This window comes from Arcobacter rhizosphaerae (assembly GCF_049472155.1).
In the GTDB taxonomy this organism is placed as follows: Bacteria; Campylobacterota; Campylobacteria; order Campylobacterales; family Arcobacteraceae; genus Arcobacter_B.
On the sequence record NZ_JBMOVW010000007.1, the window covers coordinates 1 to 115,343 of the forward strand.

General features: G+C 27.5%; 127 protein-coding genes, 1 tRNA gene and 1 riboswitch (1 of these 129 running past the window's edge). Of the genes, 39 read left to right on the forward strand and 89 right to left on the reverse strand.

The window, feature by feature from the left end:
• Positions 1 to 99: 99 nt before the first annotated feature.
• The 4 genes from ACH5BH_RS11040 (at position 100) to ACH5BH_RS11055 (ending at position 5,423) form a co-directional block, all read left to right on the forward strand.
• Positions 100 to 624, forward strand: a complete 525-nt coding sequence (locus ACH5BH_RS11040) for an Hcp family type VI secretion system effector (RefSeq protein WP_404307916.1) — start codon at positions 100 to 102, stop codon at positions 622 to 624.
• A 172-nt stretch (positions 625 to 796) separates the two neighbouring features.
• Positions 797 to 3,346 carry a type VI secretion system Vgr family protein gene (locus tag ACH5BH_RS11045; RefSeq protein WP_423298383.1) on the forward strand — a complete coding sequence of 850 codons (2,550 nt, stop codon included), beginning with the start codon at positions 797 to 799 and terminating at the stop codon, positions 3,344 to 3,346.
• Positions 3,334 to 4,551, forward strand: a complete 1,218-nt coding sequence (locus ACH5BH_RS11050) for a hypothetical protein (protein ID WP_423298384.1) — start codon at positions 3,334 to 3,336, stop codon at positions 4,549 to 4,551. Before ACH5BH_RS11045 ends, ACH5BH_RS11050 begins: the two co-directional genes overlap by 13 nt.
• 632 nt (positions 4,552 to 5,183) lie before the next feature.
• Positions 5,184 to 5,423 (forward strand): hypothetical protein, encoded by a 240-nt coding sequence (locus tag ACH5BH_RS11055; protein ID WP_423298385.1) that lies wholly within the window; start codon positions 5,184 to 5,186, stop codon positions 5,421 to 5,423.
• Positions 5,424 to 5,651: 228 nt separating this feature from the next.
• On the opposite strand, the gene ACH5BH_RS11060 is transcribed toward ACH5BH_RS11055, so the two are convergent.
• The 4 genes from ACH5BH_RS11060 to ACH5BH_RS11075 form a co-directional block, all read right to left on the reverse strand.
• A complete protein-coding gene (locus ACH5BH_RS11060) occupies positions 5,652 to 6,539 on the reverse strand; it encodes a formylglycine-generating enzyme family protein (protein WP_423298386.1) in 888 nt (295 codons plus the stop codon).
• 19 nt (positions 6,540 to 6,558) lie between these two features.
• Positions 6,559 to 6,762, reverse strand: coding sequence for a tautomerase family protein (locus tag ACH5BH_RS11065; protein ID WP_423298387.1), 204 nt, complete (start codon positions 6,760 to 6,762; stop codon positions 6,559 to 6,561).
• Between the two features lie 8 nt (positions 6,763 to 6,770).
• Complete coding sequence (locus ACH5BH_RS11070; protein WP_423298388.1) at positions 6,771 to 7,277, reverse strand: methylated-DNA--[protein]-cysteine S-methyltransferase; 507 nt, start codon at positions 7,275 to 7,277, stop codon at positions 6,771 to 6,773.
• A gap of 137 nt (positions 7,278 to 7,414) precedes the next feature.
• Positions 7,415 to 7,624: a hypothetical protein gene (locus ACH5BH_RS11075; protein WP_404306936.1), complete on the reverse strand. Its 210-nt coding sequence runs from the start codon at positions 7,622 to 7,624 to the stop codon at positions 7,415 to 7,417.
• Between the two features lie 149 nt (positions 7,625 to 7,773).
• Between ACH5BH_RS11075 and ACH5BH_RS11080 the strand changes: the two genes are divergently transcribed.
• The 4 genes from ACH5BH_RS11080 to ACH5BH_RS11095 are packed head-to-tail and all read left to right on the forward strand — an operon-like array spanning position 7,774 to position 10,159.
• Positions 7,774 to 8,238 (forward strand): hypothetical protein, encoded by a 465-nt coding sequence (locus ACH5BH_RS11080; protein WP_423298389.1) that lies wholly within the window; start codon positions 7,774 to 7,776, stop codon positions 8,236 to 8,238.
• Positions 8,235 to 8,480, forward strand: a complete 246-nt coding sequence (locus tag ACH5BH_RS11085) for a hypothetical protein (RefSeq protein ID WP_404306940.1) — start codon at positions 8,235 to 8,237, stop codon at positions 8,478 to 8,480. The genes ACH5BH_RS11080 and ACH5BH_RS11085 overlap by 4 nt, the downstream gene beginning before the upstream one ends.
• A gap of 10 nt (positions 8,481 to 8,490) precedes the next feature.
• The gene (locus ACH5BH_RS11090) at positions 8,491 to 9,135 is read left to right on the forward strand and encodes a response regulator transcription factor (RefSeq protein ID WP_404306942.1); all 645 of its coding nucleotides are present in this window, start codon (positions 8,491 to 8,493) and stop codon (positions 9,133 to 9,135) included.
• Positions 9,122 to 10,159, forward strand: coding sequence for a sensor histidine kinase (locus tag ACH5BH_RS11095; RefSeq protein ID WP_423298390.1), 1,038 nt, complete (start codon positions 9,122 to 9,124; stop codon positions 10,157 to 10,159). The genes ACH5BH_RS11090 and ACH5BH_RS11095 overlap by 14 nt, the downstream gene beginning before the upstream one ends.
• Here ACH5BH_RS11095 and lhgO read toward each other — a convergent pair.
• From lhgO to ACH5BH_RS11115, 4 genes are all read right to left on the reverse strand, one after another.
• The gene (lhgO, locus tag ACH5BH_RS11100; protein WP_423298391.1) at positions 10,152 to 11,363 is read right to left on the reverse strand and encodes an L-2-hydroxyglutarate oxidase; all 1,212 of its coding nucleotides are present in this window, start codon (positions 11,361 to 11,363) and stop codon (positions 10,152 to 10,154) included. The two genes, ACH5BH_RS11095 and lhgO, sit on opposite strands and share 8 nt — an antisense overlap.
• Position 11,364: 1 nt before the next feature.
• Positions 11,365 to 11,961 carry a lactate utilization protein gene (locus tag ACH5BH_RS11105; protein WP_423298392.1) on the reverse strand — a complete coding sequence of 199 codons (597 nt, stop codon included), beginning with the start codon at positions 11,959 to 11,961 and terminating at the stop codon, positions 11,365 to 11,367.
• Positions 11,945 to 13,894 (reverse strand): TRAP transporter permease, encoded by a 1,950-nt coding sequence (locus tag ACH5BH_RS11110; protein ID WP_423298393.1) that lies wholly within the window; start codon positions 13,892 to 13,894, stop codon positions 11,945 to 11,947. Before ACH5BH_RS11110 ends, ACH5BH_RS11105 begins: the two co-directional genes overlap by 17 nt.
• A gap of 104 nt (positions 13,895 to 13,998) precedes the next feature.
• A complete protein-coding gene (locus tag ACH5BH_RS11115) occupies positions 13,999 to 15,018 on the reverse strand; it encodes a TAXI family TRAP transporter solute-binding subunit (protein WP_404306952.1) in 1,020 nt (339 codons plus the stop codon).
• 299 nt (positions 15,019 to 15,317) lie between these two features.
• Here ACH5BH_RS11115 and ACH5BH_RS11120 point away from each other — a divergent pair, with 299 nt between their 5' ends.
• Both ACH5BH_RS11120 and ACH5BH_RS11125 read left to right on the forward strand, forming a co-directional pair.
• Positions 15,318 to 15,455: a hypothetical protein gene (locus tag ACH5BH_RS11120; protein WP_423298394.1), complete on the forward strand. Its 138-nt coding sequence runs from the start codon at positions 15,318 to 15,320 to the stop codon at positions 15,453 to 15,455.
• A gap of 134 nt (positions 15,456 to 15,589) precedes the next feature.
• Entirely contained in the window at positions 15,590 to 15,835 is a 246-nt protein-coding gene (locus ACH5BH_RS11125; protein WP_423298395.1) for a hypothetical protein, read from the forward strand.
• Between the two features lie 256 nt (positions 15,836 to 16,091).
• Here ACH5BH_RS11125 and ACH5BH_RS11130 read toward each other — a convergent pair whose 3' ends face one another.
• Entirely contained in the window at positions 16,092 to 17,054 is a 963-nt protein-coding gene (locus ACH5BH_RS11130) for an integron integrase (RefSeq protein WP_423298396.1), read from the reverse strand.
• Between the two features lie 262 nt (positions 17,055 to 17,316).
• Between ACH5BH_RS11130 and ACH5BH_RS11135 the strand changes: the two genes are divergently transcribed.
• Positions 17,317 to 17,850 carry a GyrI-like domain-containing protein gene (locus ACH5BH_RS11135; RefSeq protein WP_423298397.1) on the forward strand — a complete coding sequence of 178 codons (534 nt, stop codon included), beginning with the start codon at positions 17,317 to 17,319 and terminating at the stop codon, positions 17,848 to 17,850.
• Positions 17,851 to 18,010: 160 nt separating this feature from the next.
• Positions 18,011 to 19,150 (forward strand): hypothetical protein, encoded by a 1,140-nt coding sequence (locus ACH5BH_RS11140; protein WP_423298398.1) that lies wholly within the window; start codon positions 18,011 to 18,013, stop codon positions 19,148 to 19,150.
• A gap of 360 nt (positions 19,151 to 19,510) precedes the next feature.
• On the opposite strand, the gene ACH5BH_RS11145 is transcribed toward ACH5BH_RS11140, so the two are convergent.
• Together ACH5BH_RS11145 and ACH5BH_RS11150 are read right to left on the reverse strand one after the other, a co-directional pair.
• Complete coding sequence (locus tag ACH5BH_RS11145) at positions 19,511 to 20,218, reverse strand: response regulator transcription factor (protein WP_423298399.1); 708 nt, start codon at positions 20,216 to 20,218, stop codon at positions 19,511 to 19,513.
• 15 nt (positions 20,219 to 20,233) lie between these two features.
• Complete coding sequence (locus tag ACH5BH_RS11150) at positions 20,234 to 22,843, reverse strand: PAS domain-containing sensor histidine kinase (RefSeq protein ID WP_423298400.1); 2,610 nt, start codon at positions 22,841 to 22,843, stop codon at positions 20,234 to 20,236.
• A gap of 107 nt (positions 22,844 to 22,950) precedes the next feature.
• Here ACH5BH_RS11150 and ACH5BH_RS11155 point away from each other — a divergent pair, with 107 nt between their 5' ends.
• On the forward strand, positions 22,951 to 23,865 hold the full coding sequence (locus ACH5BH_RS11155) for an AEC family transporter (protein WP_423298401.1): 915 nt from the start codon (positions 22,951 to 22,953) through the stop codon (positions 23,863 to 23,865).
• Here ACH5BH_RS11155 and ACH5BH_RS11160 read toward each other — a convergent pair.
• Positions 23,848 to 25,035: an MFS transporter gene (locus ACH5BH_RS11160; RefSeq protein ID WP_423298402.1), complete on the reverse strand. Its 1,188-nt coding sequence runs from the start codon at positions 25,033 to 25,035 to the stop codon at positions 23,848 to 23,850. The genes ACH5BH_RS11155 and ACH5BH_RS11160 overlap by 18 nt on opposite strands.
• A gap of 92 nt (positions 25,036 to 25,127) precedes the next feature.
• Between ACH5BH_RS11160 and ACH5BH_RS11165 the strand changes: the two genes are divergently transcribed.
• A complete protein-coding gene (locus tag ACH5BH_RS11165; RefSeq protein WP_423298403.1) occupies positions 25,128 to 26,336 on the forward strand; it encodes an MFS transporter in 1,209 nt (402 codons plus the stop codon).
• A 196-nt stretch (positions 26,337 to 26,532) separates the two neighbouring features.
• Here ACH5BH_RS11165 and ACH5BH_RS11170 read toward each other — a convergent pair whose 3' ends face one another.
• Both ACH5BH_RS11170 and ACH5BH_RS11175 read right to left on the reverse strand, forming a co-directional pair.
• Positions 26,533 to 28,107, reverse strand: a complete 1,575-nt coding sequence (locus ACH5BH_RS11170) for a nitrite/sulfite reductase (RefSeq protein WP_423298404.1) — start codon at positions 28,105 to 28,107, stop codon at positions 26,533 to 26,535.
• An 83-nt stretch (positions 28,108 to 28,190) separates the two neighbouring features.
• On the reverse strand, positions 28,191 to 28,907 hold the full coding sequence (locus tag ACH5BH_RS11175) for a TSUP family transporter (RefSeq protein ID WP_423298405.1): 717 nt from the start codon (positions 28,905 to 28,907) through the stop codon (positions 28,191 to 28,193).
• Between the two features lie 98 nt (positions 28,908 to 29,005).
• Here ACH5BH_RS11175 and ACH5BH_RS11180 point away from each other — a divergent pair, with 98 nt between their 5' ends.
• The 4 genes from ACH5BH_RS11180 to ACH5BH_RS11195 all read left to right on the forward strand — a co-directional run bounded on the left by ACH5BH_RS11180 (position 29,006) and on the right by ACH5BH_RS11195 (position 30,875).
• Complete coding sequence (locus ACH5BH_RS11180; RefSeq protein WP_404306973.1) at positions 29,006 to 29,269, forward strand: CBU_0592 family membrane protein; 264 nt, start codon at positions 29,006 to 29,008, stop codon at positions 29,267 to 29,269.
• Complete coding sequence (locus ACH5BH_RS11185; protein ID WP_404306975.1) at positions 29,266 to 29,526, forward strand: hypothetical protein; 261 nt, start codon at positions 29,266 to 29,268, stop codon at positions 29,524 to 29,526. Before ACH5BH_RS11180 ends, ACH5BH_RS11185 begins: the two co-directional genes overlap by 4 nt.
• A gap of 111 nt (positions 29,527 to 29,637) precedes the next feature.
• Positions 29,638 to 30,291 (forward strand): peroxiredoxin-like family protein, encoded by a 654-nt coding sequence (locus ACH5BH_RS11190; RefSeq protein ID WP_423298406.1) that lies wholly within the window; start codon positions 29,638 to 29,640, stop codon positions 30,289 to 30,291.
• 11 nt (positions 30,292 to 30,302) lie between these two features.
• Positions 30,303 to 30,875, forward strand: a complete 573-nt coding sequence (locus ACH5BH_RS11195; RefSeq protein WP_404306979.1) for a TetR/AcrR family transcriptional regulator — start codon at positions 30,303 to 30,305, stop codon at positions 30,873 to 30,875.
• Between the two features lie 39 nt (positions 30,876 to 30,914).
• On the opposite strand, the gene ACH5BH_RS11200 is transcribed toward ACH5BH_RS11195, so the two are convergent.
• Entirely contained in the window at positions 30,915 to 31,340 is a 426-nt protein-coding gene (locus ACH5BH_RS11200; protein ID WP_423298407.1) for a globin domain-containing protein, read from the reverse strand.
• Between the two features lie 141 nt (positions 31,341 to 31,481).
• Here ACH5BH_RS11200 and ACH5BH_RS11205 point away from each other — a divergent pair, with 141 nt between their 5' ends.
• Positions 31,482 to 32,270, forward strand: coding sequence for an exodeoxyribonuclease III (locus ACH5BH_RS11205; RefSeq protein WP_423298408.1), 789 nt, complete (start codon positions 31,482 to 31,484; stop codon positions 32,268 to 32,270).
• Between the two features lie 11 nt (positions 32,271 to 32,281).
• On the opposite strand, the gene ACH5BH_RS11210 is transcribed toward ACH5BH_RS11205, so the two are convergent.
• The 6 genes from ACH5BH_RS11210 to ACH5BH_RS11235 all read right to left on the reverse strand — a co-directional run bounded on the left by ACH5BH_RS11210 (position 32,282) and on the right by ACH5BH_RS11235 (position 37,137).
• Positions 32,282 to 33,181 carry a glycosyltransferase family 9 protein gene (locus tag ACH5BH_RS11210; protein WP_423298409.1) on the reverse strand — a complete coding sequence of 300 codons (900 nt, stop codon included), beginning with the start codon at positions 33,179 to 33,181 and terminating at the stop codon, positions 32,282 to 32,284.
• Positions 33,182 to 33,271: 90 nt separating this feature from the next.
• Positions 33,272 to 34,408, reverse strand: a complete 1,137-nt coding sequence (locus ACH5BH_RS11215) for a Fic family protein (protein ID WP_423298410.1) — start codon at positions 34,406 to 34,408, stop codon at positions 33,272 to 33,274.
• A gap of 114 nt (positions 34,409 to 34,522) precedes the next feature.
• Positions 34,523 to 36,223: a pentapeptide repeat-containing protein gene (locus ACH5BH_RS11220; RefSeq protein ID WP_423298411.1), complete on the reverse strand. Its 1,701-nt coding sequence runs from the start codon at positions 36,221 to 36,223 to the stop codon at positions 34,523 to 34,525.
• 9 nt (positions 36,224 to 36,232) lie between these two features.
• Positions 36,233 to 36,529, reverse strand: coding sequence for a hypothetical protein (locus tag ACH5BH_RS11225; RefSeq protein WP_423298412.1), 297 nt, complete (start codon positions 36,527 to 36,529; stop codon positions 36,233 to 36,235).
• 118 nt (positions 36,530 to 36,647) lie between these two features.
• Positions 36,648 to 36,938, reverse strand: coding sequence for a type II toxin-antitoxin system RelE/ParE family toxin (locus ACH5BH_RS11230; RefSeq protein WP_423298413.1), 291 nt, complete (start codon positions 36,936 to 36,938; stop codon positions 36,648 to 36,650).
• Positions 36,928 to 37,137 (reverse strand): addiction module protein, encoded by a 210-nt coding sequence (locus ACH5BH_RS11235; RefSeq protein WP_423298414.1) that lies wholly within the window; start codon positions 37,135 to 37,137, stop codon positions 36,928 to 36,930. The genes ACH5BH_RS11230 and ACH5BH_RS11235 overlap by 11 nt, the downstream gene beginning before the upstream one ends.
• Before the next feature lie 134 nt (positions 37,138 to 37,271).
• Between ACH5BH_RS11235 and ACH5BH_RS11240 the strand changes: the two genes are divergently transcribed.
• A complete protein-coding gene (locus ACH5BH_RS11240; RefSeq protein WP_423298415.1) occupies positions 37,272 to 37,961 on the forward strand; it encodes a class I SAM-dependent methyltransferase in 690 nt (229 codons plus the stop codon).
• 136 nt (positions 37,962 to 38,097) lie between these two features.
• Here the strand turns inward: ACH5BH_RS11240 and ACH5BH_RS11245 are convergent, their stop codons facing one another.
• The 19 genes from ACH5BH_RS11245 to ACH5BH_RS11335 form a co-directional block, all read right to left on the reverse strand.
• Complete coding sequence (locus tag ACH5BH_RS11245; RefSeq protein WP_423298416.1) at positions 38,098 to 40,110, reverse strand: cyclin family protein; 2,013 nt, start codon at positions 40,108 to 40,110, stop codon at positions 38,098 to 38,100.
• An 89-nt stretch (positions 40,111 to 40,199) separates the two neighbouring features.
• Positions 40,200 to 40,574 (reverse strand): DUF1878 family protein, encoded by a 375-nt coding sequence (locus tag ACH5BH_RS11250; RefSeq protein ID WP_423298417.1) that lies wholly within the window; start codon positions 40,572 to 40,574, stop codon positions 40,200 to 40,202.
• 1 nt (position 40,575) lies between these two features.
• A complete protein-coding gene (locus ACH5BH_RS11255; protein WP_423298418.1) occupies positions 40,576 to 41,043 on the reverse strand; it encodes a hypothetical protein in 468 nt (155 codons plus the stop codon).
• Between the two features lie 291 nt (positions 41,044 to 41,334).
• Positions 41,335 to 41,934, reverse strand: a complete 600-nt coding sequence (locus ACH5BH_RS11260; RefSeq protein WP_423298419.1) for a leucine-rich repeat domain-containing protein — start codon at positions 41,932 to 41,934, stop codon at positions 41,335 to 41,337.
• A 9-nt stretch (positions 41,935 to 41,943) separates the two neighbouring features.
• Positions 41,944 to 43,035, reverse strand: coding sequence for a glycoside hydrolase family 3 N-terminal domain-containing protein (locus ACH5BH_RS11265; protein ID WP_423298420.1), 1,092 nt, complete (start codon positions 43,033 to 43,035; stop codon positions 41,944 to 41,946).
• Positions 43,036 to 43,095: 60 nt separating this feature from the next.
• Entirely contained in the window at positions 43,096 to 43,830 is a 735-nt protein-coding gene (locus tag ACH5BH_RS11270; RefSeq protein ID WP_404306995.1) for an IclR family transcriptional regulator, read from the reverse strand.
• A gap of 43 nt (positions 43,831 to 43,873) precedes the next feature.
• Positions 43,874 to 44,434, reverse strand: coding sequence for a DJ-1/PfpI family protein (locus tag ACH5BH_RS11275; protein ID WP_423298421.1), 561 nt, complete (start codon positions 44,432 to 44,434; stop codon positions 43,874 to 43,876).
• A gap of 98 nt (positions 44,435 to 44,532) precedes the next feature.
• On the reverse strand, positions 44,533 to 45,147 hold the full coding sequence (gene ureG, locus ACH5BH_RS11280) for an urease accessory protein UreG (protein WP_423298507.1): 615 nt from the start codon (positions 45,145 to 45,147) through the stop codon (positions 44,533 to 44,535).
• Positions 45,144 to 45,794 (reverse strand): urease accessory protein UreF, encoded by a 651-nt coding sequence (locus ACH5BH_RS11285; RefSeq protein ID WP_423298422.1) that lies wholly within the window; start codon positions 45,792 to 45,794, stop codon positions 45,144 to 45,146. Before ACH5BH_RS11285 ends, ureG begins: the two co-directional genes overlap by 4 nt.
• Before the next feature lie 25 nt (positions 45,795 to 45,819).
• Positions 45,820 to 46,254 carry an urease accessory protein UreE gene (locus tag ACH5BH_RS11290; protein WP_254577642.1) on the reverse strand — a complete coding sequence of 145 codons (435 nt, stop codon included), beginning with the start codon at positions 46,252 to 46,254 and terminating at the stop codon, positions 45,820 to 45,822.
• A 24-nt stretch (positions 46,255 to 46,278) separates the two neighbouring features.
• Positions 46,279 to 47,979, reverse strand: a complete 1,701-nt coding sequence (gene ureC, locus ACH5BH_RS11295) for an urease subunit alpha (RefSeq protein ID WP_423298423.1) — start codon at positions 47,977 to 47,979, stop codon at positions 46,279 to 46,281.
• Positions 47,966 to 48,658, reverse strand: coding sequence for an urease subunit gamma (locus ACH5BH_RS11300; RefSeq protein WP_423298424.1), 693 nt, complete (start codon positions 48,656 to 48,658; stop codon positions 47,966 to 47,968). The genes ureC and ACH5BH_RS11300 overlap by 14 nt, the downstream gene beginning before the upstream one ends.
• Positions 48,659 to 48,669: 11 nt before the next feature.
• A complete protein-coding gene (locus ACH5BH_RS11305) occupies positions 48,670 to 49,422 on the reverse strand; it encodes an urease accessory protein UreD (protein WP_423298425.1) in 753 nt (250 codons plus the stop codon).
• 83 nt (positions 49,423 to 49,505) lie between these two features.
• Positions 49,506 to 50,201 carry an urea ABC transporter ATP-binding subunit UrtE gene (gene urtE / locus ACH5BH_RS11310; protein ID WP_423298426.1) on the reverse strand — a complete coding sequence of 232 codons (696 nt, stop codon included), beginning with the start codon at positions 50,199 to 50,201 and terminating at the stop codon, positions 49,506 to 49,508.
• Positions 50,202 to 50,208: 7 nt separating this feature from the next.
• Positions 50,209 to 50,997, reverse strand: a complete 789-nt coding sequence (urtD, locus tag ACH5BH_RS11315; protein ID WP_423298427.1) for an urea ABC transporter ATP-binding protein UrtD — start codon at positions 50,995 to 50,997, stop codon at positions 50,209 to 50,211.
• Between the two features lies 1 nt (position 50,998).
• Positions 50,999 to 52,108 (reverse strand): urea ABC transporter permease subunit UrtC, encoded by a 1,110-nt coding sequence (gene urtC, locus ACH5BH_RS11320; protein WP_423298428.1) that lies wholly within the window; start codon positions 52,106 to 52,108, stop codon positions 50,999 to 51,001.
• A 4-nt stretch (positions 52,109 to 52,112) separates the two neighbouring features.
• Entirely contained in the window at positions 52,113 to 53,711 is a 1,599-nt protein-coding gene (gene urtB / locus ACH5BH_RS11325) for an urea ABC transporter permease subunit UrtB (protein ID WP_423298429.1), read from the reverse strand.
• A gap of 47 nt (positions 53,712 to 53,758) precedes the next feature.
• Positions 53,759 to 55,036 (reverse strand): urea ABC transporter substrate-binding protein, encoded by a 1,278-nt coding sequence (gene urtA / locus ACH5BH_RS11330; protein ID WP_423274176.1) that lies wholly within the window; start codon positions 55,034 to 55,036, stop codon positions 53,759 to 53,761.
• A 97-nt stretch (positions 55,037 to 55,133) separates the two neighbouring features.
• A complete protein-coding gene (locus tag ACH5BH_RS11335; protein WP_423298430.1) occupies positions 55,134 to 57,431 on the reverse strand; it encodes an ATP-binding protein in 2,298 nt (765 codons plus the stop codon).
• A 75-nt stretch (positions 57,432 to 57,506) separates the two neighbouring features.
• Between ACH5BH_RS11335 and ACH5BH_RS11340 the strand changes: the two genes are divergently transcribed.
• Positions 57,507 to 58,562 carry an ATP-binding response regulator gene (locus tag ACH5BH_RS11340; protein WP_423298431.1) on the forward strand — a complete coding sequence of 352 codons (1,056 nt, stop codon included), beginning with the start codon at positions 57,507 to 57,509 and terminating at the stop codon, positions 58,560 to 58,562.
• Positions 58,559 to 59,221 (forward strand): response regulator transcription factor, encoded by a 663-nt coding sequence (locus ACH5BH_RS11345; RefSeq protein ID WP_423298432.1) that lies wholly within the window; start codon positions 58,559 to 58,561, stop codon positions 59,219 to 59,221. Before ACH5BH_RS11340 ends, ACH5BH_RS11345 begins: the two co-directional genes overlap by 4 nt.
• 19 nt (positions 59,222 to 59,240) lie before the next feature.
• On the opposite strand, the gene ACH5BH_RS11350 is transcribed toward ACH5BH_RS11345, so the two are convergent.
• The 4 genes from ACH5BH_RS11350 to ACH5BH_RS11365 form a co-directional block, all read right to left on the reverse strand.
• Positions 59,241 to 61,799 (reverse strand): methyl-accepting chemotaxis protein, encoded by a 2,559-nt coding sequence (locus ACH5BH_RS11350; protein WP_423298433.1) that lies wholly within the window; start codon positions 61,797 to 61,799, stop codon positions 59,241 to 59,243.
• Between the two features lie 179 nt (positions 61,800 to 61,978).
• Positions 61,979 to 62,416, reverse strand: a complete 438-nt coding sequence (locus tag ACH5BH_RS11355; protein WP_423298434.1) for a hypothetical protein — start codon at positions 62,414 to 62,416, stop codon at positions 61,979 to 61,981.
• 7 nt (positions 62,417 to 62,423) lie between these two features.
• Positions 62,424 to 63,284, reverse strand: coding sequence for an ADP-ribosylglycohydrolase family protein (locus ACH5BH_RS11360; protein ID WP_423298435.1), 861 nt, complete (start codon positions 63,282 to 63,284; stop codon positions 62,424 to 62,426).
• A gap of 11 nt (positions 63,285 to 63,295) precedes the next feature.
• Positions 63,296 to 63,562, reverse strand: a complete 267-nt coding sequence (locus tag ACH5BH_RS11365; RefSeq protein ID WP_404307033.1) for a DnaJ domain-containing protein — start codon at positions 63,560 to 63,562, stop codon at positions 63,296 to 63,298.
• A gap of 94 nt (positions 63,563 to 63,656) precedes the next feature.
• On the opposite strand from ACH5BH_RS11365, the gene ACH5BH_RS11370 reads away from it, so the two are divergent.
• The gene (locus tag ACH5BH_RS11370; protein WP_423298436.1) at positions 63,657 to 64,280 is read left to right on the forward strand and encodes a DsbA family protein; all 624 of its coding nucleotides are present in this window, start codon (positions 63,657 to 63,659) and stop codon (positions 64,278 to 64,280) included.
• Between the two features lie 83 nt (positions 64,281 to 64,363).
• Positions 64,364 to 66,283: a sensor histidine kinase gene (locus tag ACH5BH_RS11375; protein ID WP_423298437.1), complete on the forward strand. Its 1,920-nt coding sequence runs from the start codon at positions 64,364 to 64,366 to the stop codon at positions 66,281 to 66,283.
• 7 nt (positions 66,284 to 66,290) lie between these two features.
• Here ACH5BH_RS11375 and ACH5BH_RS11380 read toward each other — a convergent pair whose 3' ends face one another.
• The 3 genes from ACH5BH_RS11380 to ACH5BH_RS11390 all read right to left on the reverse strand — a co-directional run bounded on the left by ACH5BH_RS11380 (position 66,291) and on the right by ACH5BH_RS11390 (position 72,029).
• On the reverse strand, positions 66,291 to 68,204 hold the full coding sequence (locus ACH5BH_RS11380) for an ankyrin repeat domain-containing protein (protein WP_423298438.1): 1,914 nt from the start codon (positions 68,202 to 68,204) through the stop codon (positions 66,291 to 66,293).
• A gap of 95 nt (positions 68,205 to 68,299) precedes the next feature.
• Positions 68,300 to 70,231, reverse strand: coding sequence for an ankyrin repeat domain-containing protein (locus ACH5BH_RS11385; RefSeq protein ID WP_423298439.1), 1,932 nt, complete (start codon positions 70,229 to 70,231; stop codon positions 68,300 to 68,302).
• A 106-nt stretch (positions 70,232 to 70,337) separates the two neighbouring features.
• Entirely contained in the window at positions 70,338 to 72,029 is a 1,692-nt protein-coding gene (locus ACH5BH_RS11390; RefSeq protein ID WP_404307043.1) for an L-lactate permease, read from the reverse strand.
• A gap of 221 nt (positions 72,030 to 72,250) precedes the next feature.
• On the opposite strand from ACH5BH_RS11390, the gene ACH5BH_RS11395 reads away from it, so the two are divergent.
• The 8 genes from ACH5BH_RS11395 (at position 72,251) to ACH5BH_RS11430 (ending at position 76,598) form a co-directional block, all read left to right on the forward strand.
• Entirely contained in the window at positions 72,251 to 72,700 is a 450-nt protein-coding gene (locus ACH5BH_RS11395; RefSeq protein WP_423298440.1) for a J domain-containing protein, read from the forward strand.
• Between the two features lie 5 nt (positions 72,701 to 72,705).
• Positions 72,706 to 73,209 carry a SprT-like domain-containing protein gene (locus ACH5BH_RS11400; RefSeq protein WP_404307047.1) on the forward strand — a complete coding sequence of 168 codons (504 nt, stop codon included), beginning with the start codon at positions 72,706 to 72,708 and terminating at the stop codon, positions 73,207 to 73,209.
• Positions 73,210 to 73,261: 52 nt separating this feature from the next.
• Positions 73,262 to 73,732, forward strand: coding sequence for a hypothetical protein (locus ACH5BH_RS11405; RefSeq protein WP_404307049.1), 471 nt, complete (start codon positions 73,262 to 73,264; stop codon positions 73,730 to 73,732).
• Between the two features lie 65 nt (positions 73,733 to 73,797).
• Positions 73,798 to 73,875, forward strand: a tRNA-Pro gene (locus tag ACH5BH_RS11410).
• Between the two features lie 100 nt (positions 73,876 to 73,975).
• A complete protein-coding gene (locus tag ACH5BH_RS11415; RefSeq protein WP_404307051.1) occupies positions 73,976 to 74,344 on the forward strand; it encodes a response regulator in 369 nt (122 codons plus the stop codon).
• A 372-nt stretch (positions 74,345 to 74,716) separates the two neighbouring features.
• A complete protein-coding gene (locus ACH5BH_RS11420; RefSeq protein ID WP_423298441.1) occupies positions 74,717 to 75,199 on the forward strand; it encodes a glutathione peroxidase in 483 nt (160 codons plus the stop codon).
• Between the two features lie 90 nt (positions 75,200 to 75,289).
• Positions 75,290 to 75,859 (forward strand): nicotinamide riboside transporter PnuC, encoded by a 570-nt coding sequence (pnuC, locus tag ACH5BH_RS11425; RefSeq protein WP_404307056.1) that lies wholly within the window; start codon positions 75,290 to 75,292, stop codon positions 75,857 to 75,859.
• Positions 75,840 to 76,598: a phosphotransferase gene (locus ACH5BH_RS11430; RefSeq protein ID WP_423298442.1), complete on the forward strand. Its 759-nt coding sequence runs from the start codon at positions 75,840 to 75,842 to the stop codon at positions 76,596 to 76,598. Before pnuC ends, ACH5BH_RS11430 begins: the two co-directional genes overlap by 20 nt.
• On the opposite strand, the gene ACH5BH_RS11435 is transcribed toward ACH5BH_RS11430, so the two are convergent.
• A complete protein-coding gene (locus ACH5BH_RS11435) occupies positions 76,587 to 77,288 on the reverse strand; it encodes an SOS response-associated peptidase (RefSeq protein ID WP_423298443.1) in 702 nt (233 codons plus the stop codon). The two genes, ACH5BH_RS11430 and ACH5BH_RS11435, sit on opposite strands and share 12 nt — an antisense overlap.
• Before the next feature lie 127 nt (positions 77,289 to 77,415).
• Between ACH5BH_RS11435 and ACH5BH_RS11440 the strand changes: the two genes are divergently transcribed.
• The 4 genes from ACH5BH_RS11440 to ACH5BH_RS11455 all read left to right on the forward strand — a co-directional run bounded on the left by ACH5BH_RS11440 (position 77,416) and on the right by ACH5BH_RS11455 (position 81,820).
• Entirely contained in the window at positions 77,416 to 78,309 is an 894-nt protein-coding gene (locus ACH5BH_RS11440) for a hypothetical protein (RefSeq protein ID WP_423298444.1), read from the forward strand.
• Between the two features lie 72 nt (positions 78,310 to 78,381).
• Positions 78,382 to 80,232, forward strand: a complete 1,851-nt coding sequence (gene uvrC, locus ACH5BH_RS11445; RefSeq protein WP_404307064.1) for an excinuclease ABC subunit UvrC — start codon at positions 78,382 to 78,384, stop codon at positions 80,230 to 80,232.
• Between the two features lie 2 nt (positions 80,233 to 80,234).
• Positions 80,235 to 81,257 (forward strand): alanine racemase, encoded by a 1,023-nt coding sequence (locus ACH5BH_RS11450; protein ID WP_423298445.1) that lies wholly within the window; start codon positions 80,235 to 80,237, stop codon positions 81,255 to 81,257.
• Positions 81,254 to 81,820: a tetratricopeptide repeat protein gene (locus ACH5BH_RS11455; RefSeq protein WP_423298446.1), complete on the forward strand. Its 567-nt coding sequence runs from the start codon at positions 81,254 to 81,256 to the stop codon at positions 81,818 to 81,820. Before ACH5BH_RS11450 ends, ACH5BH_RS11455 begins: the two co-directional genes overlap by 4 nt.
• A 2-nt stretch (positions 81,821 to 81,822) precedes the next feature.
• Here ACH5BH_RS11455 and ACH5BH_RS11460 read toward each other — a convergent pair whose 3' ends face one another.
• The 12 genes from ACH5BH_RS11460 to ACH5BH_RS11515 all read right to left on the reverse strand — a co-directional run bounded on the left by ACH5BH_RS11460 (position 81,823) and on the right by ACH5BH_RS11515 (position 96,601).
• Positions 81,823 to 82,578, reverse strand: a complete 756-nt coding sequence (locus ACH5BH_RS11460; RefSeq protein WP_423298447.1) for a competence/damage-inducible protein A — start codon at positions 82,576 to 82,578, stop codon at positions 81,823 to 81,825.
• Positions 82,579 to 85,146, reverse strand: coding sequence for a methyl-accepting chemotaxis protein (locus ACH5BH_RS11465; RefSeq protein ID WP_423298448.1), 2,568 nt, complete (start codon positions 85,144 to 85,146; stop codon positions 82,579 to 82,581).
• A gap of 172 nt (positions 85,147 to 85,318) precedes the next feature.
• Complete coding sequence (locus ACH5BH_RS11470; RefSeq protein ID WP_404307072.1) at positions 85,319 to 85,903, reverse strand: adenylate kinase; 585 nt, start codon at positions 85,901 to 85,903, stop codon at positions 85,319 to 85,321.
• A 97-nt stretch (positions 85,904 to 86,000) separates the two neighbouring features.
• Positions 86,001 to 87,782 carry a YgiQ family radical SAM protein gene (locus ACH5BH_RS11475; RefSeq protein WP_423298449.1) on the reverse strand — a complete coding sequence of 594 codons (1,782 nt, stop codon included), beginning with the start codon at positions 87,780 to 87,782 and terminating at the stop codon, positions 86,001 to 86,003.
• A gap of 213 nt (positions 87,783 to 87,995) precedes the next feature.
• Positions 87,996 to 88,361, reverse strand: coding sequence for a HepT-like ribonuclease domain-containing protein (locus ACH5BH_RS11480; protein ID WP_423298450.1), 366 nt, complete (start codon positions 88,359 to 88,361; stop codon positions 87,996 to 87,998).
• Positions 88,354 to 88,650 (reverse strand): nucleotidyltransferase family protein, encoded by a 297-nt coding sequence (locus ACH5BH_RS11485; protein ID WP_423298451.1) that lies wholly within the window; start codon positions 88,648 to 88,650, stop codon positions 88,354 to 88,356. Before ACH5BH_RS11485 ends, ACH5BH_RS11480 begins: the two co-directional genes overlap by 8 nt.
• Before the next feature lie 86 nt (positions 88,651 to 88,736).
• Positions 88,737 to 89,315 carry a transglutaminase-like domain-containing protein gene (locus tag ACH5BH_RS11490; RefSeq protein ID WP_423298452.1) on the reverse strand — a complete coding sequence of 193 codons (579 nt, stop codon included), beginning with the start codon at positions 89,313 to 89,315 and terminating at the stop codon, positions 88,737 to 88,739.
• A 198-nt stretch (positions 89,316 to 89,513) separates the two neighbouring features.
• Entirely contained in the window at positions 89,514 to 92,090 is a 2,577-nt protein-coding gene (locus ACH5BH_RS11495) for a chemotaxis protein CheW (RefSeq protein ID WP_423298453.1), read from the reverse strand.
• A gap of 100 nt (positions 92,091 to 92,190) precedes the next feature.
• Positions 92,191 to 92,985, reverse strand: coding sequence for a metal ABC transporter solute-binding protein, Zn/Mn family (locus ACH5BH_RS11500; RefSeq protein ID WP_423298454.1), 795 nt, complete (start codon positions 92,983 to 92,985; stop codon positions 92,191 to 92,193).
• Between the two features lie 19 nt (positions 92,986 to 93,004).
• Positions 93,005 to 94,756, reverse strand: a complete 1,752-nt coding sequence (aspS, locus tag ACH5BH_RS11505; RefSeq protein WP_423298455.1) for an aspartate--tRNA ligase — start codon at positions 94,754 to 94,756, stop codon at positions 93,005 to 93,007.
• A gap of 43 nt (positions 94,757 to 94,799) precedes the next feature.
• On the reverse strand, positions 94,800 to 95,933 hold the full coding sequence (locus ACH5BH_RS11510) for a hypothetical protein (RefSeq protein ID WP_404307083.1): 1,134 nt from the start codon (positions 95,931 to 95,933) through the stop codon (positions 94,800 to 94,802).
• Entirely contained in the window at positions 95,930 to 96,601 is a 672-nt protein-coding gene (locus ACH5BH_RS11515) for a uracil-DNA glycosylase (protein WP_404307085.1), read from the reverse strand. The genes ACH5BH_RS11510 and ACH5BH_RS11515 overlap by 4 nt, the downstream gene beginning before the upstream one ends.
• 127 nt (positions 96,602 to 96,728) lie before the next feature.
• On the opposite strand from ACH5BH_RS11515, the gene ACH5BH_RS11520 reads away from it, so the two are divergent.
• Positions 96,729 to 96,938 carry a hypothetical protein gene (locus ACH5BH_RS11520; protein WP_404307087.1) on the forward strand — a complete coding sequence of 70 codons (210 nt, stop codon included), beginning with the start codon at positions 96,729 to 96,731 and terminating at the stop codon, positions 96,936 to 96,938.
• 131 nt (positions 96,939 to 97,069) lie between these two features.
• On the opposite strand, the gene infA is transcribed toward ACH5BH_RS11520, so the two are convergent.
• The 25 genes from infA to ACH5BH_RS11645 all read right to left on the reverse strand — a co-directional run bounded on the left by infA (position 97,070) and on the right by ACH5BH_RS11645 (position 110,331).
• Positions 97,070 to 97,288: a translation initiation factor IF-1 gene (infA, locus tag ACH5BH_RS11525; RefSeq protein WP_072682044.1), complete on the reverse strand. Its 219-nt coding sequence runs from the start codon at positions 97,286 to 97,288 to the stop codon at positions 97,070 to 97,072.
• Between the two features lie 13 nt (positions 97,289 to 97,301).
• On the reverse strand, positions 97,302 to 98,066 hold the full coding sequence (gene map / locus ACH5BH_RS11530; RefSeq protein ID WP_404307089.1) for a type I methionyl aminopeptidase: 765 nt from the start codon (positions 98,064 to 98,066) through the stop codon (positions 97,302 to 97,304).
• Positions 98,067 to 98,068: 2 nt separating this feature from the next.
• The gene (secY, locus tag ACH5BH_RS11535) at positions 98,069 to 99,331 is read right to left on the reverse strand and encodes a preprotein translocase subunit SecY (protein ID WP_404307091.1); all 1,263 of its coding nucleotides are present in this window, start codon (positions 99,329 to 99,331) and stop codon (positions 98,069 to 98,071) included.
• A 2-nt stretch (positions 99,332 to 99,333) separates the two neighbouring features.
• Positions 99,334 to 99,732 (reverse strand): 50S ribosomal protein L15, encoded by a 399-nt coding sequence (rplO, locus tag ACH5BH_RS11540; RefSeq protein WP_404307093.1) that lies wholly within the window; start codon positions 99,730 to 99,732, stop codon positions 99,334 to 99,336.
• A gap of 4 nt (positions 99,733 to 99,736) precedes the next feature.
• Positions 99,737 to 100,177, reverse strand: coding sequence for a 30S ribosomal protein S5 (rpsE, locus tag ACH5BH_RS11545; protein ID WP_254577582.1), 441 nt, complete (start codon positions 100,175 to 100,177; stop codon positions 99,737 to 99,739).
• Positions 100,178 to 100,186: 9 nt separating this feature from the next.
• Positions 100,187 to 100,546, reverse strand: a complete 360-nt coding sequence (gene rplR, locus ACH5BH_RS11550; RefSeq protein ID WP_404307095.1) for a 50S ribosomal protein L18 — start codon at positions 100,544 to 100,546, stop codon at positions 100,187 to 100,189.
• A gap of 10 nt (positions 100,547 to 100,556) precedes the next feature.
• The gene (rplF, locus tag ACH5BH_RS11555; RefSeq protein WP_404307097.1) at positions 100,557 to 101,090 is read right to left on the reverse strand and encodes a 50S ribosomal protein L6; all 534 of its coding nucleotides are present in this window, start codon (positions 101,088 to 101,090) and stop codon (positions 100,557 to 100,559) included.
• Positions 101,091 to 101,099: 9 nt separating this feature from the next.
• Positions 101,100 to 101,498, reverse strand: coding sequence for a 30S ribosomal protein S8 (rpsH, locus tag ACH5BH_RS11560; protein WP_404307099.1), 399 nt, complete (start codon positions 101,496 to 101,498; stop codon positions 101,100 to 101,102).
• A 14-nt stretch (positions 101,499 to 101,512) separates the two neighbouring features.
• Positions 101,513 to 101,698 (reverse strand): type Z 30S ribosomal protein S14, encoded by a 186-nt coding sequence (locus ACH5BH_RS11565; RefSeq protein ID WP_254577578.1) that lies wholly within the window; start codon positions 101,696 to 101,698, stop codon positions 101,513 to 101,515.
• A complete protein-coding gene (gene rplE / locus ACH5BH_RS11570; protein WP_404307101.1) occupies positions 101,698 to 102,246 on the reverse strand; it encodes a 50S ribosomal protein L5 in 549 nt (182 codons plus the stop codon). The genes ACH5BH_RS11565 and rplE overlap by 1 nt, the downstream gene beginning before the upstream one ends.
• 1 nt (position 102,247) lies before the next feature.
• Complete coding sequence (gene rplX / locus ACH5BH_RS11575; RefSeq protein WP_404307103.1) at positions 102,248 to 102,487, reverse strand: 50S ribosomal protein L24; 240 nt, start codon at positions 102,485 to 102,487, stop codon at positions 102,248 to 102,250.
• 1 nt (position 102,488) lies between these two features.
• Positions 102,489 to 102,857, reverse strand: a complete 369-nt coding sequence (gene rplN / locus ACH5BH_RS11580; RefSeq protein ID WP_404307105.1) for a 50S ribosomal protein L14 — start codon at positions 102,855 to 102,857, stop codon at positions 102,489 to 102,491.
• A complete protein-coding gene (gene rpsQ, locus ACH5BH_RS11585; RefSeq protein WP_404307107.1) occupies positions 102,857 to 103,108 on the reverse strand; it encodes a 30S ribosomal protein S17 in 252 nt (83 codons plus the stop codon). Before rpsQ ends, rplN begins: the two co-directional genes overlap by 1 nt.
• A gap of 11 nt (positions 103,109 to 103,119) precedes the next feature.
• On the reverse strand, positions 103,120 to 103,311 hold the full coding sequence (gene rpmC, locus ACH5BH_RS11590) for a 50S ribosomal protein L29 (protein WP_404307109.1): 192 nt from the start codon (positions 103,309 to 103,311) through the stop codon (positions 103,120 to 103,122).
• Positions 103,298 to 103,723, reverse strand: a complete 426-nt coding sequence (gene rplP, locus ACH5BH_RS11595) for a 50S ribosomal protein L16 (RefSeq protein ID WP_404307111.1) — start codon at positions 103,721 to 103,723, stop codon at positions 103,298 to 103,300. Before rplP ends, rpmC begins: the two co-directional genes overlap by 14 nt.
• 2 nt (positions 103,724 to 103,725) lie before the next feature.
• Positions 103,726 to 104,424, reverse strand: coding sequence for a 30S ribosomal protein S3 (gene rpsC, locus ACH5BH_RS11600; RefSeq protein WP_404307113.1), 699 nt, complete (start codon positions 104,422 to 104,424; stop codon positions 103,726 to 103,728).
• Entirely contained in the window at positions 104,424 to 104,756 is a 333-nt protein-coding gene (rplV, locus tag ACH5BH_RS11605) for a 50S ribosomal protein L22 (protein WP_254577571.1), read from the reverse strand. The genes rpsC and rplV overlap by 1 nt, the downstream gene beginning before the upstream one ends.
• 3 nt (positions 104,757 to 104,759) lie before the next feature.
• Positions 104,760 to 105,035, reverse strand: a complete 276-nt coding sequence (rpsS, locus tag ACH5BH_RS11610; RefSeq protein WP_404307115.1) for a 30S ribosomal protein S19 — start codon at positions 105,033 to 105,035, stop codon at positions 104,760 to 104,762.
• Between the two features lie 9 nt (positions 105,036 to 105,044).
• Positions 105,045 to 105,872 carry a 50S ribosomal protein L2 gene (gene rplB, locus ACH5BH_RS11615; protein WP_404307117.1) on the reverse strand — a complete coding sequence of 276 codons (828 nt, stop codon included), beginning with the start codon at positions 105,870 to 105,872 and terminating at the stop codon, positions 105,045 to 105,047.
• Positions 105,873 to 105,883: 11 nt separating this feature from the next.
• On the reverse strand, positions 105,884 to 106,165 hold the full coding sequence (locus ACH5BH_RS11620) for a 50S ribosomal protein L23 (RefSeq protein WP_254577568.1): 282 nt from the start codon (positions 106,163 to 106,165) through the stop codon (positions 105,884 to 105,886).
• A 1-nt stretch (position 106,166) separates the two neighbouring features.
• Positions 106,167 to 106,778: a 50S ribosomal protein L4 gene (gene rplD, locus ACH5BH_RS11625; protein ID WP_404307119.1), complete on the reverse strand. Its 612-nt coding sequence runs from the start codon at positions 106,776 to 106,778 to the stop codon at positions 106,167 to 106,169.
• Positions 106,775 to 107,350, reverse strand: a complete 576-nt coding sequence (rplC, locus tag ACH5BH_RS11630; RefSeq protein ID WP_404307121.1) for a 50S ribosomal protein L3 — start codon at positions 107,348 to 107,350, stop codon at positions 106,775 to 106,777. The genes rplD and rplC overlap by 4 nt, the downstream gene beginning before the upstream one ends.
• 16 nt (positions 107,351 to 107,366) lie before the next feature.
• The gene (rpsJ, locus tag ACH5BH_RS11635; protein ID WP_071627220.1) at positions 107,367 to 107,681 is read right to left on the reverse strand and encodes a 30S ribosomal protein S10; all 315 of its coding nucleotides are present in this window, start codon (positions 107,679 to 107,681) and stop codon (positions 107,367 to 107,369) included.
• Between the two features lie 679 nt (positions 107,682 to 108,360).
• Positions 108,361 to 109,428, reverse strand: a complete 1,068-nt coding sequence (locus ACH5BH_RS11640; protein ID WP_423298456.1) for an ABC transporter permease — start codon at positions 109,426 to 109,428, stop codon at positions 108,361 to 108,363.
• 330 nt (positions 109,429 to 109,758) lie between these two features.
• Complete coding sequence (locus tag ACH5BH_RS11645; RefSeq protein ID WP_423298457.1) at positions 109,759 to 110,331, reverse strand: hypothetical protein; 573 nt, start codon at positions 110,329 to 110,331, stop codon at positions 109,759 to 109,761.
• A 116-nt stretch (positions 110,332 to 110,447) separates the two neighbouring features.
• On the opposite strand from ACH5BH_RS11645, the gene ACH5BH_RS11650 reads away from it, so the two are divergent.
• Together ACH5BH_RS11650 and ACH5BH_RS11655 are read left to right on the forward strand one after the other, a co-directional pair.
• Positions 110,448 to 111,077, forward strand: coding sequence for a TetR/AcrR family transcriptional regulator (locus ACH5BH_RS11650; RefSeq protein WP_404307128.1), 630 nt, complete (start codon positions 110,448 to 110,450; stop codon positions 111,075 to 111,077).
• Positions 111,078 to 111,126: 49 nt separating this feature from the next.
• A riboswitch (cyclic di-GMP riboswitch) is annotated at positions 111,127 to 111,204 on the forward strand.
• Positions 111,205 to 111,301: 97 nt separating this feature from the next.
• Positions 111,302 to 111,424, forward strand: a complete 123-nt coding sequence (locus ACH5BH_RS11655; protein ID WP_404307130.1) for a hypothetical protein — start codon at positions 111,302 to 111,304, stop codon at positions 111,422 to 111,424.
• Between the two features lie 13 nt (positions 111,425 to 111,437).
• Here the strand turns inward: ACH5BH_RS11655 and ACH5BH_RS11660 are convergent, their stop codons facing one another.
• The 4 genes from ACH5BH_RS11660 to ACH5BH_RS11675 all read right to left on the reverse strand — a co-directional run.
• A complete protein-coding gene (locus tag ACH5BH_RS11660; RefSeq protein WP_423298458.1) occupies positions 111,438 to 112,529 on the reverse strand; it encodes a vWA domain-containing protein in 1,092 nt (363 codons plus the stop codon).
• 3 nt (positions 112,530 to 112,532) lie between these two features.
• On the reverse strand, positions 112,533 to 113,537 hold the full coding sequence (locus tag ACH5BH_RS11665) for an ATP-binding protein (RefSeq protein WP_423298459.1): 1,005 nt from the start codon (positions 113,535 to 113,537) through the stop codon (positions 112,533 to 112,535).
• Between the two features lies 1 nt (position 113,538).
• A complete protein-coding gene (locus tag ACH5BH_RS11670) occupies positions 113,539 to 114,888 on the reverse strand; it encodes a hypothetical protein (protein ID WP_423298460.1) in 1,350 nt (449 codons plus the stop codon).
• Between the two features lie 75 nt (positions 114,889 to 114,963).
• A protein-coding gene (locus ACH5BH_RS11675) for an NAD(P)/FAD-dependent oxidoreductase (protein ID WP_423298461.1) crosses the window boundary here: on the reverse strand, positions 114,964 to 115,343 show its end. The gene runs 865 nt beyond the window's last position; only the last 380 of its 1,245 coding nucleotides appear in the window; its start codon lies off the right edge, out of view; it ends in the stop codon at positions 114,964 to 114,966.

Genomic DNA, 115,343 nt, shown 5'->3' on the forward strand with positions numbered 1-115,343 from the left:
AAAAATCCAAAAAAAGTATCAAAAACTATTATGAAATAAATATTTATTAAATTATAATTTGATAAAATAAAAAACATTTTAACAGAAGGATAAAGAAAAATGAATAATCCAATATTTATTTCGATAAAAGGTAGTACACAAGGTTTAATTACAGAAGGTACATTTACACCAGAATCAGTAGGTAACTCATACCAAAAAGGGCATGAGAATGAAGCATTAATAAAAGGTTTTGCACATAACATTAATATACCAAGAGATCCACAGTCAGGACAACCATCAGGACAAAGAGTACATGAACCATTAGTAATATCAAAACTATTTGATAAATCATCACCATTATTATATAACGCATTAACAAAAGGTGAGACATTAACAGAAGTAGAATTAAAATGGTACAGAACAAGCTATGCAGGGAAACCAGAGCATTACTTTTCAATCGTATTAGAAGATGCAGTAATCGTAGATATAGACGCATACATGGATAATGAAGAAGGACAAGCAAAAACACAAGTAGCACCTTTAGAAAAAGTATCATTTGCATATAGAAAGATTACATGGAGACATGAGACAGCAAGTACATCAGGAGAAGATGACTGGAGAATTGGTGTAGGATTAAATGCCTAAACATAAATAAAAATAAGGAGGGAACTCCTTATTTTTTATATATCAAAAAGTAATAGAAAATAAAAAAAAGATAAAAATAAGAATAAATAAAATAATAAAAGTAGCGAGAAAAAATATTATTTTTTAATATATAAGATAAAAAGAAGTATAAAAAAATAAGTAAGGCTAAAAATTGTCCGAAGAAATAAAAAAAAGAATAAATGAGATAGAAAATAACTTACAAGAAGAAATAGAAGAAGCATTTAGTTTAAAAGAGTTAAGAAAAGAAGTAAACCAAGAAATAAGCTGTAGACTAAAACTATTAAATTATAAAGAAAATGAAATAATAGGATTAGGAATATTAGATGGAAGCTATAGTGTATATAAACTAAAAGGGAAAAGTCAAGTAAATAAACCCTATAGCTTTGAACTAATATTTGTAAGTGATGAGTTTATAAATATAGAAGAACTAGTAGATACAGATGTAGAAATAAAACTACAAGATGAAATAAGTCCTATAATAAAAAAAACAATATATGGGAAAATATATAAAGCAAGTGAAGATAGTATAGTAGCAAGAAAACATCTATATAAAATAGAAGTAGTATCACCTCTATATTATTTAGGATTAAATAATAGATATGAAATATATCATGAAAAAAAAACAAGTGATATAATAAAAGAGATAATAAATAGATATAACCAATTATTAAACCTTCAAATAGATATAAAATTAGATTTATTAAAAGCCCCAATAAGAGAGTATACAACTCAATATAATCAAAGTGATTTAGAATTTATACAAATGCTTTGTGAAGAAGAAGGATATAGCTTAATAATAGACTATAGCTCAAATGATCCATATAAACTAATATTGTGTGAATTAAATGAACATGTAATAGTAAATACATACTCTTCAACTTGTTCTTTTAATCATAGTAAAGAGTTTAAAGCAAGTAATCATATAGAAGACTATTATGATAAAAATAAACCAAGCCAAGAATATAAAACACAAAGTGGAGCAAATATAGTAAGCTCAATAAAAGATAATGAATCAACATCACAATTAAGAAATGATATAAAGAAATATACATTAAGAGATAAATTAAACTTGTTAGATGAGAGTTACTATAAAGATTTAAATAGATATACAAAAATAGATTCTCAAAGAGAATATGTACAATCAAATATAATAGAAGGAAGTTCACAAGAGTTAAATATAGAAGATAGCTTGTGTATAAGATTAGAAGATGAGAAAGCAAATAAAAAGATAGATAGTATCATCATAGAAGTAGAATATAAAGGACATTTCCCAAATGCCCTAGATGAATATAGACAAAATATAAATGAACAAGTAAAACATCAACTGCAATATGAAGTAGAATTTAAAGCCATACCAAAAGATATAGAATATAAACCCGAAAAAACGATAAAGAAACCAAGAATAAACTCAATATTAACAGCAAAAGTATCAAATGGGAATTCAAATACAAAAGATTATGATAATAGTATAGATGTAGATGAAGAAGGAAGAATAAGAGTACTGTTTGCATTTGAAGAGAATCAAATAACATCAACATACCTAAGAGTATCAAATATACAATCAGGGAATGGGTATGGGAGTCAATTTATACCAAGAGTAAATCAAGAAGTAATAGTAGGATTTATAAATGGGGATCCAGATTGTCCTATAATAATAGGAAGTTTGCATAATGGGGAGAATAAGAAGGCATATAACTTGCCAGAGAATAAGACACAAAGTTATATAAGAACAAATTCAATGCCACAATATGAGGAGACAAAAGGGTATAATGAGTTATTATTTGAAGATAAAAGAGGAGAAGAGAGAGTATCAATAAGAGCACAAAGAGATTTAAATTTCCATGCTTTAAATAATCAGAATATACAAATAGAGAATAATTCAAAGACCATAGTACAGAAAGATAAAGAGGAGACGATACAAGAGAATTCAAATTTAACAGTAGGGAAAGATTTAAATGAGAATGTAAAGTATAATCATATTTCGACGATACAGAAAGAAAAACTTACTTCTGTTTTGGAAGATTATACCCAGACTCTAAATAAAGACTTTGTAACAATAGTTAAAAACAATAAAAAAGACATAATAGAAACAGATATAAAAACAACAATAAAAAATACACTTCTAGAATATATAGAAGGAGATGTAAGTGATAAATACTTGGAAAGTTTATTTATACAAATAGCAGAAAAAATGGGAGTAGATATAAAAGAAGGCTTTCATATAGACACATCAAATATGTTGTATCAAGCAACAAATGAAATAAACTTTGAGACAACATCAGGAGTTTCTTTGAAATGTGGAGGAAATGTACTTACAATAGATGGAAGTGGTATACACTTCAAAACTCCAAACTATACTCAAAATAGTGGCAATAGTGGAGTTTGTGGAAGTGAAGTAAAATATACAGGAGATATAATAAATCTAAGAGCAGATGATTCTAAAAACTTTTACCTTAATAATATATATGAAGATGACTATATATTAAGAGCTGATACAAGTTTAAAAGACGGGAAAAGTGTTGAAGCTACTTGTTTTATATTAGGAGATGAAGAGAAAGTATTAGCAAAGGAAAGTAAACAAATAAGTGTTCAAAATTCACAACTAGAAGCAATATTTGACTTAGATGATATTATTTCAAAAAATGAAATAAATGAATCTATAATTAAAGAAATAAAAGGAAATTTTAAATGGGAGAGTTAGAAGTAAAACAAGGTTATTCTCCACAAAGAAGAGTAGTAAAAATATGTATTGATTTACCAGAATATGATACATATAAAATAAGGTTTGAAAAAGAGGATAAAACTAATAAAAAAAGAGTAGGAATAAAATGTAATAATGAATACTATTCATCTACATATAAATTTAAAGCAAAAGAGCCATACTTACTTGAAATAGATAGTGGATTTATTGGGAATATATGTATAGAAACGGAAGGAAAAAATACTCTAAGGTTTCCTGTTTTAGATAAAAGTAAAGATGAAATAACTCTTGCTTTAGTTCAACCAAAAGAGCCAATAGTTATTGATAAAAATAATATACAAAAAGAGGAAGAAAAGTTTACAAAAGAGGATAATCTTACATTCTTTCAAACAACAAATGAATATTTTAAAACCTTAGGAAGTGAGGTATATACTATAACAGATGATATGAAAGAACAATTTATAATACTCTTTAAAGAAAATAGAAATGTAATATATGGAGTAATAGGCGATGTTTCACAAGAGTTTTCTTCTCTCAAAGATGGGATATGGAAAGATATTAAAGGATTAAAGTTTTATATTAAAGAAATAAAAGGTAAGTCTTATGTTATACTTAAAGGTTTTTCAGGACTAAGAGAAACATTAAAAGGTACAAAATATCTTTTAACAAATCCACAAGTCGGAGCTTTTGCAGTAACAGCTAAAGATATAGTATCTTACAGTTCAATAGTAAATGGAACAAAAATAACCGTTTTAATAAGTTCAGCATTTTCATTAATAGATTATTTTACTACAAAAGATGGTAAAGCTGATTTTACAGACATTGCGGTTAATCTTTTAACAGGTATTGGTAAAGCTTTGATTGCTTATTGGGTTGGGACGGCTGTAGTAGCTGGAGGTATTTTTGTAGCAGGGTTAATTGCTTCAACAGTTGCAATACCTGCTTTAGCAGTTTTTACAGTAGGTGCATTGGTATCTATTGGAGTAGGAATGGCATTAAATTGGGCAGATGACGAATATAATTGGACTTTTACATTACAAAAAAAAGTAAATGAACTACAAGAATCATTTAATAAAAAAATAGACCAAATAGAAGAAGATATAGATAATGAAATATATAGATTTTATGAAGATTTTAGAAGAGAATTTTATATCTGGCTTAACTCACACGGAAATATTGGAATATCATATGACCATTTTAGGTAAATAGTATGGAGAAGTTTGAGAAAATACTGAGTTTATTTATTAAAAACCCATATAGTAATATCGAATTGAGCGAAGAATATAAAAAGAAAAAAAGTAAATTTATACTAGCAGTGTTAATAGTAAGCTTGGTAAGTGTTTTTTTTAATGGTTCTTCAATGTTAACTATTCATAAATCTATTGAAAGTAATAATCAATTATACATTATTATATATTTATATAAATTTATTCTTTTATTTACATTAATAATGAATTTATATTTAATAATAAACTTATATAGATTTATTTATAGACAAACTAATTTTTTATTATTCTCTGTGTATATATTATTTTCTTATTTTAATTTAATATTTGTTTTCATTCTTTCCCTACTCTTTATAATTGGAAATATCCAATCAATTACAGTTTATAGTTATTATTTAACATTTTTATTTCTTGTTGTATTTTATAGTTATTACTATTATAATAAATGGAAAAAATTTATTTTAAATAATCATTTTACAAGAATAAAAAAACGCTTACAAAATAACAAATATTTTATAGATTCAGATGAACATTTTTTTAAGTTTGATTTAAAAGAAGATGAAAAAAACAAACCAAAACTAACAAAAATAGCTGAAAAGGTTGTAAGCTTTATGATGAGATTTGGTTTTACACTTCCAGTATTGGCAACACTTGCTTCAAGTGGTACAGGAGGAAATGGGATGATATATTTTGCAATATATTTAATGTTTTTTATTATCCCAGAGATTATGAAATTAATAACAAAGCAATCTGCATTATATTCTATATTTAAACAAATCGAAAAAGAAGAAGGTGTGACTATCTATAATGGCAGATTAAAAATAGATAATAATGAAAAAAATAAAATATAAACAAAAAAGAATAATATTAACATACTTAAAAATATGCAATCAGTTAATAGTTATAATAGTCAATTTATGGCAAGAGAAAATCAAGAAGTAATATTCTTAGGTTTGTAAATGGAGTTTCATACTATTATCATTAGATGTTTTTAAATTAGATATCAAAGATATAAAAATATCGTAGCTATGAGTAATAGTATTTATTTTATAGATGAAAGAATAGGCTCATTTAGAGAATTATTTTTTAGGATTTAAAACACATCTAAATGCATTAGCATAAGATGTCAATTTTTTCTTATGTCTATTAAAAGTCATAGCATCTAAATTTGAAGTACTAACAGAACCACCCCTAACAACTTTTTTTTCCCCTTCTTTAGGACCTCTTGGATTATATTCAGGAGATTTTTTATAATAATCTTTATCATACCAATCATTTACCCATTCCCAAAGATTTCCACTCATATCATAAAGCCCTAAATAGTTTGGAGGAAAACTACCTACAGGGCTTCTTTTATCTGCTACATTTTGAGGTTCATTAATCAATGTTCGTCTATCAGAAACTTCTCTTCCTGTATTTGTTGCATAATATACATATTTTCCCCTACTTCTAGCAGCATATTCCCATTGGGCTTCACTTGCTAAATCATAATCTTTTCCTGTTAATTTAGCTAAATATTTACAATAGTTTTTAGCTTCATACCAAGTAGGAGCTAAAACTGGCATTTTATCACTTCTCCATTGTTTTCCTATAAACTTTTTATCAACTAAATCTTCTCCTATAATCTCTTTATATAAATCAAACTCTTTATATGTTGTTTCATATTTTGAGATATAAAAATCATCTAATGTTACTTTATGAAGAGGTCTTAAATCTTGATATCCATAAATAGGCACAATATCCTCATTAGGATATTTCTTAATATTTTCAGGACTAGCAACTAAATAATATCCATACTTATCTTTTATTCTTATAGCTCCAAAGTCTCCCATCATAAAAGAACCTCCTTTTACAAATACCATATTATCTTCTGTAATTTTTAAAAGTTCTTCTATCTTATCTTCTTTTGAAGTACAAGCATTAAAAAAAAGGGTAATAGCTAATAAACCAATTATTTTTTTATACATTTTTTTATCTTTTATAGGCTCACCCTTTTCTTATATTAGTAATAGTCTTACCACCTATTGCATAGTTATCTGTTGATATTTCATCAATAGTTACAACACAAGTTTTTTCACCTCTTCCAAAAACTTCAACAAAAGCATCTGTTAATTTCTTAGACAATTCTTCTTTTTGTTTTTTCGTTGCTCCACCATCTTCATGAGTCATTTTTACGTTTATTATTGGCATTTTTTCTCCTATTTATTACTTGATTCTAAATCTAAAAGTTTCTTTTTTAATTCTAAGCCACCGGCATAGCCTATTAGTTTTTTATTTGTTCCAATTATTCTATGACAAGGAACAACTATAGAGAGTGCATTTGCACCATTTGCATTTGCTACGGCTCTTACTGCTTTTTCATTTCCAATTTTCTTAGCCAAATCCAAATATGAAGAGGTTTGAGAATAAGGAACTTCAACAAGTGCTGTCCAAACTTTTTTTTGAAAATCTGAACCTACAAAAAGTAAGGGTAAATCAAAAGTCTTTCTTTTTTTTTCAAAGTATTCTTCAATCTGAACAATGGCTTTTTCAATAATATCTGTTGATTCAAATACAATGTCAGTCTTTAAATATTTTTTCATTCTATTATCAATCGTATTTCTATTTTTACGATATCTATAGTCTAGTAAACAAATCTTATTATCATAAGAGCCTACTATAAATTCAGTGAAGTTATTTTTAAAATATTGTACAAAAATGCTCATTGACTATTCCTTAGTTTTATTAAACAATAATACCTATAAAAATAATCAAAAGTCAAATGTAAGTTATGTAAAAAAGCTAAGCTTATAGGTTTTAAGCTTAGCTTTGTTATAAAGAATTATTTAATTAATAAAAAGATTTATTTTTTAATAGAGTCTTTAAAATCTTTTAACTTATCATCTTCTTTTTCTTTAATATCTTTAGCTTCTTGTTTTTTTTCTTCCATTTGTTTTTTAACTTTAACTTTTACAATTTGTTGTTCATTATTCATTTTTTCATTTACTTCAAGTGCAACTAAACTTGTAAGACCTACTAATACTAAAGCTAAACTTTTTACGATAATTTTCATTTTTAATTTCTCCTATTTTTTAATGTGATGAAAGTATATACAAGAAGTGTTAGTTAAGTGTAAGTTTGATTTTAATTTGATGTTTAATATGTTTTCTATTATAATTTTCATCTTTTCAACAATATTATAAAGTATATCAAGAGGTACAAATGTCAAATATTTTCAAGATTTTTTTTAGCATAATTTTTATCTTTGTGTTCACAGGATGTTTAAATAAAGAAGTAACTATACAAAATAAAGAAACTACAAAAAAAACAATCGAAGAAAAGAAAGTAGAAAAAAGTAAATCTATTATAAAAATAAAAAAGCCTACGTACAAATATTGTAATAAACACAGAAAAAATATGCTTTATGCTAAAAACTATATTTTAAATGAGTTTGAAAAAGCATACTTTAGTAAAAAAGATATAATAGGTGCAAAAGCACAACTTTTTTTAGTACAAAGTAATTCACCCTCTGTTTTTGCCAAAAATATGAATGCTGCAATAAAAGCTTATGATAAAAACTATACTACAGCAAAAAAAAATGAATGCAATTTAAAAAAATACAAGACTCATCCAATTTCAAGCATAAAATCAAAAATAAAAAACCTTGAAGGAGAACTAAAAAGATGAAAAAAAATTTAATCTTTATACTTTTATTTTTCATAAGTACAAGCTCTTTTTCTCAGACAACACAGATTGATAATTTACTTCTAAAAATCAATCAAACAAAAAATCCTATTGAAAAAAAAGAGCTAATTAATCAACTCAAATTAGAATTAGCAAACAAAAATAAAAAAGCCCAAGAAGAATCAAATGCAATTATAAAAGCAAAAAGTAAACTTCCTTCTAAAGCTTTTAAAATAGAGAATTAAAGTAAGAAAAATGAATAATAAACTAAAAATTCTCTTGCTTGAAGATGATAATGTTCTTGCTTGTAGTATGGTAGATTTACTTGAAGAAGAAAATTATGAAGTAACATTAGTAAGTGATGGAGAGGAAGTTCTTGAAGCAACTTATGATTCAAAATATGATTTATATCTTTTTGATATAAATGTACCCTTACTAAATGGAAAAGAGACTTTAAAGCTTCTAAGAGATGCACAAGATAATACTCCTACATTTTTTATAACAGCATTAATTGATACAAAGTCAACACTTGAAGGCTTTGATTGTGGTTGTGATGATTATATAAAAAAGCCCTTTGATCCTGATGAACTTTTAGCAAGAGTTAAAGCTACTTTAAAAAGAAGAAATCCAACAATTTCTTATGGAAATATAAGTTTTGATTTACTTGAAAATAGAGTTTTTCAAGATAAAAAAGAAGTTACTTTAGGAAATGTAGAAAAAGATGTTTTTGCACTTTTAATAAGAAACATAGGTATAACTGTAAATAAAGATAGTTTTTTTGAATATATGAATAAACCATCAAGTACAGCCCTTAGAGTTTTGATAAGTAAGCTAAAAAAAACATTTGATTTAAATATTACAAATATAAAAGGTATAGGATATAAACTTGAAGAACTATGAAAAAAAATATCTATTAACAACTACCTTTTTATTTTTTATTCCTCTTATTATTTTTTCAAGTATCGTACTTTATATGTACCATCAAGATAGAATAAATTATATAAAAGAGAATATTTTATATCAAATGAAAGATTATACTTTTGATTTTCAAGGTGATAAATTTTCATTAGATATTGTAGAATATACCAACAAAAAAGAGACTTTTAAACTTTATGATTGTAAAGAAGGGCTTTGTGCATACTTTAAAACCCCATCAAAAAATCCTTATTTGTTAAAAGTGATTTATGATAAAAATAAATATCAAAAAGTTTATGATGACTTTTTAATAAAAATATTTAAATTTAGTATTGTTATTTTTATTTTTATTCTTCTTATATCAATAATCTTTGCTATGTACTCAATACGACCTATGAAAGAAGCTGTAAATTTATTAGAGACATTTTTAAAAGACTTAATTCATGATTTGAATACTCCTGCAACTTCAATTCTTTTAAATACAAAACTTCTAAGAAGAAAAGGTGATTTTAAAGAGATTGAAAGAATAGAATTAAGTGCTAAAACTATTTCATCTTTATATAAAAACTTAGAGTTTATAAATCCCAAACAAATCATAAAAGATGAAGAAATATCAATAAAAGAATTAGTTGATAATAAAATAGAACTTTTAGAAAAGCTTTATCCAAGAGTAAGTTTTGAAAAAGAACAAAATGATTTAACTATTAAAAGCAATAAAAATGCAGTTGATAGAATCATAGACAATCTTCTTACAAATGCTTGTAAATATAACAAAAAAAATGGAAAAGTAATCATAACTATAAAAGATAATAGCCTTATTATAGAAGATACTGGAGTAGGAATAAAAAATGTAAATAAGGTATTTCAAAGATATTATAAAGAAAATGAAAATGGTCTTGGGATTGGTATGAGTATAGTAAGAAAGCTATGTGATCTCTTAGAAATTACTATTGATATAAAAAGCCAAGTATCAGTGGGAACAAAGATAAGTCTTTTATTCCCTAAATAATCTTATATTCTTTACTTTTTAAAATATGCTCTTCTACTACCCAATTTGCAAAAGGAATAGAAGAGGTAAAAGCTGGACTAACTGCATTTAAAACATGCACAGAGTTTTCATCTGATTCTACAACAAAATCTTGTACTAATTCTAATGTATTTTTATTTAATAACTGCGCTCTAATTCCAGGAGTTGACCAAGAATCAAAACCTTTATGATCCATTTTTTTATTTGTAAGTGCTTGTGCTAAACCTTTTAAGTGAGCAAGTGAGTACTTTCTCATCTCAGTAAAAGCAAGACTTCTAAACCCAAAAGCATTTGTAATAAACAGTTTTGCTTCATAATACAAAATCTGAACAAACTCTTTTAATGAAAAATTATCAAACCCTTTATAGTTCTCTCTCCAAAATGCAGGAATTGCTGTTGGTCCAATCTTAGATTCATTATCTACTGTTAAAGTATAGTGAACTCCCAAAAATGGATTCTCTAAATTTGGAACAGGATAGATATTTGTTTGAAGTTTAGATTGATTTTTCTTATCTTTTAGATAAATCCCTTTAAATGGAATAATTACATAATCTTTAGAGAAACCAAAATCTCTAGCAATATTATCAGCATATAACCCTGCACAATTTATTACTTTTTTAGCTTGAAAATCCCCATGAGAAGTCGTAACTACATTACTATTAGATGAGATATATTTACAATCTAAGATTAACTCAACTCCCATCTCTTCAATAACTTTAGCAAACTCTTTTGTGACTTCTTTTGGATTTACAGTTGCAGTACTTGGACATAAAAGTGCTTTCTTGTGGGTTTTGATATTTGGATAAAGTTCAGCTAGTTCTTCTTCATCTAACCAATGAAGTTCAACACCATTTACCTCCCCTCTTCTTTTAAGCTCTTCTAATCCCTCAACTTCTTCGTCACTGACAGCAACTACTACTTTTTGACACTCATTGATTTGTAATCCCCTACTTTTAACAAACTCTTTTAAAGCTGCATTTCCTTCTTTTGTAAACTTAGCTTTTAGTGAGTTTGCAGTGTAATAAAACCCTGCATGTAAAACCCCTGAGTTTCTACCCGAACTGTGAAACCCAACTTCTTTTTCTTTTTCTATTACTAAGATTTTACTTTGAGGAAATCTCTGCTTTAAATTCTTAGCAATATTTAAACCAATAATTCCAGCCCCAATTATCAAATAATCATACATCTTAAAATCCTAACTCTTCATCTACTAAAATCAATACTATTCTATCTTTCTCATCTGCTTTTATATAAGTAAATTTATTTGCGATATTGTCTTTATTATGTCTTGGTTCCTTTCCCATCTCAATTGCTTTAGAGTTCATTCTATCGATATTCTTGACAGCTGCCACATTCATAACCCTATCAAAGCCCTCTTCCACAGAGTTTACAATCTTGTTTTTTCCTACAATTACCAAAACCTTTTTAGGTCCAAAAATCATAGCAGCAACTCTATTTCCACTACCATCAGCATTTACTAGTTTTCCATCACGTGTTAAAGCATTTGTCCCTGTAACATACAAATCAGTTAACATCCCTAGTCTTCTTCTGTTCGTATTCTCTTCCATAGAGATACCTTTTTCATACTGGTTATATAAAGTGATTTCTTCATTGTTCACTAAAAAATCAAGTAATCCAATTTGTGCAACAGAAGTAGAACCTCCAAGACCTACAGAAATACCCTCTTTTATATAAGTCTTCGATATTTCTAAAGCTTCATTTTTATCCTTTGCAGTATGAACTTTATAACCACAATTTTCAAGTGTACTAATTAGCTTTTGCATAAGTTCGCTCCTCTTTTGATAAAATTTTGTGCATTATTATAGAAACAGCAAAGATTCCAAATCCTAAGATATGTGTATTTTGAATCACACCTAAATAACTCTCAAGACCAAATGCACTATCAGGAGTAAGTAAAAGAACAGCTGCCACAGCAAATACTACTCTTTCTAAAATACTCATCTTTTTATCCCAGTATCCTTCCATCACAATAGAAAATGCCATGATACCAATAAGCGCAAATCCAAATACTTCAAATCTCTCAAACCAAGTACCATTAATAAGTGGAGTAAATGCAAATAGTAATGGAATAATATACATACCCTTACCAACTTTCCAAGAAGTCATACCCGTTGCCATTGGTGGTGTCTTAGCAATTGCAGCTGCTGCAAATGCTGCTAAACACACAGGTGGTGTAAGATTTGAATCTTGTGATAACCAAAAAATTATCAAGTGTGCTGATAGAAGATACATAGTAACCTCAGGGATTTGAATACCTGCATTTACTAAAGCTGCCATTTCAGGACTTAACATTAACCCAACTAAAGCAGGAGCAGAAAGTACAGACAATACAACATAAGAAGCAGTTACAGGTAATCCCATACCTAAAATAAGTGAAGCAATAGCAACTAACACGATTGCGATTAAAAGTGAGTTACCAGACCATTCCATGATTAATTGAGAAAATGTAATCCCAATACCAGAAATATTAATAATACCTACGATAATCCCAACAGCAACAAGTAAAACACCTGTTACAATCATATTTTGAGAACCAAGTGCTAATGCTCCTAAAATCTCTTTTATTCCCATTCTTTTATTTTTTGTAAGATATGAAGATAAGATAATAGCAACAATAGCAATACCAGCTGCATAAGTAGGAGTAAACCCATAAATCAACAATCCAACTAAAGTAGATAAAGGAATAATAAAATGAAAACCTTCTCGCAAAATAGGTAGGATTTTCACATCACTTCGCTCCCCTCTTACATCGTTTTCTTTTGCATGGATATTTATATAAAATGCAATAGAAGCAAAATATAAAATAGCAGGTAAAATCGATACAGAAATAATAGTAACAAAAGGAATATGTGTCATTTGAGCCATGATGAAAGCCCCTGCACCCATAATAGGAGGCATGATTTGTCCACCAGTACTTGCTGCTGCTTCAACTGCTGCTGCGAACTTGGATTTGAATCCTGCTTTTTGCATCATTGGAATTGTAATTGATCCAGTTGATACGGTATTTGCTACAGCTGAACCTGAAATAGTTCCCATCATTGCAGATGAAATAACTGCAACATGACCAGTTCCACCCGTATATTTACCTGCAACTGCATTTGCAACATCTACTATAAAATCCCCTGCTCCTGATTTTAGTAAGAAAGCAGCGAATAAAATAAACATAAATACATAAGTAGAAGAAATAGTAGCAATTGGACCAAATAAACCTTCATTTGTATAGAACATTCTATATAAAAATCTATCTACAGTCATTCCACCAAAAGCAAACACCCCTTCAAAATGCTGTCCTAGAAATAGCAAATATGCAATACAAAACACGATAATAGCAGGAATTACATAACCAGTTGATTTTCTAACCATCTCAATAGCTAAAACAATTGTCATAGAAGCTACTATTAAATCACTTGTTCTCATTTGACCATTTGCTACAGCATAAAGACTCTCTTCAAAAGCCATCATATATATAAAAGTAGATAATGATAAAATAGCAAAGATTAGATTTAAAATTGAAACTTGATTTTCATTTTTACTTGCTTCATAAGTTAAAAATCCAAGTGAAGCCAAAAGTGCAAAGTGCGCGGAATTGAACCATAAATCACTTAATCCACCCCAAATATTTATACCAAAATGAAATAATGATATAAAAATTGCGTAAACAAAAGTGATTTCTTTAAAGTATTTTATTTTTATCATCTTTTTTTCCTAAAATATATAAACTACATAAACAATTTATAATTACTTATATAATCCATACACCAAAAGAAGAAGCCTTCTTTTAGTATGTCTGTTTCTTAAAATTATTTTGCTATTAAAGTAGCTGGGATTTTAATACCTTGTTCTTTATAAAATCTTGCTGCACCTGGATGTAGAGGCATAGGAAGACCTGAAATTGCTTTATCTAAACTCATAGCTTTTGTAGCTTTATGAACACTATTTAAAAATGGTAAGTTTTCATAAATCGTTTTAGTTAAAAGATAAACCGTCTCTTCTGGTGTATCTTTTGTAACAACTAATAAGTTTGGTTGTGCGATAGTATTAATATCTTTTGTTTGACCTGGGTATGTTCCAGCTTTGATAGTAAATGGAGTCCATACAGGATAGTTGTCGTTGATTTTCTTTAAATCTTTTTCATTGAAATCTAATACTCTAATTTTATCATTTCCAATAGAAGCAAATGCGTTAGTAACTGCTGATGTTGGAGGTCCTGATGGAGTGTTCATACCATCGATTTTACCATCTTGAAGAGCAGTTGATGAGGGAGTGTATCCTAGATACTGAATATTCATTTTATTAAAGTTAATTCCTAATGAACTCATAATAGTTTCTGCTGAAACCCTTGAACCAGAACTTCTTCCACCAATTGAAAATCTTTCACCATAAAGATTTTTTAAGTCATTGATATTTCCTGTTTTAGCAAACTCTTTTCTTATAGTAAACTGCTCAACATTTTGCCATAACATAGTAATAGATCTTAAGTTTTTCTTAGGCTGACCATCATACTTAGCTTTACCTTGCCATGCCATAGAACCAAAAAGTCCTTGTAAAATAGCAAAATTTACTTCACCTTTTTGAAGCATATCAACATTTTCACCACTTCCAGCAGATGTAATAGCTGAAAAAGTAGTTTTATGTTTTTTTGCTAATTTAAGTGAAGCAATAGTAGCAATACCAACACCTACTGGGTAGTAAGTTCCACCTGTACTTGCCGTTGCGATTACATACTTAGACTCTTTTTTTGCTGCATTTGCACCAGTAATCATCGTAGCTGCGATTGCTGATGTAACAAAAAGTTTTTTTAAGATTGATATTTTAGACATCTTATTTCTCCTTAGTTTTTGTACTAGAAGAAGTATAACACATTTTGAAACAAAATTGTTTCAAAATTGTTTCAAATTTATAAATTTGTTTTTAAGACACCTATTTTAGGGTTTTTATAATATTTTATATATAAAACAACTGTTCCTTTTGAAACTTTATAGAATCAATATCTACTTAATAAACAAGAATATATAATATTTTAAAATATAAAATTATTATATTTTGTCATGAAAACAGTATTTCTAAAATTTAAATGATAAAATGACTTGACAATAAAAATATAATAAAGGAGCTAAAAATGACTCTTGATAAATTTGAAAAAGATATTTTACAAAGTGTTGAAAAGGGAGAGTGGGAAAGTAAAAACAACAAAGAGGATAGATTAAAAGAGCTACAGTCATATATAAAAAATCAAAAGAAAAAGCAATCTCTATAAGAATAAATGAAAATGATATTTATGAACTAAAAAAGAAAGCTTTAGAAAACTCTATCCCATATCAAACACTAATTCAAATGCTTATACATCAGTTCGCTTCTAATAAAATCAAACTTGACGTTTAAAGGTAAAAAGTGGTAAAGAAAAATATTGTAATTGGTGGTTTTAGTAAAGAGCAAAGAGAAAAAGAATTAGAAAAAAGAAAAATAAAATTAGTAAAGAAAGGTTATAAGTTTCTAAAATATAAAGAAAATGGAGCTTTAAAATCTGTAGCAGTATTTGAAGTAGATGAAACAATTCTTAGAAAAGAAAAGTCTATGCAGTTTATTGTAATGGGTGTAGGATTTTTGATTATTGCTGCGATTTTGCAGTTTAAGTAAAATTTTTAAATACATAATTCATTTACTTCTTCATAGAGAGAAAAAATTAAAAACATGTAAAATTAATCTAGATTATTTCTAATATATTTAAGTAGTAAATGGAGAATATTATGACAAATAAAGAGATTATTTAGAGTTTTGTGTCAGCAACTGATAGTCCTAGAATTCTGGCATACTTAATCTTACTTAGTCAAATTTGTGCCAAATATTACAGGTTTTGAATCAGAATTTAACAATCAATATTTATTCATAAAATTTAAAAATCCAATGGTGATTTAATATCACCTTTATTTAATTCTTTTACTACATGTGTATATATCATCGTAGTTTCTATAGATTTATGTCCTAAAAGTTCTTGAATGCTTCGTATATCTGTACCATTCTGCAAAAGATGAGTTGCATAAGAGTGTCTAAAAATATGAGAGGTTACTCTTTTATCTATATTGGATTTTTCAACTGCATTTTTTATATTTCTACTTAAAGTCACATCTAAAATATGATGTCGTCTTTGTTCACCACTTCTTGGGTCTTTCGAGATTTTATTCATAGGAAAAACATATTGCCATTTGGTTTCAAATTTTGCTTTTGGAAATTTTCGTTCAAGTGCATAAGGTATATATACACTTCCATATCCATTTTCTAAATCTTTTTGGTGTATTTCTTTTACTTTCTCAACTTGAATTTTAAGTTCATCTTTTATTTTTAGTGGAAGTGGTAAAGTTCTATCTTTAAGTGACTTACTATCCCAAATATAGATTTTATCGTATCCGAAATCAATATCTTTTATACGTATATTTTGTGCTTCTTTCATTCTTAATCCACACCCATACATAAGTTTAACTATGAGTTGATAAATACCTGTCATATTTAATATAATACTTCTTACTTCATTTATAGTTAAAACTACAGGAATATGCTTTCTCTCTTTTGCTCTTAGTGCTTGAATATTTTGGTCTTTTAAAGAGATATTTAAAACTTGTTCATATAAAAATAATATTGCATTAAAGGCTTGGTTCTGAGTTGTAGGAGAGACATTAAACTCAGTGGCAAAATGGGTTAGGAATTGTTCAATTTCAACTTTACCCATATATTTAGGATGCTTTTTGTTATGGTATACTATATATTTTTTAACCCAATAGATATAGACTCTTTCTGTGCTCATACTATAATGTTTAAACCTTATCTTATCTCTCATAATATCAAGTAGTTTTTTAGCCATATGTGTCTCCTAAAATGTAGTATTATTATGTTTTTTTCTAATTAACATACATAATGTATTTTTATTACCTTCATCTAGACAAAAAATATATATTTAAATTATAATTAAAAATAAAAAATCAATTCAAAATATTACATTTTGTAATATTTTTTCATTAAATACCTATTTTAAGGATATTTTATATGAATGTTTAGTTATTGAGATAATTAAGTAATAAATATATATAATGTACTGTTATTAAATAGTTAACCAAAGGAAATACATGAAACCATTTTTAACTCTAACTCTTTTGTTCTTACTTTCAACTTTCTCTTTTAGTTTAGAACTACCAAAAGAGAATTCATTTTCAATCAAACAAATTGAAGATAAAAATATTTTATATGTTACACATACAAAAGACAAAGGACATATTTCAAATTCATTGATAAAATTAATTCAGTACTATTTGCTCCAAGATAAAGAAGATTACAAAGTTGTGTTTCCACAACTTAGTGTTGAAAGTAGAAAGATTAAGGGGCAATATTATGCCATAGAATATAAAGGTACACCAAAAGGTAATGATATTGTTAAAACAACATCATTAAAAGGTGGTCTATTTGCTTCATATATTTATAAAGGAAATTATAAATATATTGGTAAAAGTATTAGAAAAACTTTCCAAAAAGTTTTACAAACTGGAAAATATGTACCTGACAATAGAGAAGAAATAAGATTATTATATTGGAATAGTATTGATGATAATCATCCAGAGAACCTTATAACAGAAATTCAAGTTAGAGTAAATAAGTTGCCATAATGATTAACAAAACCTTGGAAAGAAAAACAAGGGTGTACTTGCGGTAGTTTAAAGTTTTATCTTGTAAACTAAGAAAAAAGTAGATTTGAACTATCAAGTGTAAAATACCCTTGTTTTTCAAGTCCAACGTTAGGGCTCAAAAATATAGAAAGGACTATACATGTCAGATTTACCAAAAAGCATTCAAGTTATTTTTAAGAATAATCCGAAACTGATGGAGTTAATTCCTAATCCCTCCTTAATTTCAGATTCGTCATTTGTTTCGGCATTTAGTCAAAAGCTAAACAAATCTTCGACAGGAACTGAAGATGAGTTCTTTTATAGAGTTGTTTTTAAAAAAGACTCTTCTCGTGAACTAATGACAATTAACAGTGGAGAGTTAAAGGGGCTGCTGACATCCACATGCATAGAGAAAGGTAAAATTAGTGATGTTGCTGGTTTAGAGAAAGTTGAACTAAAAAATCAAACGGATCTAATGCCCACTTTGTTAGGTATAAGTCTATATGGCGCAATTCAAAATAATCTATCTTACATTTCCCATCTTTGCGTTGATATCAGGAATCACCAAATTCTTGAGGAGCAGGCTCGATTTGAAAGGATTTCAGAGACTATAGTTGATAGTTTTAGAAGCATACCTGACATCTCGGTGGATAGGTCAATGAGAGATGTATATTTATCTCGCATAGTAAAGAATAACGAAGACTGTTATGAAATGTATGTCTCTCAAAGACAGAGATTTAGCGACTTGCTGCAGTCGGAACCAGAATACTATTCAACGGGTTATAACTACTGGTTCAATACGCATGATGGTCGACAGGTCAATCCTGATCGGTTCTTCGAGAGCAAAGTTTTATCTCATCCAGTATTTTCAGTTTTCGAACGCTTGGTGGCTGGTAGAATTTGTGAAATAGTTCTTAGTGGCAACTATTCTGACAGTAACATTAAGAGGCATAAAGACTTCGTAAATAGAGTTCAACGAGAACTTGAGAAACTTATGGAGTACCGATTGAAAGCTTTTGACAACTTTACAAGTGAGTACAAGCAAAAAATCGAAGAAGATATGAGCTTGTCTGGTTATGACCGCAAGAATTTGAGCGATGAATTAGAAAGGCATGTTACCTTTGTTGCTCGAATAAAAAACAAAGTATTTGATTTGTTAGATGCAAAGCTAGACAGCTTCAATGTTTTGGCTCACTTGATGGATCAGGATGAGATAGATGTATATCTTATCGATGGAAAGCTGCTTGTAAGCAACTCTGAATTAAGCCCTAACAAAGCATTGCAGCGGACAAGCCGCTGAATGCGGCGTTAGAACTCCTATAACCTCTAGATTCTGGAACAAAATTAGAAAATCTCATTTATTGGATTTATAACCTTTTTTAGAAATACAATTTGTTCCAAAAAGTGTTCAAGAAGTAGAATTGAGAGAATCTCACAAACTCTAGGACCTTTTGAACAACAAAATGACTTCTTAAATCATAAATTTAAAGAATCACCTAATCTGCCCTCAAACAATACTACTAACTGTGAAATTGGTAAAGACCAATTCAAAATAGGAATAGTCCATTTTTTTAAAAAGATCTGAATACCATATAGAGAAGATTAAGCAAACTATTTACATTAAATTAATATATTCTAATTTATATTGGAGGGTTAAATTTTACTCCACAATATACCCAAGCCCTTTCTTAGAAACAATAAAATCATCATCGCTTACCTTATCTTTTACTCTTTTGATAACTGTACGCATTGTGGCATCTGAGGTATTGGGGTCATTCCAAATGAACTCTTTTAAGTACTCTTTTGTTTTTATCTCTTTTATATTTGTGATTAGTGCTTGTATTAGTAAGACTTCTTTTTTTGATAGGTTTATTAGTTCATCACCTTTATATAGTAGGTTTGTTTTTGTGTTGAATGAGTAAGTTTGATTTAGGTTTATTACTTCATCTAAAATTTCTTGTTTTGATGATTTATCTTCTAAGACTTTTGTTTTTACTTTTTTTAGCATTTGCATTACTGTTTTTACTTCTAGGGGTTTTACGAAGTATGAGATGACATTTAGTCCTATTGATCTAAATAGATATTCTTCATCTTTATATGCTGATACTATGATGAACTTTTGTTCTTCATTTAATTGTGTTATATCATCTACCATTGTAAGGCCGTCTTTGTTTGGCATTTTTATATCTGTTAGAACTAGGTCAAATGTTTTATTTTCATCATGATATTTTTTGTACAACTCTAAGCCTTGTTCTCCATCACAAGCGATTTTCACTTCATCAAAAATAGTATCTAAATAAAATTCCAATATTTCTCTTGCATCTTCTTCATCTTCTACTAATAAAACTCTTGTAATTATTTCACTCATATTTTATATCCTGTTTCAAATATTTAGTGTGATTATAAACTTCACACCATCTTTTATATTTTCAACTTCTATTTTACCTTTCATATTTGTCTCAATTATTGATTTTGTCATATAAAGCCCTATTCCCGTACCTTGTGTCTCAAACTTTGTAGTGAAATAAGGTTCAAAAATCCTGTCTATTATATCATTTTTAATATTATCACCATTATTTGAGATTTCTATTTTTAATTTATCATCTTGTTTTTTTACTATTATTTTGATAATTGCATCAAACTTTTTATTCTCTTTTTTGATTAATAAAGCATCTTTTGCATTGTTTAAAATATTTAATAAAGCTTGTTTTAATTCATTTTCATAATTTATTATGATTATATCTTCACATTTAAACTCTATATCTATACCATCACTTTCATACTGATTTTTTATCATATATAAAAGTGTATTTATACACTCTTTTATACTAAATTTATCTTGAGTTTTTGAGGGTTTATAAAAGTTTCTAAAATCATCTATTGTTTCACTCATATACTCTATATGTTTATTTGCTTTATTCATAAACTTATCTAGTTTTTGCTCACTTACTGCTTCATTTTTATAGTTATCTCTTAAAAACTGCATAATTAAAGAGACATTATTTAGAGGTTGTCTCCACTGGTGTGCTATATTTCCTAGCATTTCTCCCATAGCTGCTAACTTACTTTGCTGTATTAAAATTCTATCTTTTTCTCTATTTTTCTTTACTTCATCTTCTACTTTTAATTTTAGTTCTTCTTCACTTAGCTTGATTTTTGTTATGTCATTTATATAGCCGTAAAAATGAGAGACTTTTCCTGAGTGATTTTTGATAAGTATTACCCTTGAAGATATCCACCTAATTTCATTTGCTGCGTTTATTACTCTACATACTACTGTGAAATTTTGAAGGTCATTTTTAAGTGCTGCATTTATTGCTACTTGAATTTTATTGATATCTTCTTTATGAATTAAATCAAAAAAACTCATCTGCTTAGATTCAAACTCTTTTTTTGTATATCCAAAAGATTTAATACTATTTGAGATATATTGAACAGATAATTTATTATCATTTTTAAGTTTAAAAATTACAATTTTTCCATCTTCAACAAGATATTCCACATCTAAAAGCTCTTTTTTCATTCTTTTATTTTTATCTATATCCATAGACATCATAAGCATTCTATCTAATTCGTTTTTATCATTTACAAAGGCTTTTCCACGTGCTAAAACCCATTTAAAACCGTCATTTTTAGTCTTTAGTCTATACTCACAAATAAAAGTATCATCAACTTTAGCAAAGATTTTATCAAAAAGCTTTTCTACATTCTTTTTATCTTCATTATGAATTAGCTCAAACCAATCTGAAAATGTTTGTAGTTCTTGCTTTTCATAACCAAACATTTCAAGCCATTTATCAGAAAAATATATCTTTTTTGTTTTAAAGTCAATATCCCATAATCCATCATTTGAAGCTATAATAGCAAGCTCAAACCTTTTTTTCCAATGCTCTAAAGATAAAGTTTTACCTTCAAGTTCATCATTATATTCATTGAAAATATTTTTTATAAAATTAGAAAAAATATATGTAAAAAGTATAAAAACTGTAGTTATGATTATAATCAATGTTGATATTTGAAAAAACTGATTTCGATACTCTTTTTTTATTTGTTTTACAGTATATTTCATTTCATTATTGATTTCATTTTCATCATAAAAACTTGCTATTAAAAAGTTATATTTATCATAAAAATATGTATAATCTTCAAATTTTTTATTATATTCATAATCCTTAAAATAATGTTCTAAAATCTTATATGAGATATTATCATCTTTATTTTTAAGAAGTTCATTAGATTTTATATTTTTTTTCTTAGCCTTAAAATTAAAAGTATCTTGGGAGATAATATCATAAAACCATATATCATAGTTTTGATTTGAGATTGTACTAAGTATAGAGCTTTTAGTGATTTCTTTTATGGAATTAATAGTAGAAAATGAACCCACAAAATAATCATAGCCATTTATAGTTATCTCATCAAAAAAGCTTAATCTAACTGTTCTTTTTAAATCATCTTTCCAATACTGAAGGTTACTTTGTCCTTGAGAATAAATATACTTCAAGGTAATATTTTCATGATTCTTTGTATCCGAATTAAATATTAACTTTTGTAAATAACTAATTGATTCTTTTCCATATAAAATATTTAAATTATCTTTTGTAAAAACTACTAATTCTATATGATTTTGTTTTTCTATCTTTTGTAAATAATCTGTAAGTAAATCAAACTTTGATAAAGAGTTTGATTCTAAGTAACCAATAGCTTTATAAGTTACTTTTTTTAATAAAGTTTCTTCTTCTAAAAAGCCTTCTTTTAGTTGCTCTTTTACTTTTGACTTAAAATCACTAATTTGTTCTTTTTTTTCAAATTTATAGTTTAAAAAAGATTTTTGTTTTAATAAATCTATTTCTCTATTTTCTTTTGCTTCTAAAATAAAATAAGAAATTACGATAAATAGACTTGCTAATAGCATTATAAATATCACAGGAATTTGAGAAAAAAGCTTTTGAATATCATAAAGAGTATATTTTTTTTCATTTTTTAAAAGCATTTAATCTTATCCTATATATTTTTAATCTATAATTTTAAAGTTTCAAAATTGTTTCAATATTTTAAATTATATTGAAACTTTTTATAAACTAAAGTTAAGGAGTAACTATGATACATATTTTTACAGCACTAATTCCTATCTTTTCGCTGATTATGATTGGTTACTTCTTAAAAAGAATCAAATTCCCATCAAAAGAGTTTTGGCCTCAGGCTGATAAGCTAACATACTTTATTTTAATGCCATCACTTTTGATTTATAAACTCTCAACTGCAAACTTACAAGGAGTAGATGGATTAAATTTTGTAGCAACTGCGATTTTTGCTATTAGCTTTATTTTTATACTTCTAATTATAATAAATAAACTATTCAAATTCAAAGGTGATGCTTTTACATCTATTGTTCAAGGTGGTATTCGGTTTAACACTTATGTTTTTTTAGCTTTGATTGATTCTGTCTTTGGAGATAAAGGTCTTGTTTTAGCAGCCATTTTGATGACTTTTGTAATTCCTTTTATAAATATACTTTGTATTTCAAGTTTTGCACTTTATATAAATAATAATAGGCTAACTTTCATTTACTTACTAAAATCTATAATCACAAACCCTTTAATAATAGCTTGTTTCATAGGAGGAATGATAAACTTTTTAGGAATACAACTTCCTATAATTGCAGATAAAATATTGGCTATTTTAAGTTCAGCAGCACTTCCTTTGGGACTTTTATCAGTTGGCTTTGGACTTGTAATAAAAGAGATAAGCTCATCTAAAAATGAAATATTTAATGCAAATATAGCAAAGCTAATCATAACACCTATAATCATGTTTTTAGTAGCTAAACTTTTTAATTTAGATGACTTTATGATTTCAATACTTATCATCTTTGCAGTACTTCCAACAGCACCTTCATCTTTCGTACTAGCAAGACAATTAGGAGGAGATGTAAACTTGATGTCTTCGATTATCACAGTACAAACTTTAGTTTCTGTACTGTTTATAATCTTTGTTTTAAACTACTTTGTCTAAAGCTTTTTGTTTTAATGTAGTTTCAATACCTTGTATGGGATTTCGCGGAATTAAAAAAGACAAACTAAGAGATATAAATGCAATGCTTGCTCCTATTATAAATACAAGTGAGCTTGAATACAACCATACCAAACCAAGTAAAGCTGGTAAAAATACAGCTGCTATATGATTTATAGTAAAAGAAACAGCACTTGCACTTGCTATATCTTTTGGATCAGCGATTTTCTGAAAATATGTTTTAAGTGCTATTGCCATTGAAAATAATAAGTGATCAAGTACAAATAAAAAATAAGCAAAATATAGATTCTCTACAAAAGAATAAGACATAAAAACAAGAATAAGCCCTACATATTCAACCTTTAAAGCTATAGATTCACCAAATTTAGCAATAAATCTACCTATTTTTGGAGCAAAATACATATTTAAAACAGAGTTTATAAATAATAATGCAACCATATTATGAACATCTACACCAAATTTTTCAACAAGTAAAAAACCTGCAAATACTATGAATATCTGTCTTCTTGCTCCTGCAAAAAAAGTCAATATATAAAATAACCAATACTCTTTTTTTAATTTCACTTTCTTTTCTTGAGCAACTTCTTCTTTGAAGTGTTCAAATAAAAGCCAAGCTAAAATACCAACTGTAAAAGTTATACCACCAAAAAATAAATATACATATTTATATTCCATAGAATAGTATTTCATCATCAAATATATAAGCACAAATACCACTAGTGAAGTTGCTGATTTAGCAGCTGTTATTTTTCCTAAAACTATTGGTGCTTTATCTTTTGACAGCCATTGAAGGGATAAAGACTGATTTAAAGTTTCTAAATAATGAAACCCTATAGACATAATAACAGTAGTAACATAAAGCCCTATTGCACTTGGGAAATATCCTGTTAATAAAACTCCAAGACCTAAAGCCATAATTGACATATATGCCAACCTTTGCTGACATATAAAAATAAGTACTAAAACAACAGTAAAAGCTAAAAATCCTGGAATTTCTCTTAGACTTTGAAGTATTCCTATTTGGCTTCCATCAAAAGATGCAGCTTCAATTACAAAGTTATTTAGTAAGCTCATCCATGCTGCAAAGGAAAAAGACATTGACAAAGCCATCACATAAAGTAAAGCTTCTTTTGATTTAAAAAAATCTCTCATATATTTTCTTTTTAATAATTTTGTGAATACTAGCACTATAGATTAAAAAAGTCAAATTAGATAGAATATGCAAAAAATATTAAAGAGAACTTATGACACAATCACAACATAGAAATATGATTATCTTTTTAGGAATTATTATTCTTATAATTGCTATGGGTCTTAGACAAAGTTTTGGCTTGTTTATTCCTTCTTTTACTACAAACTTTGATATTACAAGGGCTGATTTTGGTTTAGCTTTAGCTTTTCAACATTTATTTTTTGGACTTGCACAACCTTTTATAGGATATTTAAGTGATAAATATGGAAACAACAAAGTTTTAGTTGCTGGTGGTTTATTTTATACTTTAGGACTTTACTTAATTACTATTATAACTACAAGTTTTGGTCTTCATTTAAGTCTTGGGTTTTTTGTAGGTCTTGCTCTTAGTGCATCAACTTATGTAGTTGTTTTAGGAGCTATTGCAAAAGTTGTTGATCCAGCAAAAAGAAGTACTGTTTTTGGTATAGCAACAGCAGCAGGTTCATTTGGAATGTTTGTATTTATTCCTATTACAGATGGTTTGCTTTCTCATTTTGAATTAAATACAACTTTTTATATTTTATGTATTTTTTCACTAGCTATTGCTTTTTTTGGTTTTTTTATGAATAGTGATGAATCACAAATAATTAAAGCAGATACCCAAGAAGAAGAGTCAATCTCAAAAGCCTTACACTGTTCAAAAACACATCAAGGCTATTGGAGGTTGAACATTGGATTTTTTATATGTGGGTTTCATATTGCATTTATTTTAACACATTTCCCTACGTATCTTATGGATAGTGGATTAAGTTCAAGTGTAGCTACTTTAGCTTTTTCTCTTATAGGTCTTTTAAATATTTTTGGTTCTTTTATGTTTGGAAGATTAGGTGACAAATATGATAAAAGAGCCCTTCTAATCATACTTTATGCTTCAAGAGTTATAATTTTTATCTTAATGATTATTCTTCCTTTATCACCACTTACTGCTATACTTTTTGGTGGAGCAATTGGTTTTGTATGGCTAGCAACTGTTCCACTTACAAGTGGACTTGTAGCGCAAATCTTTGGGCTAAAAGCCTTAGCTACATTATATGGAATAGTGTTTTTATCACATCAAGTTGGAAGCTTTGTAGGAGCTTGGGTTAGTGGATTAGTATATGAATATGCTGGAACTTATGATTCTATTTGGTATTCATGTGTTATTTTATCAATTATCGCAGCACTTGTACATGTAGAAATGGATGATAAGAAAATAGATTACAAAACTATTAGCAAATAACTGCTGTATTTGAAAAGAAAAATTGACTTTTAAAACTATCTATATTTACAGCAAAAAATGCAAGTAAAATAAGAAATAAAAAAGCTAAAAAAATATATAAAAATAATTTCTTATTTTTTGAGTTTTTATTTAAGATATCCATAAATATATTTTATCAATATTTACTTGATTAAACAAATAAGAAGATTTTTTCTTCTTATTTGTCAAAAGTTACTACATTTAAAAACTCTTTAAATGTACTTTGTCCTAAGCTGTCTTTTTCATAAGAGCTTATTAATTCGCCCATAAAATCTACAAGTTTGTTTGCTTGTATTTTTACTCCACTTTTATGGGCTATTCTGCTTCCTTTTTCACCATGTAAATGACCACCTAAAATCACATCATATCCATCTACTCTTTTTTTATTTTCATCTCTTATTTTTGTACCTATAAAGCCTATATCTGAAATCTGTGGATGAGAACAGGCATTTCCACAACCTGAAATTGCCATAGTTATATTTTCTTTAAAAGTTGGATGATTCCATTCTAATTCTTTTACTACTTCTTTGGCAAACTCTTTTGTTTCTGTTATTCCAAACTTACAAAATTCTTTTCCTGTACAAGATTGAAGTCTTGCTCTAAAAGGACTTGGTTCATAAGGATAACCTAAAGCATCAACCTCATCGGCAAGCTTTTGTACAAAATTTTCTTTTACTCCATAAATTATAAAATTCTGAGTTGATGTAAGTGCAAGACCAGCTACGTCATATTTATTACAAATATTACTAAGAGCTCTTAGGTCTTCCCCTGCTACTCTTCCTGAATTAGTCGCAAAACCTACAAAGTATTCACCCTTTTGTTTTGCTTTATGAATTCCAAAATGTGTTCTATTTTCAAAAGGTGTTATCTTTGGTTCTTTTAAACCTTCTTGTAAGGAGTAACCAAGTTTTAACTCTAGTTCATTTACAAACTTTTCTAAACCCCAATCATTTATAAGATGTCTTACTCTTGCTTTATTTCTATTAAATCTGTTTCCATTATCTCTAAAAATCTCAGCACAAACAACAGCCACATCACGAACTTGTTCAGATTTTACATATCTATTTGCTCGATAAGCTATTTGTTTTGATTTTGATAAACCACCTCCAAGAGTTAAATCAAATAAAACCTCTCCATTTTCATTTTTAAAAGCAGTAAAAGCAACATCTTGAATCTCATGTGCTGCTGTATGTCTTCCACACCCCGAAATACCTACTTTATATTTTCTAGGGAAGTTACAGAACCTATCATCATTCATATCAAAATATAAATCCAACTCTTTTACTAAATATGAAGCATCAATAATCTCTTTTGGGTCAATTCCTCCAACAGGAGAAGTCATAATAGGTCTAGGGCCATCACCCGATGCCATTTTTGAACTTAGTCCAACAGAATCTAATAGTGCAAAAATTTCAGGTAAATCTTTTATCTCAATATAATGATATTGAATATTTTGTCTATTTGTAAAATCAACTAAACCCTTTGCGTATTTTTCGCCTATAGTTGATAAGACTTCTAATTGTTTTAGATTTATTTTTGCATCAACAATCTTAATTCTTTTCATAAAATATTTTTTTTCTTCTAAATTGTTAGTATTTACGTGTGGATACATTCCATACCACTTTAATAAACTAATAGAATCATCACTTAAAGGTATTTTTTTTAATGCTTCTTTGTATATATCGTTAATTACTCTTAAAGGGTTTCGTGAAGCTTTTAATTGTTCTAATGCTGAGAGTTCTTTTTCAGCCATAAGTTCTCCTAATTTATATATAATATTTGAATTTTATAATTTATATAAACTTGGTGTCTACTTAGTGGTGTGAAATAATATATTTAAATAAACAAGCTAAGTATTAATTTAATAGCCAAAGCAGATAATAGTATTTTTAATAAAAAAGTAAATCTTTTACCATCTATTTTATTTCGAAGTTTTGTACCAGTTAAACTACCTAAAATAGCTCCTATAATCATCGTCACAATAATCCCTAGATAATCAAAAAAAACAAAACCAAAATATATAAATACAAATACTTTTAAAATATGAGAAATACTCATAAGAGCTGCACTTGTAGCAACAACCTTATCTCTATCTTTGTAGTCTTTTAAAAGCAAAGTCATACTAAGAGGCCCTGTTGCACCTACTACTACAGATAAACCTGATTGTAAAAAGCCAACAAGATAATAGTTTTCATATTTTTTAATTTTTTCGTTAAACTTTTGAGACCATAATGAAAGTAAAATATAAATAGCAATAAATAAAGGTACATATTCTAAAGATATCAAAGAAATAATACTAGCAAAAAGCCCTACTCCAAGAAGTGAACCTATCAAAAACTTTGGTATTGTTTCATACTGAATATCTTTATACGAAAAAACTGCACGACTTATATTACTAGACATTTGAGTAAGTCCATGAACAGGAATAATCGCATTTAAAGGTAAAAAAGAAGGTAATACTGCAATAAGAAGCATACCTCCACCAAGCCCAACAACTCCTGCAATTGTTGAAGTAAAAAATGCAATTAAACCTAATAATAATTCATCTAACAAAAGCTATCCTATATTTATATTATTTTACGATATCAAATAAAGCCTTTATTATCAAAAAAAAGCTACAATCGCTTTTTAATAAAACATAGGAGATAATCTTGGATATTTATCAATGGATAGGTTTTGTAGGAATGGCTTTTGTTGTTTTTGCATATTTACTTTTACAGATGAACAAATACACTATACAATCACTTCAATACCAACTTTTAAACTTAGTAGGAGCTGTCTTACTTTTAATATCACTTTTTGTACACTTTAACTTAGGATCTTTTATAATCGAAGTATTTTGGATAGCTATCACAGTTTATGGAATAGCTAAAAACATAAAAGAAAAAAAAGTATTACAAAAGGAAAATGTATGAAGTATCTAATATTTACAACTTTAATTTTTTCAAATATTTTATATGCAAATTACTCATTTAATAATCAAAATTCAAAAAATATTGATATGCACGGTGGAAAAGGTGACAAACTAATAGATTCTAAATCAAGTTTTTCAAATAAAAATATGAATTCTTTATCAATAGGAATAAATAAACCCAAAAAGCCTAATGCACCGAAACCTTTAATTTCTCAAGATAAAACAAAAACTACTAAAAAAACTAATCAAGACAAATAAAACTCATATAAGAAATCAAAAAAGCTTGACAAGCTAATGATTTCTTGTTAATATTCTCTACAGACCAACTGGTTGGTTTTAAATTAAAACAAATTATTTTAAAGGATTACTATGTCAAGATTAATTGATAATATTAAACAATATCAAGAAACATTTAAGCAAAGAGTACCAAAAGATTTACAAGAAGTGATGCTAAAAGCAACTGAGAATCTAAAAAATGAAAAGCTATCTAAAAATGCACTAAAACTAAAAGATAAAGCCAAAAGTTTCACACTTAAAAATGCCATAAACAAAGATGTAAACTTAGATGAATTATTAAAAGAAAATAAATTTGTAGTACTAAACTTTTACCGTGGAGCATGGTGTCCTTATTGTAACTTAGAACTAAAAGCTTTTGAACAAATAAATGATAAACTAATACAAAACAAAGCAAAACTTGTAGCAATATCTCCACAAACTCCTGATGCAAGTTTAACAACTATGCAAAAAAATGAACTATCATTTGAAGTTTTAAGTGATACAAATAACAAGGTTGCTAAAGAGTATGGCTTAGTATTTAGTTTAGCTCAAGAATTAAGACCTATTTATGAAAAATTTGGAATAGATATTGTAGCTTCAAACAACGAAAATAGCTTTGAGCTACCTATGCCAGCTACTTATGTAATAAATAAAAATAAAGAAATTATTTATGCTTTCATAGATGAAGACTATACAAGCAGAAGTGAACCCCAAGAAATTTTGGATATAATTAGCAAAAACCAATAAGGTGTAAGCAAATGCAAGATGTAAGAAGTAGATTGATTGAAGCTACATTTCAAGAAGTCTTTTCTAAGGGATACCAAGCAGCTTCTCTAGCTCATATTTTAAAAAGAGCCGAAGTAAAAAAAGGAGCTATGTATCACTATTTTCCTTCAAAAAAAGAGATGGTTTTATCTATGATTGATGAAAAAATAAAATTACGAATCGAAAATAAGTGGAAAGCATTAGCAAATACAGAAGAAAATATTATAGATTCACTTATTTCAATTTTAGAAGATATAAATAATTGGGATTTAAAAAATGGCTGTCCTTTAGGTAACTTACTTCAAGAATCCCTCGATGAAGATGAGGATTTTAAAAAAATATTAACAGATATATTAGATGATTGGAAAGAGTTATTTTCAAACATCTTGCAAAAAGCAAAAGATAAAAACCAAATAACTCAAACATTAGATACTAAAACTTGTGCTACATTTTTGATAGCATCTATTGAAGGGGCTTTACTTCTTAGTAAAAAAAATGACAAAGCAAAAGATTTTGAAGATACCATGAAACACTTGGTATCTTATATAAACTCATTTAGAATCTAAACTAAATACCCAAATAAGTATTTAGTTTAAATCTTCTATCTACGATACTTTAGAATAAGCTTCTTTTTCTTTTTGAATCAAAATAGTAGCTAAAAAGTCATAAGCTTCTGCCCATGCTTCTTGAATCTCTAAAGTACAAGCTTCACCTAAAACATCTTTGAAAGCTTGTAATAAAGAGTCTTTTACCATAGGATAATGTTTAGCTTGAATATTTGTTTTTACATGTGCACTTACCATACCTTCTATTCCTTTAGTAAGCTTATCTAACTTATCAATATTGCTTGCATAAGCATAAATTGCATTTGCTAATTTTTTTGGTTGTTCCTCTGTAGCATTTTTAAATAAAACCTTTGTTTCTGGATACTTTGTAAATAAAACTTCATACATTTTTGTTGTAATTTCATCTTTTCTTTCTTTTATAATTGGTGCAGTAATTTTTATAATTTCTTTTGTTTTTTCGTTCATATTTCATTCCTTTTTTAATAATTTGGCGAAGTTTATCAAAATAGGATATTTTTTGTCTTGATTAGAATCAAGATAAAAATAATACAAGACTATTCTGATATAATTTTAAAAATTCAATAAATATTAATAAGGTATAAATAAATGGCAAAAACATATAAATTTATTTCGTGGAATGTAAACGGTATTAGAGCAGTTGATAAAAAAGAGGCTTTAAAATGGGTAGATGAAGCAAATATTGATTTACTTGGTATTCAAGAAACAAAATCAATGAAATCACAAATTCCTGATTCAATCTTTGATAAAGAGTACAAAACACTATTTGCTAGTGAATCAGCTATCAAAGGAAGAAGTGGAACAGCACTATTTACAGATATTGATACGACTTTTGAGTGCAACTGTCCTAGTGTAGATGTACTTGATGAGGGAAGAATAAATGAAGTTCACTTTACTTTAGGTGAAAAAGACATAGCATTTTTCAATGTATATTTTCCAAATGGTCAATCAAAAGATGAAAGACTTACATATAAAATGGAGTTTTATGATAGATTTTTAGAGCATTGTGAAAATCTAAGAAAAGAAGGAAAATCCATCATAGTTTGTGGAGATGTAAATACAGCTCACACTGAAATAGATATAGCAAGACCAAAAGCAAATGAAAAAACATCAGGTTTCTTACCAATGGAAAGAGATTGGATAACTAAGTTTTTAGAGCATGGTTATATAGATACATTTAGACTTGTAAATGGTGATATAAAAGACAAATACTCATGGTGGTCATACAGAGCAAATGCAAGAGCAAACAACGTTGGCTGGAGAATTGACTACTTTTATATAAGTGAAGATTTAAAAGACTTTGTAAAAGATGCTTATATCTTAGATGAGATTAGGGGAAGTGATCATTGTCCTATTGGACTTGAGATTGAGTTATAAGAGTTAAACTCTTATAACTTAAACAGTTTTAAAACATCTTGGGCTTGCACAGTATAATCAGGCTCATCCTCATAAGGATCCACTTCTTTATAAACTATAGTCTCAAGTGGATTTTTCCACTGGTTTCTTTGCTCTATCTTATCATAAGATGTTGGTAAAATTATAGAATTCACTCTATAAACAGCAGCTAACTGCATAGGTCCACAATCTATTCCTAAAAATAAATCAAGAGCAGCGATTTTCTCTACTAAATCAGCTATAGAAGTTTTGCCAGCTAGATTTTCATAGTTTGTAATACCATTTGCTTGTAGTTCTTCTTCAATCACACTACAAATATCTACTTCATTTTTACCACCTAGAAGTACTATGTCATATTTAGCTGATAAAGCAACGGCAACTTTAGCAAACTCTTCTGATGGCCATCTTTTTACATCTGCATAAGTTGAACCTGGGTGAATACCAAAAGTAGGTTTCTTAAACCATTGGGGTTTAAAGTGAAGCATTAAATCCCCTGCTTTATATGAAGTATCTAAAATTTCATTTACAAAGTTATTGTATTTTTCTACTTGGTGAATATCTTTGTTGCTTGAAGTATAACTTACTTTCTTTTTTGCATTTACAAAATAAACAAAAAACTTAGATAAAAAACCATCTTTAAAAGAGATAACTAAATCTTGTTCATCAAAACTTTTAGCCATTCTAAAAAGTGAAATAAGAGTAAAAAGACTTTTAGAAGTCTCTTCAACAACAAGGTTTTTAACTCTTTCATCTTTAGAAAAAAGTTGCGTAGAAACACTAGAACCCACAAAAGTAAATTCAGCACCTCTATAATGCTTCAAAAGATTCTCAATAGAGGGAGTAATCAAAACAGTATCTTCAATCAATTCAGGTAGCTCAACTAATAACTTCATCTATCTTCCCAATGTATAAATATTTTATATATAATATACATAAATTTTCTTTGTATTAGTTGAGCTTTTTTGATTAATATGGCAATTTTATCATTCAACATGATTTATTGTATATTTAGTTCCCCTACCTGTTGTACCTTCTACTTTTTTAATACAGCCTTTTGCTAATAAATCAGCTATATCTCTTGATGCATTAGTATCAGCAGTATTAGCAATCTTCACATATTTCTTTTTTGTAAGATCGCCTTTAAAGTTCTCACTTCCTATATCAAGAAGTCGATTTAGTACTTTTACTTGTCTAGCATTTAGTTCATCTTCTCTATGAGCATCCCAAAACTTTGTTTTTTCAACTATGTAGTTCAACTGCTTTTGAGAATCTAATAATGCATGATATAGAGTTTTAAAGAACCATTCCATCCAGTATGTAATATCTAAAGGATTATCTTTTTGAAATCTACCAGTTGTTTTATCTAAAGCATTATAGTAACCTTTTCGATCCTCATAAATACTTTTTGACATAGTATAAATTTTAGAAAAAGATGATTGTTCAAGTTTAGATAAAACCCTATCTGTTAAAGCTCTTGTAATTCTACCATTTCCATCATCAAAAGGATGAATTATTACAAACCAAAGATGAGTAATAGCTGCTTTTTCTAAAGTTGTAGGAGCTTCATTGAACCATTTTATAAACTCATCCATTTCATCAACCAAGGTATCAAAAGGTGGTGCTTCATAATGAACTTTTTCTTTAGAATAGTCACCTGATACTACTTGCATAGCACCTTCACCTCTAAATTGTGCTACTTTTATTTTTGAAAACCCACTATAACCTTTTTCAAACATAGCATGATGCCAACCAAAGAGTTTTTCTTGCGTAAACTCTTCATCATAATTTGTATTAGCATCAATAAGTATATCTACATAGTTATCCTCTTTCCGTAAAGCTTTATAATGTTTGTGAGATTCAAGCCCAAGTTTTTGTTTAATAGATGAACGTACACTATCTCTATTTAGTACCTCTCCCTCTATTTCGCAACTTGCAATAATTTCATTTTCTAAACTCTGAGCCAATGAATACTGAGTACTCTTTTTATCCATCAAAAACATAAAGGACTTTAGTTTGCCTTGTTCATAAATAACATCTCTTAAAAGCGGTTCAAGTTTCTCTTTATCATAAGTAAAATTGGGATATTCATCATATTCCCAAATCCATTTTTGTTTTTTCATAAAATCATCTTATCTAAAATGGTATGAAAAATCAACTTTTACGTACCACTTTTTGGTGTTTAAATATTTATTTTTCGTATCATTTAACTTTATATAAGTAAAACTATTCTTTTATTATCTCTTAACTCTATTAAAAATTGCTGTTACCATTCCTATTAAATAAATCCAAATCAATATGGTACAAGCAAGGGTAGTCATATTAGCTTTTTTAGTAATATTTTGAAACCAACTTTTACTCTCTTGTGTAAAAGGATAAGTTATATGAGATAAAGCGTAATATAACTTTACTAAGTCTTTATTTTCATGTACGTTTAATTTAGGTACTTTATGCTCAAGAAAATTAAAATCAAATCTATTATCATAAGCATAGAAATTATGACTATCTGTAAAGTTTTTACTATTTTTACTCATTAGTAAAAAACTATCTTCTGTATAATTTAGAGGAAGTTCAATCCTTCTATCTTTAATTCCTGTATTCCTCATTTTTTCAATCTCTTTTATATTAACTTCAAGTAAAAAAGCTGGTGTTGAAGGCGTTGAGATATAATCTTCATTTGGAGTACTTATAAGAAAAAGTACTCCTATAAAAAAGAGTATAAAACAAATACTTTTTATAAACCTTTCACCAAAGCCATTTATCATATAACTAGCGATTAACAAAAAAGTGTCATAGAATCTATCTGCTAATATTATTTTATTATAAGAATAAGAATAGTGAAAATCTCCAGAAAGTTGAGGATTTGAAGAATTTTTAAAATTTACTTTTAAATCATTATAAATAAAATTTATATTTGATAAAGAATCATAATATTTTTTCTGATTCATTGAGTATTCTTTTCTATTTTTAAAAAAACCAAAAGAAGTATTTGTACTTACATCAAAGTTATTTATAAGCCTTTCATCTGCTAGACCTAGATGATGGTTTATTAGAGTTCGTTTATTTGGAGAAATTTTTAAGATAATCTCACTTAATATTATTTCAAAAGGTACGGAAAGAAGAAAGAACAAAATAAATATAATCATAAAACTTGAAATAAAAAAAATTAAAATTAGTAGAAAACCCAAATTATTAAAGTTTAAAAAAAACATTCCAATAACTATCGATGAGATAATTAGCCCTAAAATAAGTAGTATGCGACTTATAGAATGTCCTAGAAAAAAAGAGTTGAAAGGATTTTTTATTAAAGGAAATTTACAATTTAAAAACGTAGTTTTAGATAAAAAAGAATTAGCAAAATATGTATTTTCAAAATTACAGTTTTGAAAAACCACATTATCTAATAATCGATTTCTAAAATTACCATCTTCAAAATTTGTACCTACAAAAAAAATCTTTCCATTACAAACATGAGGATCTTCAAACTCTATATTTTTAATAAAATAATTTTCACTATCTACTATCAGTCCATTTTTATCAGAATAATTATCTACATTTATAACTACATTTGCATTTATTTCATAAGGTCTAAGAATAAGATTATTTATACAAACTTGTTTTATGCCTACATTTTTTCTAAAAGTAACTTCTCTAAATTCTAATTTTTCAAGAGTTAAATTTTTAAAAGAAGCTGTTTTTTCAAATAAAACGTTTCTGAAAAATAAATGAATTTTGTGATAATTCAAATCTAAATCTTTAAATATTTCTTCATAAAAATTAATTTCAAAATCTATTGTATTATAGTTTAAAATGTACTTTTTTAACTCGTCTTCAAAATAACCTGAACCAATACAAAGATAAATATCTAAAGATTTATCAATCTGCTTTTTAATTAGTTTATTTAAATCATAAATAAATGCTCTTTTTTTTAATGACATATAATAACTTTAACTTTTAAAATACTTTGTTTCTATATTAATAAATCTAATTTCATTGTAATCAAAAAAACCAAAACTTATTATAAATAATATAAGCACTACTAGAAATATAAGACTTTTATATTTATTGTAGAATTTTTCTTTTCGATTAAACTCTAAAACCTCTTTTTTATAACTAAAATACTCTTCAATAACCTTCATTTCAAAAGCTTTACTATTTGTAGTTTCTTTTTCAGTAGAACTCTTTAATAGTAAAATTATCTCTTTTAACTCTTCTAAAAGATTATCATCATTTTTTATAGACATATCAAACTCTTAATATTTTATTATTAATGGAATTCTAGTATAAAATATATTATTTTTAGATAATAAATCATTTTAATATTAAATTCTATTAAATAATGCTTTCAATAAATCAATACTTTTATAACCTACTAACCCAATAATCAGGTTTTCTATGTTGATGAGCAATAGCAATTATTAAGATATGATCTTTTTGTTGTGTATATAATATATTGTGAGGAAATTTATGTAGTGTACATCGTATTATTTCATTGAAGATTTTTTGATATGAATTAGGAAATCTTTTTATTCTGTTTATAGAACTTCTCACTTCATTTTCAAAGCTTTTTCCTAAACCTTTTTGTTGCAGTTCATAATATGATTTTGAGTCATCAAATTCTAATTTTGCTAACTTTAGATATTTAATGTTCATTTGAAAAAAACTCTTCTTCAGATAAAGCTTCTATTTTTCCTTGTTTATATAAATCAAGTCTTTTTTGAGCTTCGTCTTCCCAAACTTTATTTATTTCAATATCAGGTTTATCAAGACTTTTTAAAAGTTCTTCTATAAGTAAAAACTTTTCAGTAGTATGTAAATCTAATGCTTTTTCAAAAATTTCATTTCTTCCCATTTTTAACCTTCTATGATTACTTTATTAATTATATATCATTATAGAATTATTGTCAATTGACTGTACGGGTCCAATACATAGCACCCTTAAGAAAACTACTGCTAAAATCACTCAAAAACAAAAGGTATATGATTATGAATGATTTTGATTTTCTAAACAAAGATACTTTTGAAGCAGATAAATACAAAGACATGGTTAAGTCTTATCAAGAAAAAGACGAACCAACTCAATGGTTTGACCATATTTATGAGAGTGCCAAGGGTGATTATACGAAGGTGTTTTGGGCTGATTTAGAACCAAGTCCTTATCTTGTATCTTGGTTAAAAGAAAACCCTATAAACAAAGCAGGCAAAAGAGCTTGTGTTATTGGCTGTGGTGTTGGTGATGATGCTCAGGCTTTAAGTGAATTTGGTTTTGAAGTTATAGCTTTTGATATTTCGCCAAAAGCTATTGAGCTTTGTAAAAACAGATACCCAAATACAAAAGTGCAGTTTGTAGTAGCTGATTTATTTGACTATCCAAAAGAGTGGTTTGAGAGTTTTGATGTGGTTTATGAGTGTAATACTATTCAAGTTTTGCCAAATGAATATAGAAAAAAAGCAAGAACTTCTATGAGTTCACTTCTTTCAAAAGGTGGATATATTTTAGTTTCTTGTAGAAGTAGAGATGAACATGAAAAAGAAGATGAAATACCAAAACCTTTAAGTAAATCAGAAATAGATGAGTTCATAACAGTACAAAATCTAAAAGAGGAAAGCTTTTTAGCTTATGATGATGACCAAGTACCAAGTGTTCCACACTTCTTTGCAGTTTATAAAAAGTGATTTTTATTGTTCAAAAAGTCTTAAGGATTTAAGAGAATCTATAAATTCTACTTCTTGAATACTTTTTGGAACAAATTATATCTCTACATAAAGCTTATAAGAGAGATTTTCTGATTTTGTTCCAAAATTTAGAGATTTAGAAACTTGACGGCGTGGGCTGAACCCGCGCTGTTTTGTTAGCTATTTTTCCTTCATTTTCTATTTTTATCACATTTGAAGTTATTAAATCATCATCAATTTTCAGCATTGCTAAAAATAGTAATTTTAAATAAGTAAAATATGCATATTCATGTTTCTCTAATTCGTCTGGATGTGCTTGTGTACCATGTAGGTAACTATTTCTTAAATCTAATCCATTTGTAAATTCACTTTTGTTTAAAAAGTAATTAAAATATGCCTGTTCAGGCTTTGAAAATAATGTGCTTTCAAAATTAATAATATTTTCGATTTCCATTTGTTGAGCTTCTTGTTGGAAGTCTGTTGGATAATGATAATACGAGCCAACTTCGTTGTCATTCAAATCTTTTAGAATTAGTACTCTTGTTGGATTAATTATTTGTATAAAATTATTACTATCGATTGAAATAAAACCGTTGTCAATAAGATATGTCAATTGTAGTTTTTGATGGTCTTCATAATTGCTGAATTTCACTCTTTTATTCGTAATTAAATCAAAAAATGTATGATATTTTTCTTCTCTATAAGGTTCTACATAGGCAAGAAGAGTTTGGTCAGAAAAAAATAAATTTGAGCAACCAATCATTGTTTTATTTTTTTCATTAAAATAAATGTATTTCTTGCCGTTTAGACTGGGAATATCTTTTATTGCGGTTGGTGTTGAAGACATTTGTAAAAGTTCAAAATCAATAATACCATCTTCAACGAAGAGTTTAAATTGTTTTAGTGTTGATTCAAATTCAGGAGCCAATAACCTTACTTTTTCAAAATAAGAAGTTGCTGTAGGAATAGAAAATCGAGCATTATTTGCAAAAACATATTTTTCTTGAAATGCAGTTGTAAAAACGAAATGTAGTATTTTTTCTAATGAATTATTTAAATCACTAAGCAATTTGCTGTATGCAACTATTTGAACATGCGAGGTCATTTCTGACAAATTAAATGCTGTACCTCCTCGATATTCATTTTGTGAGTGAACACCCATAATTCTTTCAAACAAACCCATTTGACTTTTTTTGCTTACAAGGCTTATTCTATTTTGATTATCTGTATATTCAAATAAGTACTTAAAATTCTGAAATAGTTTATACGAATTGTTATTTTGCTTGATAAAATCCAGGCTATATGAGTAATGTGCAATAAAATTTTCATCAAAAAAACCGTCTTTTATTTTGGAAGCATTTTCAGAAAAAGTAACAGAAACACCATATTCCATACCTCTTTTCTCTGCGAAAAATTCTTTTGTTTTATTAGCATGTAGGCGTTTTGCTTTTAATCGAGTTTTATCAGATATTCTAAAATTTATTCCATTTCTAACATTTTGAATCAATCCAATATAATTTAAATTTACATTTGCTGAATCCATATAAGTAGAAATAATATTTTCTTTATCTTTTAGTGTTAGGCTTTCAGGAATAAACTTTTGAACTCTCCCAAAATTATCTTGTACTTCATATATTGAAAGCAATATTTCAGCTGATTGAGAATAGCTTAATAAAAAGCTTTTAATTTCAGCATCATAGTAACTAACTAATGCTTTAAGTTTTAAAATCTCATGTATTAAATGAGATTCATTTGAAAGAATACTACTAAAATTAGATTTTGAAATCCGTTTAAACACCTTTTGATTATTAACTATTTCCCAAAATGAACTAATATAACCATCTAGAGTTTTTTCATACAAATCCACAATATTATTGTCATCAATTTTTGAAAAAAATTGTCCTATGATTCTCCCATATTCAGTTACTTTTTGCCTAAAGTCTTTAATGTTTTCTTGTGACCAATCTCTCAAATGCAAATCATTGTCAATATACTTTTTAATATTATATAGTTCCAAAATATCATTGATGTCGGGGTTATTTGAGAGAGTCTCTTTTCGTAGTATATACTCGCTTTTTAAAAGTTGATGTCCGCCTGCCATGTCTTCTTTGGAGAAAAATACTACTCTATTTAAATCGTGATTATGCATTATTACTACAGTCCTTTTGAGTAATGGCTAATATTTAAAATAAGCCAATGAATTGCCTGCTAGGGTAATTGATTGGCTCCACTAATTTGTTAGATGTGTTGCTCATAACCTCTGATAAGACTATGAAACTCCACACAAGTATATTCTTTTGCATACTGATAACAAACATCAACCCATTGATGATTTTTATAAAATGCAATTATTATGATTTTAACGCTCTGATAAGATATATTAAATCTACTTTCCAATTCTTGTTCAAATGCAGACCAATTTATATCTTCTTCTTTTGCTTCAAGTTTTTTATCATATTTCTCAAAAATATCATGTGCATCATTTAAGTCGTCATCATTCCAATTCATAGATAGTATTAGACTTTCAACAGGGTACTTATCACTATCAAGGGTCGATATTAATATGCTCATTTGATATTTTAATTTATTAATTTCTTGCTCTAAATGTTCCATCTTAAAGATCCTTTTCTAATTTGAGTATTTTTGTATTTGATTTTGAAATTGCTTCTTGAATAGATTCTGTTAAGTTAACAACTTCTTCAGTATTAGTATTTCCAGATGAAAAATCAACTTCATAAGCATTAAGAGAGTTTTGAGCATTGCTGATAAAAGTTTTTATATCAGTATCTGGTCCATCACTATCAAGAAAGTTCAATACATAATCAAAATGTGCTTTAATTGTGCTTATTATGTCTTCGACTTTTACACCTCGTTTTACAGGTTTTGTCTTTGGAAGCTTTCTTATTTCATCTTGTGTTCTTTTCAGCTTTTCTACTATATTTGATAAATTGATTTTTCTAATATCAAATTGAATCTGTTCTTTATAACTTTTCGCTTTATTTGCATATACGATTGTAACTATCATACTAAGAACTGTTACAAGTGTACCTACTATAGCGATTATATCACTGGGGTTATTCAAGTCTTTCCTTTAGTCATCTAATTATTTATTCAACTAACATTATACACAAGTTAACTAGATATATCCAAATTAAATTACACAAAAAATGTTAGTTTAAATGGTTGTTTTATTGCAAAATAGAATATTTTTTCTTATTTAATTTTTAGGAGTGTATAACGGATAATAAGTAATATTTTAATGTTATTCCAAATATTGTACTTTTTGGCTTAAATTAGGATTAGTAAGATTACCTATACTAAAATTTTAGGAACTATAAGTCACTGATACAAAACTCTAAACACTCTCAAAAAATCAAGAGTTTTGAAAGACTTTTAAGCTTTCAAATTCTTCTATATTAAGTTTATTTTCTTTTATTTTATTTTTGCTTACATCTAGTCTTTTTAGATTCTTCAATTCTTTTAACTCTTTTGGTAAACTTTCCAATAAATTTCCACTAATATCCAAGTTTTTTAGACTTTTCATATTTGTTATTTCTTTGGGTATTTCTTTTATATTATTGTTTCTTATTATCACTCTTTGAAGCTTTGACATTTTTAAAAGCTGTTTGGGAAACACTTCAAAACAGTTATCATTTAAGACTATTTTTTCTAAGTTTTTTAGCTTAGAAAATCCTAGTGGTAGCTCTTTTAGCTTATTTGAAGAGACATAAAGTGTTTTTAAGTTTTCAAGCCTACAAATTTCAAAAGGCAAAGTTTCCAAAGTATTATTTCTAATATCAAGACATTCTAGCAAGTTTAAGCTAGCTATTTCATTTGGTAGCATCGAAATAGCATTGCTCCATAGATAGAGTTTCCTTAAAGAGCTCATTTCAAAGACCTCTTTAGGGATTTCTTTTAGGTTTTTATGGTTTAGATTTAAAGCTTCTTGATTTTTATCTTCAAATGTAAACATTGTTATTTTTTATATCTTTTGAAGTAGTTTTTCTATCTTTTTATTTGAATCAACTATTCTATCAAGAGATATTTTTCCCTTTTGTATTTGTGTGTAAACTGTATTTATTATCGTTTCAAGTTTTACTGGTTTTGCAAGTTGATTTGCAAAAAGCAAGATATTTACACCTGAATTTATAGCTAAAGTTACTGTATCTTCTAAACTATAATGAGAAGAGATAGCTTTCATTTGTAAATCATCACTTATTAAAACACCTTGATAATTTAACATATCTCTTAAAATAATTGTATTTATATCATAAGATAATGTTGCAGGATAGTCTCTATCCATTTCTTTGTTAAAAACATGAGCACTCATAATCATATCTACTTTATTATTTTTTATTAAATACTCATAAGGTTTCATTTCTTCTTGACTCCAAGTTTTTGTTACATCTACAAAGCCTTTATGTGAGTCACCATAAGATGAACCATGACCAGGGAAGTGTTTAAGTACTGATATCACTCCTTGTTTTCTTGATTCTTCTATAAAGATAGAAGCATATTTTATAACTTGCTTAGGATTTTTTCCATAAGATCTTTTTAGTTTATAAATCACTTTATTTTTTGGATTTATGGCTAAGTCAACTACGGGTGCAAAGTTTAAGTTTATTCCATTTTTTTTCAACAACGAAGCAAGTTTTGAATACTCTTGTCTAGCAAAAACCTCGCCATTTTTAGATATCTTTTGAGCTGATGCTGTATATTTAAATCCATAAGCAGGCTTTAGTCTTTGTACAATTCCACCCTCTTGATCTATAGAAATAAGAAGTTTATCAGCTCTTATACTTTGTAATTTTGAAGTTAAATTTTGAAGTTGTTTAGGATTTACTATGTTTTTTCTTTTACTTTTATCATTTGGGTCTTTATCAAAAAGAATAACTCCACCTAAATTGTAGTTCTTAATATCTTTATATATCTTGTCATTTGAAGATACATCTGTACCATTAAAACCTAATATAACCATTTTTGCTATCATGTTTTCTATTTGTTTTTTTGTATAGTTTTCATTTGAAAATAAAGAACTAACAAAAAGACTTAGAATAAAAAGTTTTTTTATCATATATTTTCTCTTTTTAAATATTTGATGAAGTTTTATCCAATTTTACTTTAAACTTAGCAATTAACAAACTATATTATGCTTTTCAACAAGATTTGATATTTTTTTTCCAAGCTTATTTATCTTTTCTAAGTCAAGTCTATCTTTAGAACCAGATATTCCAACTGCTCCAATTAAAATATTTTCATGATTAAATAAAGGTGTTGCGACACAACACATATTATCTTGAAATTCACTATTATCAATAGAATAACCGTTTTCTTGAACTTCTTTTATAGTTTGATTTAATGCTTTTATATTTGTAATTGTATTGTGTGTATATTGATTTAATTTTATTTTATCTAAATTATAATTTCCAAAAGCAAGTATTGATTTACCTAAAGCATTTGTATGAAGAGGTGCTTTTAAACCTATGTTATTTCTTGTTTTTATTTTTCTATCTGAATTATCTACCTGATTTAAATATAAAACCTTATTATCATCTAAAATCCCTAAATATGCACACTCATTTGTTTTTTCATAAATCTCTTCTAAAAGAGGTTTTGTTTTTTCAACTAAAAGTTGAATTCTTGTTTTTTTTGTATTTTCATCTTCTAAGTTTTTAGAAATAATTTCATTTGAATTTTCTAAATACTCTATATAGTTTTCTTCTTTTAAAGTTTGAAGTATTCTTGACATAGTACTTTTATTTATATTGAGTCTATCACAAAGAGTCATAGCTAAAATAGGCTTACCATAATTTACTATTTCTTTATAAACTTGTAAACCTTTTGAAAGTGATTTCAATGAATCAGACATACTTTTCCTTTATGCAAAACTAAAAAATAGTTTTGCATAAATATTATAAAAGTTCATTAAATTTAGCAAGCCAAGTTGGATGAGCTGGCCAAGCTGCTGCTGTAACTAAGTTTCCATCTACATAAGCGTCTTCAAAACCTACATCAACCCATGTTCCGCCATTTTGATTTACATCAGGAGCACAAGCTGGATAAGAAGAACAAGTTTTATCTTTAACTACATTAGCAGCTACTAAAACTTGAATACCATGACAAACAGAAGCTATAGGTTTATTTGCATTATTGATATTTTGAACAATCTCAATAACTCTTGGATTTAATCTAATATATTCAGGAGCTCTACCACCAGGAACTACAAGAGCATCATAAGAGTTCTCATCTATTTCATCAAATGAAGCATTTAATGTGAAATTATGTCCTGGTTTTTCCGTATAAGTTTGGTCACCTTCAAAATCATGAATAGCAGTTTTTATCTGCTCACCTGCTTTTTTATCTGGACAAACAACATCAACTTCATGACCTAACATCTTTAAACACTGAAAAGGAACCATTAACTCATAATCTTCTACAAAATCACCTGCTAAAATTAAAATCTTTTTTGACATTTTTTTCTCCTTAAAATTTTAAAAATATTATAAGAAGTGAACTTAATAGATAATATACAAAAAAGATTAGTTTCTTTGAGTTTCATTATATGAAACAACTAAAGTAAAACCTCTAACCACTCTACTAGTTTTTCTAAACTTTTTTCATCTTTATTTGTGATAAAAAGTGAGGGTTTGTTTTTTCTATTGTTTGCTACATCTTCTTTCATCTGCTCTAAATCCACTCCAACATAAGGGGCTAAGTCAGTTTTATTTACTACAAGCAAATCACTAAAAAGCAAACCAGCACCCTTTTTTCTAGGAATATCAGCACCTTGTGCAACATCAATAACATATAAATAATAATCTATTAATTCATAAGAAAAAGTAGCACTTAGATTATCTCCACCACTTTCTACAAAAATAATATCAGGGTTAAACTTCTCTTCTAATTCTACTACTGCTTTTTGATTCATAGAAATATCATCTCTGATTGCTGTGTGAGGGCACCCTCCTGTTTCAACTCCTAAGATTCTATTTTCATCTAAATCAAGTGTTTTTTTAAGATAGTTTGCATCTTCTGTTGTATAAATATCATTTGTTACTATTCCTAAACTATATTTATCTTTCAAAACATTTGTAAGGCTTTCAATCAAAGAAGTTTTACCACTTCCTACTGGGCCTGCTATTCCTATTTTTAGTGCCATTTTTTCTCCTGATGTTAATTTTTTTATGTAATAAATAGTTTGGGTTCTAAGTTTTTATGTTTAAATATCACTTCTTCAAAAAGTGGATTAAAATTTGTGATTTTTTCATCAATGTTTTCATAATCAAACTCTTCTAAAAACTCATCAAACTCAAATAAAAGTTGTTGAATTTGAGAGGGTTTTATTCTTGATATTTTTAGTGTTGCTGCACAGATGTTTATTAGATTTTTTTTAGTCCACATTACTATAAAATCTTCTATTTTTATATCCATATCAAAAGCAAGTGAGCTTAAAACTAAAAGTTCATTTCCTATACACTGTTTATTTTCTACTTTTGAAAAGTACTCTTTTACTATTTGCTTTTGGGGCAATGTTTTTGTTTGAGCAAAATAGTTTTCACCTATATGTTTTGAAGCTTTTGCATACTCAAAAGTTAAATATGCTCCTAGATTTTTATCAAGTTTTTTTAACACTATTAGATTTTCACTACTTAAAGCCTCATAAACCTTTTTGATATATACAAACTCTTGTTTTGCATACTGATCATAAATAAAATTTTTAAGATATTCTCTTAGGCTATCTATATCTTTTACTTCTTCTAAAACAATATGAGGTTCAAGTCCAAAAGAGTGAACAAAAACACCTGAGGGAAAGCTTCCATCAAGTATTTGCAAAAATCTACTTAAGCTTTTCAAAGCCTTAGTGTGAGTGGTGTGCTTTTCCATTTGGTTTAAAATACCCTCTTGTTTTTTCTACTTTTATAGACTCATTTTTATAACAATCTTTGATAATATCTTCAATAGATATATCATCTAAAACCACTATTTTTGACTCACTTATTTGTACTGGTTGGTGTCTATTTCCTATCTCATATGCAGTTTTTGCAAAGCTAAGTGCATCTTTAAACTCTAAGATATAAATCATATCTTCACTTCTTGAAACTTTGATAGTAAAGCCATCTTCATCAACTAAAATATCATTTTCATGCAAGTGTGTAAACTTGGCTTTTATTATAAAATCAACACCTTTTTTACTTACAGCTGTTAAGTTTGGCTTTTGCATATCAAACCATGATAACTCAACCTCATCATCAAAACTGATGTCTTTTTTTATCTCTATTATTTTTTTAATCATTTTTATTCCTTAAAAGTGCCCATTTTAAAATAAGAAGTATTTCTTAGCCATAGGCACTTCACTTACATAATTTGACTCTATTAGTTTTCCATCAACTCTTACATCATAAGTTTCAGGGTCAACCTCAACTTCACCTATGAAATCATTTAGTTTCATATCTTTTTTGCCTATATTTCTTGTGTTTTTTACACTTAAAACTTGTTTGTTTAGTCCAAGTTTACTAGCTAAATTTTCACTTGCTACTTTTGAAGTAAAAATTGCACTAGTTTTAGCACTAGCCTTGCCTAAACTTCCAAACATAGGTCTATACATATTTGGCTCAGGAGTAGGAATAGAAGCATTACTATCTCCCATCATAGCAAGAGCTATAAATCCACCTTTTAGCACAAGCTCTGGTTTCACTCCAAAAAATGCCCTATTCCATAAAACTAAATCAGCCATTTTTCCAACTTCAACACTTCCCACATACTCATCAATTCCACAAGCAATTGCAGGGTTTATAGTATATTTTGCAATGTATCTTTTGATTCTTTCATTATCACTTTTTTCATCATCACCCTCAAGAGCTCCTCTTTGTTTTTTCATAGAGTCAGCAACTTGCCAAGTTCTTATTATTACTTCACCTACTCTTCCCATAGCTTGTGAGTCAGAACTTGTAATAGAAATAGCTCCTATATCTTGTAGTACATCCTCAGCTGCAATAGTATTTCCTCTGATTCTACTTTCAGCAAAGCTTACATCCTCTGGAATTTTAGGGCTTAAATGATGACAAACCATAAGCATATCAAGGTGTTCTTCAATAGTATTTTTTGTATATGGAAGTGTTGGGTTTGTACTTGAAGGTAAGATATTTGCTAAACCTGCAACTTTCATAATATCAGGGGCATGACCACCACCAGCACCTTCACTATGGAAAGTATGAATAGTTCTATTTTTAAAACTATCAACCGTATTATCCACAAAACCTGACTCATTTAAAGTATCTGTGTGAATCGCTACTTGTATATCAAAATCATCTGCAACACTAAGACATGTATCAATAGCCTTTGGAGTACTTCCCCAGTCTTCATGAAGTTTAAGTCCCATAGCTCCTGCTTCTATTTGCATTTTTAAAGCTTCGTAACTTGAACTATTTCCTTTTCCCATAAATCCAAAGTTCATAGGTATATCATCTACACTTTGAATCATCTTTGATATATTCCACTCACCTGGTGTACAAGTTGTGGCATTTGTTCCTGTGTTTGGCCCAGTACCACCTCCAAGCATAGAAGTAACACCACTTGCTAGTGCTTCATCAATTTGCCCAGGAGAGATATAGTGAATATGTGAGTCAATTCCCCCTGCTGTTATGATTTTTCCCTCAGCTGAAAGTATTTCTGTGTTTGCACCAATCTCTAAACCTTCACTAATACCATCACAAAGATTTGGATTTCCTGCTTTTCCAATAGCACTAATTAAGCCATCTTTTATTCCAATATCAGCTTTATAAATTCCTGTATAGTCAATAATAGTAGCATTTGTGATAATCAAATCACAAGTGTTAGTTGCTGTTGGACTTTGAGCCATACCATCTCTAATAGTCTTACCACCACCAAACTTAACCTCTTCACCATAAGTAGTATAATCTTTTTCAATTTTTGCTATTAATGAAGTATCAGCTAATCTAAATCTATCACCCTTTGTTGGACCATACATAGAAGCATATTTTTGTTTACTTATCTTCATCACACTCTCCTAAAAACTTCTCTAAATTCTCTTTAGCTTTTTTCTTAATTTCTTCATCATCTAAAAAGCCTTCAACTAAACCATTAAAACCACTCATATATCTTTTTCCAGTAAAGGCAACTAAATCAACTTGTTTTTTAGAACCTGGCTCAAATCTTACAGATGTTCCAGCAGGTACATCAAGTCTTTTTCCATAAGCCTCAAATCTTTCAAAATCAAGCTCTTTATTTACCTCAAAGAAGTGATAATGCGAACCTATTTGAACTGGTCTATCCCCTTTGTTTTCTACTTCTATTGTAGTAATCTTGGCATTTTCATTTAGTATAAGTTCTTCATCATCTACTAAATACTCTCCTGGAACTTCTATATCTTTTGGAGTTGGTATTGGATTATGAACAGTTACTAATTTAGTTCCATCATCAAAAGTAGCTTCTACTTGAACCATAGAAATCATAGAAGCAACCTCTGGCATCACATCATCTTGTTTTAAAACTTTAGTTGCATCAACCATAAGTTGTGCTACACTTTTTCCATCTCTAGCACCTTCTATAATATATGAAGAAATAATAGCAACAGCTTCTGGATAGTTAAGTTTTAAGCCTCTATCTTTTCTCTCAAGGGCTAATTTTGCTGCTATATAAATTTGCAGTTTTTCTGATTCACGATTTGTAAGAAACACACTTTCTCCTTTTATTGTTTTCCTAAATTAAACTCTTTTTTATTTAGACTTTTTCTATATAAAGCCCAAATAAAAAAGATTTCTTTTCTTAAACTGTTCATATTTTCATGGGATATTACAGCTATAAGCATTTTTTGATTTGAAGAGTAAGTTATACTTTCAAAACCACTTTTATATACTTCATTTAAAAACTCTTCGTTGTTGTTTGTTTTGATATAAAGCTTGGCAAAAAAGTTTTGTTTACTTTTTTTTCTTTTCATATAATCTTTTAGTTGTACTCCACTTACATCAAACTTTTCTTGATACTCTAAACTTTTGTTTTCGTAAAAAGAGTTTTTCATAAGTATAGAAGTAAAATCAAAGTTTTCATAACTTCTTCCACGACTTAAAATATCCGTATAAAAAAACGTACAATTCTCATCAAAAGTTAGTCTAAAAAGTTGTATATATTTTGATTGTTCATATAAAATCAACTCATCATTTATAAACTCCAAGTTCGCGCTTTTTTGAAGTTTGATATTGATATAGTTGATTCCATACTCTTTTTTTGATTTATAAATCTTAGTTGCAGATTCAGTTGTAAGAACTAAGTTTGATTTATTCAAAGATACATGAAGTTTAATCCTATCTTTTGGAAATATCCCCTCACCTATATTTAGAAGTTTTATATAGTTTTCATCTTCGTTAAAATAGTAATATCGTGACGGTAAAAGTAGTTTATCTAAACTAAATACATCTTCTTTAAAATCAAACTTTATGCTCATATTTCCTCTTTATATGTTTATAATTTCAAAATATTTTAACTAAAAAGTTTTCATCATTTTTTCTACACTTGTATATAAAATAATCAAACAGACATATATTTGTTTACAATATCATCACTTAGTTCATTGATTTCCCCATTTGCTACAACACTTCCTCTATCTAATACATAAAAGTCATCTCCATGTCGTCTTGCAAAAGGAAGTTTTTGCTCAACTAACATAACTGTCATATCCTCTTCTTTTGTAAGATAATCAATAACCTCACCTATTTGAGCTACGATATTTGGTTGTATTCCCTCACTTGGCTCATCTAAAATTAAAAACTTGGGATCAATGCATAAAGCCCTTGCAATTGCAAGTTGTTGTTGCTGACCTCCACTTAAATCTCCACCTTTTCTTTTTTGCATATCTTTTAAAACAGGGAAAAGCTCATAGATTTTTTCAGGTACTTTTTTTATTTTATTTCTATTTGCAAGAACTCCTATTTGAAGATTTTCTAAAACTGTAAGTTGTGAAAATATCTCTCTTCCTTGGGGTACATATCCTATAGCAATACCTGCTCTTTTATGGTCACTAAGTTTTGAAATATCTTTTCCATCATATAAAAGCTGTCCATCTTTTATGGGAAGTAAACCCATGATTACTTTACTTAGTGTTGTTTTTCCAACACCATTTCTTCCCATAATACAAGTACATCTACCTTTTTTAAGCTCTAAACTTAAATCCCAAAGAGTATGACTTTGTCCATAGTATTGATTTATTTTTTCTATTTTTAACATAATGTTTTTACTCTCCTAGATATACTTGTCTTACTTTCTCATTGTTCTGTATAGCATCCATACTTCCCTCAGCTAAAACAGAACCCTCATGTAAAACTGTAACTTTTTTAGCGATACTTCTAATAAACTCCATATCATGCTCTACAACTACAACTGCATTATCTTTTGCTAGATTTGTTAGAATCTGGGCTGTGTTTTCTACTTCTTGAGGAGTCATTCCTGCAACTGGTTCATCTACTAGTAGAAGTTTTGGTTCTTGCATTATTAGCATTCCTATTTCTAACCACTGTTTTTGTCCATGTGATAAAATACCTGCTTGCCTATGAACTAAATCCTTAAGTCCAATAAGCCCTAAAGTCTCATCTATCTTATCTTTTTGCTCCCCACTTAGCTTTGAAAATAGAGTTTTAAAAAATCTCTTATCATCTTTCATAGCAAGCTCTAAATTTTCAAAAACTGTATTGTTTTGAAATACAGTTGGCTTTTGGAACTTTCGTCCAATACCTATTTGAGCAATAGTTGGCTCATCAAGACCTAGTAAATCAACAGCCTCACCAAAAACCACATGACCTTCATCTGGTCTTGTTTTTCCAGTTACTACATCCATCATAGTTGATTTTCCTGCACCATTTGCACCAATAATACATCTAAGCTCACCAAAATTTATGGAAAAACTTAGATTATTTAAAGCCTTAAAGCCATCAAAACTAACACTTACACCATCAACTAAAAGGATTCTATCTCCTTTTTTTAAATCACCTACATTTTGTTCATTTTCATGTTTTAATAGTTTCATCTTAAGCCTTTTTTAGTTTTGAACTAAGTTGTGAAAATACACCCACAACTCCCTTTGGTAAATAAAGTGTTACTACTACAAATAAAGCACCTAAAGCATATAACCAAACCTCTGGTAAAGCTGATGTAAAGTATGTACTTGCAAAACTTACAACAATTGCTCCAATAATCGCACCATATAAAGTACCTCTTCCACCAATTGCAACCCAAATCACAAGCTCAATCGAAAATAAAGGAGAAAATACACCAGGGTTTATAATTCCAACTTGTGGCACATATAAAGCCCCTGCAATTGCAGCTAAAACAGCTGATACTACAAAAATAAACAGTTTATATTGCTCAACTTTGTATCCTAAGAATCTTACTCTACTTTCAGCATCTCTGATTGAGATAACAACTCTTCCAAGTCTTGAATTTATGATAAATCTACAAACTAAATAACCTAAAACTAAAGCTAAAAAAGTGATGATTAAAAGTGCAACCCTTGTTGTGTCACTTGATAAATCAAAACCTAAAATGTCTTTAAAATCTGTAAGTCCATTGTTTCCACCAAATCCCATATCATTTCTAAAAAATGCTAACATTAAGGCATAAGTTAAAGCTTGCGTTATGATTGATAAATAAACTCCTGTAACCCTACTTTTAAAAGCTAAGTATCCAAATACAAAAGCTAAAATTCCTGGAATTAACATCACCATTAAAAAAGCAAATAGTGGATTATCAAAACCTTGCCAAAACCAAGGTAACTCTTTTAGATTCATAAAAACCATAAAATCAGGTAAATCAGGATTTCCATAAACACCTCTATCACCTATTTGTCTCATAAGATACATAGCCCAAGCATAACCACCAAGGGCAAAAAATGCTCCATGACCAAGACTTAAAACTCCTAAATATCCCCAAACTAAATCCAAAGCCAAAGCTAAAAGTGCAAAGGCTAAATACTTTCCTAAAATAGTTACTGTAAAAGTTGAGATGTAAAATATTGAATCACTTGGGACAAATAAATTACAAAAAGCAACTACAAAAACTACTACTGCTAAAGAAGAAAGAACTATCTTTCCTCCTTTGTCATTTTCTAATATTTTTAAAACTAATGCTTTTCTTTCCATCTAATTAATCCTCAACATCTCTGCCCTTTTGAGGAAATAATCCTCTAGGCTTTTTTTGTATAAATAAAATAATAAACACTAGAATAATAACCTTAGCAAGAACAGCTCCTGAAACAGGTTCTATAAACTTGTTTATCTCACCTAGTGTAAGGGCTGCTATAAATGTACCCCAAAGATTACCAACTCCACCAAATACAACTACCATAAAACTATCAACAATATAAGCTTGTCCTAGGTTTGGTCCTACATTTGTAAGTTGAGATAAGGCAACACCCGCAACACCTGCTATACCTGAACCTATACCAAATGTGATTGCATCAATATAGTTTGATTTTATTCCCATAGCTCTTGCTATTGGTCTGTTTTGAGAAACCGCTCTAACTTTTAATCCAAGTGAAGTTTTTTTCATCACAAATAAGATTGCTAAAAATACAGCAAAAGCAAATATAATAATATAAAGTCTGTTGTATGTTAAAAACAGCGTACTATTTACTTCTAAAGCTCCACTCATCCAAGATGGTGTTTTTACTTCTTGATTTAAAGGCGAGTAGATTGTTCTAACTAATTGTTGTAAAATCAAACTAACCCCAAATGTTGCTAAAAGTGTTTCAAGTGGTCTTCCATAAAGATGTCTAATAACCAATCTTTCAATCAAAATCCCAACAATACCACTTACAATAAAAGCAGCAGGAATAGCAATAAGAACTGAGTACTCAATAAGTCCTGGCATAACTTGCTGAATTGTATAAGTTGTATATGCTCCAATCATAATAAGCTCCCCATGAGCCATATTAATAACCTTCATAACACCAAAAGTAATAGCTAAACCAATAGCAGCTAAAAGTAAAACAGACCCCATACTTAAACCAAAAAATGCAGTTTCAATAAAAGAGTAAAAAGACTTACTTGATTCAATACTTTTTATTGATTTTTGGGCAGTTTGAACTAAAACTTTATCTTCACTGCTGTTTTTAATCTCATTTAATGTTTGAAGAGATTTAGAAGATAAAAACTCTCCTAGTTTTTTTGTAGCTTCTATTTGTTTTTCTTTTGTTGAAGCATACTTTGCATCAAGATTTGTTTTTATCTCTTCTAAAACCTCTTTTACATCACTACTTTTCTCTTTGTTTAAAGCTTCTAAAACTAAAGCTTGATTTTTTATATCTAAGTTTTTAAGTAGATTTTTTGCTGACTTAAGTCTTTTGTCTTCATTTTTTGAAAAAAGATTTAATTTAGCAAGTGATTCTTTGATAACACTTCTTAATTTATTGTTTATCTTTATCTTTTTAAAATCATATTTTGATTTTTTATCTAAAGTTTTTTTTGAGAAAACCTCAACAGTTAAATACTCATTTTCTATTTTCTCTTTTAAAAAAACTAAACTTTTATCTTGCTTTGTATAGTAAAGTTTACCCTCAAGTACAGCTTGTAAAATTTCTTCTAAATTATCATTTGTTGAGTATTTTGAAGTTAGATTTAAAATAGCTTTCTCTTTGCTTTTAAAACTATTTGTAATTAAAGAGTTCGCCTCTTCTTTTAAAGTATTTGCATAAGTAAAACCTACTAGCAATAAATTAAGTAATATTATTTTTAAAATATTCATATTAACCTTTCATTATAAAAGCATGGAAGAGAACTTCCATACCTTTATTAATTTGCACCTATACATTTATTAGTTTTTGTGTTGTAGTTTCCACAATTAACTGGTTTAGTCCAGTCAGAAATCAAGTCTTTACTTCCTGGTAAAAAGTCAGACCATGCATCACCTGCAACTTCACCATCTGTTTGCCATACAGTTTCAAATTGACCGTTTTCTTGAATTTCACCAATTAAAACTGGTTTTGTTAAGTGGTGGTTTTTAAGCATTTTTGCAGTTCCACCTGTAAGATTTGGAACAGTGATACCAATCATTGCATCTCTTACTTTATCAACATTAGTAGTTCCAGCTTTTTCTACAGCTTTTACCCACATGTTAAATCCAATATAAGTTGCTTCCATTGGATCATTTGTAACTCTTTTATCATCTTTGATAAATGTTTTCCATTTAGAAATAAACTCATCATTTGCCTGAGACTCAGCACTTTGGAAGTAGTTCCATGCAGCTAAATGCCCAACTAAAGGTTTAGTATCAATTCCTGATAACTCTTCTTCCCCAACAGAGAATGCAACTACTGGAATATTCTCAGAAGTAATACCTTGGTTTCCTAACTCTTTATAAAATGGTACATTTGCATCACCATTGATTGTAGAAACAACTGCTGTTTTCTTTCCAGCACTACCAAACTTCTTAACATCACTTACAATACTTTGCCAGTCAGAGTGACCAAATGGTGTATAGTTAACCATAATATCTGAAGCAGCAACTCCTTTTGCTTTTAAATATGCTTCTAAAATTTTGTTTGTTGTTCTTGGATATACATAGTCAGTTCCTGCTAAAACCCATCTTTTAACACCAACTTCATTCATTAAGTAATCAACTGCTGGAATTGCCTGCTGATTTGGCGCAGCACCTGTATAAAATACATTTTTAGAAGACTCTTCCCCTTCATATTGAACAGGATAGAATAATAAACCATTTAACTCTTCAACCACAGGTAAAACAGATTTTCTAGATACTGATGTCCAACATCCAAAAGTAACATCTACCTTATCTTTAGTCAAAAGACCTCTCATTTTTTCTGCAAATAAAGGCCAGTTTGAGGCAGGATCAACAACTACAGGCTCTAATTTTTTACCTAGTAGTCCACCTTTTTTATTTTGCTCTTCTATTAGCATTAAAACTGTATCTTTAAGTGTTGTCTCACTAATAGCCATAGTTCCTGATAAAGAGTGTAAAACACCAACTTTAATTGTATCAGCAGCTTGTGCCATTAAACTCATACTAACCAACGCCGAAGCAGCTAAGGCTTTTGCAAATCTTTTCTTCATGAATTCTCCTTTTTAATTCAAGTCATCTTGACTTCTAAAAAGAAGTATAAAAAAGAAGTGTTGTTTTAGTGTTGTTTTTTAGATTAAAAATAAAGACTTAGTGTATATATTTTATACACAAGTCATTTATCTTACTGTAGTTAAAATCATCTAGTAAGGCTTTTATATAAGCCTTTTGATTCTCTAAGAGTTTATAAGTTTCGAGAAGTTCAAGTATCTTATCTTCATTCATATCTAAACTATATTTTCTTAATAGTTCAAAAAAAGTTTTAGAAATGCCACTAAAACTATCTTCTATATTTTCTACTTTTACAGTTTTAGTTAGAGTTTGAGGTTTTGAACTTAGATTTAAATATTTTGAGATTTTAGAAATAAGTTCATTTTCATCTATTGGTTTACTTATGAAGTCATTTGCACCACAAGCTAGAGCTTGTGCTTTATCTTCCTCATATACATTTGCAGAAATAGCAATAATAGGTAAATCTAAATTTAATTGCTCTCTTATAATCTTCATAGTTTCTAAACCATTTAAATCCTTCATCAAAATATCCATACATACTAAATCTATATCATACTTTGAGATTAACTCTAAAGCTTCTTTACCACTACTTGCTTCATAAGTTTTAAATTTATATTGTTCTAATATTTTACAAATCAAATCCCTATTTACTTTTATATCATCAACCACTAAGATAGTTTTATTTTTATTTTTTATTATTGGATTAGCTTTAAACTCTAAAATATCTGCCTTTTTGACTTTATCTTGAGACAATTCATATTCAATACTAAAAAAGAATTGAGTTCCTTTATTTATTTGGCTTTTGACATAAATATCCCCACCCATTAAAGTAACTAACTCCTTAGTAATAGATAAGCCAAGACCTGTTCCTTTTTGCTTAAACTCATCATCAACTTGCTCAAATGGTTTAAATATCTTTTCTAAATCTTCTTTTTTTATTCCTTTTCCACTATCTTTTACTTCAAAGAAAAGCTTTTTATTTTTTTCATAAATATTTACTATAATCTTTCCTTCTTTATTGGTAAACTTTAAAGAGTTTCCTAGTAGATTTATAAGTATTTGTTTTAGTCTTTGCTCATCTGTTTTTATATATTTAGGAAGAGTTGATAAGAAATTTATCTCAAAATTAATATCTTTTAATTTGCATCTAAAACTAAAAATTGAGTCAAGCTCTTTTACTAAATCATGAAAGTCAAAACTTATTGGTCTTATCTCAATTTTCCCTGCTTCTATTTTTGATAGTTCTAAGATTTCATTTATGATATTTAAAAGATGTTTACCACTTTTTTGTATGATATTTAAACTCTCTTTTTCATTTTTGTTTATTGAAGTTGATTTTTGAAGTAAACTTGTAAAACCTAAGATAGCATTTAGTGGTGTTCTTAATTCATGGCTCATTCTTGCTAGGAAGATGGATTTTGCTTTATTTGCATTTTTGGCTTCATTTATTGCTATTTTTAACTTAGATTCACTACTTATAAGTTTTGTAGTATTATCTTTAAAAATCTCTACAGCACCTATCATATCACCTATTTCATCATCATATTTATTTTTTTCCAACTCAACACTCATATCATTTTTTGAAAGTCTTAACATGATTTTTCTAAGTAAATCAAGGGGGTAAACTATTCTAAAAAGAATAATAAAAAAGGAAGTTAAAAATATAAGTATAGATAAAACCACAATCACATTTACATTTAGTTCTTGTTGTTTTACTACATTCGCAGCCTCAATAACTTTTTGTTTTGTTCTTTTTTCAAAGGCTTTATAAAAAGTATCTAAAGGCTTCATAATTCTAATCTTTGCCTCATGATACTGCCTTGAGTGCATAATCTGTCTTGCTAATTTAAAGTTTGGTTTATCTTTAATTGTATAATTTCCATCACTATCTTCAAAGATACCTTTTACGGCATTCATTGCTTTATGCTCTAATCTTGTTAAATCATCTGATTCATTTTGTGAAGTAAAAAGTAAGTTTAACTCTTCATCGGGGAAGTTTGCTTCTTTCATCAACTGTCTTAAAGGTATTTTTTTTCCATCAAGTTTTGCCACACTTCCATCAATAGTTAAAAAATCCCAAAAAATACCATTATATCTTTGTGGTCTTGGTTTTAATCCATTTCTTATATCAAGAACAGTTTTATACTGCTCTTCAAACATAGGGTTTCCTGTTATTACATATGTTCTTGCCATTCTTGTTAAATCATCACTACTTTGCCTTAACTCATGGGCTAAGATAAGTGATTTGTATTGCATTTCATAAGCGTCTTCTAAATCAATGGTTGCTTTTTGATATTTATTAATCACAATTGCCATACTTATAAAAGCAACTGTATTAAAAATAAACAGCAACATAAAAAGTTTCTTCAATTTCACCTAAAATCCTAAATCTATCTTTATATCTATTTGCTTATAATTGTAACAACTAGCAAAAGCAAAAAGAGTAAACATATGAATAGAAAATATACAGTACTTATAATAGATGATAAAATCGAAAACTTAAAGTACTTAAAAGAGATTTTAAAAGATGAACCTTATGAATTAAAAGCAAGTCCAGATGCACTATTTGCCATAGAAGCAGCAAAAGAAAATCCACCAAATCTTATACTTCTTGATATAAAAATGCCAAATATCGATGGTTTTGAAGTATGTAAAATAGTAAAAGAAGATGAAAAACTAAAAGAAACACCTATTATTTTTATAAGTGCTTTAGATGATGTTTCTATAAAAGTAAAAGCTTTTGAACAAGGTGGTGTTGATTATATTACTAAGCCTTTTGAACAAGAAGAAGTAAAAGCTAGAATAAAAACTCAACTTCAAATCTATGAAAACAAACAAACAATCTCAAAATTACTAAATCAACAAGACTTTTTTTTAAAAAAAATCATTCATGAAATAAATACTCCTTTAAGTGTAATCTCTTTAAATGTAGATAGTTTAGAAGAACAAATAGGACAAAAAGAACAACTTGAAGTTATAAAAGCCTCTTCAAAATCACTCTCATCAATCTACAATGATTTATACTTTTTAACAAAAAAACAAACAAGAGAAAAGTCAAATGAAAAGATAGATTTAATTTCATTTTTATCTTCAAGAGTACAGTTCTTTGATGAGATTGCAAAAACAAAAAACATTCATATTCATCTTGAAATATATAAAGAGTTTGAGGTTTTTATGGATAGATATGAACTTGAAAGAGTAATTGATAATACCCTTTCAAATGCCATAAAATACTCTTTTGAAAATGAGGATATAGAAATAATTTTAGATTATGAGAAGAAAGGAAAAATTGAAGTAAAAAACAAAGGAATCACCATAGAAGATACAGACTCAATTTTTGAAGCATACTATCAACAAAAAAACAAAAATATTGGTTTAGGTTTAGGTTTAAATATTGTAAAAGAGATTTGCCAAAACAATAAAATACAAATAGATATAAAATCAAATAAAGAAGAAACAAATTTCTCTTATATTTTTCCAACAAATATGACAAAGGAAGTTTTATGAAAATACTATTATTAGAAGACGACCATAATCTAAATAAAATCATAAAAGTCTCTCTTGAAAAAAAAGGTTTTTTTATAGATAGTTTTATAGATGGATATAAGGCTGTTGATAAAATACTAAATGATAGTTATGATTTATATATATTAGATGTGAATGTTTTAGGTTTTGATGGACATAAGACTTTAGAGTTTATTAGACAAAAAGATATAAATACTCCTGTGATTATGATAAGTGCAAAAATTGATATTGAAAATATCAAAAAGTCATACAATCTTGGATGTAATGATTATATTAAAAAGCCTTTTGATTTTGAAGAGTTGTATCTGAGAATTGAGTATCATTTATCTCATTTAAATTTAGAGCAAAACAATGAGCTATTAAAAGATTTAGGCAATAATTTTTCTTTTGATTTAATAGAACAAAGACTTTATAAACATAAACATGAGATTGATTTAACTACAAAAGAAAAACTTCTTCTTACACTTTTTTCAAAAAACATCAATAAAACAGTTACAAATGAGATGATTCATGAGTATGTATGGAGTTCAAGACAAATGCAAACAGTTAGTATGAGAAGTGTAATTCATAAATTAAAACAAAAATTAAAAAGTGGGATGATTATAAACTTAAGAGGTGTGGGATATAAATTGATTAAATGAGTTGAGAGAAAAGCTTCTTTTAGAAGCTTTCCCACTCATCATCACTACTTGTATCAGTAAATGATTGTTTTGCACTTGATGTAGGTGCTTGTGTGTGAGTTTTAGTTTGTGTTTGCTTTGGTTTAGATGAAACCTTAGCATTTGTTTGATTTCTAAGCTCTGCTAAAATTTCTTCAGAACTTTTATCACTTAATTTTACAGCCTCACTTTTAATACTATCTTTTCCAATGAACTCTTTTTCATTAGCTTGTTGTACAATTAATTTAGCAATTTCATCTGTTTGTACAGCAATACTATGTGTAGTATTTGAAATAACAACATTTTGTTGTGTTTGCTGATCAAGTTGTGTTACAGCATCATTAATCTGTTCAATTCCAGCTCTTTGCTCTTTTGAAGCTTCTGAAATTGTAGCAATTAATTCTGTAGTTTTTAAGATACTTTGATTTAATGACTCATAACCTTTAATCATCTTATCAGCACCATCTTTACCTGCATTTGCTTTCTCTGTTGCTTTTTCAACTATGTCTTTAATCTCTTTTGCTGCTTCTGCACTTCTTGCAGCTAAGTTTCTTACTTCTTGTGCTACAACTGCAAAACCTTTTCCAGCTTCACCAGCTGTTGCTGCTTCTACTGCTGCGTTTAATGATAAAATATTTGTTTGGAATGCAATTTGGTCAATTACAGTAATTGCTTCTGCAATATCTTGTGTTTGGTCATTAATTTCATCCATAGATTTAACTGTACCTGTTGCTAATTCTTGACCTATTTTAATTGATTTAGATAAGTCCTCTGAATTAGAAGCCATTGTTGTAATACTTTCTGTATTGTTAATTATAGTACTTGTAATCTCTTCTAATGCTGCTGCTGTTTCTTCAAGAGCTGCTGCTGTAGTAGTTGAGTTTTTATTTAACTTATCTACATTTTCAAGTAATACATCTGAACTTGCATCTAATGTTAATCCATTTTGTTTATTTTCAGCTAACATACCATTAATTATTTTTGATAAATCATTTATAGCAACTTCAACTTTTCCATTTGCATTTTTGATATTTTCTCTAAAGTCTAATTGACCATATTTAGCTAAAACATCTAAGATTACATTTGTATCTCTACCAATATTACTTTCTAAATTATCAAGCATTTCATTGATTTGAGTTTGTAAAATTTGTAAAGCTTCTGTTTGAGTTGTTTTTTCAACTCTACTATCTAAATAACCATCTTTAATATTTGCTACAACTCTCGTTACATCTTTAATTAAAGCACTATCTTGTTCAATTAAAGATTTTGTTTTAACAACATTTTGGTTTACTATCTTAGCCATTTTACCAATTTCATCATCTGCACTATCATCTAAATGATCAACATCATCTTTTTCTTTATTAATGTATTTAAAGAAATTTAATAAACCATCTTGGAAGTTCTGTAATGGTTTAAATATCGTTTTATTAGATAATACAGCCATTACAAATGCTAAAATAATCATAATAACAAATATGATTATACAATTTCTAATAATTACATCTAAAATTTGTTCTTGTGTTTGAGCTTCCATTTCTTTAATTTTAGCTTCAATATCATCTACATAAACACCTGTTCCTATAATCCAATCCCATTCATTGAACTTTTGAACAAATGATATTTTAGGTTGAGGCTTTGTAAATCCTGGTTTCGGCCACATATAGTCTAAATAACCACCATTAGGGTTTTTATTAGCTATTTTTACAATTTCTCTATATAAGTATTTTCCATTAGGGTCTTGTAAATCGTACATACTTTTACCATTTAACGATGGTTTAATAGGGTGCATTTTCACAACATGTTTTGAATCATTTATCCAAAAATAACCACTTGCATCTTTTCCATATCTCATATCAGCAATTGCTTTATATGCTTCATTTTGTAATCTTGTTGTTACATCATCAACATATTCTCCTGTTCCTACTACCCAACCAAATGGTTTGAATAGTTTTACAAAAGAGACTTTATCTTGTGGTTTATCAAAGCCAGGTTTTGGCCATACATAATCTACAAAACCTTCACCTTTTTCTTTAGAAACTTTTGCTGCTTCGTAAAAAATTCTAGTTCCACCTTTATCTGCATAATTAGATAAATCTTTACCATCTAATTGCGGTTTAATAGGATGCATTACAATTCTTGCATCTAAGTCATTCATCCAAAAATAACCACTTTTACCATATCTTGTAGATTTAACTGCATTTTTTACTAACTCTTTTAATTCTTCTTGAGATACTGTTCCCTTATATTTATTATAAGTTCCTTCCATGATAGAAAAAATAAAACCAGTTTGCTCTTTTAAATAACTTTGTACTTCAGCTTTTACTTTTTCTTTAGAAGTTCTTGCATGATAAGACTCGACAGTTTTCATAGCTAAAGAGACATAATTTTCTAACTCTTTTTGCTTAGAAGAGTATGCATCTTCTTTAAACTTTTCAATAACTGCATCAGAAGTCTCTTGTAAAGATATTATTGATTGAACAATCATTGCAGAAGAAACAACAACGATTGATGTTATTACAATCATTAGCAGTTTTGCTTTAATAGATATTGATTTAAACATATTTACTTCCCCTTAATTTAAAATAATAGTTTATGAAATAACTATTATTATCTCTTAATAATTCTTATTAAACCCCATAAAAGAATTATCGACTAGCCTAAATAATATTCTGTTTTTAATTAAAATAACTTTAATAAACTACTATTAAGCTAAAACCTTTTGTAATCATTTTATTTTTATCATTTTGTTACAATATTTTTATTTTCATTCTGTTTTTTAGTAAAAAGATATTTTTGTGATGTTTTTATAGAAAAGTATCTAACTATTAATAAAAAAACTATAACACCTGACAGAATCAAAAGATTAAAGTTTACTGCACTATTAAAAATCTCTTCAATTGATTTTAAATCTTCTTTATTTACTTTTACAACATTTACGATGAACTCTCTTAATGCTAAAATTATAAAAGCATCAACTAAAAGAGTAAGAGCTACTCTTTGTTCTCTGATATAGTTTATAACAGCTCTTACTATTTCTAAAAAGATTATAAAATAAAGCATATAAATAATAAAATCCATTAACATATTTAAAGATAAAGCAATTAAAAATAAAATAGAAGCAACAGTCAATTCTATATATAATTTATCTGAAAAAAAATTTAATATTGTCTTTTTCATAAATCCCCTAATCTAAAGTAACTTTTATAGCTAACCAATTTTTTGGTATCTGTAAAATAGAATTATTTGCCATAAAAATAATTGAAGCTATCATAGCTCTAGCACTTGAATCTCCACCTGCTTTTGCATTTACAATTAACATCTCTTTTAAGTTGTCATATTTAAGTAATAAATGTAAACTACTAGCAAAACCTTGATCAATATCACAAGCAGGTCCAAATTCTCTTATTATACTTATAGTCTCTTTTTGTTTTGAAGCAAAAGCATTTTCAATGTGTTTTTGGATCACTGCATCTGATTCATCTTTTAAACTTAAAATCGCTTCTTCTAAAGCAATTCCATCTAAAGCTTTTAATAAAAGTTTTGAAAAGAAACTTGAAGCATTTATAGCTTTTGTAGAGTTATGTGTAAGTTTTACAAAGCTTTCTACATTTCTCAAAAACTCTTCTTTTGATTTTGACACTTTTAATAAGGGTGCAACTCTTCCCACGATTGATAAATCTGTAGAAGAAGAACCACTTGGTGTTACACCATTTTCTATATTTTCTAAAGTATTTCTTGAAGCACCATCAATATAACCATTGTAACTTTTCATTTTTTGTGTCCAATAAGACAAGAAATCTTCTGCATTAAACTCTTCTTTATCTTTTAAGAATTCATATAGCCAAAATGTTTGGTCACCATAATGTGTAAATTCACCGGCAACTTTATCTTTATGCCAAATTGAAAGAGGTTTATTTAGTTCATTATAATTTATAGAACTATCTTTTAATTGTTTTTCATCATAAACCCAATGAGTACCTAAACAATAGGCATCTGTTACTAATGAAGTTAGTACTAACTCTTTTACTTTTTTTTGATCAAACATTTTAACTCCTTTTATTTATTCCAGTTTTTATAATTTGTAAATGCTGGAAACTGTTGTTTAAACTCTTCTTTATCAAATAAAAAACAATATGAATCCATATATGCACAAAGCAAATCATAAGAATCTTTTAACTCTTGAAATTTTTCATGACTTCCCTCTGGCATATCAGGATGATATCTTTTTGATAACTTTAAATATTTTTGTTTTAAATCTTTTTTTGATGTACGTGTTAAAACACCTAATGTATCTACAGCTTTTTCAAATTCTTCATAATCCATAAGCTTCCCTAAATATATAATAATTTTATTCTACAATATTTTTTTTAAATGAATATAGTATACTATAACTATATTTTAAAATTTAGGAGATTGTATGAAATCAACACTTTATCATATTCACGACCCAATGTGTTCATGGTGCTATGCCTTTAAACCAACTCTTGACAAACTTAGAAAAGAACTTCCAATAGATATCCAAGTAGTTCATGTTGTAGGTGGATTAGCAAAGCACAGTGATGAAATAATGCCCCTTGAACAACAAAAAACCATTGAAAATATTTGGTATCAAATAAATAAAGAAGTTGGTACAAAGTTTAATCATGACTTTTGGAAAAACTGTAAACCAAGAAGATCAACATATCTTTCTTGTCAAGCTACAATGCTTGCTAGATATGAAAATAAAGAAGATGAAATGATAGAAGCAATTCAAAAAGCTTATTACCAAGAAGCAAAAAATCCAAGTGATGCTTCAACTTTAATACAACTTGCCAAAAATATAGGTTTAGATGAGAAAAAATTTGAAGAAAACCTAAAAAGTAAAAAAATTGAAGAGGATTTACAAGAAGAACTAAATCTTAGAAGATCACTTAAAGTTAGAGTATTTCCATCACTTGTATTAAAATATAAAAAAGAGTTATATCCTATAAATATTAAATTTAATAATCACAAAGAAATGCTTAAACAAATTGAAGACTTATCTAAAAATATATATTTTTAAAACTATATCTTAAACTATCAAGATTTTTTATTACCTTTAATAACTAATAGTATATAATAATGTAACAGTTTTAAAGGTAATGAATGACAAAAGTAAATAATGATAAGTTTATAATATTTTTTATAAAATATGCTCCTATCATATTTGTCATTATTTTTTCAACAATCGCAACAAAATTTATTTTAAATGAAAAAGAAAATTCATTTAAAAAAGAAATAAAAGAGCTTGAAAAAGATTATTATGAAAGAAATAAAAGAAGAATAAGCCAAGAAGTACAAAGAGTTTATAACTATATTGAAAAAGAAAAGACTAATACAGAAGAATCTTTAAAAAAATCTCTAAAAGAAAAAGTATATCTAGCTCATGATATTGCTACAAAGATCTATGAAAAAAACAAAAACATAAAATCAAAAGAAGAAATCTTTTCTTTAATAAAAACCACTTTGGGAAGTATTATTTATAATAAAAGAAGAGGATATTTTTTTATAAATGATAAATTTGGAAATATGCATTTACAACCTTTAAACCCAATAATAGAAGGTAAGAATTATTTAAATTTTAAAGATACAAAAGGGAATTATCCTTTTAAAAATATGGTAAATATCATAAATACTAAAAGTGAAAGTTTTGATTCTTATTTTTGGTATAAAGAAAAAGATATAAAAAAATCATACGAAAAAATATCCTTTTACAAATATTTTGAACCTTATGATATGGTTATTGGAACGGGTGAGTATTTATATGATTTTGAGACTGAACTAAAAAAGAAAATATTAAGCTTCATTCAAAATATTAAATATGGAAACAATTCTTATATTTTTGTAATTGATTTTGATGGAAACTATTTAGCACACTATAAAGAAACTTTAATAGGAGAAAATAGATTAAATTCAAAAAATAATAAAGGAAAATATCTAGTTCAAGATATAATTAATTTTGCTAAAAATAAAGATGGTCAGTTTATGACTTATTTTGCTACTTTAAATACAGACAATAAAGCAACAAGCAATAAAAAAATATCATATATCAGACAATATAAACCTTATAAATGGGCAATAGGAACAGGTTTTTATACAGAAAATCTAAATAAAAAGATTCAAGAAAAAAAGCTTTTATTAGAAAATAAAAAACAAGAAAATATAGAAACAATTACTAAAATAAGCATACTAGCCACGTTAATTTTATTAGTTTTATCTTTTATAATTTCAAAAATTTTAGAAAAAAGACTGAAAATTTATAAAAAAGAAATTGAAAGAAAAATCTTAGAAAACAAACAAAAAGATGACATGATGTCTCAACAAGCAAAAATGGCAGTAATGGGAGAAATGATAGGAAATATTGCACATCAATGGAGACAACCTTTAAGTCAAATAACAACAATATCCTCTGGTGTAAAAATACAAAACCAATTAAACTCTTTAGATATAAATAGTATTAATGAACAAATGGATAAAATTACTAAAGCTACTAAATATTTATCTGATACTATTGATGATTTTAAAAACTTCTTTTCTCCACATAAACAAATAAATTCCTTTAATATCATAAATACTATCAATAGAACAATAAAACTTTTAGAAAGTCCTTTAAAAACTAAAAACATTAAAATAATAAGAAAAGATAATGAGTGTATAGTAACTGCAAATGAAAATGAACTTCTGCAAGTAATGATTAATTTAATTAAAAATGCTTCTGAAGCACTAGAAGATAATTTATCAAAAGAAGAAGAAAAATTTATTTTTATTGAAACTAACATAAAAGAAAATAAGCTTTATATTTTGATTTTTGATAATGCTAAAGGTATAAAAGAGGATATTATAAATAATATTTTCAATCCCTATTTCACAACAAAAGGTGAAAAAGGAACAGGTATTGGACTATATATGTCAAAAAATATAATAAATGAAAGTTTAAAAGGTGATTTAAATGTTCAAAATCATTCATACCTTTATGAAAACAAAAAATTCACTGGTGCAAAGTTTATTATAACTTTGCCTATTTAAAATGAATTTACTTATTTATATGAAATTCCTCTTTCATATTTAAAACTAGTTTTGTCATAAGATTTCTTTCATTTATAGTCATTGAAGAATTTAAAATATCATCTAAATCTCCTAATTTTGAGAAGAAGTTCTCTTTAAATTGTTCATTTATTTTATTATGATTATTTAAAAAAGCTCCTAGTTTTATCAAAGAGAAAACAACTTCTTTTTTTCCCATAATTACAGCATAATTAATAGGTAAAATTCCAAATCTATCTGGCTGGTTTATTAAATCTCTATTCTTTAAAGCGATTTTTTTAAGAATATCAATTTTATCTCTCCATACCGTATTATGGATATAATTTCGCCCTTTATTATCTACAGCTCTATAATCTCCTACTCTTTTAGTAAGTATATTTATAACTTGTAAATCATGGTCTAATATAGCTTTATGTATTACATTTCCACCATAGGAATCTTTACAATCAATATTTACATTGTTTAAAATTAAGAAGTTTAATATCTTATGAAAATGTTGTTTTTGATTTTTTTGTTCTTTTCCTGCTTCTAGAACTCTATAAAAAACATTTAGATTATCTTTTTTACTTAAAATATCTAAGTTTGAACCATATTTTTTAAAAGTCTCTAATAAAGAAACATTGAAATATTTAGCAATTTCAAAAATAATTGGCTCTCCTTCAAACATTATTTCATTTATATCTACTTTTATAAACTCTAATAATAAGTTTAAAATTTGATTATAATTAACCTCAGGATAAACTCTTATATTGGAAACTTTTCTAACTCTATTAGGAGAGTTCTCACTAAGTATCACATCTACAACTTTTTCTATTGCACTGTAATTATTTTTGTCTTTTAAACTTGAATCAATATTTGAAAAAAGTAATCTTTTAATTAAATCAATATTTGGTTTTCCATTAAAAATAGCAATATCTAAAACTGTATTACCAATAATATTTGATTGATTAACATTTATTTGACAAGAGTTCAAAATAAATTCTAAATTAAACTCATCTCTTGATCGAACAACATCAAATAGTAAATTTTCCTCTTCTAAATTTAATAAGTTTACATTAGCACCATTTTCTATAAAAGTCATAATTCGGTCTTGATACTTATTAATAAAACCTTTATTCTCATATACTTGAATATCATAAGAGAGTAATTTATTAACAAGATACATCAATAATGTATGTTTTTTTGTTCCATATCTTCTATTTAAAGAAGCTTCATTTCTTATGGCAAAAGAGAAAAGATTGTTATTCAGATCTAAATCTAAACAATTTAAATATAAAAAATCTTCTCCTTTTTTATTAACAGTATTCAAATCTAAACCTAATGCAATAAGACCATCAAAAATATTTAAATCAGCTGTAATTTCTTTTAGGTGACAAATAGTATTTCCATTATTATCTTGTTGATTAATATCTAAATTATCCATCAACGTTAATACTTTTTTTATGGCAAGTCTGTTTTTAGATTCAATTGCATAAAATAAAACTGAACGTCCAGCTTTATTTGTTTTATTCAAATCTTTAGTTTTAGAAGCAATAATATCTATTAATTGTATTACTCCAAATTTAAATGCAAAATGCAAAGGTATTTCAGCATCAAAATTTTCTTGATTAACATCTATACCTTTTTTTATTAATAATTTTGCCGTTTCTAAACTTGAATTTTTTAGAGCTGTAAATAAAGCGTTTTCATTAAATTCATTTAAAGAGTTTATTTTTACACCTATTTTTAATAAATAATTTATTGCATTAAAAGCATCATACTTTGCACAATGGTGTAATAAAGTTGTATCATTTTTATTAAAATCTGTTTTTGCTAATTTTTTTTCTACTATTTTTTCATTAAAAGGCTTTTTAATTATCAATTCTTCAATAGGTTCACTACTTCCAAATAATTTTTTTAACACAATTTTACCTTTATTTTTTTTAAACTCAAAAGAGTATCCATTTATTAATTATATTTCTATTAAAGACCTATATGTAGGGTTTTGTAAAAATTATTTTAATTAATATTAAGTTCTTTTTGCATACTTCGAACAAGCTCTGTCATTAAAGATCTTTCATTTTCTGTCATAGTTGAGCTTAATATATCTTCTAGTTTTCCAAGTTTAGAGAAAAATTGTTCTTTAAATTGTTCATTTACATTATAAGGATTATTTAAATAAGCTCCCATTTTAATTAATGCAAAAACAACTTCCTTTTTCCCCATAATAACCCCATAATTTATAGGTAATAAACCAAATTTATCAGGTATATTCATAAGATCTTTATTTTTAAAAGCAATTTTCTTTAAAATATCTGCTTTATTATCCCAAACAGTATGATGAATATAAGTTCTTCCTTTTCTATCTCTTGCTTTAAAATTTTTAACTCTTAAAGTTAAGATATTTACAACTTGTAAATCATGGTCTAATATTGCCTTATGAATTACGTTTCCTCCATAAGAATCTTTATGATCAATATCAACATCACATAAAACTAAATATTTTAACATTTTTAAAAAAAGTGCTCTTTCATCTTTAGAATTTTTTCCAGCTTCTAAAACTCTATAAAAAATAGTTAATTTATCTTTTTTACTTACTACATTTAAGTTTGCACCATATTTTTTAAATATTTCAAGTAAAGAAACATGGAAAGATTTAGCAATTTCAAAAACTATTGGTTCATCTTCAAACATTATTTCATTGATGTCAATTTTTGTATAATCTAATATAAATACTAACATTTGTGTATAATTTACATTATTTACACTTTTTGTTTTACCAATTTTTCTAACTCTATTTGGAATATCTTCACTTAAAATAACATCTACTAGTTTTTCTATAATTGTGAAGCCATCTTTATCTTTGACTGTACAATCAATATTTGTATAAATTAATTTTTTTACCAATTCTACATTTGGTTTTCCATTAAAAATCGCTAAATCTAAAAGATTTTCTCCTAATGTATTTATTTGATTAATATTAACTTTAGTTCTATTTAATAAAAATTCTAAAACTAAATCATCTTTGTGTTTTACAACTTCAAATAAAAAGTTTTCATTTTTATTGTTTAAGTTATTCTCATCTACACCATGTTCAATAAAAGTAAGTAATCTATCTTGGTACTTAGTAACTAAAGGTTTGTTTTCTAAAATTTGAAAATCAATTGATAAAATTTTCTTAACTATTTTTATTAAAATAGTCTCTCCATCTAAACCATAATTTCTATTTTTTAAATTAGTTTTTTGGAAAAAAGATATAAATAACTCATCGGGAATATTTAAATCTAAACAGTTTAAATATAAAAAATCTTCATTATTTTTATTTATACTATCTACATTTAAACCTTTATTTACAAAAAATTTAAATAGCTCAAGATTAAATGTAATCTCTTTTAGATGAACAATAGTATTCTCTTGTTTATCTTTAAAATTTAGTTTTATAGATGTTAATTGAAATACTTTTTTTATAATTTCAAATTTTTTAGATTGAACTGCATAAAAAAGTATGTTTCTTCCATCTTTATCTTCTATTTCTAAATCATCTAACCTATCAGTTAAAATATCAAAAATTTCTAACATTCCACTTTTAGCAGCTAAATGAAGTGGTGTAACATTATTTATATTTGATTGTTTGATATTTATATTATTTGAAAGTAATACCTTACAACACTCAAGAGCATTTTTTCGTAAAGCAAGAAAAAGTAAATTTTCTTTATTTATATCTAATTTAGTATGATTAAATCCTGTTTCTTCTATTAAATAACTTAAGGCTTCAAAACAGTTGTTTTCAATACAAAGTTTTAGTAAATATTGATTGTTTAAGTCTAATTCATAAGAACCAATAGCTTTTTCCAATTTCCTTTGATTAAAAGGTTGAATTAAAACAATCTCTTCTAAAGACTCTTTTTTACCAAATAAAAGTTCTTTTTTTTCTAACAGTTTATTTAACATAAAATTAGTTACCTATGCGTAAAAATATGATTTTAGATTATCGAAAAATAAGTTATAAAAAGGTTAAATATAAGGAAAGTAAGAAAAGAGAATAAATCTCTTTTCTTTACTTCATAAGTGGATCTACCACATTAAGAACATACATACCAACAAGACCTATAATACCTGCTAGTAAACAATAATAAATTGTAGGGATAATTGTTCTTCTTAAAGTTTGTCCTTCTTGATCAAGTAAACCTACTGTTGCACTTGCTGCAACAACATTATGAATAGCTATCATATTACCAGCTGCTGCACCTACTGCTTGAAGTGCTACCATTAATGCCGTTGATACACCAAGAGCATCTGCTACACCAAATTGATATTGAGCTAACATCATATTTGATACTGTATTTGAACCTGCAATAAATGCACCTAAAGCCCCAACCATTGGAGCAAATAATGGATAAATATCACCAACTGATGCAGCAACAAAATTAGCCATAGCAACAGGCATAGAATCAAAACCAGAATCATTTACACCAGAGTTAATTAAAATTCTAACTAATGGAATTGTAAATATAAGTACAAAACCTGCACCAATCATAACTTTTGAAGACTCACTTATAGCTTCTTTCATTTCTTTAAATTCCATCTTATGTAAGAAATAAGTAACAAGTGCTACAAATACTAAAATACCACCTGGTAAATAAAGTGGAGTAATTGAATAACCTAAATTCTCACCTAAAATATCTTTAAAAGGAATAACCCATGACTTAACAAATGCTTTTGCTTCATCACTTACTCTTGTAAGCACTAAAATAGCAGCTACTAATACATAAGGAATCCAAGCTTTAGTTAATGACATAGGAACTTTTGCACTCATTGCATCTAGTTTCATTTCTAATTTAGAAACCCATGAAGTTGGCCATTTTTCTTTTGGAGCAAAGTCCCAAGATTTTTTAGGTACTAAAAAACCTTTCTTAGCAGCAAACATAACAATTGGAAGACCAACTAAAGCACCAATAAGTGATGGGAACTCAGCACCTAAGAATACACCAGTAAGTGCATAAGGAATTGTAAATGCAAGACCTGCAAAAATAGCAAATGGTAAAATACTTAAACCTTCACTCCAAGATTTATTTTCACCAAAGAATCTAGTTAGCATAACTGTCATAAATAAAGGAATTAATGTTCCAACAATTGCATGAGTTATAGCAACTTGTGATGTAATAATTTGTAAATAAGCATCCCAAGATGAACCTAATGAATCTAAAGTAAGACCAATAGATTCAGAGTCTAAACCTTTATTTACTCCAATTAAAATAGGAGTTCCAACTGCTCCAAAAGATACAGGTGTACTTTGAATCATCATACCAACCATAACAGCAGCCATGGCAGGGAAACCAATAGCAACTAATAAAGGTGCAGCAATAGCAGCAGGTGTACCAAAACCAGATGCTCCTTCAATAAATGAACCAAATAACCAAGCAATAATAATTACTTGTATTCTTCTATCTGGACTAATATTATTGAAACCTTGTCTAATTACAGCAATCGCACCTGAATGTTTTAGTGTATTTAAAAGTAAAATTGCACCAAAAATAATCCATAAAACAGCAACTGTTATAAGTAGACCTTGAATTGTTGAAGCCATAACTCTATTAAAGGAAACTTCCCAAACTACAAATGCAACTGCAACTGTTGCAATATATACTAACGGCATTGCTTTTTTAGCAGAAACCCTTAACCCAACTAATAAAATACCAGCTAAAAATATAGGTAATGCAGCAAAAAATGCTTGTAAACCAATACTCATAAATCCTCCTTGTTTTAACAAGAATAGAATATTCCTAGAATGTGATATTTTTATGATATTTTTTATATAGCAAAAAAATAGCAATATTTTTTAAATTTTAATGGTTACTTTTGTAACATTTTTACTATTTGTAATTAATTTATATCTAAGCTAGAACTTTAATTTACTTATTGTAAAAAGAATACTATAATACACATTTATTTTAAAGGATATAATTTTTTATGAACAACACAGTAATTTACATATTTAATAGATTAGTAAGATTAGCGATAATATTTTTTATTTTATATTTGATTTTTACAAACTTTGGAACTTTCTTGATGATTATTGGTATTATCTTTATATTAGGATTTATTGCTATTTATAATATAAAGAAGAAAATACGTACAAGTGGTTTTGAATTTAAATTTAATGGACAAGAATTTTCTCAAAGTAATAATACAAATTTTAATTTTAATGACTTTCAAAATTTTGCTAATAAACCAAGATACAATGAAATAGAAGAAGCAAAAAACTTTTTTGGTTTTACTAGTGAACCAACAAAAGAAGAAATAAAGAAAAGATATAAAGAGCTAGCTAGAAAATATCACCCAGATATAAATGGTGGAGATGATACAAAAATGAAAGAATTAAATCACTACAGAGATATTTTAATAAAAACAGTTGGATAAAACAAATGTTTTTTCAAAATCTACAAAAAATATTTTTACTTATAACTATTAGTGCAGCTGCGCTTTTAGTTTTTATTTGGTATAAAGATTATACTTTTTTTGAAAAACCCTTAGATAAAAGATATATACAACAAATAAAAATAAAACAAAAAGAACTTAAATATTTAGCAAAAATCAATTTTAATGTAATAAAAGACTTTCCAGTTATAGTATCAGATGATATGAATGATAATAGATTTGGTATGGCAGTATATGAAAAAAATGGCAGTATAAAAATATATTTAAATAAAAAAAGATTTAAAGAAAGTTCTAATTATATGATAAATGATGTTTTACCACATGAGTATGCTCATGCTATTATGTTTTTCTTAGGTGACTTTTCAAAAGAAAATTCAGGACATACAAAAAAATGGCAACTAATTTGTCAAAAACTAAATGGACTTAGATGTGAAAGATTTGTTAATCATAATGATATTTTGATTGAAAAAACAAGTATCTTTAATAACTAAGGCTCACGAAAAATACACTTTTTAAATATAAGATACACGTTAAAGGAAGAAGATGAAATTTTTATTACCAGTTCTACTACTAGCAAACCTTGCTTTTGCTAACTACTCTATAAAATTTAAAGGAATTACTTTAGGTGAGATAGAAAACTTTGACTCATTAAAAAAGAACTATTTAGAAGCAAAAGTAACAAATTCAATAGCAAGATTTTTACTTGGAAAAGACAAGTTTGTTTTTTATAACGAAGATTTTAATGGCATAAAAAATAAAGAAACTACAAAATATAAAAAAGATAATTATGCAATAATATATATATTAAAAAAAGCAATGGCAAATGATGTAAAAGCAGAAAAAATAGAAGTTAAAAAAGATAAGTTTATTACAGTTACGTATGATAAAAACTATAAATTTATTTATAATTCAAAAGGAAGAATAAAAAGTGAAGGTTTTTTGGAAATGAAAGACAATACTCTTTTAAAACTTATTGAAAATGTAAATGGTATTGAAATTTCAAAAAAACAATAATTTCTTTAACTTAACTCTTGACAAATGAATAAAAACATAGTATTATTTCGTCCTCATTAAAACGGCGGGGCGTAGCGCAGTCTGGTTAGCGCACCTGGTTTGGGACCAGGGGGCCGGAGGTTCGAATCCTCTCGCCCCGACCATCTTAATATTTATTAATTCATTGAACAATATCACATTATTTTTACTAATAAATAAAACATCTTTATGTTATAATAATTTAAATTTTAAAGAGGACTCTTAATGACATACTTAATAGTAGATGATTCTAAACTAGCAAGAAAAATGACAATAAAAAATCTTAAAGAAATAATAAATGAAGATTCTATTATTATTGAAGCAACTAATGGACAAGAAGCAATAGATTTATATAAACAAAATAAACCTGATATATGTTTTATGGATTTAACTATGCCAGTACTTGATGGATTTGAAGCAGCTAAAGCAATCACTGAATTTGATAAAAATTCAAAGATTATAATAGTTAGTGCAGATATTCAAGAACAAGCAATGCAAAAAGCAAAAGATAATGGTGCTTTAGGTTTTATAAAAAAACCAATTAATTTAAACAATCTAAAAAAAATGTTAGAAAGTCTTAATTTAACTAAATAATGAAATTAAACTATAAAACTATATAGTTTTTTCATTTTTACTAAAATATTTAACTATATAACAAGCTGTAATCCCAACTAAAAAAATACAAACAAATGAAACATAAATAATTTCCATGATTTCTCCTTTTGTGTATTATATAAAATAATTATAACAAGACAGTTACAAAAAAATTAAAAAAATTGTATATTTTTTATACTCATTTAAAACTATTTTTAAAACAAGCAAAATATTAAATATATATGAAACCCATTCAAAAGAACAAAATATTTTGTTAAAATAAGTAATTTAAAAAAGGAATAAATTATGATACTAAAAATAGTTATTTTTATTACACTTATATTTAGTTCAATATTTGCTAAGGAGAATACAATGAGCATATATGATTTTAAAGTAAAAGATATTAATGGAAAAGAAATATCAATGTCAAAATATAAAGACAAAGTTCTTCTAATAGTAAACGTAGCTAGCAAATGTGGTTTTACCTCTCAATATGAAGGTTTAGAAAAACTTCATGTAAAATATAAAAATCAAGACTTTATGGTATTAGGTTTTCCATCAAATCAGTTTGCAAACCAAGAACCAGGAACAAATGAAGAAATAAAAGAGTTTTGTACTTTAACTTTTGGTGTAAAATTTGATATGTTCTCAAAAATTGATGTAAATGGTGAAAATGAACATCCATTATACACTTACTTAAAAAATGAAGCTTCAGGAATTCTAGGTACACAAAGTATAAAATGGAACTTTACAAAGTTTTTAGTAGATAAAAATGGAAAAGTTATTGATAGATATGGTTCAACTACAGAACCTTTAGATATAGAACCTAAAATACAAGAATTGTTAAAAAAATAGTTTTTTTAATTTTATTTCGATATATTTCCATTTAAAAAAGGAAATATTATCGAAAGTTTTATAAGCCCTGTAATTGATTATCTAAAAATCATGTCAAACTGGGAAGCAATTGCTATGGGATTATCTATAGCTTATCTCTTACTAGCAATTAAACAAAGTTTATGGTGTTGGGTTGCTGCATTTTTTTCTACACTTATTTATTCAATAATATTTTTTGATGTATCACTTTTAATGGATAGTGCTTTAAATGTCTACTATTTAGTTATGGCTCTTTATGGTTGGTACTCTTGGAAATATGGAAATAAACTTAAAGAAAAAGAGCTAAAAGTAAGTAGTTTAGGTCTTAAAAAAAATATACTTATTATTATAGTTTTATCAATTATATCAACTATTTTAGGCTTTATAATGGCAAATTATACTAAGGCTGATTTTGCTTACATTGACTCTTTTACTACAGTCTTTGCTATATTTAGTACTTATATGCTAGCTAAAAAAATACTTGAAAACTGGATTTATTGGATAGTAATAGATGCTATTTCTATTTATATTTATATACAAAAAGAATTAAATCTAACAGCTATATTATTTGCTATTTATACAGCACTTGCATTTGTAGCATATTTAAATTGGAAAAAAGAGTATGAATTTACAAAAGCTTAAAAAATATAACTTTTTACAAAAGCAAGAATTTTTAGAACTAAAACTTTTAGAAAACCAAGGTGTATGTAATACAATCTATAAATTAAAAACATCAAAAAATACTTATTCAATAAGAGTTTTCAAAGATTTTCATAAAGATATTTCAACTAGAAATTTAGAATTTAAAATTCAAAATAAAGCCTACAAAAAAAACATAGCTGCAAAAGCATATATACTTGATAAAAAAAATGCTCTTATGATATGTGATTTTATAAAAGGCTTTCATAAAAATCAATTAGAAAATAAAGATATAAAAGCTATTGTAAAATCATTAAAAAAACTTCATAAAATAAAAATACCTATAAAGTCTTATAATCTTGAAAAAGACTTTAAAAACTATCAAAAACTTCTAAATGATAAAAAATCACAAATGCTTATCAAAGAAGCACAAAAGCAACTAAAAAAACTAAAAAAATATAAAAAAGATTTAGTAACTTGTCACCATGATTTAAACCAAAAAAATGTTTTATTCAATAAGAATAAAGCCTATTTTATAGATTGGGAATTTGCTTGTGTAAATGATAGATTTTTTGACTTAGCTGCTTTGAGTATGGAATATAAACTAAATAAAAAACAAGAACAAATTTTATTAAAATACTATTTTAATAAAATCAAAAAAAAGCACTTAAAAAAACTAAAAGCATATAAAATAATCTGTACAAATCTTTGGATTTTATGGTTTGAAGTTTTAAAAAAGTGATAACTGCCCTATTGGGCTTTCACTTTGCTTTTTCTCTTTAATTTCTTTAATACAAGAAGGTTTATCAAAATCTACTTTATTTACCTCATCTCTTACAATATGAAGCTTTAGCTTTTCACTTGGATAAATTTCAAAAAGTTTATTTATAGCTTTTAAATCATCACTTTTAAGCCATAAATCAAAATCCTTTTTTTCTAAAACAACAGGCATTCGATGATGAACTCTTGATAGTTTTTCATTTGCATCACAAGTAATAAGAGCAATAGTTACAATATTCATATTTAGTTCAGGTTCAAAATACTCATCCCAAATACCAGCCAAGGCCATATATGAGTTTTTGGCTTCACTTACAAAATAAGGTGTTTTTTCTTTATCTTCAACCTTCCATTCATAAAAACCATTTATTGGAATAATACATCTTCTAAATCTAAAAGAATCTCTAAAGGTTTTCTTTTCATATATGGTTTCACTTCTAGCATTTATATTCATAGATGACTTTGAGTTTGCCCAAGAAGGAAGATATCCAAAATGTGTATATAAATAGTTTCCATTATTTAAAAGAGCTGGAACAGGAATAGTTGGAGGAATATTATATCTTGCGTAAAGTTCATTTACTAAATCATTTTTGATTAGACTCTTTGCATCATTTTTAAACTCTCTATCATCAAAAATAGCTAATCTTCCTGGCAAATTTATTCCTTTTTTGATGAAATCTTAATAATATTTAACTGTAATTATACTTATTTGCTTATTTTAAATTCTATTTTAAGATAATAGAATATACTAAAAGAATAAAATAACTTTTTTAAGGCATTAAATGAAATTCATACTATTTATATCAATCATCTTACAATTTATTTTATTTGAAGCATTAAATGCAACTACAAAGGAGTATTCTAAAACATATAATGATGAAATTCTTATAGGTTTTTATGGAAGACCACATAGTAAGTCTTTAGGTATTTTAGGAGAAAATAATATTGATACATTAGTATTAAAAATGAAAGAAAAACAAGCTTATTATGAAAAAGAACTACATAATAATCTAAAAATAAAACTTGCTTTTCATATAATTCATTCTTTAGCAACAAAAGATGCAGGCAGAAGAAATGACTATCTTTTAAATATGAGTGAAAAAACTGTACTTAAATATATAAAAAGAGCAAAACAAGAGAACTTTGATGTTATTTTAGATGTTCAACTTGCTGTTAAAACACCTAAAGAAGCTATAAAACCTCTGTTAAAATATCTAAAATATAAAAATGTACATTTAGCCATTGATCCTGAATTTAGAATTCCAAAACATAGAAGATATCCACCTGGCAAATACGTAGGATATATAAAGGCAAAAGAATTAAACGAACTACAAGAATATGTAAGTGATTACTTAAAACAAAGTAGTATTAAAGAGCCAAAGAAAATAATCGTACACATGTTCCATAAAAGAATGCTAAGACAAAAAAATGAAGTAAAAAACTATGAAAACATAAAACTAATCTACAACATAGATGGACATGGACAAGCAGGAGTAAAGGTGAAAATCTATAATGCTCTATATGCAACAAAAGAAACAAATAAAGCGATTGGAGGTTTTAAAATCTTCTATAAAAATGATATAAAACCTTTAATGAGCCCAAGAAAAATACTTGGCTTTGAAAAAGTTGGGAGCCAAAAAATATTAACACAACCTTATTATATAAATTATCATTAAATGCTTTTTGATTAATTTAAATTTAATTAAACTTATAATTCTTGTAAAGCATTATTTGGATATTATTTCAAAATGCAATTAGAAGAAAAACTTAAACAACTCCCAAGTGATGCGGGGGTATATCAATACTTTGATAAAGATGGTCATTTACTTTATATTGGAAAAGCAAAGGTGCTTAAAAATAGAGTAAGATCATACTTTAAATTCACTCCTAAACTTATGCCCTCAAACAAGTTAGGGCCTAGAATCTACAAAATGATTACAGAGGTTGTATCACTTGAATGGATTGTTGTTCCAAATGAACATGATGCTTTGATTTTAGAAAACTCTTTAATTAAACAGTTAAAACCTAAATACAATATTTTACTTAGAGATGATAAAACTTATCCCTATATTATGGTTGATTACAATGAACTTTTTCCTAGACTTGAAATAACAAGAAAAGTATATAAAGGCAAAAATATTAAATATTTTGGACCTTACTCTACAGGCTCAAAAGATATGCTTGACTCTATTTATGAGATAGTTCCTCTTGTACAAAAAAAATCTTGTATTAAAGGAAAAGAAGCCTGTCTTTTCCATCAAATTAAAAAGTGTCATGCTCCTTGTGAAGGAAAAATTTCAACTTCTGAGTATGGCAAAATAGTTGAAGAAGCACTTGATTTTATCTACAATAAATCTAAACTTATCGCAAAACTAAATGAAAAAATGATGCAATACTCAGAAGAGTTTAGATTTGAAGAAGCTATGAAAATAAGAGATAGAATAAAAGCTATAGAAAAATCTCAAATAAAATCTGGAATGGATTTAGCAACAAATGAAGACTTAGACCTTTTTGCAATAAAAGCAGGAACAAAAAAAGCTGTTATTGTAAGAATGTTTATAAGAGATGGAAAATTAACCTCTTCTTCACATGATTTTATAAAACTTGATTTCTTAGAAGATAATACAAATATTGATTTAAGTGAAGCATATAAAAGAGCTATTATAAACTACTATGACAATGAAATTCCTCTTTTACCTAAAGAGATTCTTATAGCTCAAGAAGTAGATGATAAAGAAGAAATAGAAGAGTTTTTAAAAAATAGATTTGATAAAAATATTACTATTTCTAATCCTCAAAGAGGAAAGAAAAAAACACTTCTTGAAATAGCTTTAAATAACTGTGATGAATTATTAAGAATTGATTCATCAAGAAACCAAACTACTATTTATGATGAGTTAAAAAAGCTATTTAACCTACAAACTTTACCATATAGAGTTGAATCTTTTGATAACTCTCACATGATGGGTCAAGCTACTGTTGGAGCTATGGTTGTTTGGAATGAAGAGTTAAACTCTTTTGATAGAAAAGCCTTTAGACACTATAATCTTGAATCAAAAGATGAATACTCTCAAATGAGAGAAATGCTAATAAGAAGAGTTGAGAGTTTTGAAAAGAACCCTGCCCCTGATTTATGGGTTATTGATGGGGGAGAAACACTTTTAAAACTTGCTTTTGACATAGTTCAATCAGTTGGTGTAAACCTTGATATTATAGCAATAGCAAAAGAAAAAGTAGATGCAAAAGCCCACAGAGCAAAAGGTGCTGCAAAAGATATAATTCACTACAAAGATAGTGATGGAACAATAAGAAATATAAAACTAAAAACAAGCGATCAAAGACTTCAATTTGTACAAAGACAAAGGGATGAAGCCCATAGGTTTGTAATCAACTTCCATAAAAAACAAAAAAGAAAAGAAGATAAACAAATATCATTACTTCAAATAAAAGGCATAGGTGAAGCAAAAGTAAAAAAACTCCTTTTATATTTTGGAGAGTTTGAAAAAATCAAAAAAGCATCAATTATAGAGTTAAAAGAAGTTATAAATGAAAAAGATGCGAACTTAATATATAATTATTTTAAAGAAAATGAGGAATAGTATTGGCTAAAATTCAATTGAATAAAAATAACTTATTTCATAATTTAGAAATAATCAAAAATCAAGTAGGAAGTAAAGATAAAGTTGCAGTAGTACTAAAAGACAATGCTTATGGTCATGGTCTATTAGAGATAGCCACTATGGCAAAAGAGTTTGGGATAAAAAAAGCAGTGGTTAGAAACTATGAGGAAGCAATAAAAATAGAAAAATTATTTGACTATATATTAATCCTAGCTGAAAGTAATTTCCCTACTTATTCACACTCTTTTCACATAGCTTTAAACTCCCTAGAAAATATTAGTGATTTACCAAAAAATGCAAACGTTCATATAAAAGTTGATACAGGAATGCATAGAAATGGTATAAGTATAAATGAGCTAGAAGAGTGTATTCACCGATTGTGTAAGAAAAATGTAAATATTACAGGAGTTTTTACACATCATAGAAATGCAGATAGTTTAACTACTGAATTTTTTTGGCAAAATGAAAATTTTAAAGAAGTAAAGACAATAGTTAAAAGCCTATGTGAAGAACTTTCATTAAGTCTTCCTGCCTTCCATTCTTGTAACTCATCAGCCTTATTTAGAAATAACCACTTTGATGAAGATTTTGCTAGAGTTGGAATAGCCACTTATGGTTATATTGAAAATCAAAAACCTTTAAAAATACCAGCTTTAAAACCAGTTTTATCTCTTTGGGCGAATAAAATCTCAACTAGAAAAATAACAAAAGGTCAAGCTATTGGTTATGGGGGAACATATATAGCTAAAGAAGATATGATGGTTTCAACTTATGATTTAGGATACGGAGATGGTTTTTTAAGGCTTAATGAAAAGCATGAATACTTTACTCCTGAGGGGTATAAAATCTTAGGTAGAGTATCAATGGATAACTTATCTTTAAATTCACAAGATGAAGAAGTATGTATCTTTGAGGATGTAAAAGTTTTAGCTAATATTCACAATACAATTACTTATGAAATTACAACTACTTTAAATACTCAAATTCCAAGGTATATAGTATGAAAAGAATTCTTGTAGCTTTAAGTATATTATCAAACTTACTTTTTGCTACAACAAACCCATACTATAAAGAAGCTCTTAAATATTTAAATAAAGATATTGACAAAGCATATACTTTACTTTTACTCTCAAAAGAAAATGGCAACTTAGATGCTTATTACACTTTAGGAAAAATCTACTTATCAAAAAAAACAAAATACTATAATAAAATAAAAGCATACAATAGTTTTGTATATGCAGCAAATAAAGCCCATGCAAAATCACAGTTAATAGTAGGAAGACTTTTTTTACAAGGTGTAACTACAAAAAAAGATTATGAAAAAGCTATGTACTACTTCAAAGAAGCCTCAAAACAAAGAGAGTATAAAGCCAACTGCTATATTGCATATATGTATGCAAGTGGAAAAGGTGTATTTCCAAATTTTGGTAGAGCTCATATCTTTGCTAAAAAAGAGTATAAAAAAGGAAATAAACTTTGTAAAAAAGTTTGGAATGATTATAATTTAGATAAATATCCAAAAGATAAGGGTTGGAAAATTGGAGATTATAATAAACCTATAGAATAAAACTAACAACTAATATCTTTTAAAATATACTCTACTTTGTTTTCTTCTAAATAGTCTATAAAAAGTTGGAAATTTTTATCAACCTCATCTACATTATACCCAGCAAGAGATATTACAACTTTTCTTTTTTCACCTATTATTTTAGGTAAAGAAGCAAAATCAAGATTCTTTGGCATTTTTTTCATAATATCTATTAAATCGTTTTCACCAGATGAAGCAGTTAAAACTCTTCTATATTTAGCAATACTCTTTGGATATAATTTATCTAAAGCTTCTATTACCATATTTTGACTCATTGAAGGAAAACCAGGAGTAAAGAAAAATCTATCTTCTAAATAAAACCCTGGTACATCATTTACTATATTTTGAAGTAATTTTGCATTTGATGGTAAATATGACATATTTATTCTATGAGGATAAGCCTCTTCTTTAAATCTGTTTTCTATTTTCTTTTTAGATTCCTCATGAAATTCCATCTTTGATAAAGTAAAAGCCTTAGCAGCTGTTTGTCTAGTATAATCATCAGGTGTTGAGCCAATCCCACCAAAACAAAACATTACAGAGTTTTTATCTGCTTTTATAAGATTAAAGATATTTAACATTAATTCAGGATCATCTTCTATTACAAAAGAGGCTTTATGTTCCCAGCCTCTTTTTAAAAGTTGTTCATTTAAAAAAGAAAAATGAGCATCTTTTCTTCGCCCATTTAAAAGTTCAGTTCCTATAATAACTGAGTAAAAATTAACTTCTTTTTTCATTTATATATTATCTTTTCCTTCAAAGCTTTTCTCATTTGCATTTTCTACAATCTTGTTAGATAAAACAGAAGTATTAGAAGCAATACTATATGTTTGACTTGCAGCATTTGCTATTTCTTGAGTTTGTCTGTCTTGCATATTGATTGCATCATTAATTTGTTCAATTCCTGCTCTTTGCTCTTTAGAAGATGTTTCAACAGTTCTAATTAATTCAATTGTACTTAAAATATTCTTATTTAAATCTTCATAACCATGAATCATAGAATCAGCAATTTCTTTACCTTCAACAGCTTTTTCATTTGCATCTTCTACTAAATCTTTTATTTCTTTAGCAGCTTCTGCACTTCTTGCAGCTAAATTTCTTACTTCTTGAGCAACTACTGCAAAACCTTTTCCAGCTTCACCTGCTGTTGCTGCTTCTACAGCTGCATTTAATGATAAGATATTTGTTTGGAATGCTATTTGATCAATAATTGAAATTGATTCATTAATTAAACCAACTTTCTCATTTATCTCATCCATTGAATTTATAGTTTTATTTGCTAAATTTTGACCTTGTTGAGTAGAATCATTAAGTTTTGTAGCATATTTTGTCATTTGAGCTATTGATTCTGAATTATTCATAACATTACTTGTAATCTCTTCAAGAGAAGCAGCTGTTTCTTCCAATGAAGCTGCTGCTTTTGTCGAAGATTGATTTACAATATCAACATTTTCAAGTAAGACAACTGATGATTTATTTAATTCAACTCCAACTTTTTTACTATCTACTAACATCTGAGTTATTGAAGTACCTAAATTATTTACACCTGATGATAGTTTTTTCAGATGTGCTTTTAAATCTTTGTCATCAACTTTTGACATATAATTATAAGAAGCATATTGATCTAAAACATCTAAAATATTATCAATATTATGTTCTAAATTTGCAGCCATTTGATCTACTAATGTTGTCAATTCATTTAAAGCTTCATTTGTAGTATGAATATTTACTCTTTGAGTTAAATCTCCATGTTCAAACTCTCTTAAAACTTTAATTGTTTTATCAATAACATTTCTTTCTTCATCTATAGCTACTTTTGCTTTTTCAATGTTTTCATTTACTGCTTTTGCCATCACACCAATCTCACCTTGATTTGAATCATCAAGATGTTCAATATGATTAGTTTCTTTATTTACATATCTAAAGAATGATAATAAACCTTCTCTAAAATCATTTAATGAAGAAATTATTCCTTTTACAACAATAAAAGATAAACTAAATACTATAATTAAAGTAAGCATTGCTAAAGTAACAACTAGATTAAATTCATTACTTGCTTTATCATATTCAAGATCTAAAGACTTTATTAATTCTGTTGCTAAATAATCATCAATCTTCTTTAAAAGATTAATTTTTTTAGTAATTGTGTTAAACCAATATTCAGATTCAACACTAAATAAACTAGTACTTAATGTATTTAAAGCTTTTATTGCAGGGCCATCACTTACTTTAACTACTTTATCCAATTGTTTAACTGGAATATTTTCATTTACTGCTTTTACTACATTTGGTAAACCATTATAATATTTTGTAAATACTTTTTGTACATCATTAAGAAGTTCTATTTCTTTTTGAGTTACACCCTTTAAAGCTTTGTACTCTTGAATCTTTGACATTAAGCTATCATATTGTTTTTTGACTTTTACTTCATATTTTGAAGTACCTCTAATTACATAATTTTTAAAATTATGAATTAAACCACCATAACCTACAAGATTTTTCATAGATGAAACTATCTCATGCTTTTTTGTTGAATATAAAAGTACATTTCTAATAGCTTCAACTTCATCAACAGCTTCACCTTTTAAAGTATTCTTATAAAATTCTTTTGCATCAGAAGAAGCATATAATAAAAAGTTATTCATAAAAGAGTTTTGAGCAGCAATTAGATTATTCAATTTAATTTTCATTCCAGAAGCAAAACCATCTCTAGCAAGAGTATTTGAACCTACTGCCCGCTCTATACCTGCTCGCTCTTTACTTAATAAAAAGTTAGAATAAGCCACTAACTGTTTTGTTGTATCAGGTGAAGTTGAAACCTTTGATACTTCTGAAGCTATTGCTAAAAAAGTTGCATTCATATTTGTATAATATGCAATTGCATCTTTTGTTGAGATATTAAATGAAATTACAGAGTTTCTAATAGAATCAATTTTTTTTAATTGTTTCAGTGATGTATTTAAGGTTTGGGTCAAAGACGGAGAAATATCTATTTTATATTTTGCTAAAAAAACCTCTAATTCTTTAGTTTTTTTATCTGTAAGCTTTTTTTGTTTTGAAAGTATATCTTTAAATTTTTTTCCTTTACTTCCTAAAAAACCTGCTGTGGCACCTCTTTCTTTTTGTGTCTCATGTACTAGTGCTGAAACTTTTGTAGTTAAATGAACTGCAACATCTAACTTCTTATACTCTTGAAGTTTTTTATAATCAGAGTCAACTATTTTTGCTGTTAATAAAATCATTGAAATGATAGGTATTACCATAAGCATAATAACTTTATTTTTTATAGACATTTTCTTAAGCATACTATTTCCTCCCTCTTTCTTTTAATATTAAAAAATTATTTTAATATCTTGAAATAGTTATTTAAGTATATATTTTAGACAAAAGTAACTTGGATATATATAAGTTTTAAGAAAATTTAAAATTTTTTATAGAGATAAAAAAAGGAGTAAAATACTCCTTTTTTAGGTTGTTTTAGATTTTTGAAGAAATAAAAGTATCCATTTCAGAAACAATTTCTTCAATAGTTCCCTCTCCGCTAATTACTTTATATAAATCTCTTTTTTGATAGAACTCTTGAATCTCTTTTAAAGGTTCAGTATAAACTTTCATTCTATTTAAAAACACTTCTTCATTATCATCAGCTCTAACCACTTCATCATCAGCAGCTCTTCCTAAAACTCTTTTAAAAGCAGTGTCTTGAGATACTTCAACTTCTATAACACTTGATAATTCAACTTCTTTTTCTTTTTCTAAGTATTTATCAAGTTCTATCATTTGTTCATTAGATCTTGGATAACCATCTATAATTACAACTTTTGTTGGAGCATTTTTAATAGCGTCAACTATTGTTTCAATAGCAATATTAATAGGAACAATAAGCCCCTTTGAAATAAAAGAGTCTATTAGTTTTCCTCTTTGGCTTCCACTTTCAACCTCAGCTCTAAACATACCACCAGCTGAATAGTGAGTAATATCTTTATGTTTTTGTGCGATTAGTTCAGCATCAGTAGTTTTTCCAGAACCTGGAGCTCCAATGATTAAAAATAGTTTTTTCATATATTGATTTTCCTTGAGTATAATTAAGTATTTAATAATGAGATTTTATCGAAAATGTAATTAAATCAAAGGTAAAATACCTTGATTTAATTAAGAGCTACCCTTGCATTCCTGAACCAAACTCTCTTTTCTTTGTTCCACCATAGTGATTAAACTTATGCTTCTTAATAACAATCTCTTTTTGCTTCTCTTTTCTTCTTGGGTCTTTTTCTACGAAGATTTTCTTTTTTGTAAAAGGATCAAGTCCTGTATAGTACATTACTGCTGAGTATGTTCCAGGTGTTGGTGTAAATACCTGTGCTTGTTCTGGATTCATTTTAAGTTCATTTGTAGTGAAATCCTTAAGCTCTCTCATGTGTTTTTCTTCACATCCAGGATGTGCAGCGATTAAATAGTAAGTTAAGAACTGTTTTTTACCTGATTCTTTATTTAATCTATCATACATTTTTTTAAAATCAATAAGTGTTTGTTTCCCTGGTTTTCCCATGTGATGGAGTACTTCATCACTTGTATGCTCAGGTGCTACTTTCATTTGTCCTGAAATATGATGTTCAACCATCTCTTTTAAATACTCATAACCATGTTTTTTATCAGCTGTAATTAAATCATATCTAACCCCAGAAGCTACAAAGGCTTTTTTAATTCCTGGAATTTCTCTAATATCTTTTAAAAGCTTTATGTTTCTACTATGATCAACTTTCATAGTTCTACAAAGTCGTGTTGCATCTACACATCTTTTATTATCAACACAAGTTCCAAGCTTCATCTTCTTTTTACACTCATACCCATACATATTAGCAGTTGGACCTCCAACATCAGAAATAATACCTTTGAAGTCTTTCATTTTAGTAAAAGATTTTGCTTCTGCTAAGATATTTTTTTCACTTCTTGTTCTAATAGTTCTACCCTGATGAGCAGCAATAGCACAGAAGTTACACTCACCCCAACATCCATGGTGAGTCATAATTGAGAATTTGATAGTCTCTAAACACTTAACTTTACCATCTTTTTTGTGGAAAGGATGTGCATCTCTTTGATATGGAAAAGATGCGATTTTATCCATCTCTTCTTCTTCCATGTGGTCACTTGGAGGATTTTGGATTAGATATCTTGTATCAACTTTTTGATACAAACCTTTTGAATAAATAGGGTCATTGTTATCATAAAAATCTCTAAAAAGGTCAATATACTTTTCTTTATCATCTAAACACTCTTGATGAGATGGTATCTCTTTAAAGTTTTCATCGCTAGGTGCTTCTTTTGAAATATAGCAAAGTCCTCTGATATTTCTCGGATCACCACCTTGCCTTAAAGTATTTCCTAAATCAATAATAGCTTGCTCACCCATTCCATAAATCATATAGTCAGCTTTTGAATCAAATAAAATAGGTTTTCTTAATTTATTTGTCCAATAATCATAGTGAGTTAATCTTCTAAGACTAGCTTCAATTCCTCCAAGAACAACAGGAACTGTATTTTTAAAATGTCTTCTAATTAAATTTGTATAAACTAAAGTAGCTCTATCTGGTCTTTTATCATTTTTTCCACCAGGAGTATAGTCATCAGAATTTCTAAACTTTTTTGTTGCTGTATAGTTTGAAACCATTGAATCAATACTTCCTCCACTCACACCCCAAAAAAGTTTAGGTTCACCTAGTCTTTTAATATCAACATCAGAGTCAACATTAGGTTGCCCAATGATTCCAACTCTAAGTCCTATATCTTCTAAAATTCTTCCAACAACTGCTATTCCCATAAAAGGAGAATCAATATAGGCATCTCCTGTAATTAAAACAACATCTAGTTCATCCCAACCTCGCTCTTTCATTTCAGCTTTAGTAGTTGGTAAAAATTTATTTGGTTTATTATTATGACTCATTATATTTTCTTTTAAATTTATTTGTATTTATATTTTTCGTATTGTGCCACAATATGTTTTAACATATACTATAAAGGTTTATTGTTTGTTAAGTATTAGAAATAGAAATCAGTTGTAGAAAAATTACAAAAAAGTATAAAAACAAAATTCATGCAAATATTGTTTAGTCCAACATTTCAAAACCTTAAAATTGACTTAAATAATATTGTGCATTCATTGAGAAAATTTCTTATCAACTGTATCTAACATATCCTTAATAGCTTTTTCAAATTCATCAAAATCTTCACCTAACGTATCCCATAAAACTTTGTCATCTACTCCAAAATAATGATGAGTTAAAACATCTCTCATTTTTGCTATTTCACTCCATGGTATTTTAGGATATTTTCTTGTAAACTCTTTAGGTATATTCTTAACAGCTTCTCCAATATTCTCAAAAGCTTTTGCGACAGCATAAACTTTTTCTAAATTTTCAGTAAATTCATCATAAGTTATATTTTGTACAAACTTTCTAATGTTTTTACACTCATTAGCTATATCTTCAATATAAAGTTTGTAATCTCTATTGCTTTTAAACATAGCTAATATCTTTTTGAATATAACTTTTAACTTGAGGTTTTAATGTTTCCTCTCTTACTAGGTCAATTTTTTTATGAAAAAAATCTTCAAGTTGTTTAATAAGTTTAAGATACTTGAACATTGATAGTTTTTTATCTTTTTCAATTTTATATAAAATATCTATATCACTATTCTCATTTGCTTCATCTCTTGCAAAAGATCCAAATAGGCCGATAAATTGTATTCCAAAATGATTATAATAGTATTCTTGATTTGATTTTAGATAGTTTAAAATATCTTGTTTATGCATTGTTACATCTCCTCAAGATTTTGTAATTCTTTTTTATGTGTATATTGTATCAAATTTAGTTTCAGTAAATACTTTATTTCTAATAATTAAATTTCAATATCAGGCAGATTATTACTCATTAATTCATAAGTTTGATATTTTTTAAGACTATCAATTATTATAGTTAAAGGCTCTGAATAAATCTCAATAAAATCTTTTTCTCCTTTAAATCTAACTGGAAATGCAAGTTTTTCATGAGGTAGTTTAAATTCTGCATTAACTCCGTGTTTGTTACCTCTAGCATCTATTCTATACCAACCAAAGTTTTTAAGATAAACAGAATTTAAACCATGTAAAGAAAACTTATTTCCACTACCATCATCATTTATTGTTAATCTTTGATAAGAAAACCCACATGGAATATTGTTAGCACGTAATAATGCTGCAAGTAAATGACTTTTTGCATAACACCAACCAGTTTTATATTTTAATACATCACTTGCTTTTATAGTTGAAATATTATCTTTATTGTCTCCGGAATGATTTATTTTATCCCTTACATATTCAAAACAGTTTTTTGCTACTTCAATATCTGTAGTACAATCTTGTGACAACTGATTTGCTAGTATGTATACTTCTTGATTTGAGTAATTAATAATATCTGTTTCTTTTAAAAACTTTGTCATATATTAAAATCCCTTTTTTAATAATTAAGATATATTATATATAAACCAGCATAAAAACCAATAAATCATATATTAAAATATACTATATCTCAAAGTAGTAATAAACTCCTTAAATATATATTTTGATTTATCAATAGAGAGACAAAAACAATTACTCCAGCTAAACATTTCTAACAGTAAATATTAAACCACAAATTCCTAAACCCTATCAGTAAAGTTATCATCGATTTTTTTAATATCCAAAATCATAGCAACTTTTGATTCATTATTTTGAGTAATATCAACTAAACTTTGAACTAATGTTCCTGAACCTAAAAAGTGATTTTCAATATGTTGAATTGATGATTTTTTAACAACACTTATACTTTGAAGTGTTGTTACCATTATTCCAATACAGTGTTCAATATTGTCTTTATCATATTCAAATAAAATGATATTATTTAACTCTTCATCTTTTACATCTACATTTATAAAATCTCTTATATCTAAAACTGAAATTAATCTATCTTTATATAAAACCATACCTTTAAAAGGATTATTTTTATCCATATCAATAGCTTCTTCAAGCTCATCAATACTTATAGATTCTAAGACATTTTTTGCATCAACAGCTAAAAACTTATTTCCAATATTAAAAGTAGCAAGTTCAGTATAGTTTTCATCAAAACTCTTAGTCTCACTTTGATTTGTAAAAGTATTATTTTTATTAGATAAAAGTTTATTGGTATTATCAATATCTCCTATTTTTATAAAAACAAAGCATAAAACATCATTTTTATAGTCATCAACTCTACTTTTATACTCTCGATATCCTTGAGAACATCTAACACCAACAGCATAATAACAAGAATTATATTCTATAATTTCACTATATTTATGTCCATTCTCAATGTTAAAAAACTTATCTTCAATATCTAAAAACTCTTCTATTTTAAAGGCTTTATTTGTTGTAGAAATTATTTTTTTAGCTCTATTAGTAAATAATGCAAAAACTCCACTTTTATTTTTAGGAAGAGTCTCATCAAGCATTGCATGAAATTGAGGTTTTGAATCAAAAACTATAGCAATACCACCATTAATTAATTTCTCATTTCTATTAGATCTAATTGCTGCACAATATATATAAGTTGCATCATTTTCATATAAATTTGTTTTTTCAAATTTAGAGACAGTATATTTAGAAGTATCATCTAAATTAAGTGTTTTTTCTACCCATTCATAAGATAAAACCTTTCCAACTAAATACTCATCTTTTTCATTTGATACAGCTATTACCTTACCATCTTTATCAAAAATAAGTAAATTTGTATAAACTGTATATAAATCATTTATATACTTTAAAATTGCACTTATCTCGCCTTGTTTATGAGATATAGAATTCATATCATCTAAAGCCTCTCTAAAATAAGAAGTTAAAGCCCACCATCTACAGTCATTTGCTCTTTCATAAAGATTTCTATCCATAATATCAATTGCTAAGGAAGATAAAAATTCACTATCTTTTAAAATTGAAGTAATAATTGTTTGATTTAAGTTCTCTAAAGAAGAGTTTGCCTTAATCCCAGTAATTCCTATTTCATTTAATAAAGATTTTGAAAAACCTCTATTTGATGACTTTAATTTACTTTGAGCAATATTTCCATTCCATATTACTCGACTTAAATTATCTTGAATTGTTCTACTTTTATTAAATACCTCTTTTAACTCTTTTGAAAAATGTTCTTCATTTTCCATCATAGCTTCTATAATATTATCATCAGTATCAATAGGATTTAAATCATCACTTAAAAAAGCATACTCAATAGGTATCATTATATGTCCATACCATTTAAGTCCTTTAAACCCTTGATAACCATTTGTTTTACAAGTCTTTGCCACATAGTCTCTTCCAGCAAAGGAAACTATTTTATAAGGTTCATTTAGCACAATAGGAAGTTTTGAATCTAAAGGAATATACTCCTTATCACTTGAAGCAATAACATAACCCTCTTCATCTAAAATTGTTAATGCTTCTTTATTTTTTATATCAATTAAATTTTTAAAAATTCCCTTCATTTCATCTGTAAATCTGAAACATAAACATAATACTCCTAAATTTTCACTATTTGGATCATTTGTTTTAGTAACTTTATATGAATAAATTAGTGTCTTTTTATATTGAGGAATAAACTCATGATATTTATAAGTTTCTATATATTCATCATTTGAATTTAAAATTTTTTGAACAAAACTATTATCAATTTTATCTATTTTATTTGCTTCATCAAGTCTAGCTATTACTTTACCATTACAATTAGCCAAAACAATATCAAAATACACAGAATATTTAGCTACATACTCTTTAAATCTTTTTTGAATTTGTTTTTTTAATTCTAAACTTTCTTCATTATAATCAGATACATAAGATTGAATAAAGTTTCTAATATCATCATCCGTTGCTAAAAAGCCAATATCAGCTGTTCTTTCAAATAAATTTCTAATCACTATATCAATAGCAACTTGAGATTTGAAGTTCATCTCTGCTGTAACTTTTTTAATTGTCTCTTCACTTAAATGATTTAATAGCGTGGAAGTAAGATTTAAAAAGTTCTCTTTTGTTTTTCCAATATCAATATTAATATCTCCCAATTGCCCAAGAAGTGCAAATATATCCCATGATGAGCTTAATCTTCCTAACTCTTCTCTGTATTTGTCTACATCTTCTATATGTTTAATTATTGGATATAAATCTTTTTTGACATTAATACCTTTGTAATTGATAAGTTTCTTTGGCATAGTTATTCTCCCAATTTATATATACTAATTATACATACAATGGAAGAAATAATTTTTATTAGGGTGTATACTTTTTATATAGTTGTATAATTTTTTATAATTAATTAGATAATTTTTTTGATAAACTTTCTAAATTAAAGAAGAAAAGTTCTTCAAAAATATCATGTTTTTTTAAAGGAAGTTCAACTTTTGAAGCTAAAGATTTTACATAAGTATCAGTTTTTTTACCTTGTATTAAAATAGCTTTTATTTCATTGGTTTTAGTGAAACTTTCTAAATCTTTTAGAGTATCAGCTTTTATAATCTTTTTTTCTCGTTTATATAAGTTTAAACTAAACCTATTAGCAAAATAATCCCAATAGTCATCAAAAACATAAATATTATATATATCACTTTTATATAAATTAGCTCTTATATCTAAAAACAATTTATCAAGTTTAGTAAGTAATAACTCATAATTTCTTTTATAATGTTCTTTATTAATAGAATCTAACTGAATTAAAGCATTATATATATTTGAAGCAACTACTCTTAAAAGTAAAGGATCAGTCCAAATATAAGGGTTGATTTTACCATTTTTAAGTTCTAATTTTTTAATGCCTTTTGATAAATCAAAAACTTTTATTTGTGGATTTATTTCTTTAAACTTTGAAATATATGATTTTTCAATATCTAATCCAAAATGAAAATAAGCCCTAGTTTGAGCAAGTCTTGAAAGGTCTGAATATTTGAAATCTATAGGTTTATCAGTATAATATAAAGCTACTTTTTTAGCTCGAACATAGTTTTGAGCTATTTTTTTTATGAAAAACTCTTCTATTGGCATATAGACAGTTATTTGAAACTTACTAAATGCCAATAAAGGAAGAATTAGTAAAAAAAGAGTTTTTTTCACAATTCTTACCTATTAAAAATTATTGCTCTAATTTTCTAATTCTTAAGCTTAACTCTTTTAATTGCTCAGCATCAACTTCACTTGGAGCTTGAGTTAATAAACATTGAGCTTTTTGAGTTTTAGGGAATGCAATAACATCTCTAATTGAGTCAGTTCCTGCAAGTAACATAATCATTCTATCAAGCCCCATAGCAAAACCACCGTGAGATGGTGCACCATATTGAAGTGCATCTAATAAGAATCCAAATTTCTCTTTTGCTTCTTCATCAGAAATTCCCATAAGTTTAAATACTTTTGCTTGAATCTCTTCTTTATGAATTCTGATAGAACCACCACCAAGCTCTGTACCATTTAGTACAATATCATAAGCAATTGATTCAATCTCTTCAATATCTTCAATATTATCTAAGTCACATTTTTCTAAGTTAGGCATAGTAAATGGATGGTGTAATGCTTTTGTTCTTCCATCTTCAACTTCAAACATAGGGAAGTCAACAACCCATACAAACTCATAAACGTCTGCTGGAATAATTTCCATTTGCTCTGCTAAGTAAAGTCTAAATCTTCCCATGTAATCCCATACAGTCTTTTTATCACCTGCACCGAAGAATACAACATCACCAACTTCTAATTCAGTTGTTTTAACGATTGCTTCTAAATCTTCTTCTGAGAAGAATTTAGTTAATGGACCTTTTAATCCATCTTCTTTCATTTGGAAATAACCTAAACCTTTAGCTCCAAATTTTCTAACGTAATCTTCAAAACCTTTCATTTGTCTTTTTGAGAAGATATTATCTCCATTTGGACATCTTAAAGCTTTGATTCTATTGTTTTTAGTATCTTTTGCAATATTAGCAAAGATTTCATTTGTAGAATTAGCAAAAATATCAATAACATCAACCATTGCCATATCAAATCTTAAATCAGGTTTATCAGAACCATACTTTTCCATAGCATCTGCATAAGTTATTCTTGGGAAAGTTGTAGGTACTTCTTTTTCACAAGCTGTAAATGTATCATAGATTAATTTTTCAGCTACTTTGATTACATCTTCTTGATTACAAAAACTCATCTCAACATCTATCTGAGTAAATTCAGGTTGTCTATCAGCTCTTAAATCTTCATCTCTAAAACATTTAGCAATTTGGAAATATTTATCAAATCCAGATACCATTAATAATTGTTTAAATAATTGTGGAGATTGAGGAAGTGCATAAAATTCACCTGGGTGTACTCTTGATGGTACAAGATAATCTCTTGCTCCCTCTGGAGTTGATTTTGTTAATATTGGAGTTTCAACATCTAAGAAACCTAATTCATCTAAAGTATTTCTAACTTGAATAGTTGCTTTTGATCTTAATTTAAAAATGTCATACATTTTATCTGATCTTAATTCTAAGAATCTATTTCTTAGTTTAATCTCATCATTTACTTTTTCATCATTTAAATCAAAAGGCATTGGTTTAGATCTATTTTCGATTACTAATTCATCTAAAACAATCTCAATTTTTCCAGTAATTAAGTTTGGATTTTCTAATCCCTCACCTCTTTCTCTCACTTCACCTGTTGCAATTAATACAAACTCATCTCTTACACTTTCTGATTCAGGTAAAACTTTTGGATCTGCTACTAATTGAACTATTCCACCCTTATCTCTTAAATCAATAAATATAATTCCACCGTGATCTCTTCTACTGTTTACCCATCCAGCAACAGTAACTTTTTCACCAATGTTTTTTTCAGTTACTTCTGTACAATAATGTGTTCTCAATTCAAACTCCATAAATATAAATATGCGCGATTTTATCTAACTTTTACTTAATTTCTAAAAAACCAAACCTAGTAGTTTTATATAGTTTTGGCTCATAAATAACTTTATTTTCTTCAATCTTTGTATTAATACCATTTGAGACATTTGATTCATATAAATAATTGATTCCAACTAAAGTAGAATAATCAACCCAACTATACTCTATATCTCCTCCGTACATCTTAATAATATCAATTAATTTATCATCAACTTTATCAATAGAACTTGCTACAACAAAATTTTCTCTATCTTTCTCTTGAGTTAAAGCAATAATTCTAGGATCAAAATTTAATTGTGTTGATAAAATCACTTTAGGTTCAATATCATAAGCACGTAATTGAGATAAAATAATTGAAGTTTTTACAAGTTTTGTATTTAAAAATAAAGTAGAATTTTTAAGTTTATAATCTTTTACAATACCTTTAAAGTAGTTTCTTTTATTTTTAATCATTTTAGTTCTTAAAGTAACAGGAACTTGTACTTCATACTTCTCTTTTAATTTTTTACCTATATAAGAATCTTGATAAAACATTGTATTTTTAATATTAGAATACTCTAAAAGTTTTTTAATCTGCCTATCATAAGAGATTGCTCCATAAACAAAGTTTTCTTTAAAAGTTTCATTATCACTTTTATTACTTAAAGGAAGATACACCTTTAAAGATGATGTATCAAGTTCATGTAAAATATTTGAAGCTCTTGGAGTAAATAAGGCAATTACTTTTTCAAAACCATCTGTTTTTAAATTTTCAAAAGCTTTAGATATATTCTCAATATTTTCATTTTCAGTGTCATATACTTTTACATTATAATTTGCATTCATAAATGCTAAATATCCAAGTATAGTGTTCATTGAAGTTTTAGCATATCTTCCAACAATTCTAGAAGGATAAACAACAGCTATATTAATTGATTTACCATCACTTACAAAACTAAATTCGTCTTCTTTTATATCTAAAGGGTCAAGTGATTCTATTTCTTCTTTACCAATTTTTTCACCAATATCAAAATCATTTGTTATTGGTTTTCCTAAATCCTTATTAACTTTTTCATTAGGAATATTTATTTCCACTTCTTGTTTTGGTGTACAACCTATAAATACTACAACTATAAAAACTATACTTAATAACTTTTTCAATTTAAAGACTCCAATTGATTTTTAATTTTTAGCATATCAATATATGCATCTTTTTTTGAAGAGGGGTTTCTTAATAAAAAACTTGGATGAAAAGTAGGAATTAAAACCATATCTTTATAATTTATTGTTTGCCCTCTTAATAGATTAATATTAACATCTTCATTTGTCAAATACTTGTAAGCATTTTCTCCTAATGTAACAATAATCTTTGGTTTAACTAGTTCTATTTGTTTAAAAAGATATGATTTACATAAATTTGCTTCTTTACTAAATGAAGTTATATTTATTGGCTTACATTTTAAAATATTTGCCATATATACATCATCTTTATTGATATTTAAAACATTCTCAATCATTTTAATTAAAAGTTCACCTGTTTTACCAGCAAAAATTTTTCCTGTTTCATCCTCAAGAGCACCAGGAAAATCAGAAATAAACATAATTTTAGCATTTTTATTACCATTTGAAAATACTGTGTTCTTTCTGCTTTTTGATAACTCACATAAATAGCAGTTATCTACACTATTTTTTAAAGCATCAAGGTTATTTGGTAAATTAAAACCATTTATTTCATTTGATATAAAATTAATTGGCTCATGATATGAATATCCAATAGATTTTAAGAAGTTTAAATGATGTAATAATTTATATTTAGTTAATTTTGTCATACAAAATTGTACAAAAAAGTTTCTTTGTTAACTATTTATTCCATTAATTTGAACAATATTATATTTTTTATTGACTTTTGTACCAATATTTTATAAAATCATCTAAATATTTTTAGGAAATATAAAAATGACAACACCAAGTCTTAGAAAATTAGAAGAAGATTTAGAAGTAAATAAAACAACATTACATAATTGGAAAAAAAATAGACCTAAACTTTTTAAATTTATTGTTGATTCTTATAAAGATAAAGAATTACTAAAGAAAAATCTAGAAACACTAGTAAAACAAAAAGAAATAATAGAAAATGAGATAAGTCTAAATAAGAAAAGAGTATAATATAAATATATAAAACTATGAAGCCATAACTTTTAATAAACTTTTTAAATAGCGCGAAAAATTAATTGTTAGAGGCTTCATAGTTTTGTATATTTGTATGAAACCAAAAAAATATAAATAAGGAAAATTCCTTATTTATATCTATGAGTAATTCTACCTTTATCTAATGAATAAGGAGTAATTTCTACCTTAACCTTATCACCAGGTAAAATTTTAATGTAGTGCATTCTCATTTTTCCTGAGATATGACATAGTACTACATGACCATTGTCTAATTCAACTCTAAACATTGCATTAGGTAAAGCTTCTATTACTTTCCCATCAATTACAATTACATCATCTTTTGCCACTTTTTATGTCTCCCTAGTTTTCAACTGTACTTAAAATAACTGCTTTACCATCAACAACAGCAACTGTATGTTCATAATGGCTACCTCTTAATCCATCACGCGATACTACATCCCAATCATTTTCTAATATAACTGGTTCTCTATCTTTATGACAAATCATAGGCTCTAAGCAGAATACCATACCATTTTTAATTTTTGGTCCTGATTTTGGACTACCATTTTCTAAATAGTTTGGAATTTCTGGTTCATCATGAGGTTTCTTTCCAATACCATGTCCACAAAATCTTACTAATGGTTGATAACCACGAGCAACAATAAAGTCTTCAATAGCTTTTGAAAGTTCTTTGAATCTCATACCTTCATGAATAATATCTATAGCATGATATAAAGAGTCTTTTGCACAAGCAATTAGTTCTTCATCCTCTTTTGATATTTTTCCAATAGGCATAGTAATCGCAGAATCACCATACCAACCATCAACTTCTGTTCCAATATCAAGGCCAAGAATATCACCTTCTTTTAAAACAGTATCATCAGGTATTCCATGAATTATTACTTCGTTTAATGAAGTACAAACTGAATTAGGGAAACCGTAAAGCCCTTTAAATGAAGGTCTAGCCCCTAAATCTCTTAGGAACTTATCACCCATGGCATCGACTTCTAATAAAGTCATGCCAGGTTTTACATTTTCTCTAAGATAATTAAGTGTTTTAGCAACAATTTCATTTGCTACTTTTAGTTTAGCTATTTCGTTAGGTTTTCTAATAGGAATAGCCATTTTTATAATCCTACTGCACTTAATGTTTCATATTTACTTGTATATTGTTGTGCTTCAATTTTTCTCATTGTATCAATAGCAACTTGAACAACGATTAATACTGCAACACCACCAAAATAAAATGGAACACCCATAGCTTTTACAACAAGCCAAGGAACAGTAGAAATAGCACCAAGGTATAAAGCACCCCAGAATGTTAATCTACTTGCAGTTTCATTTAAAAACTCAGCTGTACTTGCCCCTGGTCTAACACCTGGGATAAATCCACCTTGTTTTTTTAAGTTCTCAGAAATGTCTTTTGCATTAAATGTAATACTTGCATAAAAGAATGCAAAGAAAACTACAAATAAGAACATAAATACATTAAATGTATAAGAACTTGGACTTAAATAGTCAGCAATAACTAATAAGTACTCATTTTGTGATCCCTGTAAAACAGTTGCAGGGAACATTAAAATTGCTGATGCAAAAATTGCTGGAATTACACCTGCTAAGTTAACCTTAATAGGAATATAATTCATAACTCTTTTTTTCTGATTTTGCATCATTACTTTTCTTGAATATGAAACAGGAACTCTTCTTTCACCTAACTCAACATAAATAATTGCTCCAACTGTAGCTAAAATAACTACAATAATTGCAATTACAGTTAAGAAGTTCATTTGTCCATTATTAACTAAGTCAATAGTTCCACCAATAGCACTTGGAATTGCAGAAACAATACCAGCGAAGATAATTAATGAAATACCATTACCAATACCTTTTTGTGTGATTTGTTCACCAATCCACATAAGAAGCATCGTACCAGTTAACATAGAAATTGAAGAAACAGCTATAAATGTATTCATGTCAATTGAAATTGCACCTTGTCCACTTTGGCCTGTTAAAGAATTTAATCCCATTGAAACACCAATTGATTGAATTAATGTGATAACAATAGTAGTATATCTGATGATTTGCATATATTTTTGCATCCCATCTCTTTCTTTTTTCATTTTACCAAGTGCGGGGAAAGTTGCAGCTAACAATTCCATAATAATAGAAGCTGTAATGTAAGGCATAATTCCTAGTGATATGATAGACAGTCTTTCAACTGCATTACCACTAAACATATTAACAAGACCTAATGCATTATTTGCATTTGAATCAAAGAATTCTTTTACTACGTCTATATTAACCCCAGGTACTGGCACATAAGCCAGTAACCTGTAAAGAAATATAAAACCTAATGTAATAAGAATCTTATTTATTAGATCTTTACTCATGGTTATTTTCCAGTAGTTGTTACGTTTTCGTCTTTAATTTTAGATACTAAATCTTTTGCAGCAGCTCCAATTAATTTAACTTTAACAACTGATTTAGATAATTTATATACAGATTTGATTGACTCAACTGTAATCTCTTCAAGTGCAGCAACTGCTTTTACTTTATCAACATTGATAGAGTAAGGCTTAGCAACTCTTGAGAAGAATCCAATTTTAGGAAGTCTTTTTTGCATAGGCATTTGACCACCTTCAAATCCTCTCTTGATCTTGTAACCAGATCTAGATTTTTGACCTTTTTGTCCTCTTGCAGAAGTCTTACCAGTTCCAGAACCTTGACCTCTACCTACTCTTTTTCTATTTTTTGTACTACCAGGAGCTGGTTGTAAATTTTCTAATGCCATTTAACTATCCTTTGATTCTTGCTAAAGCTTCAACTGTAGCTTGTACAAGGTTATTTGGATTATTTGAACCTAAAGATTTTGCAATAATATCTTTAACTCCAGAAAGTTCAAGAACTGGTCTTGCCGCACCACCTGCGATAAGTCCTGTACCTTCAGATGCTGGTTTTAAAAGAATTTTAGATGCGTTATATTTATGTTCAATATCATGTGCAATAGTTGTACCATTAATACTAACTTTTACTAAAGATTTAAATGCATCATCTAAAGCTTTTTTAATTGCATCAGGAACTTCTTTAGCTTTTCCTGTACCAAATCCAACTGTTCCGTTTTTATCACCAACAACAACTAAAGCTGTAAATCTGAATCTTCTACCACCTTTTACAACTTTTGTTACTCTTCCGATTTTAACGATTGCTTCTTGAAAGTCTTCTCTATTTACTGCCATCATTAACCCTTATAATTTAATACCATTTTCTCTTAATGCGTCAGCAAATGCTGCAACAACACCATGATAAAGGTACCCATTTCTATCAAATACTACTGTTTCAATACCAGCAGACTTTAAGTTCTCAGCAAATTGTGCTGCTACTTTACCTGCATTTTCTTTACTTACATTAAGTCCCATGTTTTGAGAACTAACTGATGCTAAAGTAACACCTTCAACATCGTTAATTGCTTGTGCACTTAAGTATTTGTTAGATTTAAAAATTGTTACTCTTGGCTTTTCAGAAGTACCAAAAATTGATCCTCTAACTCTTCTTTTTCTTCTTGCTCTTAATGCATTTTTCTTTGCTAAATCTTTTGCTCTACTCATCATTCACACCTTACTTAGCAGTTTTTCCGGCTTTTCTAACGATATGCTCGTCAGTATACTTAACACCTTTACCTTTGTAAGGTTCTGGTTTTCTGTAGCCTCTAATAATTGCAGCAGCTTGACCAACTTGTTGTTTATCTGCACCTTTAACGTGAATTAAGTTTTTCTCAACAGTAATTTCTAACCCTTCTGGGATATCATAATTAATTGGGTGAGAGTATCCTAATTGTAACTCTAATACTTTACCTTTAACAGCAGCTCTATAACCAACACCGTTAATTTCTAAAGATTTTTGGAAACCTTTAGCTAATCCATCAACAGCATTATTAATTAAAGCTCTATAAGTTCCCCAGAAAGCAGCTGATTCTTTTTCTTCACCAACTTTTCCTAAAACAACTTGGTTGTCAGCAATTTCTACAGAAACTCTTCCGTGAGTTTCAACAGGAATAGTTTTATTCCCTTTTTTTACATTTACAATAGTACCATCAACTGATACTTCTACCCCTGAAGGGATAGCGATAGGTTTTTTTCCAATTCTAGACATTACACTCTCCTACCATACTGTACACAGTACTTCACCACCAACTTTAGAAGCGTAAGCTTCGTCGTTAGCAATAACACCCTTGTTAGTTGTAACAATGATTGTACCGTATCCATTTTTAAAGTTTTTTAGTTCATCAAAAGATTTGTAAACTCTTCTACCAGGTTTAGAAACTCTTTTAATTTCGTTAATTACAGAGTTATCATTATCATCATATTTTAATGAAACCTGAATAGTTTTTTTGTTGTTTTCACCATCAATTACTTTGTAACTTTCAATGTACTCTTTTTGTTGTAATACTTCTAAAATACCAACAACTGTATTTGAGTGTAATAATGTTGCAACATCTAATTTTCTCATTGCAGCATTTCTTACTCTAGTTAAAGCATCTGCGATTATATCATTCATCATAGCTTATTTTCTCCCTACCAACTAGCTTTTCTAACACCAGGTAATAAACCTTCGTTAGCCATTTTTCTTAAACAAACTCTACAAAGTCCGAAGTCTCTGTAAACTGAGTGTGGTCTACCACACACTGAACATCTTGTATATGCTCTTGAAGAGAACTTAGGAGTTCTCTTTTGCTTAGCAATCATAGATTTCTTTGCCATTACGCTCTTCCTTTAGTAAATGGAATTCCTGCTAATTCTAATAATCTAAATGCTTCAGCATCGTTATCAGCAGTAGTAGAAATTGAAATATTCATACCATGAGTTTTAATAATATCATCATAAACAACTTCAGGGAACATTAATTGCTCATCTAAACCGAAGTTGAAGTTTCCTCTTCCGTCAAAACCATTTCTGTTTAAACCTTGGAAGTCTTTTACTCTTGGTAATGCAATAGAACATAATTTATCTAAGAATTCATACATTCTTTCAGCTCTAAGTGTAACTTTAACACCTACAGGGTAACCTTCTCTTACTTTAAAACCAGCAACTGATTTTTTAGCAATAACTTTAACTGCTTTTTGTCCAGCAATTAAAGAGATAGTATCTTGAATGTTTTGCATTAATTTACTATCTTTCATAGCTTCACCCGCACCAACAGAAATAACTACTTTGTCTAACTTAGCAGTTAACATCTTGTTTTTTGGGAATTCAGTTTCTAATGCTGGTTTAATTTCTGCATTATATTTTTCTAATAATCTTGCTGCCATCTTACTCACCTTCTACTTTTGCTACATTTGAAATATCAATAGGCATTTCTTTGTTTACAAAACCACCTTCAGGGTTTTTCTCTTGATCAGGCTTAACAGTTTTTTTAGCAACTTTACAATCTTTAACGATTACTTTCATTTCTTTTGGTAATACAGCTAAAACTTCACCAGTTTTACCTTTATCATCACCAGCGATGATTTTTACAGTATCACCTTTTTTGATTTTTAATTTAACTGCCATATTATAATACCTCCGGTGCAAGTGAAACGATTTTCATGAATCCTGAATATCTAACTTCTCTAGCAACAGGTCCAAAGATTCTTGTACCAATTGGGTCTTTTTTAGCATCTAAAATAACTGCTGCGTTGTCGTCAAATCTGATTAATGAACCGTTTTCTCTTTGAACTTCTTTATGAGTTCTAACAACTACTGCTTTAACTACTTGACCTTTTTTAACTTTTCCAGTTGGTAAAGCTTTTTTAACAGAAGCAACAATAACATCACCAACAGATGCGTATCTTCTCTTAGAACCACCAAGAACTTTGATACACATAATCTCTTTAGCACCTGTGTTATCAGCTACATTTAATCTTGTAAAACTTTGAATCATTACTTAACTCCTGTAGCAACAATAGTTTTTAATCTGAAAGATTTAGTTTTTGATAAAGGTCTACACTCAATAGCGATAACTTTGTCACCTTCATTTAACTCATTTCTTTCATCATGAATTAAATATTTTTTAAATCTTTTTACAGTCTTGTGATATCTTGGGTGTAAAACGTATCTAGTAACTAGAATAGACGCTGTTTTATCTCCAGATTTTTTTACCACTACACCTTGAATCTCTCTTTTATGTGTCATACTTTGGATCCTTAGTTAGCTTTTGCTGCAGTAATTGCTGTTTGAATTCTAGCGATATCTTTTTTAGCCGCTTTTAATTCAGAAGTATTTGTTAACTGCATAGTTTTTAGCTTCGCTTTTAATTCAAAAAGAAGCACCTTTTTTTCTTTTAATAACTCTTGAAGCTCATTTAGGCTTTTGTCTTTTAAATCAGTATAGTTCATTTTCGCTATCTCTTGTTACAATTTTAGTTTTAAATGGTAATTTATGTTGTGCTAAAGTTAAAGCTTCTCTTGCTAACTCGTCACTTACACCTGCCATTTCAAAACAAATTCTTCCAGGCTTAATGTTCATTACCCATTTATCAACAGCACCTTTACCTTTACCCATTCTTGTTTCTAATGGTTTAGCAGTAAGTGGTTTATCTGGGAATACAGTAATCCAAACTTTCGCTTGTCTTTTAACTTTTCTAGTCATTGCAACCCTAGAAGCTTCAATTTGTCTTGAATCAATTCTTCCGTGTTCAACAGCTTTAAGTCCGATTTCACCGTAAGCTAAAGTATTACCTCTATGGGCTTTACCTCTGTTTCGGCCTTTCATCATTTTTCTATATTTAGTTCTTTTAGGCATTAACATAATTATTTACCTCTTCTCTTACTTGGTCTTCTCTTTTGCTTAGGCTCTTCTGTTTTTTCAGCTGGAATTCCTTTTGCAAGAATCTCACCTTTGAAGATCCAAACTTTAATACCGATACAACCATAAGTTGTATGAGCTTCAGCGAATCCGTAATCAATCTTAGCTCTTAAAGTATGTAAAGGAACTCTACCTTCTAAGTACCACTCAGTTCTAGCCATTTCAGCTCCACCAAGTCTACCAGAAACAGATACTTTAATACCTTTTGCACCAGATTTAAGAGCATTTTGCATAACTCTTTTCATAGCTCTTCTAAATGCAACTCTTCTTTCTAATTGTTGTGCAACATTTTCAGCAGATAATTGACCAGATAATTGTGGTTTTCTCTCTTCTTTAATGTTAACAGCAATTTCTTTACCAACTAAGTTAGAAAGGTTAACTTTTAATTTTTCAACGTCTGCACCTTTTTTACCAATGATGATACCAGGTCTAGCAGCTACAATTGTAACTCTGATTTTTTTAGCAGTTCTTTCTACGATAGTTTGAGCAACACCTGCATAGTATAACTCTTTCTTAACGAACTTTCTAATTTTATCATCTTCAGCAACGTTTGCTGGCATGTTAGAAAATTTAGGAAACCATCTTGATTCCCAGTTTCTATTGATACCTAATCTTAAACCTATTGGATTAACTTTTTGACCCATTATTTATCTCCTTTTTCAGCAGCCGCTACTTCAATCATAATGTGTGCAGTTGGTTTGTGCTTAGGTGATGCACTACCTCTAGCTCTTGGAGTAAATCTCTTAAGAACTGGACCTTTGTCAACTCTAGCTGAAGTAATTACAGCTTCTTCTGGCTCTAAACCAGCATTTGCTACTGCTGATGCAATAACTTTTGAGATGATTCCAGCAGCTTTGTTAGGAGTAAATTCTAAAGATGCAATAGCATACTCAGCATTCATACCTTGAACTTCTCTAGCAATTAATCTTGCTTTTGTAGGAGAAAGTCTAATAAATTTTAATATTGCTTTACCCATTGATTACGCCTTCTTCTGTACAGAGCCTTTATGACCCTTAAATGTTCTAGTTGGTGCAAATTCACCTAATTTATATCCAACGTGGTTCTCTGTAATATTTACAGGAACAAAGTTTCTTCCATTGTGCACATTAAAAGTTAAACCAATCATATCAGGTAATACCATTGATCTTCTTGACCAAGTTTTAATTGGTTTTCTATCGTTAGCTTCAACAGCTTTGATAACTTTTTTCATTAGGTGCGCGTCTACGAATGGACCTTTTTTTATTGATCTTGCCATCTTAAACCCTTACTTCTTTCTTCTTGAAATGATTAGTTTGTCACTAGCTTTTTTCTTTCTAGTTTTGTAACCTTTAGTTGGCATACCCCATGGAGTAACAGGATGTCTACCAGAGTTAGTTTTACCTTCACCACCACCGTGTGGGTGATCAATAGGGTTCATTGCAGAACCTCTAGTTTGAGGTCTAATACCCATGTGTCTAGTTCTACCAGCTTTACCAACAACCATGTTAATATAATCTTCGTTACCAACAATACCAATTGTTGCGATACATACACCAAGAATTTTTCTCATTTCACCAGATGGTAATCTTAAGATAACGTATTTATCTTCTCTACCCATGATTTGAGCATATCCACCAGCAGATCTTGCAATTTGTCCACCTTTACCTGGTTTCATTTCAATGTTATGAACCATAGTACCTACAGGAATAGATTTTAATCTCATTGCATTACCTGGAATAATATCTAAACCAGACTCAGCAGCTTGAACTTTATCACCTACTTTTAATCCAGAAGGTTGTAAGATATATCTCTTATCACCATCAGCATAAGTTACTAAACAAATTCTACAGTTTCTGTATGGGTCGTACTCAATAGTTGATACTGTACCTTCTACACCAAACTTGTTTCTTTTGAAATCAATAATTCTATATAATTTTTTAGCACCTGCTTCTTTATGTCTAGAAGTGATTCTACCGTTATTATTTCTACCAGCTGAAGCTTTTACTCTTACAAGTAAAGATCTAACTGTTGGTTTAGAAGTAATATCAGAAGTATCCATTACAGACATGAATCTTCTTGCAGGAGTTATTGGTCTAAATTTTTTAATTGCCATCTATAATCTCCTTAAGCTGATAGGTTCGCTATTTCAGCGCCCTCTGGTAATGTAACGTAGAATTTTTTGAAATCTGGTCTTTTACCAGGCTTTCCTCTAAATCTTTTAACTTTACCGTTTTGTCTTAAAGAATTAACTTTTGATGGAGTAACACCAAAATACTCTTTAAATACTTCTTTTAAACCGTTTTTAGTCATTCTTGGACTAGTTTGAACAACGATTACACCATTTTCTTGAAGCTCGATTGTCTTTTCTGTATATAATATTGCTTTAATATCTGTAATATCTGCCATCTTAAGCCTCTTTTGTTAATGCATCAAATACTGATTTTTCAATTAGTACTGAGTGGTATGCAGCAATTAAATAAGCGTTAACTTCTTGCTTTTCAACCATATAACAGTTTTTAACATTTCTAAACGCTAAGTATGTTTTCTCATCAATTGTATCAACTACAACAAGAGTATCTCTTTTGTCTAGTTTATTTAAAACTGCAACTGCGTCTTTAGTTTTACCTGATTCAATTTTAACAGAGTCTGCTACAAATAATGAACCATTTTTAGCTTGTGCATTTAAAGCAAATTTTAATGCTAAAGCTTTTTGTTTTTTGTTAATTTTTTGGTTATAGTTTCTAGCAGATGGTCCAAATACTTGACCCCCACCAACGAATAAAGGAGATCTTTTAGAACCCCATCTAGCACCACCAGAACCTTTTTGAGCTTTAGGTTTTTTACCACCACCTCTTACTTCAGATCTGTTTTTAACTCTAGCTGTATTTGCTCTTAATGAAGATAAGTAAGATTTAGCATATAAGTATAAGTTGTGAGAGTTAATCTCATCATACTTAGCTGGTAATGCTAACTCACCATTATTTTCAAATTTTTCGTTTAATACTACTGCATTACTCATTTAGCAACCTTTACTTTTCCTAATGCACCATTTGGTCCTGATACTGAACCTTTAACAACTAAGATTCCAGTTTCAGCGTCAAATGAAACTACATCATTTTTAACACTTACATTTGTATTTCCGTATTGTCCTGGCATTTTCTTACCTGGTTGAACTCTACCTGGCCATTCTGCATTACCGATTGAACCAGTTCTTCTACCCATTCTATGACCGTGAGATGCTCTACCACCAGCGAAGTTCCATCTTTTAACTCCACCTTGGAAACCTCTACCTTTTGTTTTAAAAGTAGTTTTTAAAACTTTAGCTTCTGATAAAGGAGCTAAATCTAAGTCACCTGCTTCAGTATTTGCTACGTTTGCTGTTGCAAATCTGTTAAACTCTTTAGATAGATTGTATTTCTTTTGTTGACCTTCAATTGTCTTATTCATCTTCTTACCAGATGCGTAAGAAACAATTGCTACACCGTCAGTCACTTCACATACTTTAGTATCTAGAACTTTTAAAAGTGTAACAGGAACAGCAGGAACAGAAACAGTTCTACTCATACCAATTTTTTCTACGATATATTCCATTTATTACCCTTTCTTCTTATTCTTGACCCATAGATCTAACTTCAACATCAACTTCTGGAGCTAAGTCAAGTTTCATTAATGAATCTACTGTATCAGGAGTCGCTGCAATGATATCAATCATTCTTGAATGAACTCTGATTTCGAATTGCTCTCTTGAATCCTTGTTTACGTGAGGACCTTTAAGAACTGTATATCTTCTGATTTTCGTTGGAAGAGGGATTGGACCTCTTAACTCAGCACCAGTTCTTTTAACAGCTTCAACAATTGAAGCAACACTTCTGTCTAAAACTCTATGATCGTAAGCTTTAAGCTTTAATCTGATTTTTTCCATTTTTTTCCTTTAAAGAACTCGTTAGATGTACCGAAAAAGCACTCTAACCACATTTAGTGGACGCGGATTATAACTTAAAAGGAATTAAATGTCAAGTATAATGGGCTTTAGGTATAAAAAAAGTCTATTTTATTTCCTTTTAAAAAGGAAAAATAGTATATATTTAGCATCATTTTAAGCATAAACTAAGATTATGGCTTAAATTTTAAATTATTTACGTAAAGTGATTTAAAACCGCTTTTAAAATGTTAATTATTTGCTTATGAAATGTGTGTATATATTAATAAGGTAGAAGTTAACACTTTATTTAGGCTTTTGTATATACTGCCATTTTTCATTTTATCTTATAAAAAGTATTTACTCCAGCTTTGACTATAGAATAATTCAGTTAGATAATATTAGAATTTAAAATAAAATATTTAAGACCGTTAGTTTAAAGACAAACCACTCTTTCTACATATTTACCCGTTCTATAATTAAGTTGTTTTTCAATCTTGTATTTTTTATTTTTATTTATACAATCTTGTTTACTAATTTTAGTATTTTGATTATGGCATCCAGTTATTACTAATAAAAAAATTATCACAGTTAAGAAATTTATTACTTTCATATCACAACCTTTCATCTATAATATCTATTATATTGATGAAAGGTACTACAATAGTATCATTTTATGTGATTAAGATATAGATTCTTTTTCTCCACATTTATGACAATATTCCAATAATACTATTTTCATATTTTCGCAAGTGCTACATTTACTTCTCAATCTATTTTGACAATTTGGACAAAAATTCATTGTTTCATAGTTTACTTTATTGTTACATTTATTACATATACTTTTATTATATGATTCAATTTTTGAAATTGTTGTATTTTGAAATTGAGTATTTTCTTCTTTATATTTTTTCTGCACTTTTATTATGATAAAGGTAAAAACCACTACAAGAACAGCTAATGCAAAATAGTAAACAACAAATGGTATTTCTAAACTTGCGAAGAAACTCATAAGTTTTTCAAAAAATACTTTTGGCAAAAGTGTATATATTAATGAAATAAAAGATATTACTGTAGGAATTGAAATTATTACTAAAATATTTTTAGCAATTATATATAATATATAGTTCTCTTTTAACATAAATCTTTTCATAGAAAAGAAAGATACTAGTAAAAGTGGCAATAAAAATGCTAAAGTAATTAAATCCTTTTTTATTTCATATACTTTTATTTTTTCTTTATATTCTTCTTTTACTAAATCTTTATTTTTTTTGATATACGAAACTAATTTCTTTACACTTTTTGATGAAGCAAAATTTTTATCTATTTGTTGAATTTTTTCATTTAGCTTTTTTCTTTTTTCTAAATAGAGATTATATTTATTTTTAATTTCACTATTTATTTGTTTTTTATTTTGAACTTGAATATTTTCAAATAATGTAGTGTTATAGTTTTCTCGATAGAATTTTATTTGATTATTTATAGATGATAACTCTTTTTTTAATAACTGTTTTTCTTTTCTTAAATCTTTTATATTATGCTGTTTTTTGATATCTTCTATTAATGTTATAATTTCTTTACATTTATTTGAAACATCTTGTTTTTGAATACTATTATATTTTCTACTTTCATTTATATAGTAATAGCTATTTACACTTTCAACCTTACTTGATGTCACTATATTTTTACAAGTGCTAGAATATTTATTATAAGGATTATTAAGTATTTTTACTTGAAACTCTATACCCATTTGTAAAATACTAAAAACGAATAAGTTTAATAAAACTATAAAAAAAATTGAAAGTTTGGAGAGTTTTTCTTTTCCTTTAAATACAAAATTATTCTTATAAAATTTTTTAAGACTCTCTTTCATTTCTTTTCCTCTTAATTCTTAAATATAAATTTTGGATAAAAAATCCGTATTACTAAAATAGAAGTAATTGTATAGCTAAGTATATGTAAATTAAAATTTATATTAAATAAATAAGTAATCAATAAAGAAATGATTCCTCCTAATAAAACCCAAACTGTTAATAAAAAAATAAATATAAAACCTATTCTTAATATCGTTCCATTATAATTATTCATATTTTTCCTTTTGTACTCTAATTATTTCTTCTATTTGTCTTCTATGAATAAAAGTATGCATAAACATAAAACAGCTCCAATCATGATTATTAAAATTTACAAACCAAGGATGTGCTTTAGTTTGTTTTGATTGATTTTTTTTATGCTCTTTTATATAGTTTTCATAAGTCTCCATAAATTTCAAAAAGTTTGTAATAGCATTTTGGTCTTCACCTATTGGTTTTACTGCTTCTATTGTAATTTTATGTTTAAACTCTTTTTCTTTTGATAAAGTATCAATTACATTCATAATTGCATTACCTGTAATATATAAATGTTCACAAGCCATATTTACAGAATAATCAGAACTATGTTCTTCTATAGCAAAAGTTCTATTTATCTTTATTCTCCTTTCTTTTTGTTCTTTTGATAAAGAAGATGTTAATTTTTCTATAAGTTTTCTTTCCCTTTTTATAAGAAAAAGTGCCAAATTCCAACTCATAAGTAACCTTACAATTGGTATTAAAACATACCTGATTATATTTTTTTCCATACTAGGTAACCCAGCACCTGCTTTTGCTTCCATCTGTAACCTTTCTTGTTATTTTATTTATTCTAAAATAATATTTTTTATAAACAACTTAATTTTAGAGTAATTACTCTAATAAATCAAGTAAAAGCTCTAAAATGTTAAAATAAATCATGAAAAAGAAAATAAATACAAAAATAAAAATAAAACAATCTGCCATGAAACTTTTTAATGAAAAAGACTCATTGAGTATTACTACAAATCACATAGCTAAACAAGCTGATATTTCACCTGGTAACCTTTATTACCATTATAAAAATAAAGAAGAAATAGTTCTTGATTTATATATGGAATTAAGCTCTAAATTTATGGAGCTTAATAGTTTTGAAAATATGCTAATGCATGAAAACTTTTTTGAAGCAATGGATAATATGTTTAATCAATACGCAAAACTTTTCTTTGAATATAGATTTTTACTAAGAGATGCAACTGTTCTAATAGCAATGGATTCAAATCTAAAAAAAGCATTTACAAAAAACCAAGAAATAAGAATAAGTCAAATAGAAGGTCTACTAAAATATCTTATAAAAGAAGGTTTAATCAAAGAACTAAACAGAAGTTCTTTAAATAAAAGAGCAAAACTTCATTGGTTTATTACAGCATATTGGCAAACTTTTGCTTCAACAACAGGCGATGTAACATTAGAAACACTCCAAGAATCAAAAGAGGTATTCTTTGAATTTATGATTTACCCTAATCTTACGCAAAAAGGTAAAGATTTAATTAGAAAAATGACTAAATAAAACTAAAGCTTTCCCATAAGTAAGCTTCTTGTAATAAAAAATAACATAAAATTAGTATAGCCAAACTTATCGTGAGGTAAGGACGGAAAGTCACGGGTCTTAGATTTAAGATAGCCGGATTGCACTCAAAACCAATGCAATTGGCAATTTTAATCTAATCTATGAATTAAAATAAAGAGGTTACACGCGAACTACACTTCTTTGAACATTCTAGGAGATTAAAAATGAAAATACTAGCAACAAAAGAATTAAAGAATAGCTGTTTATTAGCTATTTTTTCATTCACACTTATTTTACTTATGCATATTCAAGATATGATACCTTTTTTCAAACTCTTTTCAAGCTAAAGTAAAATATAAATTAGATTAATAGAAGTTTTTTACCAAAAGGAACTTCTATATCTTCACTTAAAACCCAAACACTTTCATAACTAGGCTCTTCTATTGGAAATTTACCAAAGCCATCTGTAAAATATAAAAATAAATTTACATCATCAATATTTTCATCAATATAAATAAAAGTGTTTTCAAAATTAGTACCCCCACCACCTTTTAAGGTATATGATAGTTCATCTCCTGCATATAAAATATGATGTTCATGCACTTTTGCATCTGCTACTAATAGATCTATTTCAAAATTTTCGAAACTATTCATTATAGATTCAACCTCTGCTAAAAATTTTGACAAAAGTTTTCCATCAATAGAACCAGAACTGTCAATACAAACTACAAGTTTAGCTTTTGTTCCTTGTAAAGATGGTAATGCAAAACCTTGAGAAATATATCTTTTATTTGGAGGTATGAGTTTATAATCAAATTTTATAGACTGTTCTATAATATTATAAAGTTCCTCCTCCCAAGAGATTTTTCCTTCATATAAATTTGGTACAAGTATTTCTATACCAAGAGGTAAATCACCTTGAAGTTTGGCTTTACTTATAAGCTGTTCATGCATATCTTGTATTTCTTGATTATTATCTATTTCTTGTTCTTGATGTTTTTCAAACTTTATTTGTGATACTTGCTCAGGTGTATGTTTATCATCATCAATTTCATTTTCAAGTGCAGCATAAATAGCCTCTGCACTCATATCATCAAATCTTTCATCATAATTTACGCCATCGGGAAGTTCTAAACCATTATTAACAAGTAAGCAATTTATTGCATAATCTGTGGCTAGAACCCAAAGCCATTGCATTCTTGAATCAACTCTTTTATCATGTAAAAAGGCTTGATGCATTGCTGAATTTGTAAGTACAAAACCTAGTTCATCATCACTTAATGAGTTTATATAATCATCATTATATTCAAAGTTTTTACTAGTTGAAAGATAGGTCTTTAAATCTTCATTTAACGCTGCCTTTTGAGTTGAAGCTATTGATCCAAAATATGGTTGCTCAATTATCAATGAAGACTTTACTCTTGAAATTCTCTGTTCTATTTGGTTTTTCAAAACTTAGCCAATTAAAAACTTATTTGCATCACTCCATGTTTTCCATGAAGGTGAACTCTCAATATTAATACCCTCTTTTTGAATATCTCTAATCAACATCACTGAAAATTCATTTGGTAACTCTAAGGAGTAATTTAAAACATTCGTTATATTTTGTACATTCTGATTTTGTTTTAAAGCATAAGTTATTCCAGTACATAAAGCATATAAAACAGAATTATTTTGAGGTACTTCTTTTAAGTTACCATCTAAGATAGTATTTATATCAGGTAAATCTTTCATAATTTTACAATAGTTCATAAACTCAACTGCACTATCTTTTCCAACAGCACCACTTATTACCTCTTCTAGTAAGTTTATTTCTAATTTTGATTTTAATATATCATCTACATAAGACCAAGATCTAGGAGTAGCAAAAGATTTTTCTTTTGATTTTGCATCAAAAGTAAACAAACTTTCACTTTTATATGATAAAAATGAGATAATTCGAGTATCAATATTTGAAGTATAAGCCCATCTTTTCCACTCATCAAAGTCTAAATCAAAATCAAGATGTACAAACCTATTTGCCAAAGGTGTTGGCATTCTATAAGTTACACCTCTATCTGTTTCATAATTTCCTGCTGCAATAATTGCATAGTTTAAGGGAAGAGTATATTCTCCTATTTTTCTATCTAAAATAAGTTGATAAGCAGCTGCTTGAATAGTTGGAGGAGCTGAATTTATCTCATCTAAAAAAAGAATTCCTTCTTCTTTTGAGTTAGTATTAGGTAAAAACTCAGGTTTTGCCCATACTGCACTTTTTGTTTCACTTTCAAAAAATGGTATTCCTCTTAAATCAGTTGGATCCAGTAAACTTAACCTCAAATCAATAAAGTTCATATTTTTTTCATTTGCTATTTGCTTTACAAGTGAAGATTTTCCAACTCCAGGATTTCCCCAAATAAATACAGGGACTTTACTATTTATCAAAGACTCTAAAGAGTTTTTTAAATCACTAGCTTTCATATTACATTCCTATATTTTTTCTTGTAAACTCTCTAAAACTATCATTATTAGAGATAATCGATTTTAAGCCACCATCATATTGAAATTGTAAAAGTACTCCTATTGGAGTACTTATATTTTCACATAAAGATTCATTTATTATTCTATTATCTAGCTTACTTAAATCTTTTAGTATCTCTTTTGGAGTATTGATATTTGAAGCAAGAGAGATATTAATATCAAAATCTTTTAAACTATATAAGCTTTCAAATTGTTCTTTTGACAAATTAATATTATGAGCAATAGCTATATTATATACTTTATCTTTTTTCTTTAAAAACTCTTCTATTTTTAGATTAGAGCAATTTTTATTTTTTAAAAGATTTATATTTGCATTTTCTATATCTTTTTGAAATAGTCTATCTATCATTGCAGTATTTAAAGTTTCATTCATAGATAAATATATCAAACACACATCATCAATATTTTCAATAAATTTATTAAATAATTCTTCATTTAAAGTTATTGTTTTTAGAAGTTCTTTTTTTAAAATATCATCTTTTAAAAATTCATCAATCATATCTACTTCATAGTTTGAGGCTTTTATAAGTGAAATATTTACTTCTTGAATATTTTTTTCAAATAACTTTTTTTGAACCATTAGTGAAATAGCCTCATTTAATGCTAAAAACCTTAGTTCATTTACTCTATTATTTTTTATAATCTGCAAATGCATTGTCTTTGAACTATTTGGATTTAAAGCTACTACTTCTTTTAAATTCAAAGGTTGATCTTTTTGAGCATTTTTATCAGAAATAGAAAAATCAGGCATATTGTATAATACTTCTAAAAGCTTAGGGTGTGTAGCTTCTAGGGCTGTGTAATATACTCCTATTGGTGCATATTGAATATTGTGGTTTGTTTCAACTAAACTACAAAATCTCTCTACTATTTTAGTACAAACATCCCTATTTTCATCAGTATCATAAATATCCTCATCTTTAAAATCATATAATCTTAGAAGTTTTATAAAAACTTCATCATCGAAATACTCATTACTTAAAAGTTTTAATAATCTTTCTTGATCTTTTGATATTTTAATAGCTAACAATACAGAATCTATATCAAGATTCTTTGAAAACTCCTCCTCTAATTTATTTATTTCTAAAATATCAATTTGTGTTTTCGATAACTCATATAACTCTTCTTCAATAACAATAGGTGTAAACTTACCTTTTATAACAATATTTGCTTTTTGTATACTATCAACAAGAACTGCACCTTTTTGTAATAAATACTTTTCTAACTCTTCTAAATCAATAAGGTTAGCTCTTCCTGTAAAAAATATATTTTGATTTTCATAATTATTCATCTGTAAATAGTATCTTAGTATTTATTAAAAAAAAGTTTTATAATGTAAAATTAAGCTATTTTAAAGTCTAGGACCCTACCCTTGGTAGAATCCTGAGAAAAGAAGAACATCATCATCTTCTTCATTTTTTAAGTCATTTACGATTAAATTTTCGAGTGTTTTAGCAATACTTGGAGCAAATGTCATACCAAGCCAACCAAGCCCCATAGCATATATTAAGTTATCATACTCTTCATCTTTCCCAAATAGTGGTCTATCATTTGGTGTTAAAGGTCTAAACCCACTCCATTCTTTAATATTTTTCATTTCAAAAGGTTTTGTATATTTTTTAAAATTTTCTTTTATACTATCTATTTGTGCTTTTACTATTTTTGGATTAGAGGATCCTAATTCAAGTTTTGATGTAAGTCTTACATCGTTTCTTCTTGGAGTCATTACTATAAATAAATCATTAA

Bases quoted from the DNA above. Each gene is read 5' to 3' on its own strand.
- ACH5BH_RS11230 (WP_423298413.1), bottom strand. From the start codon at position 36,938: ATGAACATTAAATATCTAAAGTTAGCAAAATTAGAATTTGATGACTCA.
- ACH5BH_RS11105 (WP_423298392.1), bottom strand. From the start codon at position 11,961: ATGCAAAAGCTAATTAGTACACTTGAAAATTGTGGTTATAAAGTTCAT.
- ACH5BH_RS11465 (WP_423298448.1), bottom strand. From the start codon at position 85,146: ATGCTTAAGAAAATGTCTATAAAAAATAAAGTTATTATGCTTATGGTA.
- rpsJ (WP_071627220.1), bottom strand. From the start codon at position 107,681: ATGGAAAAAATCAGATTAAAGCTTAAAGCTTACGATCATAGAGTTTTA.
- ACH5BH_RS11640 (WP_423298456.1), bottom strand. From the start codon at position 109,428: ATGGGTATAGAGTTTCAAGTAAAAATACTTAATAATCCTTATAATAAA.
- rplN (WP_404307105.1), bottom strand. From the start codon at position 102,857: ATGATTCAAAGTTTTACAAGATTAAATGTAGCTGATAACACAGGTGCT.
- ACH5BH_RS11345 (WP_423298432.1), top strand. From the start codon at position 58,559: ATGAAAATACTATTATTAGAAGACGACCATAATCTAAATAAAATCATA.
- ACH5BH_RS11265 (WP_423298420.1), bottom strand. From the start codon at position 43,035: ATGATAAAAAAACTTTTTATTCTAAGTCTTTTTGTTAGTTCTTTATTT.
- ACH5BH_RS11480 (WP_423298450.1), bottom strand. From the start codon at position 88,361: ATGTTTAAAAGCAATAGAGATTACAAACTTTATATTGAAGATATAGCT.
- rplB (WP_404307117.1), bottom strand. From the start codon at position 105,872: ATGGCAATTAAAAAATTTAGACCAATAACTCCTGCAAGAAGATTCATG.
- ACH5BH_RS11145 (WP_423298399.1), bottom strand. From the start codon at position 20,218: ATGAGTGAAATAATTACAAGAGTTTTATTAGTAGAAGATGAAGAAGAT.
- ACH5BH_RS11620 (WP_254577568.1), bottom strand. From the start codon at position 106,165: ATGGCAGATATTACAGATATTAAAGCAATATTATATACAGAAAAGACA.
- ACH5BH_RS11460 (WP_423298447.1), bottom strand. From the start codon at position 82,578: ATGAAAAAAGAAGTTAATTTTTACTCAGTTATTATAGGAACTGAACTT.
- ACH5BH_RS11665 (WP_423298459.1), bottom strand. From the start codon at position 113,537: ATGAAAGCTAGTGATTTAAAAAACTCTTTAGAGTCTTTGATAAATAGT.
- ACH5BH_RS11155 (WP_423298401.1), top strand. From the start codon at position 22,951: ATGATACATATTTTTACAGCACTAATTCCTATCTTTTCGCTGATTATG.
- rplF (WP_404307097.1), bottom strand. From the start codon at position 101,090: ATGTCTAGAATTGGAAAAAAACCTATCGCTATCCCTTCAGGGGTAGAA.
- ACH5BH_RS11385 (WP_423298439.1), bottom strand. From the start codon at position 70,231: ATGTTAAATAAACTGTTAGAAAAAAAAGAACTTTTATTTGGTAAAAAA.
- ACH5BH_RS11400 (WP_404307047.1), top strand. From the start codon at position 72,706: ATGTTTTTTCAAAATCTACAAAAAATATTTTTACTTATAACTATTAGT.
- ACH5BH_RS11415 (WP_404307051.1), top strand. From the start codon at position 73,976: ATGACATACTTAATAGTAGATGATTCTAAACTAGCAAGAAAAATGACA.
- urtD (WP_423298427.1), bottom strand. From the start codon at position 50,997: ATGAAACTATTAAAACATGAAAATGAACAAAATGTAGGTGATTTAAAA.
- ACH5BH_RS11475 (WP_423298449.1), bottom strand. From the start codon at position 87,782: ATGAGTCATAATAATAAACCAAATAAATTTTTACCAACTACTAAAGCT.
- pnuC (WP_404307056.1), top strand. From the start codon at position 75,290: ATGTCAAACTGGGAAGCAATTGCTATGGGATTATCTATAGCTTATCTC.
- ACH5BH_RS11220 (WP_423298411.1), bottom strand. From the start codon at position 36,223: ATGTCATTAAAAAAAAGAGCATTTATTTATGATTTAAATAAACTAATT.
- ACH5BH_RS11470 (WP_404307072.1), bottom strand. From the start codon at position 85,903: ATGAAAAAACTATTTTTAATCATTGGAGCTCCAGGTTCTGGAAAAACT.
- ACH5BH_RS11065 (WP_423298387.1), bottom strand. From the start codon at position 6,762: ATGCCAATAATAAACGTAAAAATGACTCATGAAGATGGTGGAGCAACG.
- ACH5BH_RS11075 (WP_404306936.1), bottom strand. From the start codon at position 7,624: ATGAAAATTATCGTAAAAAGTTTAGCTTTAGTATTAGTAGGTCTTACA.
- ACH5BH_RS11485 (WP_423298451.1), bottom strand. From the start codon at position 88,650: ATGCATAAACAAGATATTTTAAACTATCTAAAATCAAATCAAGAATAC.
- ACH5BH_RS11130 (WP_423298396.1), bottom strand. From the start codon at position 17,054: ATGGCTAAAAAACTACTTGATATTATGAGAGATAAGATAAGGTTTAAA.
- ACH5BH_RS11140 (WP_423298398.1), top strand. From the start codon at position 18,011: ATGTCAGATTTACCAAAAAGCATTCAAGTTATTTTTAAGAATAATCCG.
- urtE (WP_423298426.1), bottom strand. From the start codon at position 50,201: ATGTTAAAAATAGAAAAAATAAATCAATACTATGGACAAAGTCATACT.
- ACH5BH_RS11420 (WP_423298441.1), top strand. From the start codon at position 74,717: ATGAGCATATATGATTTTAAAGTAAAAGATATTAATGGAAAAGAAATA.
- ACH5BH_RS11395 (WP_423298440.1), top strand. From the start codon at position 72,251: ATGAACAACACAGTAATTTACATATTTAATAGATTAGTAAGATTAGCG.
- rplV (WP_254577571.1), bottom strand. From the start codon at position 104,756: ATGGGTAAAGCAATATTAAAATTTATTAGACTTTCTCCTACAAAAGCA.
- ACH5BH_RS11055 (WP_423298385.1), top strand. From the start codon at position 5,184: ATGATGAGATTTGGTTTTACACTTCCAGTATTGGCAACACTTGCTTCA.
- ACH5BH_RS11650 (WP_404307128.1), top strand. From the start codon at position 110,448: ATGAAAAAGAAAATAAATACAAAAATAAAAATAAAACAATCTGCCATG.
- ACH5BH_RS11495 (WP_423298453.1), bottom strand. From the start codon at position 92,090: ATGCCAAAGAAACTTATCAATTACAAAGGTATTAATGTCAAAAAAGAT.
- ACH5BH_RS11360 (WP_423298435.1), bottom strand. From the start codon at position 63,284: ATGTTTGATCAAAAAAAAGTAAAAGAGTTAGTACTAACTTCATTAGTA.
- ACH5BH_RS11185 (WP_404306975.1), top strand. From the start codon at position 29,266: ATGAAGTATCTAATATTTACAACTTTAATTTTTTCAAATATTTTATAT.
- ACH5BH_RS11110 (WP_423298393.1), bottom strand. From the start codon at position 13,894: ATGATAAAAATAAAATACTTTAAAGAAATCACTTTTGTTTACGCAATT.
- ureC (WP_423298423.1), bottom strand. From the start codon at position 47,979: ATGAAGATAAGTAAACAAAAATATGCTTCTATGTATGGTCCAACAAAG.
- rpsH (WP_404307099.1), bottom strand. From the start codon at position 101,498: ATGATGAATGATATAATCGCAGATGCTTTAACTAGAGTAAGAAATGCT.
- ACH5BH_RS11275 (WP_423298421.1), bottom strand. From the start codon at position 44,434: ATGTCAAAAAAGATTTTAATTTTAGCAGGTGATTTTGTAGAAGATTAT.
- ACH5BH_RS11370 (WP_423298436.1), top strand. From the start codon at position 63,657: ATGAAATCAACACTTTATCATATTCACGACCCAATGTGTTCATGGTGC.
- ACH5BH_RS11240 (WP_423298415.1), top strand. From the start codon at position 37,272: ATGAATGATTTTGATTTTCTAAACAAAGATACTTTTGAAGCAGATAAA.
- urtA (WP_423274176.1), bottom strand. From the start codon at position 55,036: ATGAAGAAAAGATTTGCAAAAGCCTTAGCTGCTTCGGCGTTGGTTAGT.
- rpsE (WP_254577582.1), bottom strand. From the start codon at position 100,177: ATGGCAGTAAATAGAGAAGACTTTCAAGAAGCAATCGTTAAAATCGGA.
- ACH5BH_RS11490 (WP_423298452.1), bottom strand. From the start codon at position 89,315: ATGACAAAGTTTTTAAAAGAAACAGATATTATTAATTACTCAAATCAA.
- ACH5BH_RS11365 (WP_404307033.1), bottom strand. From the start codon at position 63,562: ATGGATTATGAAGAATTTGAAAAAGCTGTAGATACATTAGGTGTTTTA.
- ACH5BH_RS11520 (WP_404307087.1), top strand. From the start codon at position 96,729: ATGACAACACCAAGTCTTAGAAAATTAGAAGAAGATTTAGAAGTAAAT.
- ACH5BH_RS11235 (WP_423298414.1), bottom strand. From the start codon at position 37,137: ATGGGAAGAAATGAAATTTTTGAAAAAGCATTAGATTTACATACTACT.
- ACH5BH_RS11225 (WP_423298412.1), bottom strand. From the start codon at position 36,529: ATGTCTATAAAAAATGATGATAATCTTTTAGAAGAGTTAAAAGAGATA.
- urtC (WP_423298428.1), bottom strand. From the start codon at position 52,108: ATGGAAAGAAAAGCATTAGTTTTAAAAATATTAGAAAATGACAAAGGA.
- rplR (WP_404307095.1), bottom strand. From the start codon at position 100,546: ATGAGTAGAGCAAAAGATTTAGCAAAGAAAAATGCATTAAGAGCAAGA.
- ACH5BH_RS11245 (WP_423298416.1), bottom strand. From the start codon at position 40,110: ATGCATAATCACGATTTAAATAGAGTAGTATTTTTCTCCAAAGAAGAC.
- lhgO (WP_423298391.1), bottom strand. From the start codon at position 11,363: ATGTATGATTATTTGATAATTGGGGCTGGAATTATTGGTTTAAATATT.
- ACH5BH_RS11120 (WP_423298394.1), top strand. From the start codon at position 15,318: ATGACTCTTGATAAATTTGAAAAAGATATTTTACAAAGTGTTGAAAAG.
- rpsC (WP_404307113.1), bottom strand. From the start codon at position 104,424: ATGGGTCAAAAAGTTAATCCAATAGGTTTAAGATTAGGTATCAATAGA.
- ACH5BH_RS11195 (WP_404306979.1), top strand. From the start codon at position 30,303: ATGCAAGATGTAAGAAGTAGATTGATTGAAGCTACATTTCAAGAAGTC.
- ACH5BH_RS11405 (WP_404307049.1), top strand. From the start codon at position 73,262: ATGAAATTTTTATTACCAGTTCTACTACTAGCAAACCTTGCTTTTGCT.
- ACH5BH_RS11135 (WP_423298397.1), top strand. From the start codon at position 17,317: ATGAAACCATTTTTAACTCTAACTCTTTTGTTCTTACTTTCAACTTTC.
- rpsS (WP_404307115.1), bottom strand. From the start codon at position 105,035: ATGGCAAGATCAATAAAAAAAGGTCCATTCGTAGACGCGCACCTAATG.
- ACH5BH_RS11645 (WP_423298457.1), bottom strand. From the start codon at position 110,331: ATGGAAGCAAAAGCAGGTGCTGGGTTACCTAGTATGGAAAAAAATATA.
- ACH5BH_RS11270 (WP_404306995.1), bottom strand. From the start codon at position 43,830: ATGTCTGATTCATTGAAATCACTTTCAAAAGGTTTACAAGTTTATAAA.
- ACH5BH_RS11430 (WP_423298442.1), top strand. From the start codon at position 75,840: ATGAATTTACAAAAGCTTAAAAAATATAACTTTTTACAAAAGCAAGAA.
- ACH5BH_RS11260 (WP_423298419.1), bottom strand. From the start codon at position 41,934: ATGTTTACATTTGAAGATAAAAATCAAGAAGCTTTAAATCTAAACCAT.
- ACH5BH_RS11305 (WP_423298425.1), bottom strand. From the start codon at position 49,422: ATGAGCATAAAGTTTGATTTTAAAGAAGATGTATTTAGTTTAGATAAA.
- ACH5BH_RS11165 (WP_423298403.1), top strand. From the start codon at position 25,128: ATGACACAATCACAACATAGAAATATGATTATCTTTTTAGGAATTATT.
- ACH5BH_RS11375 (WP_423298437.1), top strand. From the start codon at position 64,364: ATGACAAAAGTAAATAATGATAAGTTTATAATATTTTTTATAAAATAT.
- ACH5BH_RS11355 (WP_423298434.1), bottom strand. From the start codon at position 62,416: ATGAAAAAGACAATATTAAATTTTTTTTCAGATAAATTATATATAGAA.
- ACH5BH_RS11250 (WP_423298417.1), bottom strand. From the start codon at position 40,574: ATGGAACATTTAGAGCAAGAAATTAATAAATTAAAATATCAAATGAGC.
- ACH5BH_RS11215 (WP_423298410.1), bottom strand. From the start codon at position 34,408: ATGAAAAAACAAAAATGGATTTGGGAATATGATGAATATCCCAATTTT.
- ACH5BH_RS11085 (WP_404306940.1), top strand. From the start codon at position 8,235: ATGAAAAAAAATTTAATCTTTATACTTTTATTTTTCATAAGTACAAGC.
- map (WP_404307089.1), bottom strand. From the start codon at position 98,066: ATGGCTATTCCTATTAGAAAACCTAACGAAATAGCTAAACTAAAAGTA.
- ACH5BH_RS11160 (WP_423298402.1), bottom strand. From the start codon at position 25,035: ATGAGAGATTTTTTTAAATCAAAAGAAGCTTTACTTTATGTGATGGCT.
- rplX (WP_404307103.1), bottom strand. From the start codon at position 102,487: ATGGCAGTTAAATTAAAAATCAAAAAAGGTGATACTGTAAAAATCATC.
- ACH5BH_RS11200 (WP_423298407.1), bottom strand. From the start codon at position 31,340: ATGAACGAAAAAACAAAAGAAATTATAAAAATTACTGCACCAATTATA.
- secY (WP_404307091.1), bottom strand. From the start codon at position 99,331: ATGAGTAAAGATCTAATAAATAAGATTCTTATTACATTAGGTTTTATA.
- ACH5BH_RS11060 (WP_423298386.1), bottom strand. From the start codon at position 6,539: ATGTATAAAAAAATAATTGGTTTATTAGCTATTACCCTTTTTTTTAAT.
- ACH5BH_RS11350 (WP_423298433.1), bottom strand. From the start codon at position 61,799: ATGTTTAAATCAATATCTATTAAAGCAAAACTGCTAATGATTGTAATA.
- ACH5BH_RS11340 (WP_423298431.1), top strand. From the start codon at position 57,507: ATGAATAGAAAATATACAGTACTTATAATAGATGATAAAATCGAAAAC.
- rpmC (WP_404307109.1), bottom strand. From the start codon at position 103,311: ATGAACTATACTGATTTAAAAGACAAAAGCCTAAATGAGCTTCAAGAG.
- ACH5BH_RS11050 (WP_423298384.1), top strand. From the start codon at position 3,334: ATGGGAGAGTTAGAAGTAAAACAAGGTTATTCTCCACAAAGAAGAGTA.
- rplP (WP_404307111.1), bottom strand. From the start codon at position 103,723: ATGTTAATGCCTAAAAGAACTAAATATAGAAAAATGATGAAAGGCCGA.
- ACH5BH_RS11655 (WP_404307130.1), top strand. From the start codon at position 111,302: ATGAAAATACTAGCAACAAAAGAATTAAAGAATAGCTGTTTATTAGCT.
- ACH5BH_RS11190 (WP_423298406.1), top strand. From the start codon at position 29,638: ATGTCAAGATTAATTGATAATATTAAACAATATCAAGAAACATTTAAG.
- ACH5BH_RS11565 (WP_254577578.1), bottom strand. From the start codon at position 101,698: ATGGCAAAGAAATCTATGATTGCTAAGCAAAAGAGAACTCCTAAGTTC.
- ACH5BH_RS11440 (WP_423298444.1), top strand. From the start codon at position 77,416: ATGAAATTCATACTATTTATATCAATCATCTTACAATTTATTTTATTT.
- ACH5BH_RS11040 (WP_404307916.1), top strand. From the start codon at position 100: ATGAATAATCCAATATTTATTTCGATAAAAGGTAGTACACAAGGTTTA.
- ACH5BH_RS11290 (WP_254577642.1), bottom strand. From the start codon at position 46,254: ATGATTAAAAAAATAATAGAGATAAAAAAAGACATCAGTTTTGATGAT.
- rplO (WP_404307093.1), bottom strand. From the start codon at position 99,732: ATGGCATTAGAAAATTTACAACCAGCTCCTGGTAGTACAAAAAATAGA.
- urtB (WP_423298429.1), bottom strand. From the start codon at position 53,711: ATGAATATTTTAAAAATAATATTACTTAATTTATTGCTAGTAGGTTTT.
- ACH5BH_RS11170 (WP_423298404.1), bottom strand. From the start codon at position 28,107: ATGGCTGAAAAAGAACTCTCAGCATTAGAACAATTAAAAGCTTCACGA.
- ACH5BH_RS11070 (WP_423298388.1), bottom strand. From the start codon at position 7,277: ATGAGCATTTTTGTACAATATTTTAAAAATAACTTCACTGAATTTATA.
- ACH5BH_RS11390 (WP_404307043.1), bottom strand. From the start codon at position 72,029: ATGAGTATTGGTTTACAAGCATTTTTTGCTGCATTACCTATATTTTTA.
- ACH5BH_RS11150 (WP_423298400.1), bottom strand. From the start codon at position 22,843: ATGCTTTTAAAAAATGAAAAAAAATATACTCTTTATGATATTCAAAAG.
- ACH5BH_RS11455 (WP_423298446.1), top strand. From the start codon at position 81,254: ATGAAAAGAATTCTTGTAGCTTTAAGTATATTATCAAACTTACTTTTT.
- ACH5BH_RS11670 (WP_423298460.1), bottom strand. From the start codon at position 114,888: ATGAATAATTATGAAAATCAAAATATATTTTTTACAGGAAGAGCTAAC.
- uvrC (WP_404307064.1), top strand. From the start codon at position 78,382: ATGCAATTAGAAGAAAAACTTAAACAACTCCCAAGTGATGCGGGGGTA.
- ACH5BH_RS11115 (WP_404306952.1), bottom strand. From the start codon at position 15,018: ATGTCTAAAATATCAATCTTAAAAAAACTTTTTGTTACATCAGCAATC.
- ACH5BH_RS11210 (WP_423298409.1), bottom strand. From the start codon at position 33,181: ATGAAGTTATTAGTTGAGCTACCTGAATTGATTGAAGATACTGTTTTG.
- rpsQ (WP_404307107.1), bottom strand. From the start codon at position 103,108: ATGACACATAAAAGAGAGATTCAAGGTGTAGTGGTAAAAAAATCTGGA.
- rplE (WP_404307101.1), bottom strand. From the start codon at position 102,246: ATGGCAGCAAGATTATTAGAAAAATATAATGCAGAAATTAAACCAGCA.
- ACH5BH_RS11090 (WP_404306942.1), top strand. From the start codon at position 8,491: ATGAATAATAAACTAAAAATTCTCTTGCTTGAAGATGATAATGTTCTT.
- ACH5BH_RS11515 (WP_404307085.1), bottom strand. From the start codon at position 96,601: ATGACAAAATTAACTAAATATAAATTATTACATCATTTAAACTTCTTA.
- ACH5BH_RS11080 (WP_423298389.1), top strand. From the start codon at position 7,774: ATGTCAAATATTTTCAAGATTTTTTTTAGCATAATTTTTATCTTTGTG.
- ACH5BH_RS11205 (WP_423298408.1), top strand. From the start codon at position 31,482: ATGGCAAAAACATATAAATTTATTTCGTGGAATGTAAACGGTATTAGA.
- rplC (WP_404307121.1), bottom strand. From the start codon at position 107,350: ATGGAATATATCGTAGAAAAAATTGGTATGAGTAGAACTGTTTCTGTT.
- rplD (WP_404307119.1), bottom strand. From the start codon at position 106,778: ATGAGTAATGCAGTAGTATTAAACGAAAAATTTGAAAATAATGGTGAG.